Origin of the sequence: Brevibacillus sp. NL20B1, assembly GCF_018195675.1 — a bacterium.
In the GTDB taxonomy this organism is placed as follows: Bacteria; Bacillota; Bacilli; order Brevibacillales; family Brevibacillaceae; genus Brevibacillus; species Brevibacillus aydinogluensis.
This window is the reverse complement of record NZ_JAGTPT010000013.1, coordinates 1-115343: the sequence shown is the minus strand read 5'-3', so window position 1 is coordinate 115343 and position 115343 is coordinate 1. Positions and strand designations below refer to the sequence as shown.

Below are 115343 nucleotides of genomic sequence, written 5' to 3'. Positions count from 1 at the left end.
ATACCGGGCTAAGGTTTTGTCTCCTGCTTTCTGTTTCGGCTGATTTTCTGAAATCGCCTGCTGAGCGTGGGCTGGCTCACTTCCAACACTTCGGCCACCTTCGTAATCGTCTTGTACTTGGCCAGGGCCAACTGGATGAGCTGCGATTCCGTCAGCTCCACCGCTTCCTTCAGCGGAATAATGCGGTTGACCTGGACGGGAGACTGGTCCTTCTCCCCACGACGGCTCAAAATGCTCGTCAGTTCATTTGCGGTAATCAGGTTTCCGGGAGAGATCACCATCGCCCGCTCGATCACGTTTTGCAGTTGCCTTACGTTACCCGGCCAGTGGTACGCGTTCAACATCTCGATGGCGTCCTCGGAAAAAAACTTGCGGGTTGAAAACTTTTTGTTGAATTTCTCCAGAAACGCATAGACGAGCGGTTCCACATCCTCGATCCGCTCCCGCAGTGCCGGGATGTACAGGGGAATCACGTGCAGGCGGTAGTACAGGTCTTCCCGGAACTGCCCGCGCTGCACCATCTCCTCCAGGTTTTTGTTGGTGGCGGCGATAATCCTCACATCGACAGGAATCGGACGGGTGCCGCCCACCTTCAGGATTTCTCTCTCCTGCAGAGCACGCAGCAGTTTCACCTGCAAGTTGATCGGCATTTCGGCGATCTCATCCAAAAACAGGGTGCCTTCGTGCGCCAGCTCAAACAATCCCTTTTTCCCCTGCAGGCTGGCACCGGAAAAGGCTCCCTTTTCATACCCGAACAATTCGCTCTCCAGGAGATTTTCCGGAATGGCCCCGCAGTTGATTTTGACAAACGGCTTCTCCCGTCTGGCGCTGCTGTTGTGAATGGCGTTGGCGATCAGCTCTTTCCCGACACCCGATTCACCGTACAGGATCACGGTCGATTCCACCAGCGCGATCCGCTTCACCTGCTCCATCACCTGAGCCATCGCCTCCGACCGGTAAATCACCTCGTTTACGGCGACAACCTGGTGATTTCGCAGTTCATCGATTTCTTCCTTGTATTTTTGCGTCAGGCTCTTGGCGCGCTGCAGTTCGCTTTTCAACTCGCTCACTTCGGTAATGTCCCGCGACGCGATGACAATTCTCTCCAACTGTCGTTTCTTGTTGAAAATCGGATTGCCGACCGCCAGAATTTTGCGTCCGAAGCGATTTTGCTGCACGATGGAAATTTTGCGCTTCTCCTCCAACACCTTGCGCGTGACGGACGGCTTGAACCAGCCTTTTTCCTCCAGGTCGAGGATGTTCTTGCCCACCACCGTGGACAGGTTTACCCCCCATAAATTGTTCGCGCTGCGATTGGACACGCGCAGGATCGTTCCCGTCGCGTCCACGACCAGGATTTCATCGTAGATGGAATCCACAATCGCTTCCAGGTCTTTCGTCAATTCCGTCACATCCTGAGACAGCTTTCGTTTCATCAGGATGTTTTCCATTGTCACCGCATCAAGCCAGCCCGCAATCTCTCCCCGGTCGTTTTGGACAAGCCAGTAGGACGCCTGATCGGGCCGCTGCTGAAACAGCGCCTCTTCGTCCACCACGGCAAAGGGCTCGCTATAGGTCAGCTCCGCGGTTCCCTTCTCCAGCTGCCGTAGCAGTCCGTGCGCGTCGCACACGCCTACGATTTCCCCGCGGCGGCGCACGACCAGGAGACGCGCTCCGCTGATTTGTTTCAGGGCTTGTTCGATGGTAACGGGATGTTCTACGATCACAAAATCGTCGTATATTGCTGCCATACGCTCCACAGTCATCTTCCTTGTGATCCAGAATGAACGTGCTCGTTTCGTTTGCCGCCAGATCACGGCTCGATCGCGTGCGACAGAAAGGAGCACCTTGTAGATGAAGTCTACCACAAAGCGTTCAAAAGGCCAAAGCGTTGCGTTCCAAAAAAAAATCCTCCCTTCCATTCGCAAGGGAAGAAAAGGGAGGCCGGGTGGACTGGGTTCAAATCTCTAACTCACCAAGTCGAACGAGTTCGACTACTGCTTGAGATCGACCTTTGACACCTAATTTCTGCATGACATTGCTGATGTGATTGCGTACGGTCTTTTCGCTGATGAAGAGTTGTCCGGCAATCTCTTTCGTCGTCTTATCCTGGACCAAGAGTTCAAATACTTCTCTTTCTCGATTTGTCAACAACGGCTTGGTTTGATCGCTACCCTTCAATCGTGCCACCCCTCCTTGTGGGCTCTACAGGAACAAGGTTGAGGGATTACAGAGTCACCTTATCCTATGTAGGGGGGTGGGTGGTGGTGCCGGAATTACAGGGATTTTAGGCTTTTGTCTTACATCCTATTCAGAAAATGGGCGATGGGTTCCAGAGGTTGCAGCGAAGAGAATTTTCCTTACAGATAAACCAGTTAATCGAGCCCACATGCTGCTCAGATATACGATGTGCGCTTGTACGTCTCCTGGAAGTGATCGCGCAGCCCCTTGGCGAGCAGGGAAAACGACCCGACGGCAAACACGAAGCAGATCAGCGGGATGAGGAAAAGCCAGGCGTTTTTGCTGTAGACAAAGGTGCGATAGGAGCCGAGCAAGCCGGCCCACTCATGCGTGATGGATTGGTAGAGGACCGGATCGTACGACATTTTCGTGCCGCCGATGAACAGGTTGAACATGCCCATCAGCCCCATCAGCGTCATCACGGCCACCGTCTCCGTCGCCATGATGACGACCACCTGTTCCTTGATGTGCGGCAGGACGTGGCGAAACATGATCTGCCCCCGACCCGCTCCCATGGAAACAGCCGCCAGCACAAACTGCGTCTCTTTGATCTGCTCCGTCTTCTGCCGTATGGACGAAGCGACACTGGGCACGCCCAAGACGGACGCTGCGCCGATAAACAGCGCGACCAAGGTGGAGACGGACAGCTCCGAATTAATGCTGACCCCGCGGAGGAAAAAGTAGACCGGGATGAACAGCGGAATGTAGCTCCAGGCGTTTTCCACTGACAGCCACCAGCGCTGCGGCTTGTCCTGAATGCCGATGTACAAGCCAACCAGCGTGCCGAGCAGCACCCGGAGCAGCGCGACGGCCAGCGTGACGAAAATCGTGTACGGCGCCCCGTGGAGCAGCAATGTCAGCAGGTCGTAGCCCCAGTTGTCCGTCCCCAGCCAGTGCTCTGCGGACGGTGGAATCGGCGGGGAGAGGTATACTGATTTGCCGTTCACCGTCTCGCTGCGAAACACTTCCTGAAAATTCAGTTCATACGGAGCGATGTACGGCCCTATGAAACCCAGCACCACGAGAAATGCCACCAGGATTGCACCGATCCGCAATGACCAGTTGGTTCGACGTAACTGCATGACAAAACCTCACTCAAGTGGATCTAATCGTTCATTTGTAGACGAACACCCGCTCAAACAGGTACAGGATGGCCCGGATCAGCACATAGACGAGAATGGAGAGCAATATGATGCCCATCAGTCCCATGACGGCCGCGTTGAACTGCAGGTCGGCATTTTTGCTGAAAATGAACCGGGTCAAACCGACGACGTTCAGCAGGTATTCCACGACAAACAGGTTGGTTACCGTGATCGCGATCGTCTTTTTCAGATCGGCCAAAAGAAACGGTTTGACGTTCTTGTAGACGTGGTGAATGAGAATGTGCCAGATGCCCATGCCTTTGGCCAACACCGTGCGGATGTAGTCTTCGCCTCCGATCTGGGCGTACTTCAGGCTGACCCCCTTCATCAGGAAAATGGTAGGCCCGATGGACAGGATGGTCAGGGGAAGCCAGTTGTTGGTCGAGTCGTTGAAAGGCGAGAGCGAGATGATTTGGATGCCGGTCGCCTTGTAAAACTGGATGCAGCCCAGAATTGCCAGCAAGATCAGGATGAAGTCGGGCACGGTGGTGATGACGTCCAGCACCCGCTGCAGCTGGCGCACGACGCCGAACCGCTGCAGAAACAATCCAAACAATAGACTGGCGGTGACCGCGATCAGGACGCTGAAAAACAGCAGTCGAAACGAGCTCAGCGCAAACGGCCCGATGTCCTGGGCGATGCTTCGCTCCGTATTCCCCACCCAGTACGTGCCGAGTGAACCGTCGGCGATCTGCTCCAGCAAGTACACCGTGAGAATGACCATTCTTTCCGGCTCTACATGCACCTCGTCCTCGTCGGCGTACAGCATGAACGGCGCACTGCAGACGACGACCACGAGCAGAAACATCGCGATCAGCTGCTTGACGTAGGTCAAGCGAATCAGCCCTCCTTCCTACTACCAACAATACACGATTTGACAGAATTCAACCAGACAATAAAGAGTATTTTCTGTTTTCTTGCAATTCCTGCTGCTGCTGAAGAGCGCCTGCCCGAGCGCCGTAAAAATGGCGTGCCGCCTCCTGCCGCACGCCTTCTGCCTATTTCACCACGATGACCTGTATCTCCATGCGCCCCATGTCACTCAGATCCAGAGGAGCCGACAGCGCCGGGCCGCTCACTGTCAGCATGTCACTGTGCTGTATCAACTGCGGCGGCGTGATGTCAATTTCGACGCCCTGGCTGTACAGAATCGTACTGGCGTTGCCGGAGATCATGTTGCCCAGTTCGGAAATCGCGCTTTTTCCCAGCTCGTCCAGTTCACTGACGGGAAAACCGCCCATCATGGCCGAGACAATTCGCAGTGCAAGATCATTGTGCAGGCCGAACAAGACGTCACCTTCCAGATGACCGGTCATGCCGATGCGAATCCAGGTATGGTCGTCTCGGCAGTCCCACTCAGTCACAGCCAGCTCTCCCCGCGTGACGGTCACGTTGCAAAACTGTTGAATGACCATGGAGGCCGACTCCAGAAACGGATTGAGGTAATGGACGTTCATGATGGTTCCATTCCTTTCCCGGTCAAAATCTTCCTGTTTGTGCCCATTATAATGTCGAAATATGACAGTTACAAGAGATTTGCATAAAAAATCCTAATACTTTAGTCCTGGATTACAGGAACATCTGGAAAAAGCCCCCTGATTTCGGCAGCCGCATCCGCCCGCTTGGTGTAGATCCGCACGCATGTACGCAAATCCAGCACCTCCACTCCCACCTCGTGACGGCTGAGCTGCCACAGCGGCCCCTCCAGCCGTTCAAAGGCAAACACCGTATCCCCAAAGCAGAAACACTCCCGGACGCATCGCTCCGGCGGATAGTCCGCTCCCTCCTCCAGCAGGTGGACCGGTTCGAGGCCGAACTGCTGCAGCAGATGAAGCCGGTCTGCCAGCTGGTCACCCCGCTTGCGCGAAACGCTGCGGCGCGGTGAGAGCAGCGGATACGCTTCCCGTACATATTCCCACTTGATGCCGTGGAAAAACACAGAAATCCCCTCCTGACCCGTAAAACGCTGTCGCGGCAATCCCCACGCTGCCGACATGGGCATAAAAACGGTGCCCTTTCAGCGAAAAAAGGATGTCACCCGGACATCCTTTATCCGCCTTTCCCGATGACGATGATCTCGCCGTGAACCTCCCGTCCCAGTGCGTCGGTGGCGATCACCGTCAGTTTCTGCTTGCCTTCCCGGACGCCGTCCAGCAGTACGCGAAACTCGCCCCGGTCGTTTACATCCGCCGGCAGCCGGCGATCGCCGTAGACGATCTGCAGCCGCGCGACGCCCGTAGCCGTCACCTTTCCGGAGACGGGAACCGATGACCCGACGCGGGCCTCCAGGCTGTTCTGTTCCAGTTTCAGCGTCGGAGCGGGCAGCGCTCTGGCCGTGTAGGTGAGCCGCTGCTCCCCGTGGTGCAGCACCAGTGAACCGGCATGGGCATCGACGTACGCGTAAACCACCAGCGAGGATTGGTTGCCGGCCCCGTCCTTGCCTTCCAACAGGATGCGGTTTTCCCCGTGCTTAAGGGACAGCGTGTGCGTGAATTGCTTCCAGACCGGCTTTTCCAACTGGTCTTCTTCCCAACTGCCGACGATCTGCCCGTTGACGCTGACCTGCCCCTTGTACGTCTGGTCGCGGTAATGGAAGCGGATCGGGACGAGCATGCGCTTGGTGGCCCCATCGTAGAGAATGTCTTCGGAGCCGTCGTTTGCCAACTGCAGGACCGGCGGCGTCGTGTCCACGATGACCCGCTGCGTGAACTGCCGGGTGTTGCCGTACATGTCGCTGGCGCTGTACGAGACGTAGTTCAACCCCTCCGGCAGGCGCAGGACGGTCTGAAACGCTCCGTCCACCTCCACCTGCACCGGTTTGTTATTGATCAAGAGGCGCACGCGGTCCAGCATGTCTTCCCCGCTGATCCGTCCGCTGATAGCCACTTCCGGCTGACGGGAAATCAGCACGTAGCGGAACAGGTCGTTGGGGAATTGCACGTACGGCGGAACGACGTCGCTCTTTCCGTTGAGGTGGACGATGCTGACATTGCCGGCGTAATCGTAGGCGACCAGCGAGACCTTTTTGTCCGGCTGGCTGACCACCGCGCTCGTGACGTTGGCCGAGTACGGTCCGCCCGTCTTCTTTCCGCCTACGTACAAGAGATAGCCCTGCACATCCTTGTCCTTGCAGCTCCATTGGACGCGGTTGCCCGCCAGCGACGCGGTGACGACGGGTGCTTTGGTGTCCACCCGGACCGGCAGGGTCAACGTCTGCCAGTTGGCGTTTGGCCCGTCGATTTTGGCACGGATGACAAACTGGTAGACGCCGTCTGGCACCGGCTCGTACGTGCCTTTTTCCGGGGAGTACCCCCTGCCGTCCCAGCTCCACTCCTCCCGCTCGGTGTAGTAATAGGGAATGCCCCGTTTGGACTGATCGTACTTCCTCACCTTTTCGTCGCGAGCCAGGGAGCGAATCAATTTGCCCGTGCGGTCCGTCACGTCCACCATGACCTGCTTCGCGTTGCGCAAAAAGGTGATCGACGGAGCGGCCGTGTCGTAGTGACCGTCGCCGTTGGGAGAGAACGCAATCTTCGCCGGGTCCACCTGCACTGTCCCGTCCTCACTCACCCCGACGACTCCCAGGTAGTCACGGTATTTCCACTTGTCGTTTTCCTTGTCGTGATACCAGGTAGTCTTCACGCCGGTCCGGTTTTCCTGGCTTTCCTCCTCCCACATGGGGGCGTCCATCACCCGCGGCTCGTCCCAATCGCCGTAAAAGCCGTAGTACGGCACGCGCAGCACGGGCTCATCGCCATTCACCGGCTCAAAGGCGATATATCCTTCGGCAAAAATGTTGCGCTCCGTCTCCGCCGGAATGTGCAGCGTTACCTTGACCTCCGCACGCTCACCCGGCCGAACGGTCACCTGCTGGCTGGAGAATTGCAGCCGTGCCCCTTTCAGCGGGGTTTCCGTCAGCAGGTTCAGCCCGTTTTGACGCAGGTCGGTCAGCACGCCGAACTCGTCCTTGATTTTGTAAGTGAGCGGTTTTTTCCCGAATTTGTTGTCCACGAAGAGGGAAAACGTCGTGCGGTTGCCGATTTCCCCGAGCGAGACACCTGCCTTGCCTTTGGCATCGGTGACAATCGCCGGCGTCTTGATCGCCTTGGCGATCTGCATGAGCCCCGCACCCTGGACGCGCGGGCTGTACGGCAGTTTTCCCGGCCGGCTGCCCTCAGAAGCGGCAGCAGTCTCCCGCGGGTCGAGGACGGGATTGGCCGTATTCATTGCGGCCGCCTTTAGCGTCTCCACCAGTGCCCGCCCTTGCAGGTTGCGCCCTTGCTTCAGATACGCCTGCTTGATGAGCGCCATCCCTCCCGCGACGTGCGGCGTTGCCATTGACGTGCCGCTTTTGACCGCGTAGTCTGACTCCCGCACTATCGACAAGATCCCTCCGCCCGGTGCGGCGATTTCCGGTTTGAACTGCAAATCGGGCGTCGGCCCCCAGGAGGAAAAGGCAGAGATGGTGCCCCCATCCGGATACGGCATTGGATTTTGCGCATACTGGCCGTCAAAGGTGACCGTAACCTTTTTGCCCTTTTTCAGCGCCTGGGCCAGCCGCTCGCCCGTCTGTTTCAAAATGGAGACGGCGGGAATCTGTTTGGCATTCTCCGCGCTGATGATCAGCGGCCCCGACTGGTTGTTGTAGATGATTACGCCTGCCGCTCCCGCTTCCTTGGCCAACCGCAGCTTCTCGTCAAACGGGATGTCACCCCGCTCCAGGAGCACCACTTTTCCCTTGACGGAGACGTTGTAATCTTCCTTTTTCCCCTTGCCCATATAGATCAGCGGATACGGTTTGAACAAGGACTGGACAGGATTCATCACGCTGCCGCTGCTGGCGTGGCCGTGCAGGTAGACCACCCGCTCCAGCCCGTCAACCCCCTGTACGGCAAAGCTGTAGCCGGCCAGGGCGGTCGCATTGACCGACGCGACGGAAAAAGCGTCCGGTGCCAGACCGGGAGAGCCGATCATGGAGACATCGGGATTTTGCGCTTTTACCTTGTCGCTGCCAAAGTAAGCGTCGTTGCCCGCTGCCGCCACCACAATCACACCGTTGTCCACCGCCCGCTTGATGGCATACTGCTCCGTGTTGGTCTCGTCCACATATCCGGCCGCTGAGCCGAGGCTTAGGTTGATCACATCCGCTTTTTTCGCAATCGAATCGTTGATCGCAAACAGGATCGATTCGCTCAATCCCGGTACTTCCCCTTGGTAATTGCTGAACACTTTCTGGCTCAGCAGTTGAGCTTCGGGCGCCACGCCCTTCAGCTTCCCGTTGGCCGCCACAATCCCGGCGACGTGCACGCCGTGCTGCGATTCGCCCACGTCCTCGGTCGTCTGGTTGCGGTCTGCCCAGTTGTAGCCGGGGATCACTTTTTGCGTCGAACCGGACTTTTGCTGGGCAAGCCGCTTGTCGCGCGGCGCAGGCAGATCGGGGTGCCTGCTGTTGATACCGGTGTCGATCACCGCCACCAGCATGCCTTCCCCTTTGACGCCGGCTTCCTGCCACGCTTTCGGCGCCTCAATCATCTCCAGTCCGGAGGCAGGGGGCTGCGCCACCATTTCGCCCTTTAGCACGTGCTCTGCCGCATTCCACTCGTCTGCGCCGGAAGCAGTAATTCCGCTGCGCTCCGGTTCAGACGCAGCCGCCTTCGCCTGCCAGTGGACATCGCGAAGATCCTGAAGCACTTGTTTGGCAAAAGCGGCATCCTGCCCGCGTTGATTGGCCTCTGCCGTCCACATGTCCGCCATCTGCGCCGGAAGCAGGGATAGTGCCATCCCGATGCACAAGATCCGTTTTTTCATCGTCTGCCCCCCAAAAAAAAACATCCATTTCTTTCAGTTTTCCTTTGAAGGGAGATTCGTATTCCCAGAAATCGGATGGGCGAACAGATTGACAAATGCGTTGGCGCGCTATATATTTAAATACGTTAAATATTAGACACGATAAATTTTAACGATAGAAATTGAAGTGTCGTTGATAATGGAAGGTGAGTGACATGGATCAACTGGACTTGGATCAAGCGACTGAGCGGCTTCAGATCGCCTTTACCACGACGATGAGAAAAATAGGACAGGAACTGGCGGAATCGTCAACGGATATGACCGGTCCGCAGTTTTACATCCTAAATATGCTCGCCAAAAAGGGGCCGGGTTCCGTGAGCGACTTGGCGGACGCCATGTGCGTCAAACCGAGTGCGATCACAGCAATGGTAGACCGGCTGCTGAAACACGGTTACGTCCAGCGAGATCGGCACGAGCACGACCGGCGTGTCGTGACCATCCGCTTGACCGAACAAGGTGCAACCATCTTGAAGCAGGCCAAACAAAAGCGAAAAGCGGTCATTGAACGCTATCTGCGCCATCTGAGTCCGGATGAGCTGGAGGCGCTCGTCCAGCTTTTCGAGAAGCTGGCCCGTATCGCAACACATGAGAAGGAGTGACATCATATGCAAGAACAGCAAGAACAACAGGAAAAACGCGGACTTCTCATTGTCGGACTGTTAGTGGCGATGTTCTTTGCGTCGCTGGACAATACGATTGTGGGAACCGCCATGCCGCGCATCGTCGGCGAACTGGGCGGCTTGGGGGTCATGACCTGGCTGACTACAGCCTACATGCTGACGTCCACCGCTGTCGTGCCGATCACCGGCAAATTGGCGGACTTGATCGGCCGAAAAGTGATCTATGTGACCGGTTTGATTCTATTCATGGTCGGATCTGTCCTCTGCGGAGCTGCCCAGTCGATGAACCAGCTCATCATCTTCCGCGCGATCCAGGGCATCGGCGGCGGCATCATGATGCCGATGGCGATGATCATCGTCGGCGATTTGTTTACCGGCGAGCAGCGGGCCAAATGGCAGGGGGTCTTTGGCGCAGTCTTCGGCCTCTCCTCCATTCTGGGACCTCAGGTTGGCGGCTGGATCGTCGACTCGTTGAACTGGCGATGGGTCTTTTACATCAATCTGCCTGTCGGCATTCTCGCCGTGATCCTGATTGCATCGGCACTTAAATCGCAGCGGCTGAACGGACCGGTCAACATTGACATCTGGGGCATGTTTACCATGACCGGCGGCGTCGTCAGCCTGCTTCTCGCTCTGACGTTTGGCGGAAAGGACTTCCCCTGGGCGTCGTGGCAGATTCTCTCGCTGTTTGCTCTCTCAGCCGCGTTTCTGATCGCGTTCGTGATCGTGGAGTCGAAAACAGCTGAGCCGATTTTGCCGCTGCATCTGTTTCGGAACAAAACCTTTTCGCTGTTGAACGGCATCGGGTTTCTCATGTCGGTCGGGATGTTTGGCGCCATCATGTTCGTGCCGTTATTCATGCAGGGCATCGTCGGCATCAGCCCGTCCGAGTCCGGGACCATCATGGTGCCGATGATGCTGGCCATGATGCTGACCAGTATCATCGGGGGCCGGATCGTGAAAAAAATCGGCGTCCGCACGCAAATGCTGGTCGGGATGATCACGATGGCTGTGAGCTTCTGGCTCTTGTCCACGATGGTCGTAACCACTTCCCAATGGGAAGCCATGGCGTACATGATCGTGCTGGGATTGGGAATCGGGCTGGTGATGCCGCTGATTACCATCGCGCTGCAGGAAGCCTTCCCCAAATCGCAGCGGGGGGTCGTCACATCCTCCAGCCAGTTTTTCCGACAAATCGGCGGAACGTTTGGCATGACCGTTTTGGGAGCGGTCATGAACCATCGCTCGACCGCCCTGCTGACGCACGACCTCATGCCGCGTCTGGAAAAACTGCCGCAGGAGGCTCACGGCATGGCGGAGCAGTTCTCCAATATGATTCAGACGAACCCGCAGGGCCTATACTCCATGCTGCTGAGCCCGGAGGCGCTGGCCGCCATTCCGGAGAACATTCGGCAGTTTCTGCTGCCAATCCTCAAGACGGACATGGTCGCCTCGCTCCATGAGGTGTATCTCGTCGGACTTGTCTTTATCCTGGCAGGCGCCGTGCTCGCCATGTTCCTCGGCAAGATCAAGCTGTCTCCACGGGAGCAAAAGGCAGCCGAACAGAAAGCCGCGTAACCATCGCACGGCGCTCACTCGGGAAAACGGCTCGAACATGATTCCAGGCAGATGCCGACATGCAAACAGGCGTGCAAACCACAGCAACGGTTTGCACGCCTGTTGTCTGTCATCCCCTGAAAAAATCAGGAGAAGAAGAATTTCTTCAGCGCGTGTTTGGTCGTCTCTTTGTTCATGTGAGCGATGGAAGTCGTCAGCGGAATGCCTTTCGGACAAGCCTGCACGCAGTTTTGCGAGTTTCCGCAGTCGGCGATGCCGCCGTCTTCCATCAGCGCTTCCAGACGCTCATGTTTGTGCATCGCACCAGTCGGATGCTGGTTGAACAGACGCACCTGGGAGATGGCAAACGGACCGATAAACGCCGATTTTTGGTTGACGTTCGGGCACGCTTCCAGGCAGACACCGCAGGTCATGCACTTGGACAGTTCGTACGCCCATTGACGTTCCACTTCCGGCATGCGCGGACCCGGTCCCAGGTCGTGGGTACCGTCGATCGGAATCCATGCCTTGACGCGTTTCAGCGCGTCGAACATGCGGCTGCGGTCTACGGACAGGTCGCGCTGTACCGGGAAGGTGCTCATCGGTTCCAGACGGATCGGCTGCTCCAGCTTGTCGATCAGAGCGGAACACGCCTGGCGCGGTCTGCCGTTAATCACCATGGAGCACGCGCCGCACACCTCTTCCAGACAGTTTGATTCCCAGTTGACCGGTGTCGTTTTTTGACCTTGCGCGTTCACCGGATTGCGCTGTATTTCCATCAACGCCGAAATCACGTTCATGTTCGGACGGTACGGAATCTTGAATTCTTCCTTGTACGGAGTGCTGTCAGGGCTGTCTTGACGAGTGATAATCAAGTGGACAAACTTTTCGGCCATGATCAGTTCCCTCCCCTCTTACTTCTTCTTGTCGGACGTGTAGTCGCGCTTACGCGGCGGAATCAGCGAAATATCCACGTCTTCGTAGTAGATCTCCGGTGCGGTGGTCTCCGGATTGAATTTGGCCATCGTCGTTTTCAGGAACTTCTCGTCGTCGCGTTCCGGGAACTCCGGTTTGTAGTGAGCGCCGCGGCTTTCGTCGCGCATCAATGCGCTGATCGTGATAACGCGGGCAAGCACCAGCATGTTCCACAGGTGACGAGTGAAGGTTGCGCCGGAGTTGCTCCATTTGCTCGTGTCGTTGATGTTGATTCGTTTGTAGCGCTCCATCAGTTCCTGAATTTTTTCGTCCGTCTTTCTCAGGCGGTCGTTGTAGCGCACGACGGTCACGTTGTCGGTCATCCACTCGCCCAGTTCCTTGTGCAGGAGGTACGCGTTTTCGGTGCCGTCCATCTTGAGGATGTTGTCGTATTTCTCCTGCTCTTTCTTCGTGTAGCTGTCGTACAGCGTGGAGGGAAGAACGTCGCAGGACTGTTCCAGACCGTTCATGTATTCGATTGCCTTCGGACCTGCCACCATGCCGCCGTAGATCGCGGAGAGCAGGGAGTTGGCACCGAGGCGGTTCGCACCGTGCTGGGAGTAGTCGCACTCACCCGCAGCGAACAGACCCGGGATGTTGGTCATTTGGTTGTAGTCTACCCACATGCCGCCCATCGAGTAGTGCACGGCCGGGAAGATTTTCATCGGTACCTTGCGCGGGTCATCGCCCACGAACTTCTCGTAGATCTCGATAATACCGCCCAGTTTGACGTCCAGTTCTTTCGGATCTTTGTGGGACAGGTCGAGATACACCATGTTTTCGCCGTTGATGCCCAGCTTCAGATCCACGCAGACGTGGAAGATTTCGCGGGTGGCGATGTCGCGCGGCACCAGGTTGCCGTAGGCCGGGTACTTTTCTTCGAGGAAGTACCACGGTTTGCCGTCCTTGTAAGTCCAGACGCGTCCGCCTTCACCGCGGGCCGACTCGGACATCAGGCGCAGCTTGTCGTCGCCCGGGATGGCGGTCGGGTGAATCTGAATCATTTCGCCGTTCGCGTAAATGACGCCCTGCTGGTACGCCGCAGATGCCGCCGTACCGGTGTTGATGATCGAGTTGGTCGATTTGCCGAAGATGATGCCAGGTCCCCCGGTCGCCAGGATGACGGCGTCGGCACGGAAGGATTGAATCTCGCCGGTACGCAGGTTTTGCGCCGTGATCCCACGACAGGTGCCGGCATCGTCCAGAACAACCCCGAGGAAATCCCAGTATTCGTACTTGGTCACGAGACCTTCCGTTTCAAAGCGGCGCACTTGCTCGTCCAGCGCGTAGAGGAGCTGCTGTCCGGTCGTTGCACCGGCAAACGCGGTACGGTGATGCTTGGTCCCCCCGAAACGGCGGAAGTCCAGCAGACCTTCCGGTGTACGGTTGAACATGACACCCATCCGGTCGAGCATGTAGATGATGCCCGGTGCGGCGTCACACATTGCTTTAACAGGCGGTTGGTTGGCCAGGAAGTCGCCGCCGTAAATGGTATCGTCGAAGTGCTCCCAGGTGGAGTCGCCTTCCCCTTTGGTGTTCACCGCACCGTTGATACCACCCTGGGCACAGACAGAGTGAGAACGCTTTACCGGAACCAGGGAGAACAACTGTACGGGAACGCCCTTTTCTGCTGCTTTGATCGTAGCCATTAATCCGGCAAGGCCGCCGCCGACAATGATCAGTTTACCTTTTGCCATGAATGAGTCCCCCAATCCCTACAGAATGAATGCAGACATCGCCCGCAAGCCAATGAGCGAAACGATTACAAAAATGCCCATGGTCAGATAAGTGGCGAAACGCTGGGAACGTGGACCGACGGTGATGCCCCAGTGTACGAGGAACGACCAGAGCCCGTTGGAAAAGTGAAACACGGTGCTGAGAATCCCGATCGTGTAGAAGACAACCATCAGCGGACTGCTGAGAATGTTGGTCATCATGTCAAAGTTCACTTCGGCACCCAGCGCTTTTTGAATGCGCGTTTCGTACACGTGCCAAGCGACAAAGATGAGTGTGATGATTCCCGTAAGGCGCTGCCAGAGGAACATGTGGTTGCGGAAATGTCCGAAGCTGCCCACATTGTGTTTCGCCTGGAAGGCAATGTAGATCCCGTACACAGCATGGAACAGGATGGGAATGTAGATGAAGATGAATTCCACGGCGAGCAGGAATGGAACGTTTTCAATCATTCCTACTACCTGGTTGAAAGCTTCCGGTCCCCGGGTTGCCTGATAGTTCGCTGTCAAGTGGAACAAGAGGAACAGCCCGATTGGGAACAAACCGAGAAGAGAATGCAGCTTGTGGTTCAGAAAGCTATGGCCTTTTGCCATACAATGGTCCCCCTTTCAATTGTAAGTAGCGTTCTTTGGTTAATCTTTTCCCCACTATCCTAACCCATTGCCCAGCCGGTTAGACATGACGGCAGCTGCCTGCCCCCCTGCTACACAGCCAGACAAATTGTGTCGGAAAACGGAAAAAAGTTGGGCAAAACGTTGAACCACAACCAATTGTACTCCTGTCTACAGAGAGCGTCAAGACAGTGAATAGACTAATTCCATTGTTGGATTACACGTATTAATCGTCCGATTTTTCTATGAATCTGTCATAGATTCGGCCGCTCTCTCATAATCTGTTACCAAACAGGTAGAGCAAACCGGCTGTAATAGACCTGGCGGCCGCAGGAAGGTCCGACAGGGGACAAGCCTCGCGCGGCCTGCAGCCGGGAAGGAGGGTCGTGACGTGAAAGAACCGGATCAACTGGAAGCCTTGCTGCCTTCCCGCATCATCGCAGATATTGAGCGCATCCACATGCCCTATCTGGGCTATCACTTACTGCGCGAGCACCTCACCCGCTCGCTTTTGGGCGAAAGCGAACCGCCCATTCTCCACTGGCTGGGAAAGGAAATGGGGAGGCAGATTCCCATCCGCTCCGCCAACGGTCTGGTGTTTCCCTTTATCCGTCTGGGGCTGGGCAAACTGGACCTGTTGGAAGACGGGGAGCGGCAGATTCGTTATCGGCTGACCCATACCATCTATCGCTACATGTCGCCCGAACGCATCAACCGTTCCCTCTCTCTGGAGTGCGGGATCATCGCCGGTGCTGTCGGCCGTTGGAAGCAGCGGGAGATGAAAACCCGGATGGAGACGGAGGAGACGGGCAGCGTCCTGATTACCGTTCACTGGTAAGGTCTGGCCGGGACGAAAGTGAGCCGACCGGGCAGGAGCGGGGAGGCGAGGCATCGCGCTGCCGCTGCCACGCGATTTCCCGCAAACATCCCACCAGAAGAAAATCCCCCTTTTTCCGCGGCGAAAAAAGGGGGACAGCATGTGTGTTCCGTATTGGGCTGTCAGCGGGTCATACTCCGTGTACGACAGCTGTTTCCGCCACGTCGAGGCCGTATGCGGTGTGCAGGCAGCGCACGGCCCGCTCGGTGTGTTCCGCCGGGATGACGCAGGACACCTTGATGTCAGACGTGGAAACCATTTTGATCGTGATCTCCTGCTCGGCCAGCACGCGGAACATCTCGGCGGCCACGCCCGGATTGTTCACCATGCCGGCTCCGACAATCGAGACCTTGGACAAGCCCTCTTCGCATTCCACTTTTTCAAAACCGAGCTGCTCGCGGTGGGCGTTCAGCGTATCGAGCGTCTTTTTCAAGTCGCTTCCTGCCACCGTGAAGGAAATGTTGGTCACGGCCGCGTCGTACGAGCTTTGGATGATGATATCCACGTTTACCTGGTGATCCGCCAGCGTGTTGAACAGCCGGGACAGCGTGCCTACGCGTGCAGGCATCCCCACAACCGTCACCTTTGCGACGTCTTCGTCGTGGGCGACGCCGCTAACTACTCTTCCTGTTTCCATATGCGCACCCTCCTCTACGTACGTGCCTTCTTCTGTCGTAAAGCTGGAGCGGACGACCAGCCGGACCTTGTGGGTCTTGGCTGCCTCCACCGAGCGCGGATGCAGCACGCCCGCCCCCAGGTTGGCCAGTTCGAGCATTTCATCATACGAGATGCTGTCCAGTTTGCTCGCCGTCGGAACCACACGCGGGTCGGCAGTGTAGACGCCGGCCACATCTGTGAAAATTTCGCATTTGTCCGCGTTGAGACTGGCTGCCAGCGCCACCGCGGACGTGTCCGAACCGCCGCGGCCCAGCGTGGTGATCTCGCCTGCTTCGCTGACGCCCTGAAATCCAGCCACGATGACGACCCGGCCGCGCGCCAGTTCCCTTCGGATTCGTTCCGTCTCAATATGGGTGATCCGGGCCTTGCCGTGGATCGACTCGGTCGTCACTCCCGCCTGCCAGCCCGTCAGGGAAATGGCGTCATACCCCTTTTGGTGCAGCGCCATCGCCAACAGCGCAATCGACACCTGCTCGCCAGTCGCCAGCAGCATGTCCATCTCCCGCTCCGACGGGTAGGGGGAAATCTGTTTGGCCATATCCACCAGCACGTCTGTGGACTTGCCCATTGCCGACACGACGACGACCATGTCGTGTCCAGCTTCCTTATATTGAATAATCCGGTCCGCTACTTTCATAATCCGTTCAATGGTACCTACGGAGGTGCCTCCGTATTTATGCACGATCAACCCCATGCGGCTTCTCTCCCTTTTCCTATTCAACATGTTCACATATCTCTTTGGATTCTTCTTTCATCAGGCCATCTTCTCAGGCCATCTTCGTTTCACTATTATTATTTCTCACTCTTGCAAAAAAGGCAGCGACGAGGATACACCTGTCACTGCCTGCCAGTTCGACATACCGGTTCCTCCTTCCCTTGGCCACGTGAACAGTTGAGCATGACAGAACATCCCCTGTTCCATTCTCAACCGACATCGTGAGATAGCTCTCCATCCGGCAACGGGAATTGCACGGATGACAGTCCTGCGCTTATTCAACGCAGACCCAGCACGGAGGAAGCGGGCCTTTCTCCGTACTTCGGCGAATTCCCCTTTCCCGTACCCGTCACAGATGCCCGATCTCAGGGAGGTACTCATGGTTTTCGCGCCTCTACCTCACTCCTAACGGGAAGTGAGGCTTGTTATGCTGTTTGTATGGGATTATACCACGTGTACGAAGGCGGTTCAATCAGAAATTTCATTAAAGTTTGCAGCATCATGGTAAAGTCCGTGCCTGTACGAGCCGTAACTTCTGTCATAGCCCTTATTGCCAGATGATACCGAAAATTGTATATTATTTCTCAATTTCATAGATTTCATGTTGGGGGTATGTGAATGAAGACGATCGGCCTGATTGGAGGAATGAGTTGGGAATCGTCGCTCGAATACTATCGGTTGATCAACCAGCTCGTCAAAGAGCGCCTGGGCGGCCTGCACTCCGCCTGCTGCATCATGTACAGCGTCGACTTTGCACAGATCGAGGCGTTTCAGCGTGAGGGGCGCTGGGACGACGCCGGTGCAGCGCTTGCACATGCGGCAAAGGCGCTGGAACGGGCGGGAGCCGACTTCATCGTGCTCTGCACCAACACCATGCACAACAACGCGGAGGCGATTGAACAAGCGGTGACAATTCCCCTGCTGCACATCGTCGACGCCACGGCAGAGCGGATTGTTCAGCGCGGAATTCGGCGCGTTGGCCTGCTGGGCACCCGTTACACCATGGAATTTCCCTTCTACCGCGAACGGATGCGCCGATACGGAGTAGAAGTGCTGGTGCCGGACGAGCCTGACCGCGCCATCGTCAACCGCATTATTTTTGAAGAGTTGTGCCTGGGAAACGTATTGCCAAAGTCCAAGCAGGAGTACCTGCGGGTAATGGACGGCCTCGTTCGCCGCGGAGCGGAGGGCGTCATCCTCGGCTGCACGGAAATCACTCTGCTGATCAAACCGGAGGATATGCTTGTGCCGCTGTTTGACTCCACACGCATCCACGCGGAGGAAGCCGTGACGCGGGCTCTTGGATGACACACGTAAAAAAGGCTGATGCCCGCACTCGTCAGGCGTCAGCCTTTTTGTCTGTTTCGCCGGATGCTCCGTTTGCATCCCCGTCCGCCTGTTGTCGCAGGTGGCGCAGGATCTCTCGGGCCAGCTTGTCGCCGATGCCGATCTGCCGGAAGTCTTCCACGGTCGCTTCACGCATTTTTTTCAGCGAGCCAAAATGCTGGAACAACAGCTTGCGCCGCTTTTCGCCAACACCGGGAATCTCGTCCAGCCGTGACGATAGCATCGTCTTGCTGCGCGCCTGCCGGTGAAATGTGATGGCAAAACGGTGCACCTCGTCCTGAATTCGCTGCAGCAGGTAAAACTCGTAGCTGTCCCGGCGAAGCTCCACCGGCTCCGGCGGATCGCCGTAGAGCAACTGCGCGGTCCGGTGCTTTTCGTCCTTGGCCAGGCCGCAGACGGGGATGTAGAGACCCAGCTCGTTTTCCAGCACGTCCATCGCCGCGCTGATCTGCCCCTTGCCGCCGTCGATGACGATGAGATCGGGCAGCGGCTGGCTTTCCTTCAGCAGGCGGGTGTAGCGGCGGCGAATCACTTCCCGCATCGCCCCGTAGTCGTCCGGCCCCTCGACGCTTTTGATCTTGAATTTGCGGTACTCTTTCTTGTCCGGCCGGCCATCGGTAAAGACCACCATCGCTGACACCGGTGTCGTGCCCTGAATGTTGGAGTTGTCAAATGCCTCGATGCGGTGCGGCGTGCCAATCCCAAGGATGTGCCCCAGATTGTGCACCGCCTGGATCGTCCGCGCATCGTCCTTGGACATCAGCGCAAATTTTTCCTGCAGGGCAATCCGCGCGTTTTCGGACGCCATCTGCACCAGTTCCCGCTTTTTCCCTCGCTTGGGCGCGTACACCTTGACGCCCAGCCACCCCGCCAGCAACTCCGGCTCGCTTCGTTCCGGCAGCAAAATCTCCTTGGGCAGCGCGTTTTGCTTGTCGTAGTAAAACTGGGTGACGTAGGACATGAAATCTTCCGTCTCGTCGCCGTAATACGGGAACGACGTCGTCTCCCGTTCGATCATCTTGCCCTGCCGCATGTAAAAGATCTGGATGCACATCCAGCCCTTGTCGACAGCAAAGCCGATGATGTCCCGGTCCACCGTGTCGGTAAACGTCACCTTCTGTTTTTCCATCACGGCTTCGATGCTGCGGATTTGGTCGCGAAGCTCCTTGGCGCGTTCAAACTCCATGTTTTCCGCTGCCTGCAGCATCTTTTCCGTCAGCTCCTGCTTGACCGCCTCGTGGCCGCCGTCGAGAAAACGGCAGATCTCTTCCACCAGCCGCTGATTCTCTTCCGCAGGCACCTCGTGAACACAGGGAGCCAAACACTGCCCCAGGTGGTAGTACAGACACACCTGCTTCGGCAGCGTTTTGCACTTCCGCAACGGGTAGAGGCGATCCAGCAGCTTTTTCACTTCGGATGCCGCTCCCGCATTGGCGTAGGGACCAAAATAGCGCGCCTTGTCCTTGACCACCTTGCGGGTGATTTCCAGGCGCGGATGTTTTTCATTGGTGACCTTGATGTACGGATAGGTTTTGTCGTCCTTCAGCATTACATTGTAGCGCGGATTGTGCTGCTTGATCAGGTTGCACTCCAAAATCAGCGCTTCGATCCCCGAAGAAACGACGATGTATTCAAAATCGGCAATTTCGCTGACCAGTAATTGCGTCTTGCCGTCGTGACTGCCTACAAAGTAGGAACGGACGCGGTTTTTCAGCACTTTGGCCTTGCCCACGTAGATGATGTCTCCGTCCTTGTTTTTCATCAGGTAGCAGCCCGGCTTCTCCGGCAGGACGGCCAGCTTGTCTTTCAAGGAGCTGTTCACGGCTGCCCCCTCCTTTCTTCATATCCGGACCAACGGCCTTCCCGCGCGGGCGGGAATATACGTTCCGTCCCCATGTTACCACGTTTTGCGGCGAAACACGAGTGTTTGCGCTGGCATAAAAAAATCAGCATCCGCGCAGTGCAGATGCTGATGACGGCCCCCGCCCGGCGCAAGCGGCCAGGCAGGTGCAGATCCGTTTTCCTTACAGGTGTTTGTTCAACGTGCCCATCAGCGCATCCTTCGGTTGGAAACCGATTACCTTGTCAACCGGTTGACCGTCCTTAAACACGATCAGGGTCGGAATGGACATTACGCCGAAACGGCCGGCAGATTCCGGATTCTCATCCACGTTTACCTTTACGATTTTCAGTTTGGTCCCTACTTCACTGTCGATCTGCTCGAGTACCGGCGCGATCATTTTGCAGGGACCGCACCACGGAGCCCAGAAATCAACCAGGACAGTGCCGCCTTGCTCCACTTCCTGGGAAAAGGTCTGGTCGGTTGCATTCACAATTGCCATGGTATCGTTACCTCCTTTCTATACGGTACGCCAAAAGGTTCCATACGCCCTACAGTATATCATTCTCCACCGGAAATGACTACAACGGACGACACTTTGCCGCGCTTTCCCCGTTAGTCTGTCCGAAATCGCCGCTCTCTATTGTCCCAAGTGCTTCAGGCGGTTGATTTCCCGCTCGTGGTCGCACACTTTGCGGTGCAGCAGGTCAAAATCGGATTTCAGCAGTTGATAATGCCGTTCCAGGCGGTCAAAGCGGCGGTTGGTTTCGTCGCGAAACGCGTACATGTCGTCGCGAAACGCGTACATTTCACGTTTGAACTCGCGGAGCTCCTCGACCGATTCCTTGACGATGCGGTTGTTTTCCGCCACCATGTGGATCAACTGATGCAGCAGTTCCTCACTCATTCCGACCACTCTCCCTTTCCTAGTTATTATAGCGGACAGGAGAAGCATACGACAGCGGGGGCGGACAAAAAAACGGACGGCAGACAGCGACCGCTGCATGATGCCCGCCGCATGACTTCCCGTACAAAAAAGGCGCCCCGTCCAGGGCGCCGTTCCGTACCGCTCGCTTATACGAGCACTTTTTTGAATTCAGCCGTGAGCAGGGGAACCACCTCAAACAGATCGCCGACGATGCCGTAGTCCGCCACCTGGAAAATGGGGGCTTCCGGGTCCTTGTTGATGGCGACGATCACTTTGGAGTTGGACATACCTGCCAGATGCTGGATTGCTCCAGAGATGCCGCACGCGATATACAGGTCGGGTGTAACCACTTTCCCCGTCTGGCCGATCTGCATGGAGTAGTCGCAGTAATCGGCATCGCACGCGCCGCGGGACGCGCCTACTGCGGCGCCAAGCACCTCAGCCAGTTCGTAGAGCGGTTTGAAGCCGTCCGCGCTTTTCACGCCGCGACCACCGGAGACGATGATCTTGGCCTCGGAGAGATCCACTTTTCCGCTCGTTTTGCGAACCACTTCCTTGACGATGGAGCGCAGATCCTTGATCTCCACGTCAAACGGTACCACCGTCGCCGTTTTCCCGGTGTCGGCCGCAGCCGCCGGGATGTTGTTGGGCCGGATCGTAATCATGATCATGCCGTCGCTGAACTTCCGTTTTTGGAAAGCCTTGCCCGCATAGATCGGCCGCGTAAAGACCGGACCGGGCTCCAGAGCCGTTACGTCAGAGATCAGACCGTACCCGAGACGGGCGGCAACACGCGGCGCCACGTCACGGCCGATCGCCGTGTGCCCCAGCACCACCGCGTCAGGAGAGACATGGTCAATCAACTGTTTCAGCGCTTGGACGTACGCGTCCGGCGTATACTGCGCCAGCGCGGCGTGATCCGCCACGTAGACCGTACCGGCGCCGTGATGTCCCAGTGTCGCCGCATGCGCGCCGCTGTCCGGTCCGAACAGGGCAGCCACCACTTCGCCGCCTTCTGCCAACACCTGCGCGGCGGCCAGTGCTTCCAGGGACACGTTGCGCAGTTGACCGTCACGCGTTTCTGCCAATACCAGTACCTTTTTCATCTGGATCCTCTCCCTCTCGCTTAGATCACTTTTGCTTCGTTACGCAACAATTGGACCAATTCGGACACCTGTGCCGCCAATTCGCCGGAGAGAATGCGGCCCGCCTGCTTTTTCGGAGGCAGGGTCTGGTCGACGATGACGGTCTTCGCCTGGACGTCCTGGGCGGACAGGCCAAGATCGTCCGCAGAGAGGCGATCCAACGGTTTTTTCTTGGCTTTCATGATCCCCGGGAGGGACGGGTAACGCGGTTCGTTCAGCCCCTGCTGGGCGGTGATCAGCACCGGCAGGCTGGTTTCCACCACTTCCAGGTCCCCTTCGACGTCGCGTTCCACCCGCACCTGGGTGCCGTTGATCTCCAGTTTGACAGCCGTGGAGACGTGGTTGATGCCCAGCTCTTCAGCCAGACGGGGACCGCCTTGTCCAGCGCCGGTGTCAACGGCCATCTGTCCGGCGAGGATGATGTCGTACCCCACTTTGCGGGCGACGGCAGCCAGCACTTTGGCAGTCGTGTACTCGTCGCCGAACAGGCTTTCGTCGTCAACCAGAATTGCCTTGTCCGCTCCCATCGCCAGTGCCGTTCTAAGCTCTTGTTCCACGCTGTCCGTACCGATGGAGACGACGGTCACCTCGCCGCCGTGCTCTTCCTTCAGTTTGATCGCCTCTTCCAGGGCGTACTCGTCGTACGGGTTAATGATGGTTTTCGCGCCGTCATCCAGGATTTTTCCATCCTCGATGACGATTTTTTCTTCCGTGTCAAAGGTTTGCTTCATGACAACCAAAATGTTCATGGGATTCCCTCCTTACTAGGTGGCGCAATTCCAATAGAAGCTAGCGGTCGGCAAACTGCGGCTTGCGCTTTTCCAAAAACGCGGCAACGCCTTCCTTGACGTCTTCCGAAGCGAACGCTTCAGCGAACAGTTCCGCTTCGCGCTGCATGCCATCTGCCTTGCCGAGCACCGTCCCGGCATGCACCGACTGCAGTGCCAGCCGCAGGGCGACAGCGCTTTTTTGGGCAATGGCGGCAGCCAGTTTTTTCGCTTCGTCCAGGAGCTGGTCCAGCGGATGGACCGCTTCCACCAGTCCGATGCGCAGCGCCTCTTCGCCGTCGATCATTTCGGAGGTGAGGATCATCTGCGTCGCCTTGCCCCGGCCGACCAGACGCGGCAGCCGCTGCGTGCCCCCGTAACCGGGGATGAGGCCCAGGTTGAGCTCGGGCAGGCCCAGCTTGGCTTCGGGCGCCGCCAGCCGAATATGGCAGGCCATCGCCAGTTCCAGACCGCCGCCCAGGCACGCCCCGTTGATCGCGGCAATGATCGGTTTCGGGAAGGTTTCCAGACGGTCAAACAATTGCTGTCCGGCTTTCGCCATCGCTTGGGCATCTGCGGGCACCAGTTGGGTAAACTCCTTGATATCCGCCCCGGCGATGAAAAAACGGCCTTCGCCGGTCAAGACGATCGCCTTTACCTGACCGTCCCGTTCCAGATCGTCCAGAAGCGCTGCCAGCTCCGTCAGCGCCGCCTGGCTCAGCGCGTTGGCCGGCGGACGGCTGATGGTGACGACGGCAACGCGATCTTCCTTGTGCACTTGCCAATACGAATACATCCCTCTCCCCCCTGCTTGCGTCAAGTCATGAAGCATCCGCCATCTGAGCGAACGCTCAGTCTTCACGTTTTTATTGTAACAAACGAAATCTTGCAAAAAAAGCGTTTTCTTTTGTCATTTTCCCTTCATACCGTACAGGAAGAGGTTATGAATGGGGTCAACATGGGAGACAAGATCGTACTTGCATTGTTTCATGACCCAGGATGTCGTCACTTCATCCAGCGTTCCGAAAATCATTTTCCGCGCCACGCGGACGTCGATGTCCGGGCGGAACACGCCTACCTGCATGCCTTCGTGGATCACTTCGTCAATCAGGTTAAAGTACTGCTTCATCACGGCACCAATGCCCTCACTGATTTCCGGATTGGACTGGCGCAGTTCAATCTGCGTCACTTTTGCCAGATCCGGGTCTTGGGCCAACTGGCTTAAATGGGCGTGAACCAGGACGTACAGTTTTTGCTCGACCGACTCTGCTTCAGCGATTCGTTCCCGGCAGGTTTCGATAAAGGCCCCCATCTTTTCGTTGAACAGGGAAATGAGAATGTCATCCTTGTTCTCAAAGTAGAGGTAGATGGTGCCGTCCGCTACCTTCGCTTCTTTCGCAATTTTGGAAACCTGAGCGCTGTGATAGCCATGACGAGCGATGACGCGAACAGCCGCATCAATAATGGCTTGATATTTTTCCCCCGTTTTTTTCGCCATACGTACCTCCACGTTTGCTTCGAATCAATGCAAAATGAATGATTATTCATTCATGTTTACAGTGTAATATAGGGCTCCATCCGCTGTCAATCCCTCGTCCGCCTGGCCAAAAACAAGCGGCAAGTGGACTGTCCGGGAAGTCCTCTGCTGAAATAGCCTGTCCCCCGGTCTGTCAAGAAAAAGGCCGCTCCCGATCAGGAGGGCGTTACGGGACAGCATTCACGGTCGATGCGATTGTGCGGCGGTTTCCGCCTGTCTTTCCGTTCGTTTCTGGCGGGCTTCAGCTCGTCTTGACCTGGTCTTGGTCGGCGCTCCGTTTCTTTTCTTCCTCCTGCAATTGGCGGCGCAGCACTTTGCCCACCATCGTCTTGGGCAGCTCTTTTCGGAACTCGTATAACCGCGGAATCTTGTAGGCAGCCAGGCGCTTGCGGCAGTGGTTCTCCAGCTCTTCCTCGCTTACCTGCGCTCCTTCCTTCAGCACGATAAACGCCTTGACCGTCTCGCCCCGGTAGGGGTCCGGCACGCCGATGACGGCTGCTTCCTGGACGGCGGGATGCTCAAACAGCACTTCTTCCACCTCACGCGGGTAGATGTTGTATCCGCCGGCGATTATCATGTCCTTCTTGCGGTCGACGATGTAAAAGTATCCGGCTGCGTCCATGTAGCCCATATCTCCGGTCAACAGCCACCCGTCCCGCAGGACAGCCGCTGTGTCTTCCGGACGGTTCCAGTATCCGAGCATCACCTGCGGCCCTTTGACCGCCAACTCGCCGATCTCTCCCTGGGGCAGTTCTTCCCCGGTTGCCGGGTCGACGATGCGGCAGTCGGTGTCCGGCCAGGGCAGGCCGATGCTGCCGTTGACCCGCTTCCCCCAGATCGGATTGGAGTGGGTGACGGGGGACGCTTCCGTCAGGCCGTACCCTTCCACCAGCCTGCCGCCGGTCAGCTCTTCAAATCTGCGCTGCACCTCCACGGGCAGCGGTGCGGAACCGCTGACACAGGCGGTAATGGAGGACAAATCGTATTTGGGCAAATCAGGGTGATTGATCAGTCCGATGTACATCGTAGGTGCGCCGGGAAACAAGGTGGGTTTTGTCTTGTCGATCAGTTTGAGGATTTGCTTGGCGTTGAATTTGGGGACGAGAATAATTTCCGCCGCAATGGAAATGCCCTTGTTCATCACCGTGGTCATTCCGTAGACGTGGAACAGTGGCAGGGCGGCGAGAATTCGTTCCCGCCCTCTGACGAACTTATACATGACTGCCTGGCACTGCAGCGTGTTGGCGACGAGGTTGCGGTGTGTCAGCATGACTCCCTTGGCCAGGCCGGTGGTGCCGCCGGTATACTGCAGAAGCGCGATGTCCTTTTCCGGGTCAACCTCAGGCGTGACCGGATTGGTAGCGCTTTCTTTCAACACGGAAAGAAAAGGCTCAACATCACCGCCGTAGGTTATCTGCGGATGGTCGCCCTGTTTCTTCTGCACCAGCGGATACAGTATCTTTTTGAAGAAGGGTAGAAAATCACCCACACTTGTAACGATCAGGCGTTTCAGTGGGGTGGAGGCCTTCACGGCCGCGACGCGGCTGTACAGCAGGTCCAATGTGATAATCGTCTCGGCTCCCGAGTCGTTCAACTGGTGAATCAGTTCCCGTTCCGTGTAAAGCGGGTTCGTCATGACCACCGTCCCGCCGGCCATCAGAGTGCCGTAGTAGCAAATGACTGCCTGAGGCGTGTTGGGCAGCATGACGGCGACACGGTCCCCTTTTTTCACGCCGCGCTTGATCAGCGCGTTGGCGAACTGATACGACATCGCCAGGAGCTCCCGGTAGGTGATCCGCCTGCCCATGAAGTACAGCGCAGGACGATCGGGAAACTCCGCGGCCGACTGTTCCAGAAAGTGCGTCAGCGGAACACGGGGGTATTCCAATGACGGTGCGGTCTCGGGCGGGTAATTGGCAATCCAAGGCTTGGCGTTTGACATGGGCAAATTCCCTCCAGTCCCTTATTGGCCTTACCTCTCCCGTACGATCCACATTCATAACCTCTTCCTGCTTCCATTCTAGTCGAAAGATAGGTAATTTTCCAACGAAAAAAATCGAATTGGATGTGATTTTTGCAAAAAAGGGCGGGCGCTTTCCTGCTCCGATCAATGCCGGGCAGGAAACCAGTGCCCGTGTTCACGGGATCAGCGCCTCCATCAGCAGTTGGCGAACGCGGGACCGCTCCTCTTTTGGCACCAGATGATACCAGCCGAGGACGCCGTTGTGCCAGATCCGCTCGTCCGCTCCCGTAAGCGTGTCCGTCGTCAGCGCATTCGGCTCGGTGTCGCCGTAGGCCAGCAGGAGGGAGGCGATCTCCCGGTCGGTCAGATCGGTTTTGATATGGCTGCCGAGAATGTCCATCAGCGAAAACGCCTTGACCAGCGCCTGCGCCGACGTGCCCTTGTCAATCAGGGCCTGGACGATTTCCTGCTGCCGGGCGATGCGTTGGTAGTCGCTGTCTTCCCGCCCGATGTCACTTTTGCGGTAGCGGACGTAGTCGAGCGCCTGTTGACCGTTCAGTGTCTGCAGTCCCGGCTTCAGGTCAATGTAGGTGTCGTCGCTCGGATCAGTGTACTTCATCCGTTTTTTCACCTCGATCTGCACCCCGCCCAACGTGTCCACCACCTGCCGGAAGCCTTCGAAGTCGATCGTCACGTAGCGGTCGATCTTGAGGTTGAAAAAGCGCTCCAGCGACTGTTTGACCAGCTTGGGGCCGCCGTAGGCCATGGCGTGGTTCAATTTGTCGTAGCCTTTTCCGGGAAGTTCCATGTAGCTGTCCCGGGGGATGGAGACGAGATGCACCTGCTGCTTGGAGGGATGCACAGCCGCCAGCATCATCGTGTCAGAGCGGGCCTGCTCCCCGTCCCGGCTGTCTGTCCCAATGACGAGCAGAAGAAACGGTTTCAGCGTTTTGGCTTGGGCCAACAGCGCACCGGGCAGCTGGTCCCCCTTCGCTTGCAAAGACGCTTCCGTTCCCGCCTCGAGCGGGGCGTACCATTCCCGCGTCATCCGTTTGAACTGGAAGGCGGCAAAGGAGACCGCCGCCAATACGCCGATCGCCACAACGACTGCTCCGTACCGGGCGATTCTCTTTCCGTATCTGCGCCAAAACGTATGCATGAACGAGACCTCCCTTTGACAAACAGGACCCCATCTGTGCTAAGAGATTGATGGGGTCCTGCTTCCATTGTTGACCGGGGAGGTCTTGTTTAAACCTGAGCGTTGGCGCTTCAGTCCCTTTCCACAACCATCGCCATGCCCATTCCGCCACCTACGCAGAGCGTGGCCAACCCGCGCTTGACCTGGCGGCGCTTCATTTCGTGCAGCAGCGTGACGACGATGCGGCAGCCCGTGGAGCCGACCGGATGGCCGAGTGAGATGCCGCTGCCGTTGACGTTCGTGATCTCGCGCGGCAGCTCCAGCAGCTTTTCCACCGCCAGATACTGGGCGGCAAACGCTTCGTTTACCTCGATCAGATCAATGTCGGCCAGAGTCAGGCCCGCTTTGGCCAACGCCTTTTTCACCGCCGGCACCGGTCCGTATCCCATCAGATCAGGCTCCACCCCGGCCCAGGCATACGAGACGATCCTGCCCAGCGGAGCGATGCCCAGCTCCCGTGCCCGGCTCTCCTTCATCAGCACGACCGCAGATGCCCCGTCGTTCAGCCCGGAGGAGTTGCCCGCCGTCACGGTCCCGTTTTCGCGAAAGCTGGGCTTCAGCTTGGACAGGCCCTCCAGCGTGACGTCCCGGCGGGGATGTTCGTCTGTCTCCACCATCGTCACCGCTCCCCGCTTCGTTACTGCAACGGGAATGATTTCCTCACGAAACAGGCCGCTGTCGATCGCCCGCACCGCGTTTTGCTGGCTGCGCAGGGCGATTTCATCCTGTTCGGCGCGGCTGATGCTGTAGCGCTCCGCCAGCCGTTCCGCCGTCTCCCCCATCAGGATGCCAAAATGGGGATCGGTCAAAAGTTCCCACATCGCGTCGGTCATCTCCCCGTGCGTGAGGCGTTTGCCCCAACGGGCGTTTTTCAGCACGTACGGCGCATTGCTCATGCTCTCCACGCCGCCGGCGATTACCACCTCACAGTCCCCCAGCAGAATTTGTGCGGCACCGCTGACGATCGCCTGCATGCCGGAGGCGCACTGGCGCTGTACGGTAAAACCGGTCACTCGGTTGCCGAGCCCGGCGTCAAGGGCTGCCACGCGTGCAATGTTGGCTTCATCGGTCCGCTGGATGCAGTTGCCAAGGATCACTTCATCAATCAGCGACGGATCTACTGACGATTTGGCAATGACGCCGCGAATCACCGTTTCCGCCAGTTTGCGAGCGCTTACATCTTTCAGCGCGCCGCCGAACGTGCCGATCGGCGTGCGTCCGGCTGCGACAATGACGATTTGTTCCATCGCAATTTCCTCCCCCGCGTTCGATTTTCCCATTTCTCCCATTGTGACACAGGTCCGATCGGGCGTAAATCGTTCCCGTACCACCTCTACTCCCGGGCGTCTTTCATCATGACCGTCACCCACTCGTCACTGTGCCGCTCCGCCACCAGCGAAAATCCGGCCTGTTCGTAAGCAGCCAGCACCTTGTCGCGATTCCACTGCACAATCCCGGAAAGGATCACCGTCCCTCCCTGCGCAATTCGCTTCCGCACCAGCGGCAGCATGGCCACGTCTTCGTCACCGCCGATATTGATCAGGATCAGATCCGCCTCCCGGGGCAGCCGCTCCTGTACGTCCGGTTCCAGCGCGTCACCCAATACGATTTCCACCGCATCCTCCGCCAGGTCGTTGTTGGCCAGGTTTACCCGGATCTGGTATTCGCTCTGCGGGTTGAGATCCACCGCAAAGACCGGCTGCCGGGCGCCGTTTTTGACGCAGAACAGCGACAGGATGCCGGAACCGGCGCCGATATCCAGCACTCGTTTGCCGGCGGGAGACCACTCCTGCAGCAGCAGCAGGATGTCCTGGGTAGTGCCGTGGTAGCCGGTGCCAAACGCCGCGCCGGGATCGATCCAGAGCACGTGTCTGGCTTGGGCCAGCGCCTCCGGCGGGGTCCACGTGGGTGCAATCCACCAGTCGCCCACCTGCACCTCGTGAAATGTCTCCTTCCACGACTCATTCTCCGCGGTCACCGTCTCTACTTCCTTAAGGCGGACCTGCTCCCCCCAGCGGCTGAGATAGTTCCGAAGCTGCTCCACATGCTCGGCTTCGCTCTCCCTGAGCGGCTCAAACAGGTAGGCGATCACCGGCCCGTCCGTCTTTTCCGCATAATCGTAGCCGTTTTCCGTCGTCAGCACCTCGATCTGCGGCTCCACCCAACCGAGTGTGTAGGCGCTGGCCAGCACCTCGCTGACAAACGCGTCTTCCGCATCCCGATCGACCAACAGGATGTACTTTAGCCATGTTTCTTCCATCGTCTGCCTGCCCCTTTCTCCCATCTGATCCTCTGAATGGATGGCGAGGATATGCGCTTGCATGGTATGATTATAGAATGGATGAAAACTTGTTTGGAGGCTTGCCATGTTTGACGAATTTTTTTACCGGCGCCGCAAGAACAAGGGGATGCTGATCCTGATGATCGCCCTGCTCATTATGGGGGCCGGTCTGTTCGCCCTGGGCTTCCTCTATTTGTTCTAGGGTTGCTTTACTTCCCCGTATTTACTCGATTATACTTGAGAATGTGTTTTTCCTGTACGTTTGATATAGAAAGAAGGTTCACTCCATGTCGCGTATTCTCATCTCCGGGTACTACGGCTTTAACAATGCCGGAGACGATGTGGTCCTGTATGGCATCATCAGCGCGCTGCGTCGGGAACAACCGAATATTTCCCTGGCCGTGTTGTCCAACCAACCGGAGCGAACGACGGCCCTGTTTGGCATTCCGGCGTACAACCGCTGGAGCCTGCCGACCATCGTGCGCGAGTTGATGCGAAGCGACATGCTGGTGATGGGCGGCGGAACGCTGATGCAGGACGTGACCAGTCCGCGCAGCGTGCTTTACTACCTGGGGATCGTCTCGATCGCCAAGCTGCTGGGCAAACCGGTCGTGTTTTACGCTCAGGGGTTTGGTCCGGTCCAGAAGCGTATCAGCCGCCTGTTGATCAAGCAGGTGGTGAACCGGGTAGACGTGATCACCGTACGTGACTTTGAATCAGGCGAAGATTTCAAGGCGTGCGGAGTGAGCAAGGCGCCAGTCTACGTGACCGCCGATCCGGCACTGACCATTTCGCCGGACGACGTGTCTGACGAGCGGGGGCGCCAGCTGTTGGCGGACAAGTTTGTCGACCTGTCCAAGCCGCTGGTTGCCATCTCGGTCCGCGACTGGAAGCAGGAGCAGCGCTTCAAGCAGTCGATCGCCCGGGCAGCCGACCTGTTTGCAGAGCGTGGATGGAACGTGCTGTTTGTGCCGATGCACTATCCCAGCGATCTGGCTCCCTCCCGCGACATCATCGCGATGATGCGCCAGCCGGGGGCAAAGCTGTTGGACGAGCCGGTCACCTTTCACGACATCATGTCCGTGCTGAAACAGTGCGAGTACGTGCTCGGCATGCGGCTGCACTCCCTGATTCTTGCCTGCATGCTCCAAACGCCGTTTACCGGCATCTCCTATGATCCCAAAATTGACCGGTTTGTCGAGCGGGCCGGCATGCCCAGCGCCGGCCATATCACCCGTTTGGACGAATCGGCGCTCCTCGCCCTTTTGGACGAGCGGCTGGCCGACCTGGAGCGGGAAAAACGCGTGATTGCCGAACGCTCGCAACTGCTCGCCCAGGAAGCGGCCAAAAGCAGTGAACTGGTGCTTCAGGCACTGCGCCGCAAAGCGTAAGTCTGACCACGTGGCTTAAAACGCCGACAGGGGCAGGTCTCCCCACAACGCGGACGAAAGGAGGACGTGCAGATGTCCGTTTCTTCCCAGTTGCTGATACGTTTGAACAAGCTGTTTCCGCTCCCCGTTCACCCGTTCAATCTGGCGAACGACGGGACGATGAGCTACACCGAATGGCAGTTCCAAAAAGGGGACCAGACGATCCAGTTTTTCCTCCCCTATCATTCGCAGGAGCAGATGTTCGTCGACAAGACAGTCCTGGACATCGGCTGCGGCGGCGGAGGCAAAACCTGCTATTACGCCACATTTGGTCCCAAGCAGATGATCGGCATCGACATTGTGCCCCATTACGCCGAGGAAGGAAACGCCTTTGCCCGCGAAAAAGGGCTGGCGGACCGGGTCTCGTTCATGACCGCCGACTCTGCCGATCTGCCGTTTGATGACAACACGTTCGACACGATTATCATGAACGACGCGATGGAACACGTCGACCGTCCGGAACAGACGTTGGACGAATGTTTCCGCGTTTTGAAGCCGGGCGGTCATCTGTACATCAACTTTCCACCGTACTACCACCCGTACGGGGCCCATCTCTCCGACGCCATCGGGATTCCCTGGGTGCACGCGTTTTTCTCCGAGCTGACGCTGATCGACGCCTACAAGCAGTTGGTTCGCCACCTGCCTGACGGCGAGGAGCGGATCTCCTTCCGCTTCGGTCAGGGGCCGGATGGCAAGGAGACCATTTCCTACATCAACCGGATGACGATCAAACGGTTCCGCCGCATCCAGCAGGGGGTCCACCATCCAGTGGTTTACCAGCAGGAAGTACCGCTGCGCCCGGTCGTCTCCGGCCTGGCCAAACTGCCGTTTTTGCGTGAGTTTTTTGTCAAAATGGTAGTCTGCATCTATCAAAAGCAGGCATAGCAGACCGATATGCGTGAAGCCGTCCCAAACAAGCGGGGCGGCTTTTTGCCGGGGGCTGGGCCGCACCGGTCCTTGACAGACAGAGAAAAGGGCTGTGCCGTAATCGGAGGTGTTCCGTTTACGGTACAGCCCTTGTTTTCATGCCGCCAGGCCGAGGTCAGCGGATATCGGTCGGCGACTCTTTCCGGCGCAGCAGGTTCACCAGGCCGCGCAGCCGGTTGCCTCCGGGCAGCCACTCCAGCTCTTTTTCGTCAATCAGCGGTATGACCAGCAGCATGCCCAGGTAGACGAGCATCCCCGTTCCGACCCCGACCACCGTTTCCACCGCCCCCACCAGGCGGGCTTTTCCATGCAGCAGGAAACCGACCGTCTCCATTGCCCCCCAGGCCAATACCAGCATCAGGTTGGCGACGAGCAGCGGATACAGCGTGTCAAAGCGCCACTGAATGTCCACCTTCACCAGACGGTTGATCACCCGCATGTTCAGGGCACAGACCAGGGCAGTGGCGCACAGCCAGGATACGGACAGCCCGTCCATCCCCAGCAGGGAAGTAAACAGGATCGTCGTCCCGATCTTGGCCAGCACGCCCCACAAGAGGTGCAGTGCCGGCACTTTTTCCCGGCCCAGCCCCTGCAGGATGCCGTTGGTGGCCAGCAGCAGGGAAAGCGGAATGGCGCTGACGCCCAAAATCGCCATCGCCCGTGTCCCCTCCACGTCGCCGTACAGTGCCAGGTTGGCCCCTTCAGCCACGGCGGTCAAGCCCAGACCCGCCGGCAGGCCGATCAGCCAGGCAAAGCGCAGGGAGAGCTTGGTCAGCGTGCTCACCCGTTCTTCGTCACGCTGCTGCCGTGCTTCGGCGATGGCGGGAACGATCGACAGCGCAATGGACGAGCCGAACAGGCTGGCCAGCTGCAGCAGCGGTCCTCCACGGCTGTAGATGCCGAACCAGGTGTCGGCGGTCAGTCCGTCCACATGCCAGACGTAGCGAAAGATGTTGATCGCCAAAAACGAGTCGACCAGGCTGAAGATCGGAATGACCAGCGCGCTGATACAGATCGGCCAGGCGATGCGCCACATCGACAGGAAAAAGGTGCGGTCGAACCACCAGTCAAGCCGCTTCCACCCGTCCGCAGACGCGAACGGCTGCTTGCGGTTGTGCCGCCACAACAGGAACGCAAGGAAGCCAAGGCTCAACATCGTGCTGATCATCGTCCCAAAGTTGACGCCCGTGATCACCTGATCCGTATCTTCGCCCAGCGAGACGAGATAGAGCGAGGCGATCAGGATAAAGGCCACCCTCAGCGTCTGCTCCACGATCTGGGAGAGGCCGACGTAGAGCATTTTCTGATGTCCGTAAAAGAAGCCCCGGATCACCGCGATCAAGGGAACGAACAACAGCGACAGCGAAATGGCCCGAATCGGTTCGATCAGATGAGGGTTGCCCATCAACCGGGCGATCAGGGGAGAACCCAGGTAGAGCAGGGCAAACAAGACGATCCCGATCCCGCCCATCATCACCATGCTGCGGGCGAGAATCTGGCTGACCGCATCCTGCTTTCCTTCCGCCAGCGCTTCGGCGATCACCCGGGAGAGAGCCACGGGGACGCCCGCTGTGGCCAGAATCAGGAATGTGAGGTAGAGCGGATATACCTCCTGGTAGAGACCCAATCCGTTGTCACCCACGATTTCCTGCAGGGGGATGCGGTAAAACATCCCGATTACCTTGGACAAAATCCCGGCCACAGCGAGAATCAACGCCCCGGCGAGGAATTGACTTTTTTTGGTCATGGGAAACTCCTTTGCAACAATGTCAAATCAAATCGTGTACCGCACAGCCGGGTTGCTTCGCAAGTCGGCGGCAGTTTGCTTCACGCACAGACAAACATAAACCGTCCGGGCAAACCGCTGCCGTCCCTCCTGCACACACCTGCTGTAAATTCTCTCTCTATCCTACTAGGAAATCTCCCATCCGGCAAACAGGTATAGGGGCCCGATCCGGCAGTCATACTAATGGGGAAAGATTCCAAACATTGTATCGGCAGCCGGAAAGGAGCAACCCCCCAATGCAACTGACAGGCACACTCATCCGCCGCGTGCACTGGCCGTTGATGGAACGGCTGAAACAGAACCGCACGCGTCAGTATTTGCACGAACTGCGAGAGGCGCAGCAGTTGTCGCCGCAGGCGCTGCGGAAACGCCAGGCGGACAAGCTGAGGCGCTTATTGGACCACGCCGTCCGCCGTGTCCCCGCCTACAGCGAATACGCATCCGACTGGGAAGCGGCTGATGACGACCCGATTCGCTTCCTGGAGCGCCTTCCCGTGCTCAGCAAGGCCCGTTTCCGCGCGTCGTTTGACCAGTACCTCAGCAACGATGCAGACCCCTCCCGGCTCATTGCCAACCGGACTGGCGGCTCCACGGGAGAGCCGACCCGTTTTTACCTGAGCCGGCCGGCTGTGGAACGCTACGAAGCAGCCCGCTGGCTGGGGCTCTCCTGGCACGGTATTCGCATCGGCGACCCGTCCGTCATGGTCTGGGGCTCGCCGCTTGAACTCAACCAGCAGCAGGCCCGCCGCTATCGCCTGAAAGAGCGATGGTTGAAAAATCGGCTGATGATACCCGCCTACGACCTGGACGAGCGGCGGCTGGACGAACACCTGCAGCTAATCCGCCGGTTTCGCCCAGTCTACCTGTACGGGTATGCGTCTGCCCTCCACCTGTTGGCTGAGATGATGCTGGCGCGCGGCGCCAGTCCAGGTGTGAAGCTGAAAGCGGTGGTGTCCACGGCAGAGACGCTTCATGACTACCAGCGGCAAGCAATCGCCAAAGCGTTCCAGGCGCCTGTCGTCAACGAATACGGCGCCCGCGACGGAGGCATCATCGCCTACCAGTGTCCGGTTGGACGCATGCACGCCTTCAGCGAAAACTGCGTGCTGGAAGTGGTCGATCCCGCCAGCGGCCGCCCCCTTCCCCCGGGGGAAAGAGGGACGCTTCTGGTCACTGACCTGCACAACACAGTCATGCCCCGGCTGCGCTACCAGTTGGGCGACGTCATCGCCCTCTCGTCGGACACCTGCACCTGCGGCATCAGCTATCCGCTGCTGGCCGCCATTGACGGCCGGGAAGACGACATGTTTGTCACCGCTCACGGTACGTATGTGCACGGCCACTACTTCAACCACATCATGCGCAATCTGGACAGCTTCCGCACCTTTCAAATCATCCAGCACAAGCCGGACCAGGTGACGCTCAAACTGGTAAAAGAGCCGGATCGGTACGATCCGGCTGACGAAGCCCGGCTGTTGGAGGCCATTCGAGACAAACTGGGGGAAGTCAGCATCGAGGTATGCCACGTCGACCGGATTCCACCGAGTGCTTCCGGCAAGACCCGCTACGCCATTCGCGAATGTCCGCTTACCGGTTTGCTGCGGGAGTAGACCGTCTGCGCAGCTTTTGCACCAATTCGGCGACCAGCGGTTCACGCAGCGCGAACAGTGCCGCAAAGTACAGCAGCGCCCCGCCCATTACCCCAAGCAGCAGGTAACACCACAACGGCAGAGCGGACAGCCAGGCATCAGCCAGCAAAATCCCGCCGCTCATGACAGCGCAGGCGGCCAGCGTCCGCAGCGCTGTCCACACAAAGCTCCGGCTGATGGGCGCACCCACTTTGCGCCAGAGCAGGGCGAACAGCAGCACCGACTGGAAGAGTACGGAGACGGCCATCCCCAGTGCGATTCCCCCGTGTCCCATCCAGGGGATCAGCAGCCAGTTGGCAACAGCGTAGACGGCGATCCCGATTACGCCGACCACGACCGGCGTCCGCGTGTTGTCCAGTGCGTAAAACGCCCGGGTGATCAGGTCGCGGGCGGCCATCCCGTACAGCCCCAAGCCGTAAAATGGCAGCGCCCAGGCGGTCAGCGCGACGGACAGCTCGCCGAACTCGCCGCGCTGGAACGCCAGCCGCACGATCGGTTCGGCGTAGAGGATCAGTCCCGCCGTCACCGGCAGGAGCAGAATCAGCAGATACGCCAGCCCTTTTTGCAGAATCTGCTTCATCTGGTCCATCTCACCCCGCTTCACGTGGCTGGCCAGCAGCGGAAACAGCGGCAGAGTAAACGCCCCAACGAAGATCGCCATCGGCATCTGCACGATCTGGTTGGCGTTGGCCAGAGCGGATACGTTGCCTGCTCCCAAGCCGTTGGCAAACCCCCGCTCCAAAAACGTGGTCGCCTGGGACACGACTGCTCCGATCAGGATGGGCACCACCCGCTCGCCCATGCTGCGCAGTGCTTCATCCTCTTTCCATGCAAACGACAAGCGGTGGCGGTAGCCAAATCGGCGCAGCGTTGGCAGCATCGTCAGCATCGCCGCCAAGTAGCCGAGAGTGGTCGCCATGGCCAGTCCGTCAGGTCCGTAGAGCGGCACCAGGAGATACATGCTGACAATCACCAACGCGCCGTTGGCCACCGTTCCCAGCGTCGGAGTGAAGAAGTGCTGGTGGGCGTTGCAAACACTGGACCACAGACCGGCAAGCCCGATGAAAACAGCGGACGGCCACATCCACCGCAGCATGTCGGCCGTCATCTCCAGCGTGTTTTCCTGTGCTCCCATCAACCAGGCGATCTCCCGGGCAAAGACGACGCCCAGCACCGCCATCGCCAGAAACGCCGCGAACACGACGGTCAGCACCTTGTTGTACAGCACCCCGGTCCGCTCCTCTTTTTCCATCAGCCCGCGCATGGTGGGAATCAGCACGGCATTGATCGCTCCCGGCACGACCAGAAACAGCGTCTGCGGAATCGTCACCGCTGTGTAAAAGGCGTCGGACGCTGCACTGGTGCCGTAGAGGTTGCTTACGTAGACGTTGCGAAAAAAACCGAGAAGCCTTCCGATCAACGTGAGTGCGACGATCATCGAGGCAGTCTTGAATATGCTCATCGTTCGAATCTCCCATCTTTGCAATACGCGCCCATCCTCTTAAAAAGCACACCTGTTATCATAGCGCATTTCTCGTAATCCTACCAACCTCTATCCCCTTCGCCTTGCGACAGCATTCGCCCATTCATTATAATAGTGGGGTTAATCCCTGTGTAGGAGGATCAAAAACGAAATGAAAGAGAACGTATGGAAGTGGGGGAGGCAGTCAGACACCTGGGTCTACCTCCTGCTGGCCTACCCCGTTATCGATTACGTCTTGCGAAAGATTTTGCCGATTCCAGTCGTCTCGTCGCTGTGGGATGACGGCCTGCTGCTCGTCCTCCTGCTGTTTACTTTTCTCGCCTACTGGAAAGGTTCGCGGGACATGCCCGCCATCAAGCATACGTTTGCGGCGTTCATCGTCTACGGACTGGCGCTGACGGTGGCCGACATGGCCAACTGGGACGCCAGCGTGGAGGGCTTCCGCGCCGTCTACCAGTACATGATTGCCTTTTTCATCGGCTTTTACCTGCTGCGCGACACAAAGCAGCTGGTCGTGTTCCTGAAAGTGCTCACCGCATTCGGGTTTCTCGCCGCGGTCGTCGGCATCATGCAGGTAGTGCTGGGCGTACAGACGCCGCAGTCGTGGGTGCAGGAAGGGGAAGCCGTCACGACGCGGGCGTTTTCGATTGTCACCAGCCCCAACGTGCTGGGCAGCTACATGGCCCTGATCGCTCCTGTGGCAGTCGGGTTGGCCGTCACAACAGCCAATCGGAAAGAGCGCATCATCTGGTGGATCGTCGCGCTGACGACGCTGCTCACCTTGCTGCTGACCAGTTCGCGCGGAGCCTGGATCGCGCTGGCTGTGGCGCTGTTCGTCTGCTGCTATCTGTGGAACAAGCGGCTGGCCGGCTTTCTCGTGATCGCCGGCATCGCCGGCCTGATCGGCCTGTACTTCGTGCCGGAGTCGACGCCCCTGATCGGGAAGATTTCCAACCGCATCTTCACCCTGTTTACTCCCGAGTACCTCCAATCCAGCATGCAGGCCGGACGTCTCGACCGCTGGGGGGAGGCGTACGACAAGATGCGGCTGGAACCGCTGTTCGGGGTGGGGCTCGGCCATCACGGCGGCGCCGTCGGTTCCCGCCACTTCGGCACAATCTACACCGACAGCTACCTGTTTAAAAGCATCGCGGAGCTGGGCCTCATCGGCGTCATCATGCTGATTGCGCTGATTGCCATGACGTTTGCCTACGCGGTCCGGCTCATCCGGGCACAGGCAGGAAAGCCGCCGTTCTTTTTGATGCTGGGTCTGTTTGGCGGCCTGTTTGCCGTCGCCATGCACAACCTGGTGGAAAACATTTTTGAGGTGCCGTTCATGTCCCTCTACTTCTGGTTGTTTGGCGGCTTCCTGTGCGCACTGTACGCCGACCAAGCGAAAGAGAAAAGGTGGTGAGTCCATGCGCCGCAATGGTGTATTGTCAGCCGTGAACTGGGCGCTGTACGCAATCGCCCTGTTCCTCATCTATCACATTCTGGTCAAACCGGCGTTCCTGGACCTCTCCTGGATCGCCCTGATCGTCTTTTTGCCGCTGCTCGGTTTCCTATATGTCCTGGTACATCCGGACGAACGGCGGCAGGTAGTCGTCTTTACGCTCGGCTTTTTGCTGCTGGACCGTGCCCTCGCTCACGTAGACGTGAAATCGCTCGCCGCCGTGCTGATCGGCGGAGCGGTGGCGAGCGGAGTCATCGCCCTGATTGCCAAATGGTACGGCCGTCTGAGCTGGTCGGCTGTCATCGCGCTGGTGCTCGTCGCCGTGCTGACCAACGTCAGCTTCCACCGGGACAACCTGGCCGCGCTCAGCCACTTCACGCTGAAGTATGAATCGGAACGCCTTTACAACGGAGCCTGGGTGGATTACTTCCCCGTCATCCTCTACGACGTGGACGGAGACGGCAAGCAGGAGATCATCACGTACGGCAACGCCGAGGAGTTGCCCCTGCCGGAAGAAAAGCCGAAAAAGCCGGAGACGGAAGCAGAGCGGAAGGAGCTCGCCGACAAACTTTTGCATCTGCAGGCCGAACCCATCTCCCTGTACGTGCTCACCTGGAAAGACGGCAAGCTGGTGCGCATGCCCAACGACCAAATCGCGGCGGAGACGATGGCTAAAATCAAGGAGCAAATGCCGACAGACTACCCGGGCTTCCCGTACTACACAATGAAAGACGGCCAACTGCTGCCAAACGTGCAGCGCCAATCCTACGCGGAAGCGATGCTGCAGGTGGGAACCGCTCCGAATCGCGCCCTGCTGTTGGACATGCAAATCATCGGGGACAAGCTGGCGGAAAACGACGGCGGCCTGGATGTGCGCAGCGCGATCGGCGAGAAGTACCGCGATGTCTCGATCAAAGAGGGGCTGCTGAGCGGCACGTATGAAGGCAGGCCGTTTGTCGCCACGACCAAGGCAACCAAGCTGATTGGCACGATGAAGCTGCCGGACGGTCGCGAGGGGCTTATCATCATGGGCGAACACCTCAGCGTCATGGCTGTAGAACCGGACGGCACCGCCGTGGAGGCGTACTCCCTGACGCGCAAGGAAATGCCGCTGGCAACCGCGGAATTCATCCCGGCCGATTTGGACAAGGACGGAGCCGATGAACTGCTGGTGGCCAACAGTCCGTCCTACATCCTGAAAGCGAAGCAAAACGGCACCTGGGAAATCCTCTGGGCAAGCGAGGAAGGCGATCGCAGCTTCCGCTTCACCAACTACGCTCCGATCGGATCTAGCACAGAGCCGGAAATCGTCGCCATGGCGAAAAGCTGGGTGAGCACCACCGACTCCCGTTACCTGTCCGGGTACCGCTACACCCCGGACGGACTGAAGCAGACCTGGCGCATCTACCTGCCGCTTTTAAACGTGCAGGTGGGTGACATCGACGGCGACAAGGAAAATGAAATCGTCGCCACCATCTACGACAAGCACCGCCTCATCGTGTTCAAGCAGCACAACGTGCCCGTCGTGCCGCTCGTCATCCTCCTGTTTGCCGGATTGATCGGCTACGGGATCGCAAGGAGGGTTCGCCATGCGTAAACGAACCGTAGGAATGCTTACCCTGTCTGCGCTCGCTGCCACCCTGCTCTTGACCGGATGCACCTACGAGTCGGGGCCCAAGTCGTTCGCCTCCACCAATTACGGCACGAGCTCGGCAAAGACGGCCCCGCAGCAGACCGAGTCGGCGAGCGAGTGGCTGAAGACAGCGCTGGAACGTGCGAAAACGGACAAGGACGCACAGAAGTTCTGGTACAAAGGCCACGTCAAGACCATTATGAACCGCACCACAACCAGCATGTTTAACGGGGCCGTCGTACAGCCAAACGGATACAATGTGGATGCGCGGATTGCCCGCCAGGACTATCAGTATTACCGTATCGGTGACAAGCGGTACATCCGGGTCGGCGATGCCTGGATGACTGCTCGGGAAACCCCGCTTCCGTTTGACGTGCTGGCCGGTTTTGACGACTGGCTGCCGTTTATGGAACAGGCGGTACAGTTAAAAGAAGAAAAAGTGTACGGCACGGTTTGCGTCCCGTTTGAAGTGAAAATGACCGGCGCAGACTGGCTGGCGGCGAGCAAGAGTCCGCTGTTTGAGCCGCTGCGCCAGCAGGTGGCCGACCGCCCGGACATGGCGGCCGTTCTAAAGGATTCCACGATTAAGACCACTTTCTGGTTCGGCAAGGACGACCGGCTGATCCATCAGTTCGAGACCTGGATCATCCTGCCGATGCCGGAAGGAGGCACGATGGACCAGCAGGTGTTCTTCCAGTTTTACAAGTACAACGACCCGGGAATCCAGATCAAGGACCCGGAAGAAGTGGAAAAGTATCTGCTGTACTAAACAAGCGCACATAAAAAAGAGGCGAATCTATCGCCTCTTTCTGTTTGTAGGCAAAATGGCCGTTGCGAGGAGAACACGCTTCCGTCATCCACTCCGTTCTTTACCCACTGAACACAAGCTAATGCTCGCGTCCGGCGGGGCCCAGTCAATGCCCAGCAGGGAAGCACAAACTACACGCTCCGCATCGATTTGCGGGGGATCGCCAAAGCCGCATCGCTACGCAACCGATTCAAAGGTGACGCTCCTTTTTCCCGCAAATCGCTGCTTTGCTCGGTAGGGCTCTCAAGTCGCTCTGCCTGGAAACGTGATTCTCCTTCGGTACAATCAGTTTGTCTTCATTCTGAAAGAGTCAAATTCATCGCCTCTCAGACTGAAGACAAACTGTTTTTTATTGAGTGTCCGCAAGGAAACGATCTTCCATCATTTCCAGGCCGGAAGGCCTGCACATTCATCAACCGAAGGTGGAGAAAAAGTAGATGGCATAGAGTGATGGGCCAAGCGAGCTCCTTTGACGACCTGCTCAGCGGAAAAACGAAAGACGCGGGAAAAAACAGGGGGCACAAGTCTCACTTCATCGAACTACCCAGATGTTTGCCCCCTGCCCGCGTCGCGTTTTGAAGCGGACATCATTCACTTCTTTGCTGGTCGTCAAGAGAGCGAGCGAGCCCGATCACCCATGCGCCACGGACTTTGTCTACACACTGAGAGGTTCATGCCTCATTTTCATTGTCCGACCAGTTCGTTCATCAATTCAGCCAGTTGGCGGGCCTGCTCACGCCGTTCGTACGGCTTGACCCGTTCGGCAAAGTCGTCGTCACGTTCCGCCGCGCCGGCCGCTCCCCGCTCCTTCCACTCGCGGTACAACTTCAGAAACGCCTGCTTGATGGCTTCCTTGTCTTCCGGGTCGGCCACTTGGCCCAGGCGGAATGCCTCAATAATCTGCGTCGCCTCCCCCGCTTTGTTCAGGGCGAGGATCGGCTTGCCAATGCCCATGTACTCGTACAGCTTGCCGGGGATGTACGCTCCGGCGTCCGGCGAAACGTCCCCGATCAGCAGAAGCGCATCTGCTCCTTTCATCAGGCCGAGCGCCTGTTTGTGCGGCAGGTTGCCGAGCACGCGGACGACGTCGCCCAATTGCAACGCCTCCACACAGTCCCGGTTTTCCGAATAACCCGGATAGTCAAACACGCCGGCAAAACTGAGCTGCAGGTCCTCGCGCGCTACCTCTCCCGCGTCGATCAGTTCGCGGATCGCCCGCAGCAGCAGGCGCGGGTTGCGCTTCTGATACAAAATGCCGGCGTAAACGGCGTGAAACTTGCCGGGCGCGGTGTACTGCGGTGTAAGGCCGACAAAATCTGCCTGGTCAAAGCCGTTGTAGATCAGCTCCAGACGGCGAATGCGGCTGCCGTGTTTTTTGCGGAAGTTCTCGGCAAATGTGGTCGTCACCGTGGTGATGGCGTCAGCCTCTGCCATCACACCCGCTTCCATGTGCTCCTCCAGCCGCTCCCGCCAGGCGATCCCCGACGAATGCATGTTTTGCGTCCAGGGATCGCGGAAATCAGCCACCCATTTTACCCCGAACTCGCGGGCGAGTCGGCGGGCGACGAGGTGATTGGTCACGGGGCCGGAGGTGGAAAAGATTACATCGATTTTTTCCCGGCGGATGATCTCCCGTCCCAGCTTCAAAGCGTTGGGCAGCCAAAGGATCTGGTCGTCGGGGATCAGCAGGTACGGTTTCACTTTTTTCAACAAACCGACCGCCTGCTGCTTGAGCGTCGCTGTCAGGGAACGTCGGGCCAAAGCAGCCTCTCCTCCGGCAGCAGGGGCAGCACCCCCGCCCCGTCGCGGCAGCAAGGGCCACTCCTTGGCGCGGTGTATCGTCACGTCGGCCGGCACCTGCGCCAAAAGGGACGGGTCCAATGTAGCGTGGTAGACAGGGTCAACAGTCAGTACGTGCACCTTCCACCCAAACTCGCCCAGGTATTTGGCCATTTTTAACGGCCGCGGCACGCCTCCTCCGCCGATCGGCGGGAATATGTAACAGATGATCAATACACTGCGGGTCTTCATTGGGATACCTTCCTCGTTTTTGTCCATTCTCGTAATGCTCCTTCACCAAGATACCACAAGTCCAGTCTTATTGCGAATCCACCAGTCATCTGCTATAGTGAGAATGGCTTTGTTTTCAAATCAGGAAGAGATGATCTTTCACGTCGCGACGGCAGTGTTGCACGATTGGTTGGAGAGCCCCGCCCGGCGAAGCAAGGGACCCTGCTCGACACAGCGTCAACCATTGAGTGGGGGAAGCGTATGCTATGGCCGGGTGGGTTTTCTTACAGGATCAGCATGCAGGTAACTTCCCGGTGCTGCTGGCTGATCCGGCAGAAATCTACCTCTACCGAAGAACGGACTGATGTGAATGCTTTCGATAGAGGGTTTGTCATAAAGGTTTGGGTGGATTGTCATGAGCAAATTACGAGTCCTCCACGTCATTGGCGGGGGGGAATTTGGCGGAGCGGAACAGCATATTCTCAACCTGGTCACCTCCCTGCCGCAGGAAGCAGTGGACGTGGCGGTCGTTTGCTTTTACAACTCCCTGTTCGCCGACGAGCTGCGCAAGGCCGGCGTCTCCGTCATCCCGCTGGACAGGTTCGGCCGCTTCGACGTGCGCCTGCTGCAGGCGCTGCGCGACACGTTTCGCCGCTATCAACCGGACATTGTACATACCCACGGCGTAAAAGCAAACTTTTTTTCCCGGTTGGCCGTGCGCGGAACCGGCCCTGTACTGGTCACGACCGTACACAGCCACCTCCGCTACGACTACGTCCATCCACTGGCGTACGCCGCCGTCACGATGATGGAACGGTCCACCCGCCGATGGAACCGACACTTTGTGGCAATCAGCGGCGCACTTGCAGACATTTTGCGGCAAGAGGGAGTGCCTAAAGACCGCATCAGCATCATCTACAACGGCATGGACCTGGCCCCCTACCGGCAGACGCATCGGCGCGTCGAGGACCGGAAGCGGCTGCGCGCGGAGTGGAACATCCCCGAAGAGGCGTTTTTGTTCTCCACAGTCGCCCGGTTCGTCCCGGTAAAAGGGCTTCCACACCTGATCGACGCGTTTGCCCAGCTGACGCGGAATCCCGGCACAGAGGACGTCCGCCTCGTCATGGTGGGGGACGGTCCGGAGCGAGCGCTGCTGGAAACGAAGGTGCGCGAACACCGCCTGGAGGACAAGGTCCGGTTCGCCGGTTTCCGCCAGGACATCCCCGCCTGCCTGCATGCTTGTGACGCGTTTGTCCACTCTTCTCTCTACGAGGGACTGGGTTACACGCTCATCGAAGCGATGGCCTCGGAAGTGCCGGTCATCGCCAGCAACGTCGGGGGCGTCAAGGAGTTTGTCAAGGACAGGGTAACCGGTCTGACGGTGGAACCGGGCGACGTCGAGCGGCTGAGCCGGGCCATGCAGGAGCTGCATCAATCGCCCGAGCTGCGCGAAACACTCGTCGAAAACGCCCTGCGAACGGCAGAAGACACCTTTACCATCGAGCGCATGGCGGAATGCACCCTGGCGCTGTACCAGCGGCTGGTGTAAAGAAACTGGAAACACGGCAACAAACGCCCGAATGCAGACGTTCGGGCGTTTGTTATACTTATTACCGGGACTTGCTGAATTGACTCTATCAAAAGAATCTCCTCTCGTCTCGAAGACTCGGAGGTCTGCTGGCATACTTTGTTGCCTTTGGCAAGACAATCTGCTTTCATAGAAGTGAAATAATTCGGAATCATGCGAGAAAGGATGGGCCCGATGAAACTGTTTCTCTCCGTCGACATGGAAGGCATCTCCGGCATTGTCGACACCAGCTACATCAATCCGAACGCCGGAGTCAACTACCAGCGCGGCCGCCAGTTCATGACGGACGACGCCAATGCTGTCATCGAAGCCGCTCTGGAGTGGGGCGCAACGGAAATCGTGGTGGCGGACAGCCACAATACCATGAACAACATCCTGTGGGAGTCGCTGCATCCCCAGGCGAGACTGTTGGCCGGCTCCCCCCGCAACTTTTCGATGATGCAGGGGTTGGACGATAGCTATGACGCCGCCTTCTTCATCGGCTATCACACGCGGCAGGGGGTACCCGGCGTCCTCAGCCACACGATGTCAGGCTGTGTTCGCAACATGTACATCAACGGCATGGTGGTGGGAGAATTCGGCTTCAACGCCGTCTACGCCGGCTTGTACGGCGTGCCTGTCTGTCTCGTGTCGGGGGACAACCTGATCGCGGAAGAGGCGAAGGCGCTCATCCCCGACATCTGTACCGCCGTGGTCAAACAGGCGGTATCCCGCACAGCCGCCCTTTGCCTGTCCCGCGAGGAGGCGACTGCCGAACTGAAGCGGCAGACCAGGCTGGCCCTGTCTAAAGTCGAGCAGATTGCGCCGCTCACCGTCACGACACCGCTGGAACTGGCCATCGAGTTCACCCATGCCGGTCAGGCAGAGATGGCCGCGATCGTTCCCGGCACCCGGTACGAAATGGAAAGCTGCACGGTATATTACACTGCCGCCGATCAGCACGACCTGTACAAAACCATGCGGGCGATGATCAATCTGGCGGGAACCGCGGAATTTTTCTAAAGGCCGCTGCCCTATTCCCCCAACAGCAAGGCGGGCACGCTTCCTCAGCGCGCCTGCCTGTTTGCCGTTTCACACAATCCGCGCCGTTTCAGAAACCAGCGGATGGAAAACGAGAAGACGGTGACGATAAACAATACGCGAAAGAGCTGAAAGGCCGTCACCAGCAGCGGGTCGGCACCGATCGCCAGGGCAGTCAGACTCATTTCTGCTGCGCCGCCGGCCGCTGTCGCCAGCATGCCGGTAAGCAGGTCGATGCTCGTGGCATACGACAGCAGGAAGGCCAGCGCGAACGTCAGGGTGGTCAGCAGCAAAGACGCGGCCAGCGAAGGCACCAGCAGCCTGCGGTAGGTGCGAATCTCCTCCCGCCTGAATTCAATGCCGATCCCCGCCCCGATCAAAAGCTGGGCGCCTTTCACGACGAGGCCGGACAGGGCCGGCGTGCCCGCACCGGCAGTGCCGCCTGTCATCGAAAGCGCAAAGGACACCAATGACGCCGTCAAAAGCGGACCCAGGAAATACGGCGCCGGGAACTTCAAACGGGCGGCTGCCACCGCTCCCAGCGCTCCGGCGGCCAAAAACACCGCCGCCTGCATCCAGCCGACCGTCTGACTTGCGGGTTGTACCGGCAGCAGGTTGGCCTTGTGGGACAGCGTCATCACGACGAACGGCGTCACGAACACAACCGTGACGATGCGAATGGAGTGGAACAGGGAAATAATCTGCAGGTTACCGCCCTGCTCCCTGCCGATCGTGGACATTTCCGAGAGCCCGCCGGGGATGTTGCTGAAAATGGACGTGATCGCGTCCACCTGGTACAGTTTGTGGATCGCCCAGGCCTGCATCAGGCCGAACAGGATCGTCACGAGCGTGGCTGCCAGCATCATCCCGATGTGATCTGCCATGGTCCCCCAAATGTCCCGGGTTATCCGCATGCCCAGCGCGACGCCGACGATCAAGAGGCCGATCCGGCGAAACCAGGAAGGCAGCCACAGTCTGTCACACCCCAGCATGACCGAAACGACTGTTGCTGCCAGCGGTCCCAGCAGCCAGGGCAGCGGCAGACGAAGCAGGGTGAAAACGGCGCCCCCTGCCGCCGCGATCAGGATGGTGAGAACCGGCCGCAGCGCGATCATCGTTCCGCCATTCCTTTCGCCTTTTTCACGCTTTTGTAGACCCTCTCCGGCCGTCCCACCGCCCCGTAGGAGAGGTCTGCGACCGCCTCCCCAGTGACGACCAGGTATTCCAGGTAGCGGCGTGCCGTCGAACGGCTCGTCCCCGTTGCCCTTCGCACCTGTTCGGTGGTGACTTCCCCCGCCTCGCTGAGACAGGCAGCCACTTTCTCCAGCGTGATCCTGTCGATTCCCTTGACCAGACCGCTATCCCTTCCGCCGTTGGGTCCCGCCGCGCGTATGAGCTCGTCAATTTCTTCCTGATTGATGTGCCCCCGCTCTGTTTTCAAGGCGCGCACCCTCTGCCGGAACTCCCGGTAGTTGGCAAGCGTTTGCTGCAAGCGCTCGAAAATCAACGGCTTTGTGATGAAATCAAACACGCCGCAGCGGATCGCCTCCACCACCGTGTCCACTTCCTTGGAGGCGGTCAGCATGATCACATCCGTCTCCGAACGCCGCTCCTTGATGACCGACAAAAAGTCCAAACCGTTCATGTCGGGAAAGTAGATGTCCAACAGCACCAGATCGGGCTGGAGAATGTCCAGTTGGTCCACGGCCTCCTGCTGGTTCGTGGCAATGCCGATGACCTGATACCCGCTCACCTTTTCCACGAAGCGCCGGTTCACTTCGGCAATCCGCACGTCGTCCTCGATGATCAACACCTGAATCATGGGCTCATCACTCCTCGCTTTCATGGCGTTCCCTTCACCCTCTTTGCTGTGTCGGCTTCTTTTGGAATGACGACGGTAAAAATCGTTCCCCCGTCCGGATTGGGCGTGTGACTGACGTGTCCGTTCAACTGCTCGACAGCCTGTTTGACCAGGGCGAGGCCAAATCCGTGATTTTTCTGCGCTTTTGTGGAAAACCCCAATTCGAACAAGCGGTCTGCGTGTTCGTCGGGAATGCCCGGTCCCCGGTCTTCCACCTCGAACAGCAGCACTTCCCCGATGTCGGTCAGAAAGACGTTGACTTCCCTGGCGAAAGCCCCCGGTGCCAAAACCGCCTCCAGGGCGTTATCGACAAGGTTTCCCATGATGGTAATCAGATGGTGGCGGTCAATCCACGCCGGAATGTCGTGGAAGCTGCTTTCCCGGTCAATCTCCAGCTTCACCTTCAGTTCGTTGGCCCGATTCAGCTTGCCGAGCAGCAGACCGCCGATGATCGGGTCCGGGATCTCCCGCATGATAAACCGGGTGTGATTCACATGGACATCGGTTTCCCGGGTAATAAACTCAATCGCTTCCCGGTACGACTCCAACTGGATCAGGCCGGAAATCAGGTATAGCTTGTTGGAATACTCATGGGTTTGCGCACGGAGCGCTTCCGCGTATTCCTTGACGCGGGACAGCTCTTCGATAACCCGGTACAGTTCTGATTTGTCGCGAAAACTGGCCACAGCGCCGACAATCTGGTCGTGCGTGTCCAAAATGGGCACGCAGTTGACGACCAACACATGACCGGCCATCCAGGTCTCCTGGTCGACGACCGCCCGGCCTGCCTTCAGGACTTCCAGCAGCCGGAAGCTGTCCAGAATCTCGTCCGCCGGTTTGCCCGTGATTTCCTTCGAGCTGTCCAATCCCAACAGCTGCAGCGCCGTCTGGTTCGCCATGGTAATCGTCCCGTTTGCGTTGACAGCCACGATCCCTTCCCGGATGGATTCCAGGATGGCCTGCTTCTCCTGGTAGAGCTGACCGATCTGGGACGGCTCCAGGCCGAAAATCGCCTGTTTCACGCTGCGGGCGATCCAAAAGGTGCCGATCACGCCCAACGCGAGGGCAATCAACCCGATCGCAACGATCTTATCCCGATAGGAATGGATGGTTTTTTGAACATCTTCCAGCAAAAATCCGACCGAGACTACCCCGATGACCTGTCCTGCCTCGTTGAAAATGGGCGCCTTGCCTCGCAGAGCGGGCCCCAGGGAACCGGTCGTCTCCGAAACGATCGACTGGCCTGCAAAGACGGGCTGATTGTCGCCGCCCTGCATTTTCTGTCCGATCCGCTCCGGGATGGGGTGAGAGTAGCGAATTCCTTCCCGGTTTCCCACTGTCACAAAATCGGCATGGGTTTCCCGGCGAACTTTCTCCGCCAACGGGGCGATCGTCCTGGACGGATCAGAGTCGGAAAAAGCCCGTTTGATCTCCGGCATCGCTGCGACGGTTTCCGCGACATGGAGGGCGCGTGTGCCGATCTCCTTTTTCAGCGCGTTCGCCAGCATGTACTCATAGGAACATCCCAGGATCGCGATCACGCACAACAGCAGCGTGCAGATCACCAGGATCAGTTTGCTTTGAAACCGCACGAAACCACCTCTCCCCTCAGTGTAGCAGATTCCGGCGCAATCTCAGCCGCAAAAACAGTGAAAATAGAGGCCAAGGGGGCCTCTATCCGTTCGTGCGATTCTGTTTTCCCCAAGGGATGAGCTAGAACGACATCACTCCCGTAAGAACAGCGGTCACTATCATCACAAGCGATGTGCCGCAGGCCCACTTCAGGATAAACCGGTGATTTTCTCCGTAATCGACCCCCACCATTCCGAGGAGCAGATACTGGGCGGCATACAGCGGGCTCAAGACGTGCAGCGGCTGGCCCAGGATGGAGGCCCGGCCGATCTCTACAGGATCGACGCCATAGCTGGCTGCCGCTTCGGCCAGGATCGGCACCACGCCGAAGTAGTAGGCATCGTTTGACATGAAATAGGTAAAGGGCAGACTGGTAATTGCCACCAAAATCGGCATGTGTGTTCCCAGCGACTCGGGAATCAGGGAAACCAGCGTGTTGGACATTGCATCCACCATCTTGGTGCCGGTCAGGATGCCGGTAAAAATTCCGGCGGCAAAGACCATGGAAACGACGGTCAGCGCATTTCCGGCATGGGCGGTGATCCGTTCCTTCTGCTCCTGCAGGTTGGGGTAGTTGATCAGAAGAGCGGCTGCGGTCGCGATCATGAACAGGACCGGAAGCGGCATCCAGTTCATCACCAGGCCGGTCATCAGGGCGCAGGTCAGCAGCAGGTTGATCCACAGCCGTTTTGGACGATTGAGCTGGTCAGCGGCCGCCGCCTGTTCGGACATCGCCATCCGTTCGTCAGCGGTGTACTGAATCTCCGCCACGCCCAAACGCTTGCGTTCCCGCATGCCCAGTATACAGGCCACCGCGATCACCCAGATCAGCCCGCCGACCATCGTGGGAATGAGCGGCGTAAACAGTTCCGACGCATCCAGGTGCAGCACGCTCATCGCCCGTGCCGTCGGTCCGCCCCACGGCGTCATGTTCATGACCCCCATCGAGAGCATGGGCGTGACCGCCAGAATCAGCGGGTTCATGCCCAACCGTTTGTACAGCGGCAGCATCGCGGATACCGTAATCATGTAGGTCGTGGTCCCGTCACCGTCCAGTGCCACCAGCATCGACAGGACGGCGGTACCCACTACAATCTTCAGCGGGTCTCCTTTGGCCAGTTTCAGAATTTTCGCGATCAAAGGATCAAACAGACCCGCATCCATCATGATCCCGAAGTACAGGATGGCAAACAGCAGCATGATCCCCGTGGGAGCGATCTTGGCAATGCCCTCCAGCATCATCGCTCCCATCTCCGCCCCGAATCCTCCGATCAGGGCAAAGAATATGGGCACGACGATCAGGGCAACGAGCGCGGACAAGCGCTTTGTCATGATCAGGTACAGGAAGACGGCCATCATCAGGAAGCCGAGCAAAGACAGCATGTTTGTTTCCCCCCAAAAAGAATGCGCTTTCAAGAAAGTGTTTTCATTATAACAACAATATTTTGACGAGAATAGAAAACGGAAATAAACGATATAAGCCGCATAATCCTCATTTTGTTCATTAAATTTACTGACGCGAAACCCGCGTGATCATGCGGTTCACTACAGCAAGAAGGCTCCCGGACCAAACACGTCCCGGGAGCCTCCTTCACTAAGGATCGCCAGCCCAAAACAAAAGTCCCCAGGTTTGGGGACTTTGTCGTTCGTCAGATGCGCACCACGGTCAGCCGGCTGTCCGTGTCCAGTGTGCGCGGAATGCGGTTTTTCGTGTCAAACAGGATCGGCGTCGGCGCCATCAGTTCGGCGGCGTGCTGCCAATCCAATTCGGCAAACTCCTTCTGAACGGCGGTCAACAACAGCGCGTCCGCGCCGCGCAGCGCCTCTTCCAGGCTGTCCGTCTTGTGCCCGTAGCGGCTGGGCACTGCCGGGTCGTAGGAGCGTACCTCCGCGCCTTTGGCCTGCAGCAGCGCGATCAGGTCGTGTACCGGGCTCACCCGGTCGTCGTTGGAGAAGTCCTTCATCGCCAGACCCAGCACGGCGACGCGGCTGCCTGCCAGCGTCTTGCCTTTTTGCCGCAGGGCCTGTTCCAGCATCCCGACCAGGACGGCCGGCACGCCGTCATTCGTGTTGCGGGCCAACTGCAGCAAGGGCAGCGAGACGCCCAGCTCCTTGGCCTTGGGCTGCAGGTAGTACAGCGCGTTGGGCAGACAGAAGCCGCCTACACCCGGCCCCGGAGTCAACAGGTTGACGCGCTTGTGGGTGTTTGCCACTTTGATCAGCTCAAAGGTATCGATCCCGAATGCCTCGGCGAAACGGGCAAATTCCTGCACCATCGCGATGTTCACGTCGCGCTGGATGTTTTCGATCACTTTGGCGGTCTCAATCACGCGAATGTCGGAGACGATGATCTCCGTTTCACTGATGAAGGAGAGCAGTTCCTTGCCTTTGGCGGCGCTCTCCGCGTCAATACCGCCGAGCACGAGCGGCATGTGGATGAACTCTTCAAACGCCCGCCCTTCGGCAATTCGCTCGGAGCAGTAGGTCAGGTAAAAGTCGCTGCCCGCCTTCAACCCGCTGGCTTCCTCCAGGATCGGCAGAATCACTTCTTCCGTCGTGCCGGGAATCACGGTGCTGCGAATCATCACCATGTCTCCCTTTTTCAGCACGCGTCCCAAGGTGTGGGCACAGCTTTTCAGCGGTCTCAGGTCCGGGTCCCCGTTGTGGACAGGCAGACCGACCGTCACGATGTAGTTGTTCACTTCCGCTGCTGCTTCTTCGTAGGATGTCGTCGCCCGGAAGCGGCCCCCAGCGATTTGCTCGCGCAGGATTTCCGGCAGCGTCTTGCCTTGATAGGATTCAAGATGGTGGGAGATGCCGGCGTTGATCTCCTCGACGACGTTCGGCATGACGTCCACACCGACCACGCGGGCTCCTTTCATGGCGTACGTGAGTGCCAGCGGCAATCCGACGAATCCTAATCCGACAACAGCAACGCGTACAGGCTGAGTCATTGCAGATCTCCTCTTTCCCATTATCTGGTAAAGGTCCGCGCGGTCAGCGTGGCCTTTTTGCGTCAATTCGACAGGTACCATACTCCTGCCGCAAGAAACACTACACATAAGACGATGAGGACCTTGTACAAGGTTTCCAAGGTGAAGCCTCCTCATGCAGTGGCACCGTATGCCAAAGCCTTATTATACTCCTCAATGGGCAATGGTTCAACGAACGTTCACGGCCGGGCAGGGGCGGACGCATCCAAATAAACGGTCAAAGGACCGGTCACGTACACCTGACAGCTCAACCGCATCCCTGCCGCCACCGCCGCCTCTCCCAGGCGGTACCGCTCCGTGGAAGAAGGGGGTGCAGCCGAGCCGACCGGAATGTCCATGCGGAGACGACAGGTGGTACATTTTCCCGTCGTGCAGAAAAAGTCAATCGGCAGCCCTGCCTCAACCAGCGCCATGAGCAGGTTCGCTCCCTGCTTCAGGAACAGCTGCTTGCTTTCCCCATCGTGCAGCACCGTCACGACAACAACATCCGTCTGGCTCATCCTGCATCCCCCATATCCTTTAACTTCACATACGCTGGCGGACTACCGGTACGCTGTCAGACCACCGGTCCCATTACCGCATGCCCCCGGGCGATGATGAGCGTGCCGCCCTTCACTGCCCCGGCTTCGTCCGGCAGGGAGCCTGCTCTGTTCACCTGATCAGGCTGGCCCCGATCACGTAGGAAAACCCGACCGACAGCACCATGGCAATAAAGCCGATCGCCCGGTTGTCCGCGGCGATTTCCTCATCAATTTTATAGCTGGGCGTCATGAATTCAAAGATGAAATAGCTGGACAGCAGCAGGAAAAATCCCAGCGTTCCCCAGATCAACGCCTGTCCGATTGAGTCGTGATGCTGGATGGAGTAGCGAAAAATGTTGGCAATGCCAAAGATTTTTCCGCCCGTTGCCATCGCGACGGAGACGTTTCCCCGCTTCAGCTCCTGCCACACACGGTAGCGCGTGACCAGTTCAAACACGGATAAAAACACGATCATCGCCAATCCGGTGACAGTAAAGTATGCAACGGCGGCAAAGTATTTGTTGTGAAGCAAGTGTTCCATGCGGCACCTCCCGCTCTCCTACTTGAGCTCGACGATAGTGGCGCCCACGCCGCCTTCACCCTGGCCGCCCAACCGAAACGACTTGACGTTCCGGTGCTGGCGCAGATACTCGTGAACGCCTTTGCGGAGCACGCCGGTGCCGTGGCCGTGAATAATCGAGACGGAATGCAGGCCGGCCAACAGCGCCTCGTCCAGGTACCGGTCGATCTCCCTGATGCCTTCTTCCACGTTGTAGCCGCGCAGGTCCAACTCCATCTTGACCGTGTTTTTGGCCCGTTTGACCGACGTGTATGCGGCGATGGTCTGCTCCTGTTTGGAAGGCTTCACCACGTGCATGTCGTTTCGCTTTACCTTCATCTTCATGATGCCGATCTGGACCAGGAATTCGTCATCGCCTGCTTTTTCCAGGACGGTTCCCTTTTGGCCGAAGCTGGTTACCATTACTTCGTCACCCGGCTTGACCTGGGTGGCGCGCACGGCTTTGGCCGGCTTTTTCACCTTTTCCTTCTCCAGCTCCAGCACAGCGTCACCCAGGCGCTTCTTGGCCTCAATCAGCCGATGTTCCTTGATTTCCGCGCCTTCCGCCATCATGCGCCTGAGCTCGCGAATGACCGCGTCCGCCTCTTCCTTGGCAAGCTGCACAGCGATCCGCGCTTCTTCTTCTGCCCGTTCCAGCAGCTTGTTTTTCTCTTCGGCGAAGCGGGTCCGCTCTTCTTCAAGCTGCGCTCGCAGCGCTTCCGCTTCGCGCCGCAGCGCCTCGGCCGTCTGCCGCTCTTCTTCCGCCGTCCTGCGGTTTCGCTCCAGCGAGGCAATCATGCTCTCCACCTGGTTGTCTTCCTCACTGATCGAAGCGCGCGCCTTTTCAATAATCTCCTCGGGCAGTCCCAGCCGCTTGGCGATGGCGAACGCATTGGAACGGCCGGGGACGCCAATCAGCAGACGGTAGGTCGGGCGGAGCGTTTCCACGTCAAACTCCACGCTGGCATTGATGACCTCCGGCCGGTCGTAGGCGTAGGCTTTCAGCTCGCTGTAGTGGGTCGTGGCAACCAGCCGGGCCCCGCGCCTGATCACGTCGTCGATGATCGCCATTGCCAGCGCCGCCCCTTCGGTGGGGTCGGTTCCCGCTCCCAATTCGTCAAACAGCACGAGGCTGTTCTCATCCATCGCACCGAGGATGTGAATGATATTGGTGAGGTGGCTGGAGAAGGTGGACAGGTTTTGCTCGATGGACTGCTCGTCGCCGATATCGGCAAACACGGAGGAAAAGACGGCTGCTTCACTCTCTTCCTCTGCCGGGATGTGCAGACCGGCCATCGCCATCAACGAAAGCAACCCGATCGTCTTCAGCGAAACGGTTTTTCCCCCGGTGTTGGGGCCAGTCACCACGATTGCCCGGTAGCTGCCCCCCAGCTCCACGTCCACCGGCACGACCTTGTCATGCGGGATCAGCGGATGACGCGCCTTTTTCAGCCGCAGGTAGCCCCGGTCGTTCAGCCGCGGACAGACAGCTTTCATGCTGGCGGCCAACTGAGCCTTGGCGAACATGAAATCCAGCTCCGCCAGCGCGTCGACATTTTCCTTCAGCGCTTCCACCGCGCCGGATACCATCTCCGTCAGGACGAACAGGATCCGCTCCACTTCCTTTTCTTCGCGCAGACGCAGTTCGCGCAGCTTGTTGTTCATCGACACGACTACTTCCGGCTCGATGAACAACGTCGCGCCCGACGCCGACTGGTCGTGCACGATCCCGCCGAAGACGTGACGGTACTCCTGCTTGACGGGAATGACAAAACGGTCGCCGCGAATGGTCACGATGCTGTCCATCAGCATTTTCTGGTACGCCGAAGACCGTGTCATCTGATCCAGCTTTTCCCGGATGCGCGCCTCCAGTTGGCGAATCTCCTGCCGCACCTGACGCAGTTCCGCGCTGGCGCTGTCCAGGATGTCGCCGTTTTCGTCCACACAGCGGCGAATTTCCGCCTCCAGCTCGCGCAGCCCCTCAATCCGCTCGGCCTGAAAGCGCAGCAGCGGCAGTTCCTGCTCCTCGCACAGGTCAAGCAAAAAATTGCGCAGCCGACGTCCCGCCATTACGGTGTCGGCGATATCCAACAGTTCCCTGGGCGCCAGCATTGCATTCAGCCGGGCACGCTGCACGGCGGCGCGGATATCGCGGATGCCGCCCAACGGCACGCTTCCCTTCAACCGCAGCACGGTTGCCGCCTCTGCCGTTCCCTGTTGGGCCGTCTGCACTTCGTCCAAGCGGACAAAGGGCGTCAAGGCGGATGCTTTTTCTTTGCCGTATGCAGATGTCGCTTTCTCCATCAGGAGGGCGACGATCTTGTCGTATTCCAAGGTTTTTAACACCCGTTGTTCCAAAATGGTGCCTCCTTAACGTGGTCAACGCTAACATTCCCCATTATAACATGCAGTCCGCCGCAAGCATAAATTTACACACCCGGTGCGGCATATTTTGTCGAAAAACAAGCCAGAATGAGTAGTGAAACAAACTCCAAAGGAGGATTCTTCATGACGATTTTGCGCCATGTCATTCGTTTCGTGGTCGCGGCAGTCGTGCTTATGTTCGTCGGGTTTCTCGTTCCCGGCTTTTCTGTAAACGGTTTTTGGCCCGCACTAATGGCCGCGGTGGTCATCGCCGTAATTGGTTGGCTTATTGAATTGATGTTCGGCGACCGGATCTCCCCGTACAATCGCGGGATTGTCGGTTTTCTGGTGAGCGCCGTGGTAATCTGGCTGACTCAGTTTGTCGTCTCCGGGTTCCGGGTGACCATCCTGGGTGCCCTGCTCGCCGCGCTGGTGATCGGGATCATTGACCTGTTCATCCCGATCAAGACGCATATGGACCTGCGCAACGGCGACGCCGGCAACAAACAGGAAACCTAATTTCACGTCCGTGAGCGAAGAGCCAACCCCTTGTCGGGTTGGCTCTTTTTATTACGGTTGCAGCGAGGCAGCGGCTATCTGCCGGTGAATCATGCCGGCCAGGTAGCCTGCGCCAAATCCGTTGTCGATGTTTACCACAGCCACGCCGTTGGCGCAAGAGTTGAGCATCGACAGCAGCGGGGCCAGGCCGTTGAAGTGAGCACCGTACCCGACGCTGGTGGGCACGGCGATGACCGGCTTGTCCACCAGTCCGGCAATAACGCTGGCCAGCGCTCCTTCCATGCCGGCGATGCAGATGATCACCGCCGCCTCCCTGATCTCATCCAAGCGCTGGAACAGCCGGTTGATGCCGGCCACCCCCACATCGGCGATCACTCTCGCTTCGCTGCCAAAACAGCGCACCGTCCAGGCCGCCTCCTGAGCGACCGGCCAGTCGGACGTGCCGGCGGTCACCACCGCCACGTATCCGTCCCGCACAGGCGTAAGCGGGCTGCTGGTGCCGATCAACAGTCCCGCTTCTCTCACATACTGCACGTCGGGCCACCGCGTCAGCACGGCCTCCGCCTGCTCGGCCGTCACCCGCGTGGCCAGCACGATTGTTTGATGTTCCCGCAGCCTGCTGAAAATCCCGACCAACTGTTCCGCTGTTTTGCCGGCCGCGTACACCACTTCGGGAAAACCGGTTCGCCGCGCCCGGTCGAGATCAAGCGTGGCGTACTCCAGACGGCTCGTGCCCGCAAGCAGCTCTTCCGCCTCTTCCACGCTCAATCTTCCTGCCTGCACCTGACGCAAAATCGCCGCTACATCAACCATGCGCCGCTTTCACATCCTTGTCCAGAACGGCGTTCATGCTGCCCGTCTGGTAGCCGGACAAATCCAGGGTGACATACTGAAAACCAATCTGCCGCAGCGTCCGGGAAATCTCGTCGCTATGCTCCAGCAGACGCGGAAAGTCGGCTGGGTCTACCTCAATGCGGGCGATTGCATCGTGATGGCGCACGCGCACCTGATGAAAGCCGAGACTTATCAGATACCCCTCTGCTCTGTCAATCTGGTCGATCTTTTCCAGGGTGATTGGCGAGCCGTACGGGATGCGCGACGACAGGCAGGCAAACGACGGCTTGTTCCAGGTGGGCAGCCCCATGGCCCGGGACAATTGGCGTATCTCCTCCTTGAACAAGCCGGCTTCCTGCAGCGGGCTGCGGACACCGCGCTGGACGGCGGCCAATCGTCCGGGACGATAGTCGCCCAGGTCATCCATATTGGCCCCGTCGCAGATGACGGCATTCCATTGATTTTCTTCCGCCAATCGGCCGAGATGCTCGTACAATCCGTCTTTGCAGTAAAAACAGCGGTTGACCGGATTGGCGACGAACTGCGGATTTTCCATTTCGCGGATCTCGGTGGTCACAAAACGGGCACCCAGGCGTTTGGCCAACTGCCTGGCCGCTTCAAACTCCCGCGTCGGGAACGTCTCCGACGCCGCGGTCACGGCGATCGCCTCATCGCCCAGTTCCTGGACGGCGCATGCCAGCAAAAAGGTGCTGTCAACGCCTCCGGAAAACGCGATCAGCACGCGCCCCATATCGCGCAGCAGCCCGCGCAGTTTTTCCTCTTTTTCTGCGAGAGACAGCCGGCGGGCCGCCTCCCGCAGCGCTTCTCTGTCCATCTCCTGACCCATCTTTTGCCCACGCCCCTCTTATTGACAAGCTTTTTCGCGACAATGGGAAAAGAGAGGCATACACTGCCCCTCTTTTTATGTGATTCGTCTATGCTTGGTTCGCGTCGTCATGCAGGATCTTCAACAGTGCCTCGTACTCCTGTCGCAGGCGGAAGTACTCGTCCGCAATGTTGACCGCGGTGAGCACGGCGATTTTGGCCGTGTCCAGGCGATGGTTGCCCTTGGCGATTTCATTCATCTTGTCATCGACGAAACCGGCCACCATGCGGATATGGTTTACGCTTGCCTTTCCGCTCAGCCGGTATTGCTGGCCAAATATATCAACCGTCAACCGATTTTTCCCATCACCTTGCACGAAGGCTTCCTCCTTCAACACTACTCTGCGACTTTTGTACTCCTGTATCTTTTTTAGGTTACTGAAAATGTCAGAATCCGTCAAGGTCCCTTACATGCGCAGTTCCGCGCCCGTTTGCGCCTTCAGTGCGTCCACGACGGCGGCAGTCACCTGCTGGATTTCGTCGTCCTGCAGCGTCCGTTCCGGATGGCGGAAGACGAGGGAGAAGGCGACGCTCTTCTTGTCGGCGGCGATGCGCTCCCCGGTGTAGACGTCAAACAGCGTGAGCGATTCCAGGAGCTCTCCTGCCGCCTGGCGAATCGCCGTTTCGAGAGCGGCCGCCGGCACACTGCGGTCCACTACCAGTGCGAGGTCGCGGGTCACGGCCGGGAACTTGGGCAGCGGCTTGTAATAGCCTGCATCCTCGACTGCTGCTGCCAGCTCCGTCAGGTCGAACTGAAACACGTACGTTTCCGACACGTCGTAGGTTTTTTCCAGTGCCGGGTGAATCTGTCCGAGATAGCCGAGACGCCGCTCGCCGACCCATACCTCCGCCGTGCGGCCGGGGTGCATGCCAGCCAGATCGGATGCAGGCTTGTAGGTCGCACCGACAATTCCCAAGCGGCTCAGGAGTGAGTCAACCAGTCCCTTGACGAGGTAGAAGTCAACCGGCTGGTTTGCGCCCATCCAATTCTGCGGCAGCCACTGCCCGGTCAAAGCTGCCGCCACGTAGAGGCGTTCCTCGGGAAGCTGTGTCAGCTTTTCTTCTGTGGTCAGAAAGACACTGCCCAGTTCAAACACGGCCACATCGTGGTTTTGCCTGTTTTTGTTGTAGGCGATCGTCTGCAGAAGGCCAGGGATCAGGCTGGTGCGCAGCACGCTGTGCTCTTCGCTCATCGGCATGGCCAGCGAAATCGGCTTGGCGTCAATGCGGTGCAGACCGGCTACATCCCCCACCCGCTCCGCGTGAACCAGGGAGTAGGTAATCGCCTCGTGCAGTCCCGCGCCAATCAGGTGGTGGCGAATTGTCCGGCGCAGACGCTGGTCGGGGGTAAGCTGCCCCTGTGTGGCCTGGCCGCTCGGCAAGCTGGTCGGAATGTTGTCGTAGCCGTACAGGCGGGCCACTTCCTCCACCAAATCCTCCGGCAGGGTGATGTCACCGCGGCGGGTCGGTACGGTGACCGTCCAGGTGCTGCCGTTCTGCTCATACGAAAAGCCCAGGCGGTCGAAAATTGCGGAGACGTCCGCTGCGGTCAGCGACGTGCCCAGATGCTGGTTGATCTTCTCCAGCGCAACCGTTACGACGGCCGGCTTCACTTCACGGACAACAGCCGACGCCACTCCTTTGGAGACGGCCGCGCCCGACAACTGCTGGATCAGCGCAGCAGCCCGCTCGCCTGCTTCCTGGACGCGCGCCTGATCGACGCCTTTTTCCCAGCGGACGCATCCTTCCGTGCGCATGCCCTGGGTCCGAGCCGTGCGGCGAACCGTCTGCGGCGTAAACCAGGCGGCTTCCAAAATGATTTCCGTCGTCTCGTCGGTGATCTCCGAGTTGGCGCCGCCCATCACGCCGGCGATGGCCAGCCCTTTTTCCCCGTCGGCGATCAGCAGGGTCTGGCTGTCCAGCGTTCGCTCCTGATCGTCCAGCGTGACCAGCTTCTCCCCGTCTTGTGCCAGGCGCACGACGATGGCGCGGTCTTTTACCTTGGTCGCGTCAAACGCGTGCAGGGGTTGGCCGTATTCCAGCATGACGTAGTTGGTCACGTCCACGACGTTGTTAATCGGCCGGATCCCCGCCGCCATCAGGCGGTTTTTCATCCACTGCGGCGAACTGGTGATTTTCGCTCCGGTAAAGTGGCGTCCCACGTAGCGGTAGCAGTGATCGTCCGCTTCGATGCGCACGCTTACCGGATTGTCGCCGCCGTTTTCCGTGACGGCAATCTCCGGCAGCTTGACCTCCCGGCCGAGAATGGCTGCCACTTCGTAAGCGACCCCGATCATGCTGAGGCAATCGGAACGGTTTGGCGTCAAGCCCAGCTCCAGCACGTAGTCGTCAAGCCCCAGGTAAGAGACCGCATCCATGCCCACTTCGGCGTCCTCGGGCAGGACCATAATCCCTTCCTGCTGGTCTTTGGCCAGCAGCTTGTCATTGAGGCCCAGTTCCTTGGCCGAACAGATCATGCCGTGCGACTCCACGCCGCGCAGCTTGGACTTCTTGATGTGCAGGCCGCCCGGCAGTTTCGCTCCGATCAATGCTACGGGCACTTTTTGTCCCTGCGCCACGTTGGGCGCACCGCAGACGATCTGCAGGTCCTCGCCTTGTCCTGCATCCACGATGCAGACGCTCAGGCGGTCGGCGTCCGGATGCTTGCTGCGCTCCTTGACGTACCCGACCACTACGTTGGAGACGCCGGCGTTGCGCGGCTCTACAGTCTCCACTTCAATCCCGCTTCTGGTCAGCTTTTCCGCCAGTTCGTACGGGGTGATATCGTGTAAATCCACGTATTCCGACAACCATTGGTACGATACCTTCATCTCTGAAACGACTCTCCTTTCTAGCCTCGGTTGAACTGCCGCAGGAAGCGCACGTCATTGGTGTAGAAATGGCGAATGTCCTCTACCCCGTACTTCAGCATGGCGATGCGCTCCACGCCCATTCCGAAGGCAAACCCGCTCACTTCCTGCGGATCATAGCCGGCCATTTCCAATACGCGCGGGTGCACCATGCCGGAGCCGAGAATCTCGATCCAGCCCGTCTGCTTGCAGACGCGGCAGCCGTCTCCGCCGCAGCTGAAGCACTGCAGGTCCACTTCCGCGCTCGGTTCGGTGAACGGGAAAAAGCTGGGGCGCAGGCGGATTTGCTGGTTGGCCCCGAACATCTGGCGGGCAAACGTGAGCAGAATCCCTTTCAAGTCGCTCATGCCAATGCCTTTGTCGACGACCAGCCCTTCGATCTGCGTAAACTGGTGGGAGTGGGTGGCATCGTCGTCGTCGCGCCGGTACACCTTGCCCGGAGAGATGATTTTTACCGGCGTCTGGCCGGCCTTTTTCAGCATGGTGCGCGCCTGCACCGGAGACGTCTGGGTGCGGAGCAAAATGTCCTCCGTCAGATAGAACGAATCCTGCATGTCGCGCGCGGGATGATCCTTGGGCAGGTTGAGCATCTCGAAGTTGAAATGATCCGTCTCCACCTCGGGCCCTTCGGCAATTTCAAAGCCCAGACCGATGAAAATGTCCTCGATCTCTTCGATAATGCGGGAAAGCGGGTGCATCGTTCCGGTCGGAACCGGACGGCCGGGCAGTGTAACGTCCAGCGTTTGCGACGCCAGTTTGGCTTCCAGCGCTGCTTGTTCCAGTGCGGCCTGCTTGTCGGCAAACGCCGCTTCCAGCGCCGCGCGCACCTCGTTGACGAGCTGGCCGACGACAGGCCTCTCTTCCGGCGAAAGGCTGCCCATTCCGCGCAGAAGCTCGGTCAGTTCACCTTTTTTCCCCAGATATTTGACGCGCAGGTCTTGCAGCTGACCCGCGTCTGCGGCCTGGCTGATCTGGTCCAGCGCCGCCTGTTTCATCTCCTGTAACCGCGTTTGCACGTTGTATCGCTCCTTTGCTCAAGATTTGCAACCTTCCTGCGGTCCCGTCCGGCTGCGGCTGCCGCGTAAACCGGGAGGGCCCCGAAAAATAGAAAAACCCGCCCCGAAAAGGGACGAGCTGTTACTCGCGGTACCACCCTTGTTAAGCAGAAGGCTTTTCCCCCAACGATGCCTGGGGAACCCAGTCTTCCGCCTCACTTTGACCATGATAACGGGAATGTCCCGGCTGCTCCTACTGGGCTCATCTCGAGCGGTTCAGAGTGCGGCTCCAGAGTGAATTCGGCAGACATGGCGTTGGGATGCTTTCAGTCTGCGGCATCTCCTCCCTGCAAACGCATGGGGCCTGCGTACTACTCTCTGTCATCGCTTTCCGTTATATTACACACATTCAGGAAAATTATAGCGCAACCCTGGCGAACTTTCAATGATGCAAATCCTGCATGCGGTCAAGCGATTTTCCAACAGGCGCTGTGGCCATGGCTTGGGACGAACGCAAGCGGCTGGCGAAGCGTGTGCAGCGGACAGCAGCCGCTACCTATGCCTGCGTCTGCGCTGCGCCTCGTAGATGAGGATGCCGGCGGCGACCGCCGCATTGAGCGATTCCGCCCGTCCGTACAGCGGGATGTGCACGAACCCGTCAGCCGCTTCGCTCACGGCACGGGAGACCCCCCGCCCCTCATTGCCGATCACGATTGCCGTTTTGCCTGTGTAATCAGCCTCGTCATACCTGAGGCTGTTTTCATTGAGGGAGGACACGATAACCCGCGCGCCTTGCCGTTTCAATTCGGCGGCGGCCTCCAGCAGCGGCCGGGAAAAAACGGGCAGCCGGTACAGCGCCCCCATCGTGGCCCGCACCACTTTGCCGTTGTACGGATCGACGCTGCCTTTGCCGAGAATCACTGCGTCGACACCAGCCGCTTCCGCCGTGCGCAGCATGGTGCCGAGGTTGCCCGGGTCCTGAATCTCGTCCAGCATCAGCAGCAGGTAATCACGTTCTTCCGCCGCCTGCAGCCATGCGTTCCAGTCGTGCTCTGTCTTTTTCACTTCGGCGACAATTCCCTGCGGTGTCTTGGTCTCCGACAGCTTGGCCAATACCGCCGCGGAAGCGGGAACTACTTCGACTTCCCCCGCGCGCCTGTCAATCGCCCGCCGGCAGGCCGGGTCCATCTCCCGGCTGCTGTCGTACAGGACGGTGATCACCTCCGCGCCGCTGTTCAGGGCTTCTTCCACCAAATGGGCCCCTTCGACGAGAAACCGCCCCTGCTCGTCCCGTCCTTTTCGCTCCAGCAGGCGGAACAACCGCTTCACCAAGGGGTTATGCACCGATTGTATGACGTCGTGCTTCATTGTCTACGCCTGCTCCTCAAATGCATTCAGATGTTTGTTGTTGCCGATGACGACCAGCACGTCCCCGTACTGGATCACCTCGTCCGGACTGGGGGCGATGTTGAACTTCTCGCCGCTTTTGATGGCGATGACGTTCACTCCGTATCGGGCGCGGATGTCCAGCTGACGCAGCGTCTTGCCCACCATCCCGGATGAGACCACCACTTCGGCCACGCTGTAATCCTCCGCCAGTTCAATAAAGTCAAGCACATTGGCGGAGATCAGATTGTGGGCGACGCGCACCCCCATGTCCCGCTCGGGAAACACCACCCGATCCGCCCCCACCTTGTACAGCACCTGACCATGCCGCTCGTTCTGCGCTTTGGCGACGATCTTTTTCACGCCCAGTTCCTTGAGGATCAGCACGGTCAAAATGCTGGCCTGAATGTCAGCCCCGATCGCGACGACGACCACGTCGAAGTTGCGAATGCCGATCTCCTTCAGCGCCCGCTCGTCGGTCGAATCGGCGGCGACAGCGTGGGTGACGTACTGGATGTTCTCGTTGATGCGCTCTTCGTTTTCGTCAATGCCCATTACTTCATAATCCATCTCATACAGGGTCCGGGCCACGCTGGAACCAAACCGGCCCATCCCGATGACGGCAAACTGCTTTGACATGCTTTTCCACTCCTTGTGCTGTGGCCACATGACCAAAACGTCCTGCCTGGGCTGCCCCATCCGGAGCACCGGCAGGGCACTTTTAATACCAAGCATTATACCACAACGCTTCCATCGGCTACAAAACGGGTATGAGCCGACGATGCGGGACGAATACTATAGGCGCAGCCATCACGACAAAAGGAGTGGATGTCCGCCATGAACATTGCCGCACTCAATCTGCGCCAGGCGATCATGTACAAAATGCAGGGCTCCAGTGCCAACGACGTGCAGGAGACGATCACGGACGCGATCGCAAGCGGTCAGGAAAAAACCCTGCCCGGTCTGGGCGTGCTGTTTGAAGTCCTGTGGCAAAACAGTGATCAGGCGACTCGGCAGAGCATGGTGCAAACAATCGCCGACCATCTGCCAAAACAGGCGTAAGGACGCTTGGACCAGCGGGAGAGGCGCTGTCGTCTCTCCCGTTTTACGTGCGTCACAATTACGATTCTGCATCCACCTGTTGGACGAAAACCCCCCCTGCTTAGCAGGAGCGGCTTCTCTCACCAGTTGCCTATTGGTTGAGCAGACAAACCCATATCAGAACGATCTGAACTGCGCAAATGAGCGGCACCCCCGTCATGAACAGCGCATGCCGGGTCTTGTGGCGCCAGGCCAGCATGCCCAACAGCGCGCCCGCTCCGCCGCCCACCAACGCGCTCAACAGCAGGCTCGCCTCCGGAACGCGCGGTCCGCCCCGCCGCGCAGCACGCTTGTCAGCGGCCATCAGACCGGCGGCGTACACGTTCAACACCAACAGTCCCGCTGCGACAAACGGCAGACGCGACAGCCACCAGCCGCACAAAACGAGCAGCCAGCCCGCCACCCATACCGCGTTGCGGCTCTGCCTGTGCCTTGTTACCCATTTATGATGACGCATCTCTTTATTCTCCTTTTGCCCGAAAGGAGCGGCCGGCCAGAAACAAGCGGTGAACCGCCCAGCCCGCAACGAGCAGCGCGATCACGATAAACAGGGCGAAGAAGCCGTAGGTGCGGATCATCGCCACGACCACATCCACGTTTTTTCCGAACACGTAGCCAATCAGATAAAAAAGGATCGTCCACAACAACCCGATCGGATAGGACAGGACCGCGTAGCGCCGATACGTCATCCCGCCCATGGCGACGATGTAGGGAACGACGTGGCGAACGACAGGAAACAGATAGCTGAAGCAGAGGGCAAAGGTCCCGTACTTCTCCACGAGACCGGTGGAGCGCTCTACCGTATGCCTCATCTTCTCACTCTTTGACAACCATGCAAGGATCGGGCGGCCGAAGAACTTCCCCAGTAAAAACCCAATCGTCAATCCCGAGGCCACGCCCAGGTAGCCGGCAAGAAACGCGCAAACAGGGTCCAACAGCGCCAAGGACGCCAGAAACCCGCCGGTAGCGACGACGAGCTCGTCGGGGATCGGCAAACCGACAATGCCCAGCCAGAGCAAAAAGAAGATGGCCGCATATCCATATTGCTCGATAATTGACATCAGCATGTTCATTTCCATGACGCAAAATCCCCTACCCTCGCCACTCAGCGGCATTGTTTCCTGTCCATTTCCGGCATAGTTCCTTTTTCACAACCTGTAAGTAATACGGTTCGGGGCAAAAAAAGTTACGTGTGCACCGTCATCCCGTCCGCAGGCTGCCGCGGCTGCGCCTTCTTTCATCCAGCGATCCGTATCACGTTCTCCAAATTTGTATTCTGCCCCGTTTTTGTCCACTTACGCCAATCCGCTCGCGGCGGCTTCCCGTCTCACCACGACAAAGTCGTTCTCCCGTCCGTCTTCATACGGAAAATATACCACCAGAACATAGTCCCCTTCCACCAGCTCACCCGTCTCGATCCACGTCGCAATGTCAAAGCTGATGTTAGCCAACAGTGTGTGCTTGAAGAAGTCCTTTTGCTGCGCCGCCCGCCGGGCAAAGTCAGGCGGGAGATCATCCAGCCGCTGTTGCACTGCTTCAAAGGCTGCCTGCATCTCCCGTTTGTCCAGCAGATCATCCCACCACAGCTTGCGCGGACGGTGCTTCTGCTTGCGCAGGTAGTCAAATTTCATCAGGCTGATCACGTGGTCGAGGTGCTCCACCTGCCGCGTCTCCAGGAAGCGGCGTAGCCGCACAAACAGGTCTTCCAACTGGTGGCCGATCCGGCTCCAGCCCTGTTCTTCCCAAAAATCGCCGAATGCCTGGAAGAAATCAAATGGCGTCTCAAAACAGCGGGTCACCAGCCATTCCAGTGTGGTATCCATGCGGTGGGCGTTCCAGTATTTTTCCAATACGTCCTCCACCCGCTTGATCCGCTGGATGTCGGCAAACGACAGGACGTTGTTGCCGAGAATCTCATACGGCGCCTCGTCCATGAAAATGTACCCGTGGTTGGCCGCACGCGCGCGGACGCCGGTGCCGCGCAGCATTTTCAAAAAGCCGAGCTGCAGTTCCTCCGGCCGCAGCGCAAAGACGTCGTTGAATGTCTTGCGGAAAGAGTGGTAATCCTCCTCCGGCAGACCGGCGATCAGATCCAGGTGCTGGGCAATTTTTCCCGACTGCTTGATCCGGGTGACGGTGTGGGCCAGACGATCGAAACGCTGAATCCGCTGGACCAGCCGGTTGGTCTCGTCGTTGGTGGACTGGACGCCGATCTCAAAACGGAAAATGCCGGGCGGCGCGTTTTCCGTCAAAAAGTCGAGTACGTCGGCGCGCAGGATGTCGGCGGTAATTTCAAACTGAAAGATCGTGCCGTTGTGGTTGTCGATCAAAAACTGAAAGATTTCCAGCGCGTATTTTTTGTTGATGTTAAACGTGCGATCGACGAACTTGATCGTCTTGACACCGTGCTGAATCAGCCGCAGCAGGTCGGCCTTCACCCGCTCCAGACCGAAATAGCGCACGCCGTCCTCAATCGACGACAGGCAGTACTGGCATTTGAACGGACAGCCGCGGGACGCCTCAAAGTAGACGACGCGGTTGTTCAGTTCGTCCAGGTTGTCGGCATACGGAGACGGAATCGTGTCCAGGTTTTCGATCTGCGCCCGGGGAGCGGTGAAGCGCACGTGCCCCCCCTCGCGATAGGCAATCCCGGCTACATCCCGCAGGCGGGGCGGCTCTCCTGTCCGGCGGGATTCGTCGTAGACCTGCAGCAGTTCCAAAAACGTCTGTTCTCCCTCACCGATGACGATCACGTCAATCTCCGGATGCTTCTTCAACCACTCGTCGGCGTCGTAGGTCACTTCCGGCCCGCCCAGCACCACCGGCAGGTCGGGCCGCACCTTTTTCAGGTTGCGGATCACATCGAGCGTCTCGCGGATGTTCCAGATGTAACAGGAAAAGGCGGCAACGTCGGGTTGCCGCTTGTAGACGTCGGCGACAATGTTGAGCGTCACGTCGTTGATCGTGTATTCAACCAGCTCGATGTCGGGAAACGTCGGCCGGGCGTAGCTTCGCAAGTAACGCAGCGCCAGGGATGAGTGAATGTACTTGGCGTTCAGCGTAGACAGTAAAATCTTCATGTGTCTGTCGACTCTCCTTGAAATACGTGCTTGTTCTATCCGTAACCGTAACACAAGCCGCCGGCAGCGGCAAATGAAGATCCTGGCTCCGGCGGCCCTGCCCGCCTACTTGTTCAGTTCCCGGACGACGTGCCCCAGTTCTGGCACGATCAGCCGAGTCATCGCCAGCCGCACTGCACCGGTGGAGCCTGGGGTGGAAAAAATCGCTTTTCCCTTCCGGGTGCCGGCAATGGCCCGGCTCAACATTGCCGCCGAACCGATGTCCTCGGTGTAGCTGAGCATGCGAAACAGTTCGCCAAACCCGGGCATTTCCTTCTCCAGCAGTCTGGAGACCGCCTCATACGTGTTGTCGCGCTGAGAAATGCCGGTGCCGCCGTTCAGAAGGATCACCTGTACTTCCGGATGGGCAATCCCGGCTTCGATCGCCGCTTCCACCTCCGCCGGCTCATCCTTGACGATCCGGTACAAGATCGCGGCATGGCCGGCCTCCGCCAAGAGCTCTTTCATCAGCTGTCCGCTCTTGTCCGTCTCCTCGGTGCGCGTGTCGGAAACGGTAATCACCATGCAGCCCACCCGTTTGGGGGCCCCCGCTTTGTGTTCCTGTGTGCTCATTGCCACTCTCTCTCCTGTCTTGGCAGGCTGCTGCCCTCCCCATGGGGAACAACACACCCGCCGCTTTATCGCAAACGACCCTGTCTTGTCTGAAGCCATGATACCATGGAGCGAAAAGTCTATCCAGTCGGCTGCTTGAAGCGGTGGTGATCGACGGCCATCAGGCCCGGGGCACAATGAAAGGCACCGTCCAACCAGTGACGTTGTACGGTGCCCCTGCTGTGTTATTAAAAGCCCCACCAGTACCGGTGCATCCCGTTCGCGTATTGGGTGGCAAGCGTTTGACGGAACGAGCTCTGCGCCAGTTTGGACGCATCGGAGGCGTTGGAAATGAAGCCGGTCTCGCCAAGCGTCGCCGGCATATTGGTATAGGTCAGCACGTAGTACGCATATTCCTTCACCCCTCGGTGACTGGAGAAGGAACTTTTCAATTGATTGTACGTTTCGGTAGCCAATCGCTTGCCGTTTACCGATCCCGGGTACGCGTACGTCTCGATTCCGTTGGCCGAAGTGTTTGTCGCGGAGTTGATGTGCATGGAGACAAAGAAATCGGCATTCCTGGCGTTGGCAAATGAGGTCCGGCTGGACAGGGAAACGGTAGTGTCAGAGCTTCGCGTCATGTACACCGTAGCCGGATAATTGGCCACAATGTAGTTTCTGGTCCGCAGCGCGATGTCCAGCGTCAAGTCCTTCTCTTTCAACCCGTTGCCCGTGGCGCCCGGGTCGTCCCCGCCATGTCCGGGGTCGATGACGATGATTGGATTGGCGGCCATTCGAATCGATTCCTTGTCAAAGACGCGTTTGTCCGCTTCCTCCCGCTTTTTCGGGTCGAAGTTGCGCGGGGCGGGTTCACTGTCCCACGCTGGTTCGTTGGCGATTTCCCTCTCCGCAAACGCGGGAGCGGCAGCCGCCAAGCTGCTCACAATCAGTGTGACAGCCAACATTTTTGACCATTTCATACCCATCTCTCCTTTTTCCTGGTTTTTTTCTATTCGAAACGACGAATCGTCTCGGATAGACTACGCATGCGATTGGAACAACAACTGCAACCGCACAGGCAGGTCACTCCAGAACGCCCAAAAGCGATTGTTTTTTAAATTTTCTGTAAACAAGCAGTACAGATTTGCCCTCTTCTGCTCCTCCAGCCATTTTCCGTACACAATTGATTCTTTCTCCAGATAGAGCGTCCGGTAAATCTTTTCCCTCACTTCCGCAAGGCTTTGCGTTTTGGCCGGCATTATCTCATCCGGCAAAAACCAATACGTCCACTGTTCAGAGACGATCGGACCGACGACCTGCTTTATGGGCGAGCGAAACACGGCCTCAGCAGCCTCCTCGCCGACAGTGGCGGACAGTTCGGCTTGTGAAATCCATTCGTGGAATCCGGCTCGTCCCTCCAGATCGTACTCTTTGAGGAGGGAGGGAAAACGTTCTGCACGGATGGTTTTCAGCTTGTCCATCAACGGCTTGTCAGCTTGTCCAGCCCGGACATAATAGATGGTGCGCAGTTCGGGAATGCGAAACGACTCGAGATGCTCCCGGTAGTAGCTGTTTATTTCTTCCTCGGACACGGTGATCTCCCCGGTTACCCTACGCTTCACTTCAAAACCGATCAGGGCCCGCCGTATGTTCGTGACGCTGTCCGCTTCCGTCATGTTCATCTGCCGCAGCACCTGTTCGCGCTCCTCTTTCGTGCTCCCCAACTGCTTCATGTGCTCGTCGATGATTCGCTCGTCAATCCGGACGCCCATTTGTCTCCCCATGTAGAGAACCAGTTCTTCCAAACTGCGCTGTTCCAGCAGCCTTTCCTCTTCTTCTGGCGTATGCGGCCTCCCGTGAAAATAGATGGGTTTGATTCTCTCCCAGTCATCTTTGCGAAAGATGTGGTCGCCGGCAACAAAGAGAATCGGCTGGTACACCGCCATAGCGTAGATCAGCATCGCTGTCAGCGACAGGCATGCCGCGCACAAAAAGAGCCATTTCTTGCGCGTTTTCATCCAATCACCTGCGTCTCGGTATGGATAATTTTAATAAATATGCAAAAATATACCTATTCCTATAGTAACAGGAATTTACATTTTTGGGTATATATTTTTGAATATTTTTTATTTTCCTTCTTTTGTTTTGACAATAGGGAAACGCACCTTCAAAAGCAGAACATGCAGCCTTTTGCTCATGAAAAGGCTGCATGTTTCAAGAAAAGGTATGGCCCTCCTGCTCAGCCCATCGGCCGAAGCGACGGGGTGTTGCGTGCGATCATGCGGCCGGCCAGCAATGCAGCCGCGCTCCACAGACCGCTCACGTACAGCGGATCGATGCCGGTGAGGGGCAACAGCCACCACGCCCAGACGAGCGCGAGCAACGGTGCTCCCCAGACTGCCACGACCGCCCAATGCCGCTCCACCGGTGATATGTGAAAGAGGTAGAACAGCACCGGAAAGAAGATCGTCACTCCCCTGAGCGTCATGGCCAAAAATGCCCAGTGCAGGATCAACGCGTTTTCGTCCAGGCATACCACCGCATAGGCAACTGCGATGACGACCAGTATGAGCGCCCGGGACAGGCGCAGCTTGCTCTCCTCTGAACGGAACCGGGCGGTGTAGCGCTGGATCACGTCCCGGTTGAGGATCGTGGCGATGCTCAGCGCCAGAGCCGCTCCGGTCATCACGACGGACAGGAGTATGACGGCATAAGCGGCTCCCGCCAGCCAGGACGGTGCATGGATCAGGAAAAACATCGGGACAGCCTCGCGCGGCGCCAGCTCGGGGTGGGTGTCGTGCATGAACATGCCGATCCAGGCGCTGACCAGCCCGATGAGGATGATGATCAGACCGGCTGCAATCGAACCGCTGCGCGCTTCTCGTTCACTGCGGCTCGCAAAGATAGGCTGCAGATAGGCCTGCGTGGAAAAAATCCCCACAATCATCGACGCTCCCTGCACCCATCCCAGTCCCGCTTCGGGAACCACCAGGGAAAGACGCCCCTGCTGCCACCAGCTGACAATCGTCTCACCGCCCAACGCTCCCCACAGCCAGACACCCGTTCCCAGCAGCAGGAGGATGAGCATAACCGTTTTCAGCGTGCCGACGATACTCGCCCCCATAAATCCCCCGGCCAGCACGTAGGCGAAGATCAGAACAGCGGGAATCAGCGCCAGCAGCGGCAGCGGAGCCTTCCAGAAGACGGAGACAAAGGGCAGGGCGGCCAACAACTGCGCGATCACCTGGATAAACATCCCCAGCGACAGAAACAGGCTGGCTCCAAGCTGGGCTCGTCCGCCGTACTGCGTGCCGATCAGCTCGGGCAGTGTTTCCACCTGCAGCCGGAGGAAGCGAGCGGCACACAATCCGAGCAGGATAACAGCCACCCCGCCTCCCAGCGTAAACCACACTGCGGCCAGTCCATGCCGGAAAGCAAGTTCGCCCGTGCCGACAATCGACGTGCCGCCGACAAATCCGCCGACAAGCGCACCGGCCACCATTCCCGCCGACAGCGAACCGCTGGCGTTGCTAAAGTCACTGCTGCGGCGAACGGATCGCTTGGCGATCAGGCCGGCAGCGATCGTACACGCCAAAATGGCAACAAAACTGAGCAGAAAGCCAAGCGAAGACACGATGACACCTCTTTCGCACGAATCAGGAAATTGCGACTCATTCTATGAATGTTATTAGTATATGACGAGAACCGGTACAGTGACAAGTAAAAAACCACCGTGAAGACGGACCAGCGTGTAGGCTAAGTCCATGGCACGCAGTGGCTCCTGATGAAACGGCTATGTCGCCGGCCCGGTATGCTGGAAAACGTTTTTGCCAATCGGAAAAACCCTGAGTCTCCGTCCAATCCGTCGGACGAAGACTCAGGGTCTTTTTGCGGTACTCTGCTCTTATCGGGAAATGGCCTGGCTTTGGAGAGCTTCGCGGACCAGTCTGCCCATCTCCGCCGTACCGATCGCCCGGCTGCGGTCGGCAGCGATGTCACCGGTCCGGTGCCCCGCCTCCAACACCGACCAGACCGCACGCTCCACTGCGTCCGCTGCCGCGTCCATCCCGAATGAGTGGCGCAGCATCATCGCCGCAGAGAGAATCGTTGCCAGCGGATTGGCGATGCCTTGGCCGGCGATGTCAGGTGCCGAGCCGTGAACCGGTTCGTACAGCCCAAAGCTGCCTTCCGCCAGGCTGGCCGACGCCAGCATACCGATCGAGCCGGTCAGCATCGCTGCCTGATCGCTCAGGATGTCGCCAAACATGTTTTCCGTAACGATCACATCAAACTGCTTGGGCGCGCGAACGAGCTGCATCGCGCAGGCGTCCACCAGCATGTGGGACAGTTCCACATCAGGGTAGTCGGCTGCCACTCGTTCGGTCACCTTGCGCCACAGGCGGGAGCTTTCCAGGACGTTGGCCTTGTCGACCGAGACGAGGCGCTTCTGCCGCTTGCGGGCAATGTCGAAGGCAACGCGCACGATGCGCTCGATTTCCGCTTCGTGGTAGATGCACTGGTCTTCCGCCACTTCGCCATTGGGCCCGTCATAGCGCTTTTTCTCGCCGAAGTAAATGCCGCCGGTCAGCTCCCGGACAACGATCAGATCGACTCCGGAGACTACTTCCGGTTTGAGCGAGGAGGCCTCCACCAGCGAAGGGTGCATCGTCGCCGGACGGATGTTGGCGAACAGCCCCAACGCCTTGCGGATGCCGAGCAGCCCCGCCTCCGGACGGAGATGGCCCGGATTCTGATCCCACTTGGGACCTCCCACGGCGCCGAGCATCACCGCGTCCGCCTCCTTGGCGATCCTCAACGTCTCTTCCGGCAGCGGCGTGCCGTCCGTGTCGATGGCGATTCCGCCGATCCGTCCGTGCTTGAATTCAAATGTAACTCCTTCCCGTTCCGCCACGAGGGAGAGAACCTTTACTGCTTCCTCCATGATCTCCGGTCCGATTCCATCCCCGGGCAGAACGGCAATGCGAAAGGTTTTCTTCATCGTTTCATCCCGCTTTTCCGTGTATAGTTGTTTCTATATATATAGTGGTTCTGTACGTACTCTTTTCCGAACGTTCCTGGTTTCTCTTCCATCCTATCCTGCCGTCCTCGTCAGTTGGCGGCCACTGTCAGCGTGTTCTTGCGCTCCAGGATCTTGTTGACGGCCCGCACATACGCGATCGCGCTCGCCTCCAGCACGTCGGTGCTGACCCCGCGACCGGTAACGGTAAGGTCTCCCTGCTGCAGGCGGACAAACACTTCCCCGAGCGCGTCCTTGCCGTGCGTGACAGAAAGAATCTTGTAGTCCGTCAGCGTGACTTCCTCGCCTGTCGCCCGGTCAATCGCCTTGTAGATCGAGTCGACGGAACCGTTGCCGCACGCCGCTTCCTCGCACACTGTACCGTCGGCACGCACCAGTCTGACACTTGCCGTCGGCAGGGAGATGTTGCCGTAGGAGAGCTGCACCGACTCCAGCCGGTACATTTCTGTTCCGCGAACCATCTTGGCGTCAACCAGCGCAAGGATGTCGTCGTCGCTGACTTCTTTCTTCTTGTCGCACAAGTCCTTAAAGGCAGCAAACGCTGCGTCGATTTCCTCCTGTTCCAGATGGTAGCCCAGTTCCATCAGTTTCTCCTTGAAGGCGTGACGGCCGGAGTGTTTGCCCAGCACCAGTTTGTTCGACTTGAAGCCGACCGTCTCGGGACGGATGATTTCGTAGGTGGATGCCTCTTTCAGCACGCCGTCCTGGTGAATGCCGGACTCGTGGGCAAACGCGTTGGCCCCTACCACCGCCTTGTTGCCCGGTACGATCATCCCGGTCAGACGGCTGACCAGCTGGCTGGTGCGGGCAATCTCTTTCAGGTTGAGCTTGGTCGTGGCCTGGTAGTAGTCCTTGCGGGTCTCCAACGCCAGTGCCACTTCTTCCAACGCCGCGTTGCCCGCCCGTTCGCCGATGCCGTTGATCGTGCCTTCCACCTGGGTCGCGCCCGCTTCGATCGCCGCCAGGCTGTTGGCCACGGCCATGCCGAGGTCGTCATGACAGTGACAGCTCAAGCGGACTCCTTCGATGCCGGGAACGCGCCGGCGCAGTTCGCGGAAGATGTTGCCGTACTCGTACGGCGTCATGTAGCCGACCGTGTCGGGGATGTTGACAGTGGTGGCGCCCGCCTTGATGACTGCCTCCACCACTTCCGCCAAAAAGTCAATTTCGGTGCGGGCTGCGTCCTCCGCGGAGAACTGGACCTGCGAGAAGTACTTCTTTGCGTAGGTAACCGCCTCCACCGCCCGCGCCAGCACCTGCTCCTTGCTCATCCGCAGTTTGTACTGGCGATGGATCGGCGAAGTTGCGATAAAGACGTGGAGGCAGGCATCCTGCGCGTGGCGCAGCGCCTCGTACGCCTTATCCATGTCGTCCTTGACGGCACGGGCGAGGCTGACGATGGTGGAATTCTTCACCCGCTTTGCCACGTCGGCCACGGACTTTTGATCGCCCGGGGAAGCAGCGGCAAACCCCGCCTCGATTCTCGTTACGCCCAGCTTCTCCAGCTGCAGGGCGATCTCCACCTTTTCGTTCGTGCTGATGTTGACACCGGGAGTCTGCTCCCCGTCGCGCAATGTTGTATCAAAAATCTCTATGGTCCGCATGAACTCTCCACCTCCACTGGGTTCCCATTTCAATCTTTTGTCAGCCATTTTTCAGGCTGTTACTGACCAACCTTTGCTTCTTCTTTTTTTGTCTCGTTGTTCAGCCAGGACATCATGCTGCGCAGCTTCGCCCCTACTTGTTCGATACCATGCTCCGCTTCCAGACGGCGGCGTGCGTTGAATGCCGGACGGTTTGCCTGGTTCTCCAGGATCCAGTTGCGGGCAAAGGTGCCATCCTGGATTTCGGCGAGCACTTTTTTCATTTCCTGACGTGTCTGTTCCGTGATGATGCGGCGTCCGGTGCTGTAATCGCCGTATTCGGCGGTATCACTGATGGAGTAACGCATGCGGGCGAGGCCGCCTTCGTACATCAGGTCGACGATCAGCTTCAGCTCGTGCAGACATTCAAAGTAGGCGATCTCCGGCTTGTAGCCTGCTTCCACCAGGGTGTCAAAACCAGCTTTCACCAGCTCGCTCACGCCACCGCAGAGTACTGCCTGCTCCCCGAACAGGTCGGTTTCGGTCTCTTCGCGGAAAGTCGTTTCGATGACGCCTGCTTTGGTGCAGCCGATGCCGCTCGCGTAGGCCAGCGCCGTCTCTTTTGCCCTGCCCGACGCATCCTGATAGACAGCGATCAGGCCCGGCACGCCAAAGCCTTCCTGGAAGACGCGGCGCACGAGGTGACCCGGGCTCTTCGGCGCCACCATGATTACGTCAACATCGGCCGGCGGCACGATCTGGCCAAAGTGGATGTTAAAGCCATGGGAGAAGCAGAGCGTAGCTCCAGCTTTCAGGTTGGGTGCGATTTCGTCGCGATACACCTGAGCCTGGCGTTCGTCCGGCATGAGGATTTGCACCACGTCGGCGCGGCTGGCTGCTTCAGCAACGGTTACCACCTGGAAGCCGTCCTTAACCGCCTGTTCCCAGGACTTGCCCGGACGCAGGCCGACGATTACCTGATAGCCGCTGTCACGCAGGTTCTGCGCCTGTGCGTGCCCTTGGCTGCCGTAGCCGATGATGGCGATGGTCTTGCCTCGCAATGCCTCTTTATTTACGTCTGCTTCGTAGTACATGTTTACCATTTGTTTATCCTCCTTAAAAATTTTTAGATGGAATCACTATTCTGAATTTGACTGCTGCTGCTTACACGGTGGCCGGCACCACACTGCGCGCCATCGCGAGCGTGCCGGTTCGCGTCAGTTCGACGACGCCGTAGTTCTGCAGGAGCACCAGCAGTGCATCGATTTTCTCGGTATCTCCGGTCACCTGCACAATCAGCGAGGTGGGGCCGACATCGACGATCGTCGCCCGGAACGGTTCGACGATCCCGTTCAGCTCCGCAAGCTGGCTCGGCGTGGCGCTCACCTTGATCAGCGCCAGTTCCCGCGACACGAACGGATTCTCGCTCAGGTTGGTCACCGAGATCACGTCGATCAGTTTGGACAACTGTTTCATCAACTGCTCAATTTTCTGTTCGTCACCCCCGGTGGTGATGATCATCCGGGAGAGACCCGGCTCTTCGCTGGCGCCCACCGTAATGCTGTCGATGTTGAAGCCGCGCTGACCAAACAGATTGGCGACGCGCATTAACACGCCGGGGTAATCGTTGACGAGTACCGCAATCGTATGTCGCTGCATCTATTCGTCCCCCAATACCATTTGATCTAATGTGTTACCCGCTGCCACCATCGGGTAGACGTTTTCCTCCTGGGCCACCCGGAAGTCCACGACCACCGGACCGTCATGCCGGAGCGCCTCCGCCCAGACATCTTCCGCCTCTTGCGGCGTGGTTGCCCTCAGTCCTTTGACGCCGTACGCTTCCGCCAGCTTGACGAAGTCGGGGCTGTGGGTCAGGTCAATCTGGCTGTAGCGGTTGTCGTAGAACAGCTGCTGCCACTGACGCACCATGCCGAGGCACTGGTTGTTGATGATTGCCACCTTGACCGGCGTGTTGTACTGGGCGAGAATCGCCAGCTCCTGACTGGTCATCTGGAAACCGCCGTCTCCCACCACCGCGATCACAGTGCGGTCCGGGTGGGCGATTTGCGCCCCGATCGCCGCCGGGAAACCGAATCCCATCGTGCCAAGGCCGCCGGAGGAGATAAGCGAACGGGCGTGCTTGAACTTGTAGTACTGCGCCACCCACATCTGGTGCTGACCGACGTCTGTGGTGACGATCGCTTCCCCGTTGGTGGTGCGGTACAAGAGCTCGATGACTGCCTGCGGCTTCAGCACCTGCTCGTCGCGCTTGTAGCGGTACGGATGCTGCTCCTGCCACTGTTTCAACTGGGCGATCCAGGCTTCCGAGTCGCACGCGGTGACGAGCGGCAGCGCCTTTTGCAGCGTGCTCTTCACGTCGCCTGCCACCTTGACGGCGGTGGCTACGTTTTTGCCCAATTCCGCCGGGTCGATGTCGACGTGGACGATCCGGGCCTTGGGGGCAAACTCTCTGGTGCGTCCCATCGTGATCCGGTCGTCAAAGCGGGCGCCGAGGCCAATCACACAGTCTGCGTTGAGCAGCGCCTGGTTGGCGGTGTAACTGCCGTGCATCCCCGGCATGCCCAGCGCCAATTCGTGTACGCCAGGGAAACCGCCCAGTCCCATGAAGGTGTTGATCACCGGAATCCGCGTCTTTTCCGCGAAAGCGAGCAGTTCCCGGTCGGCCCCCGCCGATATGATCCCGCCGCCGGCGAGAATGACCGGACGCTTCGCTTCCCGGATCGCCGCGACGAACGCCTGCACGTCCTCATCGCTCGGCACCTGAGATGCCTGGTAGCCGCGAATTTCCACAGTTTCCGGATAGCTGAACGGCGCCTTGGCGTTGCTCACATCCTTGGGGATGTCGATCAGGACCGGTCCGGGCCGCCCCGTCGTGGCGATGTGGAACGCCTCTTTGACGATGCGCGGCAGGTCGCGGACGTCGCGAACGAAGTAGCTGTGCTTGGTAATCGGAATCGTGATCCCCGTGATGTTGGCCTCCTGGAAGGCGTCGGTGCCGATCAGGTTCTGGGCCACGTTGCCGGTGATGCAGACCAGCGGCACGGAATCCATCTGCGCGGTGGCGATGCCGGTCACCAGGTTGGTCGCCCCCGGGCCAGAGGTGGCGATGACGACGCCCGGCTTTCCGGTCGCCCGCGCATACCCGTCGGCGGCGTGAATCGCGCCCTGCTCGTGACGGGTCAGGATGTGCTTGAAGTAGCTGCCGTACAGGGAGTCGTAAATCGGCAGCACCGCACCGCCCGGATAGCCAAAGATGTACTCCACCTGCTCCAGGATGAGACATCGCAGAAGCGTCTCCGCTCCCGTCAACTTCTCACCGAACCGGACCGGCGGCATGCCGCTTTTTCCCTGCAATTCGGCGATCTGAACACTCATTTTCTCTCCTCCTCCACTCCCCATATTGAAAAAACCTATTGGCTAATAGAAAAACCCTTTCGCCCCGACACGGTTCTGGTTCCATGTCTGCTTGGGGCGAAAGGGTTCGCGGTACCACCCAACTTCATCGGCGCCTCACGGTCAGCCGATCTCAGCCAGTCATTTCGTCGACTGCAACACGCTAACGGGTGTCATCCGGTCTTGCCTACTGATTGACGGACAGGAGCAACGTTCGGCAAGACGGCTCGGAGGTGAGCAGTGCGATCGCATTCTTTACCCATTCTCAGCTCCCTGGGCTCTCTGTAAAAGAAGAGGCGGGCACCATCCTCGTCACAGCCTGTGATTATACCAATATTGCCAATTTTGAAGTTGTCAGAAAATAAAGTGTTATGTCTGATTATAGTCACGCGCCCAAGGGGTGTCAACGAGATCAAAAACATTTTTCCAGACTTTTGTCCGAACGAATGTTCAGTCAAAAACCGCGAAACGGCGCGGTTTTTACGTGTAAGCGGATACATGAAAATCGCTTTCTGTCCCTGCTTTTCTGCCCGGCATAGACCTAAAGCAGGACGAAGAAAAAAGCCCGGGAAAATCCCCGGACCCGCTGCCTCAGAAGATTGGTTTTCTCCTCCGTCACGATTTGGCGCAGCCTGCTTCAGCCAGCCCGGCGATCAGCACCTGGGCCACCTCGGGCCGGGTAATCTCGGGCGGTGGCGTCTGCCCGCTCTTCAGCATTTGCCGCACCTTGGTCCCGGACAGGGCCACGTGCCATTCCGCTCCGTGCGGGCAGGTCTTGGCTGTGGCCATCCCCTGGCAGGCCGTGCAGTAAAAGCTGTGTTCAAAAAAGAGCGGCTGGATGCCCAACTCACCCGGCGAAAATGCGGAGAAAATGCGCTGGGCGTCGTAGGTTCCGTAAAAGTTGCCCACGCCAGCATGATCGCGGCCGACGATAAAATGGGTGCAGCCGTAATTTTTGCGCACGAGCGCGTGGAACACCGCTTCCCGCGGACCGGCGTAGCGCATCGCGGCGGGAAAGGCAGCGAGGAAGACGCGTTCCGGGGGGTAATAATGGCGGAGCAGCACCAGATAACTTTCCATGCGTACGGCGGCCGGCACGTCGTCCGCCTTCGTTTCGCCCATGAGCGGATTGAGGAACAACCCGTCGACGATTTCCAGCGCCGTTTTCTGAATGTACTCATGCGCCCGGTGGATCGGATTGCGCGTCTGAAACCCAACGACAGTCTTCCAGCCTCTTTCCTTGAACGCAGCCCGCGTCTCTGCCGGCGTGCAGTAATAGGCGGCAAACTGCCGGGGGATCGGCCGCTGCATTAGCTCGATGGGACCGCCCAGATAGAGGGCGGGCTTGGCAAAGAGCTTGCTTACGCCGGGATGGGACGGGTCTTCGGTGCCAAAGACGAGCCTCGCCTCCCGCCGTTTGTCTGGACGATACCGGCTTTCGACGGTGAGCACGGCGTATGCCTTTCCGTCTTCTCCGCGCAAGAGCAGGCGCTCACCCTCCCGCACATCCGCGTATTCCGTCTCATTCACGGCAAGCGTAACCGGCAGCGGCCAAACCGTCCCGTCGGCCAATCTCATCGTCTCCACGACGGCGTCGTAATCGCGCTCCCCCAGAAACCCGGTCAGCGGAGAAAACGCCCCGATCGCCAGACAATCGAGATCGGACAACGTCCAGCGGTCGACCGTCACGCTTCGCAGCCGCTCGTCAACGCCATCCTGACAGGCATTTTCCGCGAGCCGATTGACCAGCGTACCGCCGTGCGGCAGGATCGTATGGCTCATGCTCATTCCTCCCTTGACATTCATTTGTGCAGCCCGCACTCAGTCTTGGCGAAGCCCGACCAGCGGCCGGCACGCAGGTCTTCTCCCGGGCGAACAGGCCGCGTGCAGACACGGCAGCCGATGCTGGGATAATTCCGGTCGTGCAGCGGGTTGTACGGCACGTCGTGCTCCCGGATGTACTGCCAAACCTGTTCGTGGCTCCAATCGGCGAGGGGATTGACCTTGACCAACTGAAACTTTTCGTCCCACTCCGCCTTTTTCGCACCGGCCCGCGTCGGCGCCTGCTGCCGGCGAATCCCGGTGATCCAGGCGTCATACCCGGCGAGAAAATCACCCAGCGGTTCCACCTTGCGCAGTTGGCAGCAGAGATTGGGCTCCCTCTCCCACAGGTTGTCGCCGTATTGTTCCGCCTGTTCAACCAGCGTCAGCTTGGGCAGCACGCGGATAAACTCGATCCCGTACCGTTCCCGGAGACGGTCGCGGACACCGTAGGTTTCTGCAAAGTGAAGTCCGGTATCCAGGTAAAACACGGGAGTGGCGGGTGCCAGCTTGTGCAGCATGTCGATCAACACCACGTCCTCCGCGCCGAAGCTGGAAGCCAGCGCCACGCGGTCGCCAAACTGTTCGACCGCCCACGCCAGTGCGTCCTCAGGCCGCATGTTCTCCAACCGGCTGGCTGTCAGATTCAACTCGTCATCCCTTATCCTGCGGCGATGGTTCATGCTGATTCTCCCTTCTTGCTAGGCGTTACCCCAACATCATATGAGCCGCCGAGGCAAGTGGAGATTCGTCCACGGTGGCGATTGTCGTTGCTTTGACGCAAAAAAAGAAGTAGACCTCCCTTGAGCCTGCCAGCCAGGAGGTTCACTGGTTGTACTGAGCCGTCCCTCTGCAGCGATCAAGTCCGTATTTGTGTGTAAAATTCCCTTGATCCCCACCGTTGGCTGAAAAAATCGCTTGTATGGTTTTTGGGAATATAGGCCCAATCACGACCAATGCCCCCAGACTCCGGGCCCCAGGTCGCAGGCCGCATCTCCAGCGCGATCAGCGCATAAAAAAAGCACCCGATTGCTCGGATGCTTTGTCGTGCGCAGCAAAACAGCTTACGCGTTCAGTTTGCTTTTAGCCAGTGCTGCCAGGTCGTTGAATGCAGCCTTGTCGTTAACCGCCAGGTCAGCCAGCATTTTGCGGTTTACTTCCACGCCGGCTACCTTCAGCCCGTGCATCAGACGGCTGTAGGACAGACCGTTCAGGCGAGCTTGCGCGTTGATACGGGTGATCCACAGTTTGCGGAAGTCGCGCTTTTTCTGACGGCGGTCACGATATGCATACAGCAGGGATTTCATTACCTGCGCATTTGCAGTCTTAAACAGGCGGTGTTTGGAACCGAAGTATCCTTTCGCCAGTTTCAGGATTTTCTTGTGACGACGGCGTGTAACAATGCCACCTTTTACTCTTGGCATACGTAATTCCTCCTGGTCATTCCAGCATGGCGGCCCCGCTTACGAGGCGCTTAGGGAGCGCATGCTGCGTAATAGTGTATGGTAGTGCGAAACAATCTTACAGGTACGTAACGAGTTGTTCGATACGTTTTTGGTCGCCTTTGGACACCAGAGAGCTTTTGCGCAGATGGCGTTTTGCCTTGGTGGATTTGTTGGCGAACAAGTGGCTGGTGTAGGCGTGGTCACGCTTCAGTTTTCCGCTACCGGTTTTTTTGAAGCGCTTCGCTGCGCCTTTATGGGTTTTCATTTTCGGCATGGTAGAAATCCTCCTGTCCTAAACGCTGATTACTTATCCGATTTCGGCGCCAGAATCATGATCATGCTGCGTCCTTCGATCTTCGGCTTACGCTCTGCGACAGCGATGTCCTCGCAAAGGGATGCGACACGCTCCAGGACCTGTTGACCGATTTCGGCGTGGGTGATTTCACGTCCGCGGAAACGAATGGAGCACTTCACCTTGTGATGGTCCTCCAAAAACTTGCGGACGTTGCGAAGCTTCGTCTGAAAATCGTGTTCCTCAATGTTGGAAGAGAAGCGCACTTCCTTCAGTTCGATGATCTTCTGGTTGCGGCGCGCTTCCTTTTCCTTTTTCGCCTGTTCGTACTTGTACTTGCCGTAGTCCATGATCCGGCAAACAGGCGGCTTGGCTGTAGGAGCGACGTTCACCAGATCCAAATCAGCTTCTTGCGCAATGCGCAGCGCTTCCCTGAGGGGCACGACACCCAACTGGTTTCCGTCCGGTCCGATCAAGCGGACTTCACGGGCACGAATCGCTTCGTTGACTAACAGTTGATCCTTGCTAATACTTGCCACCTCCGTCAATTTCGAGAAGGAACAAAAATGTGCGAACGCTGACGCGCCCGCACATATCTCACCTAGCAAATTCAACAGATCCACAGTTTGCTATTGCGTAAGAGTGACCTGTCAACAGTCAGGAAGACGTCGAACCAGGTGAGAAGCTGGGCGCTTCTGCTTGTTTCTCGAAGAATGAAGTTTTGCACTGAACATTATGATACCGTGCAGATTTTGTCCTGTCAAGGATTTCATGACTTTGGGCCTCCAAAGTCACCCGCCGATGTGCGACATCTCCACCTTGGGCCGATGGGACAGGCCCGGCGTCTGCTTCAGCCGCTGCTCCGAGTAACGGTCGTCGCGGCGGACCCAGATCGATTGAATGAGCTCCCGAATCTCTTCGTCGCTTTTTCCCTCCCGCAGCGGGCCGCGCAAATCTTCCCCGGACGAGGCGAACAGGCAGTTGTACATTTTCCCTTCCGCCGACAGCCGGGCGCGCGTGCAGGTGGAACAGAAGGCCTGCGTAACGGAGGAGATGAAGCCGATCTCTTGATTCGTCCCTGCATACCGGTAGCGCGAAGCCACTTCTCCAAAGTAATTGGGCTCAATTGGCATAAGCGGCATCTCCTTGTGGATCATCTGCACAATTTCGCTGGAGGGTACTACCTGATCTAGTTTCCAGCCGTTGCTGTTGCCCACATCCATGAACTCAATGAAGCGCAGGATGTGCCCTTTTTCGCGGAAATAACGAGCCATCGGCAGGATGTCCTGGTCGTTGACGCCGCGCTGCACGACCATGTTGATCTTGACCAGCATGCCGGTTTCAGCCGCCGCATCAATGCCGCGCAGGATGTCCTGCACCCGATATCCTCTGTCGTTGATCCGGCCGAACCGCTCGTCATCCAGGCTGTCCAGGCTGACGGTCACTCTGTCCAATCCCGCCTGCTTCAGCGCCTTGGCATGTTTGGCCAAAAGCGAACCATTGGTGGTCATGGCGATGTCGCGCACGCCTTCCACCTGGCGAATCATCCGTATCAGTTCGGGCAGGTCTCTTCGCATCAGCGGTTCCCCGCCGGTGATGCGGATTTTTTCCACTCCAAGCGATGTGAAAATTCCGACGAGGCGCGTAATTTCTTCGAACGTCAACAGCTTGTGCCGCGGCAAAAACGGGTAATCCGTGCCGAAAATTTCGGCTGGCATGCAGTATCGACAGCGAAAATTGCACCTGTCCGTCACAGAAATTCGCAAGTCTCGGAGAGGACGTTTGCGTGCATCCAATACTTGTTCAGGCATATCGGATCACTCTCCTGATTCCATACTAGACCTGCAGCCTGCCAAGATCAAGCCGGAACAATGGCAGAAGTGTGACGCGGATATTGAGTGTCCGCAAAGAAACGGTCTTTCATCGTTTCCAGGCAAAAAGGCCTGCGCATTGATCAACCGAAGGTGGAGAAAACGTACGAGGCATGGATCAAGAGAGCGAGCGGGTGCTATCACCCATGCGCAACGGACTTTATCTACACGCTGAGGGCCGTCCCAATCGGGAACGGCCCTTTTGCAGCAGCTTACTTCATCTCGCTGATTTCCTGTTTGATTTTGGCGATGAACTCATCCACCGGAAGCGCCCCTTCGTCGCCTACGCCGCGTTTGCGGACGGACAGGGTGCCCTCCGCCACTTCTTTTTCCCCGATGACCAGCATGTACGGAATCTTTTGCACCTGGGCCTCGCGGATTTTGTAGCCGATTTTTTCGTTGCGGGCGTCCAGTTCCACGCGGATGCCGGCCTGTTCCATTTTCGCGAGCACCTCTTCGGCGTACGGCACGTGCGCGTCACTGATCGTCATCAACCGCACCTGTACCGGCGACAGCCAGGTCGGGAACGCACCCGCGTAGTGCTCGATCAGGATGCCGATGAAGCGCTCCATGGAACCGTACATGGCGCGGTGCAGCACGACCGGACGGTGCTTCTCGTTGTCCTGGCCGATGTAAGACAGGTCAAACTTCTCCGGCATCTGGAAGTCAAGCTGGATGGTGCCGCACTGATGGCGACGTTTCAGCGCGTCGGTGATCTGGAAGTCGATCTTCGGTCCGTAGAACGCGCCGTCCCCTTCCTTGATCTCGTACGGCATGCCGGACTCCTCCAGCACTTTTTTCAGCGAGCTTTCCGCGATCTCCCACAGTTCGTCGGAGCCCATCGAATCCTCCGGACGGGTGGAGAGCGCCACGCTGTACTCGAAGCCGAACACCTTGTAGATGCGGTCGATCAGCTGGATCATGCTTTTGATCTCGCTCTCGATCTGATCCGGACGAACGAAGACGTGCGCGTCGTCCTGGCAGAACGTCCGCACCCGCAGCATCCCGTTCAGCGCACCGGAAAACTCGTGGCGATGCACCTGACCGAATTCGGAGTAGCGGATCGGCAGATCGCGGTAGGAGTGAATCTTGTTTTTGTAAATCAGCATGTGGCCTGGACAGTTCATCGGCTTCAGGGCGTAGGTGGTGTTGTCCACCTCAGAGAAGTACATGTTCTCGTGGTAGTGCTCCCAGTGGCCGGATTGCAGCCAGAGGCGCTGGTTCATGATAAACGGCGTACGCACCTCGGTGTAATGGGCCAACTGCTGCAAACGACGGGAGAACTGTTCCAGCTCGTTGCGGACAGTAAAGCCCTTCGGCAGGTAGAACGGCATGCCCGGCGCCTCTTCGGAGAACATGAACAGCTCAAGCTCTTTGCCCAGTTTGCGGTGGTCGCGCTTTTTCGCCTCTTCGATGAAATGCAGGTATTCGTCCAGCTCCGCCTTTTTCGGCCACGCGGTACCGTAGACGCGCTGCAGCACCTGGTTTTCCGCTTTGCCGCGCCAGTACGCGCCAGCCACGCTCATCAGTTTGAACGCCTTGATGTAGCCGGTGGACGGCAGGTGCGGCCCGCGGCACAGGTCGAAGAACTCGCCCTGCTCGTAGATGGTGATCACAGCGTCTTCCGGCAGGTCGCGGATCAGCTCCAGTTTCAGATGGTCGTTGATTCCCTGAAAGATCTGAATCGCTTCTTCGCGGCTGACCACCTTGCGGCGAATCGGCAGGTCTTCCTTGATGATCTTTTCCATCTCGGCTTCAATTTTGCCCAGATCGTCAGGGGTGAGCGTTACCGGAATGTCCATGTCGTAATAGAAGCCGTCTTCAATGACGGGACCGATCCCCAGCTTCACCTCTTTTCCGTAGAGGCGCTTGACGGCCTGTGCCAGCAGGTGGGCGGTGCTGTGGCGATACACTTCCAAACCTTCCGGGCTGTCCAGCGTCACGATCTCGATCGCCGCGTCGTCTTGCACCGGCGTGTACAAATCCACCACCTTGCCGTTCAGCTTGCCGGCGACGGCCTTTTTCTTCAGGCTCGTGCTGATGGAGCCCGCGATGTCCTCGATGGTGATGCCGGATTCGTATTGGCGTACGGCCCCATCCGGGAACGTAATGTTGACTTGTGCCACGATCCATACGTCCTTTCTGCGTAAAATAATAAATAATGGATTTGGAAAAAATAAAAACACCCATCCCCAAAGGGACGAGTGTTTCTTACCCGTGGTACCACCCTCATTTGATTCGGCTTGACAATTGCCGTCGGGACATCCTCCCGACCAATCGGACGAAAGCCGAATCCTTCCTTGCCATAACGGTATGCCCGGCGTGCCGATACTGAAAGCGCGTAGCTTTGTTCCCGGCCGCTACTCGAAGGGGGTAGAGCGATACGCGTTCGCAGCGGGCTTCCAGCCAGCGGCCCGCCTCTCTGCAGCGACGTGGATATCGTCCATGTCCTTCTCATCGTATTTCAACACATCTGCAGTTGTTGTCTGTCATTATAGAGGAGTCGGCTTGTGTCCGTCAAGTGCACGTCTGCCCGCCAGGCAGAGCGGACAGGAATGGCACGACATCACCTTGCCGTCAAAGATGCTGCGGACGGTCTGGAGCAGTGCGGGCCTGTCCTGCGCCAGATGCATCACGATGCGCTCTGGAGCGAGCGTTACCAGCGCGCTCACCAGGTAGTCTTCTTCGCGGCTGTTCTGCTCGCCAATGCTGAATATGGCATCGAGCTGGTCCAGCCGCAGCCGTGTGCCGTGTTTGTCATAGAGCAGGAACGGTTTGTCTACACTAGGAACGACGTGAACCACTTCCTGTTTGGTCTCCTGCGCGGCGATATAGTACCGCAGCAGCTCGACAAATTCCTGGTACTGCTTGTCTTCCAGATAATCGTCCAGGCCGGTTTCCACCAGTTCAAACAGTTCGTTCCAATGATCTTGCAGACGGAAACGGACGAAGCCGAGTACATTCAGCTCCCGCTCCTCTTCCAAATAAGCGAATACTTTGCGGTAGACGGCTGCCTTGCGGGCGGTGGCATGGAGCAGGTCCGTGTCGCCTTCTTGCTGGTCTTGACAAATCCGCTGCACATACGGAAGGATCAACGGCCACTCCTCTTCCAGAGCTTCCGCTGCGAGCAAGTCGGCGGCGATTTCCTCCAGCACTTCCGGTTCCTTGACCCGGAGAATCCATTCAGCCACTGCCAGGGAAACAAACGCACGGGCCCACTCAATCGTCTCCGCGTTGTACTCCTCGGTAGACGTGCTCTGAAAGAGGAACAAACGGTAGTCGCCCTGCTCCTGTTCCCTGTATGTAATGCGCACCGGCTCCATGTTGACCCGCTTCTTCAGCTCGGACACGATGGAGCGAAACGCGTCACAATGTGCAGGGACATTTTCCAGCCAGACGGCAAAACGCTGCATATCCATCCCCCCCATCCGCAGTGTAGTTACAGTATATGTCCCACCTGGGGCGATATACTTTTAAACGGATGGAAACAGGGGAAGCCGCTTGCATAAAACAAACACGAAGCCGTCGCGGCTCCGTGTTTGTTTGTGTCGGATCGGTCAATTCTGCATGACAAAGTCGTGTTCCGCCATCTCGCCTTCGCGGAAGATGCGCAGGATTTCATAGCGGGTATTGCGCTGCGCGGGGATTTTGCCCGCTTCGCGGATGAGTTTCAGGATCAGGTTGGTGTTCACCTTGTAGGTGCATGCGGCAGCGGAGACGACGTTCTCCTCCATCATCGTCGAGCCGAAGTCGTTGCAGCCGTAAGAGAGCGACAGCTTGCCGATCTCCGGTCCCATTGTCACCCAGGACGACTGAAAGTTTGCGATGTTGTCCAGCATCAGGCGGCTGATCGCCAGCGTTTTCAGGTATTCCTCCGGGGTGTTGTTGACCGCCTTCATGTTGGTGTTCTCCGGCTGGAACGTCCAGACGATAAAGGCCGTGAAGCCCTTGGTCTCGTCCTGCGCCTCGCGGATGCGCATCAGCGACAGCACGCGTTCTTCCATCTCCTCGCCAAAGCCGATCACCATCGTCGCCGTCCCCGGCAGGCCGACGCGGTGAGCCGCCTTTTGCGTCTCGATCCAGTCTTTCCAGGAACCCTTGAGGCGGGAAATCTTGCGCCGCGTGCGGTCGTCCAGGATCTCCCCGCCCGCGCCCGGCAGCGAATCGAGCCCGGCTTCCTTCAACTTCTTCAGCACTTCCTCCACAGGCAGACCGGACACCTGCGCCATTTTTTGCACTTCCGCAGTGGAAAACGAGTGCATCGTGATTTGCGGGAAGCGCTGCTTGATGTTTCGCAGCAGATCCAGGTAGTACTCAAACGGCAGGTCCGGGTTGGTGCCGCCCTGCATCAGGATTTCCGTGCCGCCTACATCCACCGTCTCCTGAATTTTTTGGTAGATGACTTCGTTGGGCAGCACGTATCCTTCCGGGGAACCCGGAGGGCGGTAAAAGGCGCAGAACCGGCAGTAGGTGTCGCACACATTGCTGTAGTTGATATTGCGCCCGATGACAAACGTGGTGATCGGCTCCGGATGCCACTTCTTCATGACCAGGTCGGCGTAGTGGCCCATTTTCTCGATCTCGTCACTCGCAAACAGGGTGAGGCCGTCTTCCAGACCGAGGCGTTCACCGGCGAGCGCCCGCTCCAAAATCTTATCGATCAAAAGAATCACTCCTTCTATACTGCGTCCACGATTCATCGTAACACAAAAAAACAACCCTGCCTATTGGCAAGGTTGCGCCAACGCTATTCAAAACCGATTTCCTCGTACACTTCCGGCTCCCAGTAAATGACAGTCTGGGCGAGCGGCAGATTCGTTTCCCGCGCGCCGTTTGGCCTTCCGTTGAAATAGATAATCTCCGTGACGGCCACACGGTCCCCGCGAACGTCGATTTCCCCTTTCAGCTCCAGGGTTGTCCCGTCCGGTGCATAGAAGATGACTTTCCCCGATCCCAGCGTTTTCATCCGGTACCTCCCGTTGTATGGACTGCACCTCTATAGTAGTGGACAATCTTTCCTACCGTCAACGCCCAAACTGGAACTTAATGACCAATTGTCGGATCGGATGGTGCATCCTTTTTGCGCCTTTTTACCTGGCGACCCTCCGTATCACGGGACATTTCTCCCATCAGATCTGCCGTCATCGAAGCGTCCTGACCGGCGATCATCGTCGTTTCTCCTGCCGGTACGCCGGCATGTGCCTGTCGATAGGCGGGGGAGGAAAAAATCTGGCTGGCATTGACCGGCTGGCCCGCTGCTCCGCCTGCTTGCAGGGACGACGACAGCGGCGTCTGCTGGACCGCCCCTCCGGGATTGACCGCATTCGTCAGCGTGCTGTCATTGGACGGCGGCGTCTGCAGTTGACCGGACGCGGCGGGCGGGACCTGTGCGGACATGGCCGTCTGTCCGTTCACGGCAATCGGCTGATAGCCGCGCAGCAGTTGAGCGCTCGTCTCCTGCGGCAGCGTCGCCAGCGGATAGTAGCCTTTCCGCTGCATGTAGCTCCACATGTCGTAGGCCTGTTGGGCACAGTTGACCGCCCCTTGCAGGAGCATGCCGCGCAGATGAGGATGGGCCGACTCCAGCGCTGCGGCCATTTTTGCTTTGGCCCCCGCCTTGTGCAGGCCGAGCACCGCTGACGCTACGTCGTGATCGTCCATCTGATCCGGGCGAGCATTGGGCTGGTGAGATGCAGCCTGCTGTGGAGCTGCCGGCGGTTGGGCAGCGGCGGTAGTAGGCAGGGCGCGCGTCTGCCACACCTGCGTGCTGGGCCGGTACGGCAGGCATTCCCCCACTCCCAGCCCGTGCACGGTATGTACCATGCTGTTGTATTCGTTTTGCATAAACTGCATCTGGTAACCGACCAGCTGGACCAGTTCCGGGTCGCGGATATAGGGGGTGTACAACTGCATCGTATTCAGCGCGTCAATCGTGCAGGTGAGCGCCTCGTGCAGTTCCATCACTTCATGAGCTGTGTACGAATGAGCTTGCAACATGATGGTTTCCTCCTTTTTTCCAAATCCCTAACAGTATGTCCGAAACGGCCGGCAGATAGAAGCGCACAGGAAAAAACCCTTGCTTCGTACAAAAAATGGGGGAGAAACCTTTTGACATGTGACGCGTATTACCTTGTCAGAAAAACATCGCTCCACTCCACCAATAATCATTCTGTTTGGCAAGAGCCTGTCATAGGATATCACTACAGAAACCTTTTTGTTTCCGGTATAATGAAGAAAAACGCCGGATGAAGTCCTTTCGCAGAAGCTGGCTCTGCTCAAAGCGACAGACGAGGAAAACCCTCCTGAAGGAGACGCTCATGTTCGATCAAATTACACAAATCTTTATGCAGTACGGTATATGGGGATTGTTTGGCCTCGCCTTTCTGGACTCATTTATTGTCCCTGTCCCGCCCTTTTTTCTGCAAATCGGGATGAGCCTGATCGATCCCACGTCCGCCATGCGGTACGCCACCGTCGCGTTTACCGGTTCCATCCTCGGTGCACCGGTGGGCTACATGCTGGGCAAATGGCTGGGCAAACCGCTCTTGCAAAAGCTGCTTCCTGAGAAGTGGACGGCGATGGCGACAGAGCAATTTGCCAAAAATGGCGATGCCGCCGTACTGATTGGTTCATTTACCCCCATTCCGTTCAAAGTCTTTACCATTTTGAGCGGCGTGTTCAACTACTCGCTGACCAAGCTGATGCTGTTTGCCATCCTGGGACGCGGCATCAAGTTTTACCTCATCGGGTTGTTGTTCCACCTCTACGGCAAACACGCCAAGGAGCTGCTGGACAGCTACCTGGAAGTGACCGTACTCGGAATTGGCGCCCTAGTCGCCATCGTCTGGCTGATCTGGAAAAAGCGAAAAAAATCGGCGTAACGCCGCTATTTCTCATGTAATGAAAGACGCGCCTCGCAGAGCTGCTGCGAGGCGTGTTTTTTTGCTGCCGGAGATGACGGCGCCGACAAAAAATTGGCGGGACATTCACCTACCGGCGTGCCGTCCGTATATTGTAAGTGTGAGTTTTCGGAGGAGGTGAAGCAATGGCCGTTATAAAAGCGAACAGCAGGGATGTAGACATGCTGGCGAGACTGATGCGTGCCGAAGCGGAAGGCGAAGGGGACTTGGGCATGCTGATGGTCGGCAACGTCGGCGTCAACCGCATCCTCGCCAACTGCCTGGACTTTCGCGGCATTCGCACGATGAGACAAATGGTCTTCCAATCGCCGGGCGGCTTTGAAGCGGTGCAAAAGCCGTATTTCTATCAACGCGCCCGCGACAAGGAAAGGCGCTTGGCCAGACGCGTCGTTAACGGCGAACGCCAACACCCTGCTTCAAACGCGCTGTGGTTCTTTCGGCCAGCCGGAAACTGTCCGCCTCAGTGGTATAACCAACGAAATGTAGGTCGCTATAAAGCGCACTGCTTTTTTGTACCCAACCCACAAGATTGTCCACGAGTTTACTAAAGGAGAGAGTTCATCATGAGCCAGCAATTTCCTTATCCGCCTTATGTGAATCCGTACGTCGATCCGTATGCGTCGTCGTCTTATCCGTATCCGGCGGCACAGCAGCCGACGATGCCAATGCCAACGCAAATGCCGATGCCGCCCAGCGGGTCCTTCATCCCCGGAACGCCGTTGGCACCGGGGCAAATAGTGGAGGAGTCCTACATCGAAAACATCCTCCGCTTAAATCTGGGCAAAGTGATCACCGTCTACCAAACGTTTGAGAACAACACCCAATGGAACGCCAAAATCTTCCGGGGCCGCCTGGAAGCAGCGGGACGGGATCACATCATCCTCAGCGATCCGCAAACGGGCCGACGCTATCTGCTGCTGATGGTCAACACGGACTACATCACCACTGACGAAGAGCTGAACTACGTGCCGCCGGCGCTTCCGCCCATGCCTCGGTGACAGCACGACTGCTCCACCGCACAACCTCATCCGCCAGGGATGAGGTTGTGTTCTGTTTACAACTGCTCCTCCCTTAAGCGGACCGCAGCCAAAAACTCTCTTCTGTCCCCCTGCAAAAACGAGCCGGCGGGCAATGCCCCTTTCTGCCTCAGGCGAATGGCCAGGCGATTGACCACCCGGTTGATCTCCCGGTGCATCGCCTCTTCCATCGTCAATTTGACCGCGTACTCGTTGATCCCGACGTCCCACTGCGCACTGCGCACGATATGTCCGTACATTTTCAGGGATTGGGAAAATACGTTCGTCTCAAACTGCAGGACGAGCTGATCGTGGACAGGCAGCTTCAAGTGGGTCAGAAAGCGAAGTCCGCCTCCGCTGATGTCTTCAATCAGCACACTGGTGCTGCCCACTTCCATCGTCTTTCCCTTGATCATGACGATAGTCATGTCCGCGCACAAAGGCGGGGCCAGTTTCAGGCGAAAATATTCCCGTTGGTGCATAGTGACCAAACGATCCACGAAGTTCACTCCTGTATAACGGTATGAAAGCGATCATGTGAGACTTCCTTTGCCGACGTGCAGGAAAAGAGCGCCGCAAAACCGGCGCTTCAGCGTGTAGACAAAGTCCGTGGCGCATGGGTGATCGGGCCCGCTCGCTCTCTTGACGACCAGCAAAGAAGTTGGCGGCCTCCGCTTCAAAACGCGACGCGGGCAGGGGGCAAACATCTGGGTATTTCAATGAAGTGAGACTTGTGCCCCCTGTATACCCCGCGTCTAGCGTTTTTCCGCTGAGCAGGTCGTCAAAGGAGCTCGCTTGGCCCATCACTCCATGCCATGTCCTTTTTCTCCACCTTCGTTGATCAATGTGCAGGCCTTTCGGCCTGGAAACGATGAAAGATCGTTTCCATGTGGACACTCGATAAACAAACAGTTTGTCTTCAGTCTGGAGGGCCGAAAAACCGGCGCTTCCTTATTTTTTCTTTGTCGGATAGTGCATGTCCTGCAATGTAACCGAAAACTTATCCCACAGCTGGTCTGTGTCATAGCTGATCGAATCGCTGCGGATAAACCAAAAGAGGAGCTCCACCACACCCCACACGATGAGCATGAAAAAGAAAAACACGTACAACGAAGCCCACACGCTACATTCCCCCTCCCATTTTGTACCACTATATGGGAGAGCGGCAGTAATGATGCCCGGCAGCGCGTGTGCACCAAAAAAGCCTCCCGCAGCATCGATTCCTGCGGGAGGCTTGTAAGGTGTTACGCCACTTTTGTCGTAGCTTCACGGATATACGCTTTTGCTTTGTTTTGGTCAAACTGCCCTTCCCAGCGAGAGATGACGACAGCCGCCAGCGAGTTGCCGATGACATTGACCACCGTGCGGGCCATGTCGAGCAGACGGTCAATACCGGCGATAAAGGCGAGCCCTTCAAGCGGGATGCCCACCGAACCGAGGGTGGCGAGCAGGACCACGAAGGAGACCCCGGGAACACCGGCAATGCCTTTGGAGGTAACCATCAAGACTAGCACCAGGGTAATCTGCGCGCTGATCGGCATGTCGATCCCGTACATCTGGGCGATGAACAGGGCCGCCAGCGCCTGGTACAGCGTGGAGCCGTCCAGGTTGAACGAGTACCCCGTCGGAATCACGAAAGAGGTGATAGCCTTCGGACAGCCGAGGCGCTCCATTTTTTCCATGATTTTCGGGAGAACCGTCTCGGAGCTGGCCGTGGAGTATGCCAGCAGCAGCTCGTCCTTCAAGATTTTGATCAGGTTGAAGATGGAGATGCCGCTCATGCGGGCGATTACGCCCAGCACCACGATCACGAAGAAGAGCATCGTGAAGTGTACGAGAATCATCAGTTTCCCCAGCGGAACAAGCGACGAGAGACCGAATTTGGAAACGGTTACGCCAATCAGGGCAAATACACCAAACGGTGCAAATTTCATAATCGCGTTAACCACCCAGAACATGGCGTCGGCCACACCCTGGAAGAAATTCAGCACCGGTTTGCCTCTCTCTCCGGCTGCCGCTACCCCGAGCCCAAACAGGACGGAGAAGAAGATAATGGCCAGCATGTCCCCTTTGACGATAGCCTCGAAGACGTTTTTCGGCACGATGTTGACAAAGGTCTCAATAAATCCGTGGCTTTGGGAGGTTTCAGCCGTTTCCACGTACTTGTTGATATCGGTCTTGGTCAATTGCGTCATGTCCACCCCGACACCGGGCTGGAACAGGTTTGCCGAGAGCAGACCGACAATAATGGCAATCGTGGTAACGATTTCAAAATACAGAATTGTTTTCCCGCCGATTTTCCCCAACTTCTTCACATCGCCCACACCGGCTACACCCACAATCAGGGTGGCAATAACAATGGGCACGACGATCATTTTGATCAGGCGGATAAACACGTCACCAATCGGCTGCAGGAAAGTCTCCACTGCAGGATTCCCGTAGAACAGAGCACCCACGAGAATACCGAGTACAAGACCAATCACAATTTGAATGGCCAGTCCAAAACGTTTCATCCTGACACCTCGCTATCCTTTCTTCATAATCTATCTGGCACAAAAATTCGACTAAATGTCGAGTTTTGCCGATTAACCATTCCTGATCGTAAGGCACATCTCGACTGCGCAGTGAAATTGGAGCGCTTCATTAAAGCGGTTACGTAGCGCAGTAAGATGTGAACCGTGGATTTTATAGTAACATGAAATTTTTTAAGTGCCCCAAATTTCTATTCTTTTTTATTTTGATACTATTTTTGATTTTGGGGATTGTGTTGAACATTGTCGAATGATCGTGTGTGGACTGACCGTTAGACCCGCCTTGCCGGACATGCAAAAGCGGTCTGTTCGGCGCGTGCCGATCAGACCGCTTTGTTCTGGTTTTCTGCCGTGTCCGGCTGTCTATCATTGTAGCCTCACAGCCTCGATGGAAGGGGGCTACCCTTCCGTTTCCGCGTCACGCCGAACGCGCGACAACAAATCGACGAGATGGACTGCCTCCATCCGGTCCTCCAGTCCCGCCTGCTTGATGCCCGCTTTCATCTGCAGGAGGCAGCCGGGATTGGACGTGACCAAAATGTCCGCTCGCGTCTCAGCCACGTGGCCCATTTTTTCCTCCAGAATCCGTCCTGCCATGTCCGGCTGCACCAGGTTGTAGATGCCGGCAGATCCGCAGCAGCGATCCGCTTCAAACAGCGGAACAAACGTTGCCTCCGGTATGGATTGCAGCAGCTTCACCGGCTCTTCGGTCACCTTCATGCCATTGCGCAGATGACAGGAGGACTGGTAAGTAATGCGTTTGGGCAGCGGCTGCAAAGGGAGTGTCTCCGAAAGCCCGGCCAGCACTTCGCTGATGTCCCGCACGCGCCGGACAAACCACTCCGCATCTGCCTGCCAATGGGGATCATCCTGCAGCAAATGGTGGTACTCCTGCAGCATGGCTCCGCACCCGCCCGCGTTGGAGACAATCAGCTCCACGTCTGCCTGTTTGAATGCAGCGATGTTTTGCCTGGCGAGCTGACGCGCCTGCTCCCGCTCCCCGCTGTGGGCGTGAAGGGCACCGCAGCACGCCTGGCCGGGCGGAATCACCACTTCACATCCGGCGTCCGCCAGCAGAGCGACCGTGTTCACATTGGTCTCGTGAAACAATACGTCCATGATGCAGCCGCGAAACATGCCGACCCGCAGCTTCTTCTCCCCTCTGGCGGGCACGACAGTTCCCACTGCCTCTGTCAATCCCTTTCCTGCCGCTTTGGGGAGAACTGCTTCCATCGTCCGCATCTGCTCGGGCAGGAGGCGAAGCAGGCCCAGCCTGCGAGCCAGCCGCTGCAGGCCTGATCGCTGGTAGAAGCGGAGCAGCCTGCCGGCAAGGTAGAGGCGTTCCTGCCGCGGAAGGAGCTGGCGAAACGCCAGCCAGCGAAGCAGCCGCACCGGCCACGGATGGACGCGCTTCCGCTCGATCGCTTCCCGCGCCTGCTCGATCAGCCTCCCGTACTTCACCCCGGCCGGACAGACCGGCTCACAGGCGCGGCAGCCCAGGCAGAGACTCATCTGGTCGACGACGTCTTGATCCGGCTCCAGGATGCCGTCGGCCACCGCCTTCATCAAGGCGATCCGGCCGCGCGGCGAGGCTGCTTCGTAGCCGGTCTGCCGAAACGTGGGACAGGCCGGCTGGCAAAAGCCGCAGCGCATGCAGTTGGACAGTTCCTCGTAATCAAGTGCCGCTTTCCAGTCAGCGCTGTGCATGGTTGACCACCACTCTGTTCCGGCGCTCCCGGGCAAACATTTTGCCCGGATTCAGCAGGTTGTTCGGATCAAACGCCCGTTTGATCGCCTTCATCACCTCGACGCCCGCTTCCCCCAACTTCCATTCCAGATAAGGAGCCTTGACAATGCCTACGCCGTGCTCTCCCGTGATGGTGCCGCCCAGTTCAATGGCGACGGCGAAAATCTCTTCAAACGCCCGTTCCACCCGTTCGATCTCGTCGGGATTGCGGGCGTCCGTCATGCAGGTGGGATGCAGGTTGCCGTCCCCGGCATGGCCAAACGTGCAGATGTGTACATTGTGTGCGGCGGCAATCCGCTGAATCGCTTCCACCATCGGCGTGATAGCGGCGCGGGGGACAGTAGCGTCTTCGAGAATCGTCGTCGGCCTGAGCCGGGAGAGTGCGGCCAGCGCACTGCGCCGCGCTGTCATCACCTCGTCCGCCTCCTCGGCATTCGTCGCCACTTTTACCTGAACCGCCCCGTTTTGCCGGCAGATGGAGGCAATCCGCTCCACGTCCCGGTGCACCGTTTCCGGATCTCCGTCCTGGCCGATCAGCAGCATGGCGGCCGCGTCCGTGGGCAGGCCAATCTGCTTGAAGTCCTCCACTACCCGCAGCGTCCCCTGATCCATAAACTCCAGCGTCGCCGGAATGATCCGGCTGGCGATGATGTCGGAGACCGTTCGGGCTGCGTCCGTCAGGTTGGCAAACGTCGCCAGCATGACGCGCTGCATGGCCGGTTTGGGAATCAGCTTGAGAATGGCTTCGGTAATCACTGCCAGCGTGCCCTCGCTGCCGACCAGCAGCTTGGTCAGGTCGTATCCGGCCACGTCTTTCATCAGTTTCCCGCCGGTGCGGATCACCTCGCCGTTTGGCAGCACCGCCTCCAGGCCGAGCACGTAATCCTTGGTCGTCCCGTACTTGAGTCCCCGCAATCCTCCGGAGTTGAGCGCGATGTTCCCCCCGATGGTGGAGACGACCATGCTCCCCGGGTCCGGAGGGTAAAACAGACCGCGTGCTTCCACCGCCTGATGGATGTCGGACGTGCGCACGCCCGGCTGCACGGTTATCGTCAGGTTTTGTTCGTCAATCTCCAAAATGCGGTTCATCCGGTTGAGCACCAGCACGATTCCTCCACCGACCGGAACCGTCGCCGCGCACAAATTGGAACCGGCTCCCCGCGTGACAACGGGGATGCCCGCTTCCGCCGCCAACTTGATCACCTGCTGCACTTCTGCCGTGTCTTTGGGCATCACGACCGCGTCCGGCAGTGCCTGGTGCATCGGCGTGGCGTCATAGGAATAGGCGACGAGCGCTTCCGGTCTGTCGAGGCAGTAGGCCTCCCCGACGATCGCCCGCAGCCGCTCGCGCACATGTTGAGGCAGCATGGCCATCCTCCCTCCCGCTTTTCATCATTGTGAAATCATTGTGCCAACCCGCCGGGAATGGCCCAGCCCATCCAGCACATCCCTGGGCACAATTTCCCGCACCGAGAGTCGATCCAACTACTGCGTTTCTTCATTCGGCAATTGAGTGGTCAATCCCTCCAGTTCTTCCATCATCTTCTCTGTTCCTCATCAAACGGCTTCCTCTCCTGCTGTCATTTACCCCAGATGGCAGGCGACCAAATGCCCGGGCTCTGCTTCCTTGAGCGGCGGCACGGTCGTCCGGCACACCTCCATGCAGTGGCGGCAGCGCGGATGAAACTGGCAGCCTGCGGGAGGATTGGCCGGACTGGGCAGGTCCCCTTCCAGGAGAATCCGCTTTACCTCCCGGGTGGGATCGGGAACGGGGACGGCGGAGAGCAGCGCCTGCGTGTAGGGATGGATCGGCCGTTCGTACAGAACCGTCTTGTCCGCCACCTCCACCACTTTTCCCAGGTACATGACGGCCACCCGGTCGGAGATGTGGCGCACCACGCTCAGGTCGTGGGAGATAAACAGATAGGTCAGCTGAAACTCCCGCTGCAGGTCTTTCAGCAGATTGAGAATCTGCGCCTGGATGGAAACGTCCAGTGCGGAAACGGGCTCGTCGGCGACGACCAGCTTGGGCCGCAGAATCAGCGCCCGGGCGATGCCGATTCGCTGTCGCTGTCCGCCGGAAAACTCGTGCGGAAAGCGGTGCAGATGCTGTCTGGTCAGCCCGACAATCTCGATCATCTCCTCCACCCGCTTGCGCCGCTCGGCTGGCGTGCCGATGCCGTGAACGATCAGCGGGTCCAGCAGGATTTGGCCGACGGTCTTGCGCGGATTCAACGAGGCGAACGGGTCCTGAAAGACGAGCTGCATGTCGCGCCGGGCTGCGCGCAGCTCGGCGGCGTTCAGCGCGCGGATGTCCCGACCCTGAAACAGAATCTCCCCTTCCGTCGGTTCAATCAGCCGCAGAATGCAGCGGCCGGTCGTCGACTTGCCGCAGCCGGACTCGCCGACGATGCTGAGCGTCTCTCCCGGATAGACGGTCAGATGCACGCCGTCTACGGCACGCACGACCTTTTCCTTGCCCCAGAAACCTGATTTTACCGAAAAATACTTTTTCAGCCCCTTCACTTCCAGCAGCGGCTGACTCACGCTTCTCCCCCCTCCCGGTACAGCCAGCAGCGGCATTTCTGCGTCGCGGAGACGGGGAACAGCTCCGGCACCTGCTCACGGCAGATCGCCATCGCCTTGGGACAGCGCGGCGCAAACCGACAGCCGGCGGGCATTTCGTGCAGCTGCGGCACTGCTCCCGGTATCGCCTGCAGACGTTCCTGTCCGCCGCTGATGCTCGGCATGGAGGCCAACAGGCCAATCGTGTAAGGGTGCCGGGGGTCGGCAAACAGCCGCCGTACGTCCGCTTCCTCCACGATCTGACCGGCGTACATGACGACGACGCGGTGGCACATCTCGGCGACCACCCCCAGGTCGTGGGTAATCAGCAGGATGGCGGTACCGTGCTCGCGGCGCAGCTTTTTCATCAGCTCCAAAATCTGCGCCTGAATCGTCACGTCCAGCGCCGTGGTCGGCTCGTCAGCGATCAGCAGTTGAGGCTGACAGGCCATCGCCATCGCGATCATCACCCGCTGCCGCATGCCGCCCGAGAGCTGGTGCGGATACTCTGCGGCGATCTCCTCCGCCCGCGGGATGCCCACTTCCTTTAACAGATGGACGGCCCGCATTGCCCCCTCCCGCCGCGACAATCCGAGGTGGCGGCGCAGCGGCTCGGCGATTTGTCTGCCGATCGGATGCAGCGGATTAAGCGCGGTCATCGGCTCCTGAAAAATCATCGCAATCCGGTTGCCGCGGATCGACTGCATCTCCTTTTCCGACAGCCGCAGCACGTCCGTTCCGGCAAACCGGACGCTGCCGTCCAGCTTGGCGTTTTTGCCCAACAGGCGCATGATGGACAGGCTGGTGACGCTTTTGCCGCAGCCGGATTCGCCGACGATGCCCAGCGTCTCCCCTGCTTCAACGGAAAAGCTGACATCCTCGACAACCGTCAGCGTGCGGCCGGATTGGGCAAACGTGGTGCGCAGGTGTTCCACTTCCAATATAGGTGGCATGGCGTCTCCCCCTTTCTCCTCAGGATGTTCGGGCCGGTCCGCTGACGAGCGACATGACCCGGTTGTGAAACGTTTTTCGCCAGCGCGGCATCAGCGGACTGACTGCGGGATGAACGCGGTTGGTGAGCACGATCAGCGTGGCTCCCCGGATTGGATCACACCAGATCGACGTGCCGGTAAACCCGGTGTGGCCAAAGGCGTCGGGAGACAGCAGATCCCCTCCCGTGCAGCCGGCGGACGCCGCCTCCAAGGGCCCCGCCGCGGCGGACGCCTCCCAGCCCAGTGCGCGCGCCGGAGCCAGCCGGCCGGTCCGGCAGCCAGCCGCAAACGTGCGCAATACCGGGTCCAGGCGCACCGGGGTGTCAGCAGACGTCCACATCCGCATGTAGCGCTTTACGTCGCGCGCGGTGGAAAAGAGGCCGGCGTGGCCGCTCACGCCGTCCAGGCCGTAGTGGCAGTTGCCGTCATGGACCGTTCCGCGGATCATCCCCTCCCGCCAGGCGAAAGAGTCCAGACGCTCCTGCAGCTGCCCGGCGTGCGGATGGCCGGCCGCCATCATCTGCTCCGCCTGCTGGCGGGACTGTTCCCGCTCGTACGCGTTGCCGTCCTCCGTCGGGGCGATCTTCCGGATGTCGACCCCGCGCGCCAGCGGACGGTACCCTGTCGCCGTCATGCCCATCGGCTGAAAGATCAGCCGCTCGGCCAACAATTCCAGCGGTTCGTCCCAGACGCGCTCCAGGAGAAAGCCCAGCAGCATGAAGCCCAGATCGCTGTAGATCACCTGTTTACCCGGCTCGCCGATCAGCGGTTCGGCGGCGATCAGGGAGAGGTAGTCATCCCTCCCGTGCCCCAACAGATAGTACGGACGCCATGCCGGCAGGCCGGAGGTGTGGGTCAGCAGGTGCAGGAGGGTGATCCGCCGTTTGCGGGCGTCTGCTGTCCGCTCCCACTCCGGCAGGTGAATCTCCAGCGGATCGCTGAGCGACAGCTTCCCCGTCTGCATGCTCAACAGCACGAGCGGCAGAGTGACGATCACCTTGGTCAGCGAAGCCAGATCGTAGATGGTATCCGCTGACGGGAGCGACGTATGTTCTCCTCTCCCGATACTTCCGCGCGCGACCACCACCGGCGGCTCGCCTCCGATCGTCAAGCTGGCGACGCCTCCGGGGAAAATCCCCCGGTCAATGCCTTCGTCCAAACTTTCCGTCAACTCACACCGGATGCGTTCCGCGTCCATCCGCGCTCCCTCCTTATCTGTTGCGATGCTTCGGATCGAGTATGTCGCGCACCGCGTCGCCAAACATGTTGAAGGCGAGAATCGTAACCGTCATGGTGACGCACGGCCAGACGATCATTCCTGGCGCCAGCTCCATGTAGCGGCGCGCTTCGGAAATCATCCCGCCCCATGACGGGTCGGGCGGCTGAATGCCCAATCCGAGAAAGCTGAGAGCCGATTCCGTCAGGATGGCGCCGGAGATGGCCAAGGTCGCCTGCACCAACAGCGGCGCTGTGACGTTCGGAAAAATCTCCAGAAACAGGATGCGCGGCGTTCCTGCCCCGATCGCCCGGGCGCTTTCCACAAACTCCAGGTTTTTCACGGACAGGACGGCGCTGCGCACCGTCCGGGTAAACACCGGAATGTTGACGATTCCGATCGCCAAAATCGTATTGCTCGTGCCCGGTCCCAGCGCCGCCACGATCGCCAGCGCCAGCAGGATTTCCGGAAAAGCGAACAACACATCCATCACCCGCATGATCAGTCCGTCCATCCAGCGGCCAAAATACCCCGCGATCAGCCCGAACAAGGTGCCAAACCCGGCGCTGAGCAGCACGGACAGCAAGCCCACCGTCAGCGATACCCGCGCGCCGTAAATGATTCGGCTGAACAGGTCGCGGCCAAACTGATCCGTCCCCAGCCAGAACTGCCCGGAGCTGCCCTCCATGCGGTGGTCCGGAAACATCTGCGTCGGATCGTGCGGGGCGATGACCGGCGCCAGCACTGCCGCGGCAGTCAACACGGCAAGAACGGCGAGACAGACGACAGCCGTTTTGTTTTCCCAAAAGCGTCGGCGGTATGTGCTCATGAACGATTTCTCCTCGCTAGTACTTGATGCGCGGGTCAATCCAGGTGTAGATGATGTCGATCAGCAGGTTGACCAGGACAAACACCAGCGCCACAAACAGCACGCCTCCCTGCACCACCGGATAGTCGCGCTGATAAATGCCCTCCAGCACGTACTGCCCCAGGCCGGGTATGGAAAACAACTGCTCCACGATCACGGAACCGCCGAGCAGGTAGCCGATCTGCATGCCGGCGATCGTCACGATCGGAATGGACGAGTTGCGCAAGGCGTGGCCGAAGACGACCGTCCAGATGCTGTTTCCCTTGGCCCACGCGGTGCGAATGAAATCCTTTTCCATCGTCTCCAGAAAGGCAGAGCGCGTCATCCTGAGCACTCCGGCGGCAATGACGATGCCCATTGTGATCGCCGGCAGCAAAAACACCTGCAGCGCCTCCCCCGGGTCTTCCCAAAAGCTGACGACGTCAATCGGCGGAAACCAGCCGAAATACAGCGACAGCACGAGCAGCAACAGCGTCCCGACAGCGAAGTTGGGAACGGAGATGCCAAGCAGGGCGGCGATGCGCACGACGATGTCCGTTTTCGAGTGGACGCGGATCGCTGACAGAATGCCCAGCGGGATCGCGATCGACCAGCCGATCAGCACGGCGAACAGCGTGAGCTGCAACGTGATCGAAAAACGCTTCAAGATCTGCGGCAGAATCGCCTCGCCGGTGTGGACGGAAACGCCAAAATCCCCTTTTACCAGGCCGCCCAGCCAGGACAGGTACTGGGTGATCAGCGGCTGATACAGCCCCATGCTTGCGCGCAGGGCGGCAATCGCTTCCGGCGTGGCATTGGTCCCCAGCATGATGGAAGCAGGGTCGCCCGGCACGAGATGCAAAATGGTAAAGACGAGCACGGAGATGCCGAACAGGATGGGAACAAGGCCGACGAGGCGTTTGATGACATAGCTTCCCACGTATTACTCCTCCTTAAGAGACGAAGAAGCGGGGAGACGGCTGCTCCCCGGCTTCCCAGGCGTTTCCTGTGCTATTGGACGGTCGCTTGCAGCAGCGCGATGGATTCGCCCGCCGCCGTCGGCTGGAACGACACGTTGTCGCGGACCGCGTAAAAGTTTTTCGGGGAAGCGAGGAACAGATTGGGCGCGTCCTCCACCAGCAGCTTCTGCGCCTCGTCGTACAGCTTTTTCCGCTCGGTCTGGTCGACAGTCTGCAGCGCTGTGACGACCAGCTCATCAAACCGCGGATTGGAGTAGTTCCAGACGTTGGCGGAGCCCTCCGTATGGAAAAAGAAGCGCAGGGAGCGGTCGGAATCTGTCCCGGACGTGTTGCGGCCGACCAGAAGCGACATCTCCTTGGACTTCCAGGTCTCGATGTAGTTGCCCCACTCCAGTTGGTTGATCCGCGCATTGATGCCGATGGCCTTTAACTGCTGCTGCAGCACCTGCGCCGTCTCCACCATGTCCGGATAGGTGGAAGCCGTCTCGATCACAGTGTCAAAACCGTTGGGGTAGCCGGCTTCCGCCAGCAGCTGCTTTGCTTTGTCCAGGTTTTGCTTGTAGCTGTCGTAGGCGGCAGGATCAAGCGCCCAGTTTGCTGCGGCCGGCGAGATAGGACCGGTCAGCGACGCCTGTCCCTTCCACACCGTCTGCACGATCTGGTTGCGGTCCACCGCATAGCTGATCGCCTGACGCACGCGCGGGTCGTCAAACGGCTTTTTCTTTACGTTGATGCCGAGGTAGCTGTACTCCAGCGACTGGTAGCTTTTCACCTGCACGCCCGGCTTGCCTTCCAACAGCGTGGCCGAGTCGGCGGAGATGCTCGCGATGTCCACCTTGCCGGAGCGGATCGCGGCCAGCCGCTCCGCTTCGTCCTTCATGATCTGGAACTTGATCGCGTCCACTTTCGGCAGCCCGGTTTTGAAATAGTCGGGATTTTTCTTCAACAGCACGTACTGCCCCGGTTCGTTTTTCTCCAGGATGAACGGTCCTGTCCCCACCGCTTCCTTGTTGAGGTCGGCCACTTCCTTCGGCACGATCGCGGCAAACGAGCTGGCCATGTTCGTCAGCAAAGCGGCGTCCGGGTGTTTTAGCTTGAACACGACCGTGTGCGGATCTTTCGCTTCGATCACGTCCACGCTGGCGAAGTACGACTTGGCGATGGAACCCGTCTCGGGATTGAGAATCCGCTCAAAGCTGTACTTGACATCGTCCGCCGTCATCTCCCGCCCGTTGTGAAACGTCACGCCCTTGTGCAGCGTGAAGGTAACCGTCTTGCCGTCCGGGGAAATCTCCCATTTCTCGGCCAGGCTGGGGGTGACGTTCAGGTTCTCGTCCAGCCGGGTCAAGCCATCATACACCAGTGCGTAGATGCGGGCGCTGGACGCCGCCGGCACCTTGTGCGGATCCAAGCCGACAGGGTCCTGATCCGCCGCGACGACCAGTTCGGTTTTGCCGCTTCCGCCCTGCTGCCCCGGTTGTGGATTCGCCGTATCGCTTGCAGAACCACCTCCGCCGCTGCAGGCGGAAAGCAGCAAGGAAAATGACAGGAAAATCGCTGCCCATGCCCGTTTTTTCACATTGATTCCCCCCTGTATCTGTTTAATAACAAATGGTCCCCAAGACGACCGCCCGTTTGGCCCCGGTGACAGACGGCACGTTGCTCGGCCGTCCCATCAGTGTTTCGTGGCCCAGAATGGCAAAGGCGATCGCCTCCTTGGCTTCGTCCGGGATGCCGTACGCGTCCGTCGTCATCAGCTGGATGCCTGCCGGCAGACGGTCCCGGAGCATCTGTAGCAGCGTCTTGTTGCGGGCGCCGCCGCCGGAGACGATCACTTCATGCACCGGCGTGGACGGCAGCACAAACGATTCGTACGCTTCCACAATCGTGGCCGCCGTCAGCGCCGTCGCCGTCGCCACCAGGTCGGCAGCGGAGAGGCCGCGCACATCCTTTTCGGCCCACAGCTTCTCGGCAAACGCCCGGCCGAACATCTCCCGCCCCGTGCTTTTCGGCGGCACCAGCCGGTAGTACGGATCAGCCAGCAGCTCCTGCAGCAGTTCGGCGCAGACCGTCCCTTCGGCTGCCATCCGGCCGCCCTCGTCAAAGCGCTGCCGGCCGTTCGTCGCCATCTGCACGATCTGGTCGATCACCATGTTGCCCGGACCCGTGTCAAAGGCAACCAGATCGTCGATGGAGGCGCCCGGCGGCAGTACCGTCACATTGGCAATCCCGCCGATGTTTTGCAGCAGCCGCCCTTTTTCGCCGTGCCGAAACAGGACGTAATCGGCGTACGGAACGAGCGGCGCCCCTTCGCCGTCCGCCGCCAGGTCGCGCGAGCGGAAATTGCCGACGACGGGAATCCCGGTCCGCTCCGCCAGCGTCGACAGCTCGCCGATCTGCAGGGAAGCCCGGATATTTGCCGTGCCCGCCGGACAGGGAAACGGCGCCCGGCCGGCGACATGCCAGACAGTCTGCCCATGCGTGCAGATCGCATCTACTTCGCCGGGAGCGACAGCGGCCGCTTCCAGCAGTTCGCCGACCGCGTGGGCGTACCATTCCGCCAGTCCAAAATGGGCCAGGGTCAGCCGGTCAATTCGGGCCGTTTGCGGACTGCACAGCTCGGCCAACCACTCCCGCAACTCATCCGAGTACGGCAGATAGTAAAAATGTTGGAGACGGACGGCGGCAATGTCGCCCGCCTGGTCCGTTTCAATCGCCACCAGTGCGGCATCCACTCCGTCGAGCGACGTCCCCGACATCAACCCGATGACCAAATGTTCCCGTTTCTCCCGGTAGCGCCGCTGTACCTGAACGTTCAAGGGGCCACCTCCTTGCAAGCATTCTTCAATCAGAATGTTGAAAAGATACTGACGATAATCGTTACCACCATTATATGTAACAAAATTTCTTGGGTCAATTAATGATTACTAAATTTTATTACTACAATGTAAACAAAAAAGGGCCGCCAGTCAGGCATGTCCGCCGCCGCCCTTGGGCATCACAGGACACGTGTATGAAATGAGCTCCGACAGCAGTTGGGTGTACAGCGGATTGCTCGCAGGCCGACAGGTGATGGAAGACGTGTCGAACGTTCTCGTGAAATAAACGCGCAAAAAAAGCCGGACACCCACCATAAGGTATCCGGCTTTTTTCGTTGGGCACACTGCAGCTTGGACGACCTTTGGAACAGCCGTGAACGCCCGCAGAGCTGAGGATGCGCCTTTTTTGTACACGCTTGCGTCCCTGTCAATCGTGACTTACACTGATGCGTAGAAGTGATTGGCCGGCAATGCCGACAGCAGGACATTGCCCGCCGGGGACGCCTGTCCCCAAGCGCACCGACAAAGGAGTGGCAGCCCTTTATGCTAATCGTGGAAGACCAAAACCGGGAGCTGCTGGACAGCCTGCGTGTCCATCTCGTAGATGCGCTTAGGCGGCACAAGCGCAAACCGTATCTGCCCGTCTGGGGTGAACTGTTTTGGGCGTTGCGGGAGATTGCCAAAACCGGACAACGGCTTGGCCAAGACATCCTCATCTACCCGATCCAGCCGATCGGAACCCTTCTGTACCGCTATCAATCCGACAAGTTCCAGGTCGACATCCCCGATCCCGGCATCACGATTTCGCTGACCGCCGAGCAGTTGATTGACGCACTGATCAACGGCAGCTTTGCGCCGATCGAATCCTTTCCCGTTCACAAACCGCCCTCCCTCGGCTAGACACCTGTCTGCCAGCTTTTGGAGGGGTTTTGACAACGAAACATAAAAAAGAGGCGGTCCCTCCTGCACAGTTTTGGACCGCCGTCACGAACTCCCCAAGTTCGTACATACTAGGAATTGTACTATGCTTTTCGCTTATCGAAAAGTGTCGTCTTTTGTTTTCTTCGTAATTTGTAAAAAACTGCACCATGGCAGGACGCGATTTTCAGGCGCGTGCTAACGTTTATCTTGCTTCTGCTCTGCTCCCGGCAGGATGTACAGGGTTTGATTTCCATTTATTTACTTTTTCTGTATACTATTTTTTCCTATCTGTCCGTACACCGCGGATGGGAAGACTGCCCTCTCCGCCAGCATGAAGATAAAAAAAAAGCTGCCTGTATGGTACAGGCAGTCCCTAGAAAGGGAGGGGTAATACGTGATGAATCAACTTTACAGACGGCAATACGGTCAAAAGGTTGCTGGAACTGGCTTTTTTACGAGCCTGGACCTATGCAAATGGTACAATCATCACAGCACAGTTTGTCCACAATATCAACAAGGGGGAAGTCATTCGTGAATCGTTTGTCGGAGGAAGAAAAACGGGGCGTGTACAAGGCCATCGTAAATCGCAGGGACATCCGTACATTTCTGGACAAACCGGTTCCAGACGAAAAGCTGTTTGCCATCCTGCAGGCCGGCCACCACGCTCCGTCTGTCGGCTTCATGCAGCCGTGGAATTTTGTCATCATCCGCGACGCGGCGACGAAACAGCAGCTGGCAGAGATCGTGCAAAAAGAGCGGCGGGCGCTGGCCATCCACTACGAGGGGACGGACAGGGAACTCGCCTTTTTGGACCTAAAAATCGAAGGGATCAAGGAAGCGCCGATTACTCTCTGCGTCACCTGCGATCCCACCCGAGGCGGGGACCACGTGCTGGGGCGCAACTCCATACCGGAAACGGACATCATGTCCGTAAGCTGCGCCATCCAAAACATGTGGCTGGCCGCTTATGCGGAAGGCCTGGCCATGGGCTGGGTCAGTTTCTACAAAAAGCCGGATGTACGCCGCATCCTCGGCATCCCGCCGCATGTGGAACCAGTTGCCCTGCTGTCCATCGGCTACACCGACCACTATCCGGAACGGCCGCTGCTGGAAATCTTCCAATGGGAGCGCAGGCTTGACCTTGAGAAGCTCATTTTCGAGGAAAAATGGGGTCAGGTGCCGGACAGCGTGAAGATTGGTCAGAAGTAAGCACCGCACAAACACACAAAAAAGACAGGGCTGTCCCGTCCAGCAGCATCTGCCACCGACGGGTACAACCCTGTTTTTCGTAGATACACATTTGTCATACGCGATGCTTTGGCTTCACGAACGAGGCCGTGTCCGGTTCGTCGGGAGCGCCTCCAGCGGATTGTCAGGCCAGTAGTGTTTGGGGTAACGCCCTTTCAGATCCTTCTTCACTTCAAAATAGGCGCTGCGCCAAAAGCTGGCCAGATCGCGCGTCACCTGCACGGGGCGATGTGCCGGCGACAGCAGGTGGAGCGTCAGCGGCACCCTCCCCCGGGCAATCCGGGGGGTTTCCTTCAACCCGAACAGCTCCTGCAGCCGCACAGCCAGCACCGGAGCCTCGGGATCGCTGTAGTCGACGGGGATGCGCGATCCGCTGGGCACGACGATATGCGTCGGGGCGTATTCATCCAGTTCGCGCCGCTGCTCCCAGGAGAGCATCCCGGCGAAGATGTCGGTCAAGGAGAGGCGCTGCAAATCGTCGCGGCTTTTCAAACCGTACAGGTGCGGCCCGAGCCAGTCAGGCAGCGAAGCCGACAGCGCCTCCTCCGACACGTCCGGCCAGCCCTCCTCGTGCCGGCTCATGAACAACAGTCGCTGCCAAAACTGGCGGGCCTGCTTGGTCCACGGCAGGATGTTCAGCCCTTCTTCGGCGATCCCGCGAAGCAGCGCAGCCGCGGTCGCTTCCGGATCGGGGTCGGCCAGCGGTACGTCTTTCAGCACCAGGGCCCCCAGCCGTTTCCGTTGTCTCGCCCGCACGGCCTGCGCCTCGCGATCCCAGTATACGGCCGTCTCCGCCTCGATCTGGTCGGCGAAGTGCCGCTCCAGATCGGATATGTCGACCGGAGCAGCAAGATGCACACGTCCTTCCGTTCTCAGATCGTCCAGTTCGGCTGCCACCAGCCAGGGAGCCTGGGCCAACGTCTGCTGCCCGGCCAGTGCTGCCCCGCGGCCGTTGCGCAACAGAAACCGCCCGCTGTCGCGCCTCCGCGCGATTCGATCGGGGTAGGCGAAAGCGAGCAAAAGTCCGCACGCGTCTACGTCGTCGCCGCTGTTTTCAGCAATTCCCGCCTCACGCTTCCAGTGGTTCGCCTCAGCGAGAATCCGTCGGATGGCAGCCGCATCCACCGTGTACCCAGGCGGTGCGGCATCGCCGGGCCGCCCTCCCGCCGCTGCCTGTCGCAGCGTCTCCACCCGCAGGCGCAGATCGGCGTCGGCCGGATGATGACCGCTGCGCAAAATATCCCGTTCGCTCAGAAGTGCCGCCAGTTCGCAGGCCAATCCGCCCAGACCGAGGGGAATGGCCTTTAGGATCATGTGCGCAAGACGGGGATGCAGACCAAGCTCTGCCATCCGCCGTCCGTGCGGGGTAATCGCCCCGCTTTTCTCCAGTGCGCCGAGCTGCACGAGCAGGTCACGCGCCTGCGCAAGGGCGGCAGCCGGAGGCGAGTCGAGCCAGCGCAGCTCAGCCGGGTCCGCGACGCCCCAGGCAGCCAGTTCGAGCGCCAGCGGAGCCAGATCCGATTCCAGAATCTCGGGCGTGTTTCGCAATGCCAGGTGCCGGTGCTCCTGCTCTGTCCACAGCCGGTAGCATACGCCGGGGCCGAGACGGCCTGCCCGGCCCCGTCGCTGCTCGGCCGACGCCTGCGACACCCGGATCGTTTCCAGCCGGGCCATGCCTGTGCGCGGCGAAAAGCGCGGCACCCGCGCTAGGCCGCTGTCAATCACCACCCGGACCCCTTCCACCGTCAGGCTGGTCTCGGCGATGGAAGTGGCGAGGACAATTTTGCGCTCACCCGGCCGTCCCGGAGCAATCGCCCGGTCCTGTACCTCCTGCGGCAGATTTCCGTAGAGGGGGGCCACCCGGACGGAGGCGCCCAACTCCAGCTCGGCGAGCCTTTCTTCCACCCTGCGAATCTCTCCCGCTCCCGGCAAAAAGACCAGGATATCTCCCGGTTCCGACGCGAGCGCTTCCTGAATCCGGCGGACGACGACCGTCTCAATCGCCCCCTCCACCCGGCGGTCCAGATAGCGCGTCTCCACCGGATAGGCTCGTCCTTCGCTCGTCAGCACCGGCGCATCGCCCAACAGCGCAGCCACCGGCTCGGCATCCAACGTGGCCGACATGACCAGGATGCGCAGATCGTCGCGCAGTACGGACTGAGCCTCCAGGCACAGGGCCAATCCCAGGTCGGCATGAAGGCTGCGCTCGTGAAATTCGTCAAAAATGACCAATCCCGTGTCCTCAAGTGCCGGGTCGGCCTGCAGCATCCGCGTCAGCACGCCCTCGGTAACCACTTCGATGCGCGTGGCAGGCCCGACCCGGGTATCCAGGCGCACCCGGTATCCCACGGTGTCACCCACCTGTTCCCCCAGCGAGGCGGCCATGTAGCGCGCCGCCGCTCGCGCAGCCAGACGGCGCGGTTCCAACATCAGAATGCGTCGTCCGGCCAGCCACGGCTCGTCGAGCAGGGCAAGCGGCACCCGGGTCGTTTTCCCCGCCCCGGGCGCAGCCACCAGCACCGCGCTGCTGCGGGTGCGAAGCGCCTCTTTCAACGCCGGGATGATCGAATCGACGGGCAATGTATTCATGCGATCACCTCATGTTTGTTTCAGCCACGAACATCCTGTTCCACCTCTGCTATTATAGCCGCTTCGCCGGCGGTCGGCACGCGCTTTGACTCATGATGGGAGTGCGGGCCCGGCGGCCTTATGCTGTCAGCGCTCCGTAACGTAAGTATCGGGAGACAGCGCGGTCACAAACGGGCTCACCTCGCCGACAGCATACAGGTGCAGTTCATGCATCGCCCGCGTACAGGCAGTGTAAAACAGCCTGCGTTCCGCCTCCCGCCCGTACGTCACCCGAGACGCATCGTAGATGATGACCGCGTCGAATTCGACGCCTTTGGCCAGATAGGACGGGATGACGAGCACGCCCGGCTCAAAGGAGACCGTCTCCTTGCTGATCAGGCGCACCGGCAGCCGGCTGCTGAGTGCTGCGTACGCGTCCCGACTTTCCCGGGCAGTTTTGCAGATGACCGCAATCGTCCGGTGTCCCGCGTCTTGAAGCGCGCGGATGCGGGCGACAATCTTTTCCGCCAGATCGCTCGGATCGGCAGCTTGTGTCAAGGTTGGCTTTACGCCGTCCCGGTTAAACGGCTGAATCACTTCGCCCCCGGTGATCAGCCCGCGGGTAAACTCGACGATCTGCCGCGTGGACCGGTAGCTCCGCGTCAGCACGATCATCTCGGTCTGTCCGTCTTCGTACAGCGATGCGAGCGGGGAAAAGTCGGTTTGCGCATCGACGTGGGCGTAAATCGCCTGGTTCAGGTCGCCGAGCACGGTCATGCTGCTGTGCGGAAACAGCCGCCGGAGAAAAGCAAACTGAAACGGCGAGTAGTCCTGTGCCTCATCGATGAACACGTGCCGGACCGACGTGTTGGTGTGAAAGCCTTCGATCAACTCTTTTGCATACAAATACGGCGTGGCGTCCTCCCAGAACAGCTCGGACCGATCCAGCATCTCCACGGTCCTGGCGCATATCTCCGCCCACTGCTGCGGCCAGGGGAGATCGTTTGCTAAACGCATCGCGTACTGCGGATCGGCAAACAACTGCCGGTACACGGCCTTCATGTTGACAAAACCAAACTGCTTCACCCACCGGCGCAGCGGCTCGAAGTGCTCGTTGACGACCGTGGCGGCAAGCAATTCCCGTTCGCGCTCAAAGTCGTCAAACGACTCGGCGGTAAAGCGCTTTTCCCGCCGAAGCTGTTGATAGGCGCGGTAATACGCCTCCCGATCAAGCAGGTCGATCTCGTCTTCCACCCACGGCTGCGTCCGCTCCTGGCGCTCCTGCTTTCGCAATTCTTCCAGCAGCCACTCTGCCGTCAGCCTCAAGCGGTTGGGGAGGCGCAGCGAGGGATCGAGCGAGTAAAAATGCTCCCGGATCTGCTCGGCGTCAATCAGGGTCCTGCCGCGGAAGGTCACATCCGCAAAGAGCAACCCCGCTTGCCGGAGCGATTCCACGTAGCGCTCGATCACCTGCTTGAAGGCGGCAGACGCCTTGAAGCGAATGCCTTCCATGCGGGCGTCATACCCCGGCTCGTCCATGGCGGTGTAGGCGTATTCCATCTGCGCAAACGGATCTTCGATGCGAAACGTCTCCCCCAGCCTGTGCTCCACGTACTCCTGAAACGTCGTCTGCTGCATGTTTTCCTCACCCAATTCGGGCAGGACGGTGGACACGTAGCTGTTAAACAGCGGATTGGGGGAAAACAGCACGATCTGCTCCGCCCGCAGCGTGTTCCGGTACCGGTAGAGAAGATAGGCCACCCGCTGCAGAGCGGCAGACGTCTTGCCGCTTCCCGCTGCTCCCTGTACGACGAGCAGCCGGCTTCGCTCGTTGCGGATAATGCGGTTTTGTTCTTTTTGAATCGTGGCCACGATGCTTTTCATCTGCCCGTCCGCCTGTCTGCCGAGCACTTCCTGCAGCAGTTCGTCGCCGATGGTGACCCCCGTGTCAAACATGCTCTGAATCCGGCCGTCACGGATGATGTACTGCCGCTTCAACTCCATCGTGCCGGTAATCGTACCGCCAGGAGTCTCGTACTGCGCTGGTCCGGGCGGGTAGTCGTAATACAGGCTGGACACCGGCGCGCGCCAATCGTAGATCAGAAACTGTTCGTCCTGTTCGTCGAGCAGGGAGGCGATTCCCAGGTAGATGCGCTCCGGAGTTTGCTCCCCGTCTTCGACAAAGTCGATTCGCCCGAAATACGGCGACTGTTTCAGTTTCTTCAGCGTGGCAAGCTGCCTGCTCGCATGGCGGTGGCTGCGTTCCCGCTCCGACAACACCTCAGCCTGCTGCTTGATGCTCGCGTACGTCTCTATCGCTTCCATCATATCGTCAACGTTGACCGTCACATCGTCCCAAAAGTTTTTTCGGATCTCCACGATGTCCGCCCGCACGTTGCTGACATGCTCCTCAAGACTGTTGATTTTCCGGTCAATCACGCCGATGACACGTTCAACACGTTCATTTTCTTCCCGCCACTCTCTCTCCGTCACGCTCATCGTATCGCTCCTCTTCAGCAAAATTTTGGACCACAGTGTTTGACAATCCACATCATTTGTGATAAGATTATATTGGGATATATTATTCAGTTTTTGTTGGTGGGTAGTGGCCACTCCTCATTCTAACACAGACGGATGCAAAACACAATGCGGGCGGCGCCAGAAGAACTTGTCCCATTCCCACGGCGATGAAATGAACGAAATATCAGCTAGAAAGCGATAGAGCAAACGGAGACGCGTGAATCGTCTCCGTTTTTCGTAGATGCTGCCAATACTAATACCATAAATTTCCATGATAGAGCAAGCAACTTTCTCGTGAACTTTTGGAGGATGGACGAGGATCATACAAAATCGGTGAACGCATCCAATTTACCAGAGCAATTGAAACAGCCGGCGGTCCATGAGATTGGTGTCGATCGGACATTCCCTCGCGTTTTCGCCGTACTGCCATGCCCAGACCTGTGCCGGGCAGGGGGGACGGACGGGTGCATACGCCGGTGCTTGACGCGAAGATGACGGGCCCGGCGTAGGCTCCTGGCTCCACAGTACGGTTCGCGTTCGCACCCTTTCGCTCCTTTCCTGCGCGAGACAATACGCTCGGGAAAAGGCGGGTTGACTCGGATCACAGTAAATCCCCGGACGATATCCTCCCTGATCGATTGCATCCACCCACCCGCGAATCCACGCTTCATCGACCTGAAACCGTTTCTCGATGTTGGCAAACAGGATGGTTCCCTTGGGAATCCCGAGCAGTTGAGCGTAGTACATGCTGTTTCTCGCAATGATTCGCCCCTGGTCATAGCCGACCGCTCGGGTGAATTTACTGTAAATCGGCAGGATTTTCACGCCGTTGCGATGCAGAAAAGACGCTTCCGCCTTCGTCAGTCCGTCGGCTGCATTGGGAACCGTTGCCAAATACCTTCCCCAGTAGGCAGGTTTGCCGAAGTTGCGCACTACACATTGATACAACTCATTTCCCACTCGTGAAGCTGAATCTACTCCCCACAGCATTGGTTCCGGCATGTGCGCTGTCCTCCCTCACACGTTGTTACCTCCATGTATATGGAGACAGCAGGAGAAACGCCAGCCCTGCAATCATTGCAAGCCCCCTGCCCGCATTCCGTTTTGGCGCGGACGCGATCCGCTGCTTTGCCGGTCGTCAAAAGAGCGATCGGGAACCAACACCCATTCCACCACGGACTTTGTCTGCACACTGAAAAATATCACTGACTTTCCCCTCGAGCAGTTTACAATATATGTAACAGACTGCCTGGTTTTCCTGTTCGTTTTATAGGAGTGCGCTCCCTACATAAACAACATCATGCAAGGGGGAGAGAAATCTTGCGAAAACCGATCCTTCTAACCTTTCTGTTCATTCTTGGGGTATGCGGCGTTTATTTGAGCGTGGAGAGAATGTCATACACGTCGTTTGCAGACATCGTAGAGGATCAAATACAGCCAAATGACGAGGTTACAATCAGAATGGAGAGATATTCGGACGACGCAACCACAAAGATCGTTGATCAGGACAAGGTCAAAAACATACTTGCAGCGCTCTCAACCTTGAGGTTGCAAAAGGTTAACGACTTCACGTCTCGTGGGGCTTATGCCATAAGGTTATATGTGAACGGTTCATATCGGTTTGGCATGGAACTTCTTGAAGATCACAACTACATACGGATCAGTCATGACAAGCGTGTAAATGTTTATAAAATCGTCAACGATGTCGATCCATTGACCGTACTTAAAATGCATCAGCTTGAGTTTCATACACTCGATCAAAAAACAAGTCAGCCATAAGCACGTGCGCCTGTCAGAAGCGTACTTTTGGCTGACTGCAAATGTCGTGGGCCCAGCCCGTAAAAGAGTTGTGCTTGTTTATTGGCCCAAAAAAGTTATCTAACGGCGTAATGACCTTCACCTGACATAATGATTTTCCCCCGAAGCCATTTACATTTTTTTGAAACAAAACGTGTTTTCTGCCGTCTCCTATATGTGAGCAGCGAATCGTATTGGCGGTGAATTGGGTGTTTAATAAAATCGCAGTTGTGTCTTGTGCAGCAGTCAGTCTTGTAATCGGCATTTCCGTTTTCACATCTCAAACATTGTTTTCGTCAGATGTGGCACATAGTCAAAGTAATTCTTCAATTGGAAAAGACCAGATAAAGCAATGGATACAAGCGCAAAGCAAAGAGAAGAATCACTACTTTGAGCATCTTGCTTTCCAAGAAGTAAACATCGACCATGACGATGATGTGGAAATTGCAGCAACCTTGACTGGCGGCACCAACATTGGATCGTTTTTCATTTTTGACAAACAGAAAAATGAGGAATACAAACTGATTGCCGAACGGAAATGGAAAATTGATAATCTTACGGTACAGGAGCCAGCTACGGTGATACAAGATAAGAAGTTATACCAGATTGTTTATCATTCTGGCGGGACAGGTGCCCATACCAAAACCGTTGTGCTTTGGTATTTAGATGATAACGGGAATTTTGTTGAAGCTTGGGAACATCCGATAAAAGAAATTTCTACTTTTCAAGATGAATATTACGCCAAAATAAGCACCTTTCACATCGATGGCGATTATCTCTATGTCTTTTCCACCGAATACAAGCGCCCGCTTGACAGCACAATTACGCCGCAATTTACACACACAGCCACAATGTATAAATTTAATGGCACATTGTTTGAGTCTGCTGAATAAAAAACAATGAAAAAAGCCCAAGAATGCGGAAATACCAACATTCTTGGGTTTATTAAATTCAACTTTTTTTCGGAAATTCGCAGTTTTCGGGGATGGCCACGTGTAATCGCACTCTTTTGTACGTTTTCATAGAGTTGTTAATTTCGAAATTCAAGTTTGCTATGATTCCTGGTTAAGATTCTAAGCCCACCATATATAAGATATCCAATTATACAACCTGTCATATTCAACATGATATCATCAACATCAAAAAAACCCAACATTGTAACAAATTGAAAAACCTCAATTCCAATTACACTGATGAAACAGATCAACAAC

101 protein-coding genes, 1 riboswitch and 1 other annotated feature are annotated in these 115343 nt (G+C 58.2%); of the genes, 22 read left to right on the top strand and 79 right to left on the bottom strand.

Annotated elements, in window-relative coordinates:
- Positions 1 to 8 precede the first annotated feature (8 nt).
- From KDN35_RS11045 to KDN35_RS20090, 7 genes are all read right to left on the bottom strand, one after another.
- Positions 9 to 1766: a sigma-54 interaction domain-containing protein gene (locus KDN35_RS11045; protein WP_212132720.1), complete on the bottom strand. Its 1758-nt coding sequence runs from the start codon at positions 1764 to 1766 to the stop codon at positions 9 to 11.
- A 193-nt stretch (positions 1767 to 1959) separates the two neighbouring features.
- A complete protein-coding gene (locus KDN35_RS11040) occupies positions 1960 to 2181 on the bottom strand; it encodes a helix-turn-helix domain-containing protein (RefSeq protein ID WP_003387736.1) in 222 nt (73 codons plus the stop codon).
- A 215-nt stretch (positions 2182 to 2396) separates the two neighbouring features.
- Positions 2397 to 3323, bottom strand: a complete 927-nt coding sequence (locus KDN35_RS11035; RefSeq protein ID WP_171566419.1) for an ABC transporter permease — start codon at positions 3321 to 3323, stop codon at positions 2397 to 2399.
- Positions 3324 to 3354: 31 nt separating this feature from the next.
- A complete protein-coding gene (locus KDN35_RS11030) occupies positions 3355 to 4218 on the bottom strand; it encodes an ABC transporter permease subunit (protein ID WP_230076663.1) in 864 nt (287 codons plus the stop codon).
- A gap of 163 nt (positions 4219 to 4381) precedes the next feature.
- Positions 4382 to 4840, bottom strand: coding sequence for a chemotaxis protein CheX (locus KDN35_RS11025; RefSeq protein WP_171566420.1), 459 nt, complete (start codon positions 4838 to 4840; stop codon positions 4382 to 4384).
- 101 nt (positions 4841 to 4941) lie between these two features.
- Positions 4942 to 5322, bottom strand: coding sequence for a hypothetical protein (locus tag KDN35_RS11020; protein WP_171566421.1), 381 nt, complete (start codon positions 5320 to 5322; stop codon positions 4942 to 4944).
- A gap of 110 nt (positions 5323 to 5432) precedes the next feature.
- Entirely contained in the window at positions 5433 to 9191 is a 3759-nt protein-coding gene (locus KDN35_RS20090; RefSeq protein WP_212132719.1) for a S8 family serine peptidase, read from the bottom strand.
- Between the two features lie 194 nt (positions 9192 to 9385).
- Here KDN35_RS20090 and KDN35_RS11010 point away from each other — a divergent pair, with 194 nt between their 5' ends.
- Both KDN35_RS11010 and KDN35_RS11005 read left to right on the top strand, forming a co-directional pair.
- Positions 9386 to 9829 carry a MarR family winged helix-turn-helix transcriptional regulator gene (locus KDN35_RS11010; protein ID WP_212132718.1) on the top strand — a complete coding sequence of 148 codons (444 nt, stop codon included), beginning with the start codon at positions 9386 to 9388 and terminating at the stop codon, positions 9827 to 9829.
- Positions 9830 to 9835: 6 nt separating this feature from the next.
- A complete protein-coding gene (locus tag KDN35_RS11005) occupies positions 9836 to 11428 on the top strand; it encodes an MDR family MFS transporter (protein ID WP_171566424.1) in 1593 nt (530 codons plus the stop codon).
- Positions 11429 to 11553: 125 nt separating this feature from the next.
- On the opposite strand, the gene sdhB is transcribed toward KDN35_RS11005, so the two are convergent.
- Genes sdhB through KDN35_RS10990 form a run of 3 tightly spaced genes read right to left on the bottom strand, consistent with a single transcriptional unit; the run spans position 11554 to position 14709 of the window.
- Positions 11554 to 12303: a succinate dehydrogenase iron-sulfur subunit gene (sdhB, locus tag KDN35_RS11000; RefSeq protein WP_171566425.1), complete on the bottom strand. Its 750-nt coding sequence runs from the start codon at positions 12301 to 12303 to the stop codon at positions 11554 to 11556.
- Between the two features lie 18 nt (positions 12304 to 12321).
- On the bottom strand, positions 12322 to 14079 hold the full coding sequence (gene sdhA, locus KDN35_RS10995) for a succinate dehydrogenase flavoprotein subunit (protein ID WP_171566426.1): 1758 nt from the start codon (positions 14077 to 14079) through the stop codon (positions 12322 to 12324).
- 18 nt (positions 14080 to 14097) lie between these two features.
- Positions 14098 to 14709: a succinate dehydrogenase cytochrome b558 subunit gene (locus KDN35_RS10990; protein ID WP_171566427.1), complete on the bottom strand. Its 612-nt coding sequence runs from the start codon at positions 14707 to 14709 to the stop codon at positions 14098 to 14100.
- Positions 14710 to 15118: 409 nt separating this feature from the next.
- On the opposite strand from KDN35_RS10990, the gene KDN35_RS10985 reads away from it, so the two are divergent.
- Positions 15119 to 15565: a DUF2507 domain-containing protein gene (locus KDN35_RS10985; protein ID WP_171566428.1), complete on the top strand. Its 447-nt coding sequence runs from the start codon at positions 15119 to 15121 to the stop codon at positions 15563 to 15565.
- 169 nt (positions 15566 to 15734) lie between these two features.
- Here KDN35_RS10985 and KDN35_RS10980 read toward each other — a convergent pair whose 3' ends face one another.
- Entirely contained in the window at positions 15735 to 16976 is a 1242-nt protein-coding gene (locus tag KDN35_RS10980) for an aspartate kinase (RefSeq protein ID WP_171566429.1), read from the bottom strand.
- A 240-nt stretch (positions 16977 to 17216) separates the two neighbouring features.
- Positions 17217 to 17402: riboswitch (Lysine riboswitch) on the bottom strand.
- A gap of 213 nt (positions 17403 to 17615) precedes the next feature.
- Here KDN35_RS10980 and KDN35_RS10975 point away from each other — a divergent pair.
- Positions 17616 to 18305: an aspartate/glutamate racemase family protein gene (locus tag KDN35_RS10975; RefSeq protein WP_212132717.1), complete on the top strand. Its 690-nt coding sequence runs from the start codon at positions 17616 to 17618 to the stop codon at positions 18303 to 18305.
- Between the two features lie 31 nt (positions 18306 to 18336).
- Here KDN35_RS10975 and uvrC read toward each other — a convergent pair whose 3' ends face one another.
- The 11 genes from uvrC to KDN35_RS10920 all read right to left on the bottom strand — a co-directional run bounded on the left by uvrC (position 18337) and on the right by KDN35_RS10920 (position 29982).
- Positions 18337 to 20166 (bottom strand): excinuclease ABC subunit UvrC, encoded by a 1830-nt coding sequence (uvrC, locus tag KDN35_RS10970; protein ID WP_171566431.1) that lies wholly within the window; start codon positions 20164 to 20166, stop codon positions 18337 to 18339.
- Between the two features lie 202 nt (positions 20167 to 20368).
- Positions 20369 to 20686, bottom strand: a complete 318-nt coding sequence (gene trxA, locus KDN35_RS10965) for a thioredoxin (protein WP_171566432.1) — start codon at positions 20684 to 20686, stop codon at positions 20369 to 20371.
- A gap of 138 nt (positions 20687 to 20824) precedes the next feature.
- On the bottom strand, positions 20825 to 21091 hold the full coding sequence (locus tag KDN35_RS10960; protein ID WP_212132716.1) for a hypothetical protein: 267 nt from the start codon (positions 21089 to 21091) through the stop codon (positions 20825 to 20827).
- Between the two features lie 167 nt (positions 21092 to 21258).
- Positions 21259 to 22218 carry an electron transfer flavoprotein subunit alpha/FixB family protein gene (locus tag KDN35_RS10955; RefSeq protein WP_171566433.1) on the bottom strand — a complete coding sequence of 320 codons (960 nt, stop codon included), beginning with the start codon at positions 22216 to 22218 and terminating at the stop codon, positions 21259 to 21261.
- A 20-nt stretch (positions 22219 to 22238) separates the two neighbouring features.
- On the bottom strand, positions 22239 to 23006 hold the full coding sequence (locus KDN35_RS10950) for an electron transfer flavoprotein subunit beta/FixA family protein (RefSeq protein ID WP_171566434.1): 768 nt from the start codon (positions 23004 to 23006) through the stop codon (positions 22239 to 22241).
- A 40-nt stretch (positions 23007 to 23046) separates the two neighbouring features.
- Complete coding sequence (locus KDN35_RS10945; protein ID WP_171566435.1) at positions 23047 to 23820, bottom strand: enoyl-CoA hydratase; 774 nt, start codon at positions 23818 to 23820, stop codon at positions 23047 to 23049.
- A gap of 114 nt (positions 23821 to 23934) precedes the next feature.
- A complete protein-coding gene (locus tag KDN35_RS10940) occupies positions 23935 to 24522 on the bottom strand; it encodes a TetR/AcrR family transcriptional regulator (RefSeq protein WP_171566436.1) in 588 nt (195 codons plus the stop codon).
- A 280-nt stretch (positions 24523 to 24802) separates the two neighbouring features.
- Positions 24803 to 26503, bottom strand: a complete 1701-nt coding sequence (locus tag KDN35_RS10935; RefSeq protein WP_171566437.1) for a long-chain-fatty-acid--CoA ligase — start codon at positions 26501 to 26503, stop codon at positions 24803 to 24805.
- A gap of 196 nt (positions 26504 to 26699) precedes the next feature.
- Positions 26700 to 27683: an LCP family protein gene (locus KDN35_RS10930; RefSeq protein ID WP_212132715.1), complete on the bottom strand. Its 984-nt coding sequence runs from the start codon at positions 27681 to 27683 to the stop codon at positions 26700 to 26702.
- Between the two features lie 110 nt (positions 27684 to 27793).
- Entirely contained in the window at positions 27794 to 28969 is a 1176-nt protein-coding gene (locus tag KDN35_RS10925) for a thiolase family protein (RefSeq protein WP_212132714.1), read from the bottom strand.
- Between the two features lie 86 nt (positions 28970 to 29055).
- Complete coding sequence (locus KDN35_RS10920) at positions 29056 to 29982, bottom strand: 50S ribosomal protein L11 methyltransferase (RefSeq protein ID WP_212132713.1); 927 nt, start codon at positions 29980 to 29982, stop codon at positions 29056 to 29058.
- 308 nt (positions 29983 to 30290) lie between these two features.
- Here KDN35_RS10920 and csaB point away from each other — a divergent pair, with 308 nt between their 5' ends.
- Both csaB and KDN35_RS10910 read left to right on the top strand, forming a co-directional pair.
- Entirely contained in the window at positions 30291 to 31394 is a 1104-nt protein-coding gene (gene csaB / locus KDN35_RS10915) for a polysaccharide pyruvyl transferase CsaB (RefSeq protein ID WP_171566441.1), read from the top strand.
- Between the two features lie 72 nt (positions 31395 to 31466).
- Positions 31467 to 32318: a class I SAM-dependent methyltransferase gene (locus KDN35_RS10910; protein ID WP_212132712.1), complete on the top strand. Its 852-nt coding sequence runs from the start codon at positions 31467 to 31469 to the stop codon at positions 32316 to 32318.
- Between the two features lie 157 nt (positions 32319 to 32475).
- On the opposite strand, the gene KDN35_RS10905 is transcribed toward KDN35_RS10910, so the two are convergent.
- Complete coding sequence (locus KDN35_RS10905) at positions 32476 to 34107, bottom strand: putative polysaccharide biosynthesis protein (protein ID WP_212132711.1); 1632 nt, start codon at positions 34105 to 34107, stop codon at positions 32476 to 32478.
- 275 nt (positions 34108 to 34382) lie between these two features.
- Here KDN35_RS10905 and KDN35_RS10900 point away from each other — a divergent pair, with 275 nt between their 5' ends.
- The gene (locus KDN35_RS10900; protein WP_212132710.1) at positions 34383 to 35756 is read left to right on the top strand and encodes a phenylacetate--CoA ligase family protein; all 1374 of its coding nucleotides are present in this window, start codon (positions 34383 to 34385) and stop codon (positions 35754 to 35756) included.
- On the opposite strand, the gene murJ is transcribed toward KDN35_RS10900, so the two are convergent.
- The gene (gene murJ / locus KDN35_RS10895; protein WP_212132709.1) at positions 35734 to 37257 is read right to left on the bottom strand and encodes a murein biosynthesis integral membrane protein MurJ; all 1524 of its coding nucleotides are present in this window, start codon (positions 37255 to 37257) and stop codon (positions 35734 to 35736) included. The genes KDN35_RS10900 and murJ overlap by 23 nt on opposite strands.
- Positions 37258 to 37429: 172 nt before the next feature.
- On the opposite strand from murJ, the gene KDN35_RS10890 reads away from it, so the two are divergent.
- The 3 genes from KDN35_RS10890 to KDN35_RS10880 are packed head-to-tail and all read left to right on the top strand — an operon-like array spanning position 37430 to position 41133.
- Positions 37430 to 38692: an O-antigen ligase family protein gene (locus KDN35_RS10890; protein ID WP_212132708.1), complete on the top strand. Its 1263-nt coding sequence runs from the start codon at positions 37430 to 37432 to the stop codon at positions 38690 to 38692.
- Between the two features lie 4 nt (positions 38693 to 38696).
- Positions 38697 to 40328: a hypothetical protein gene (locus KDN35_RS10885; RefSeq protein WP_212132707.1), complete on the top strand. Its 1632-nt coding sequence runs from the start codon at positions 38697 to 38699 to the stop codon at positions 40326 to 40328.
- Positions 40321 to 41133, top strand: coding sequence for a hypothetical protein (locus KDN35_RS10880; RefSeq protein ID WP_171566448.1), 813 nt, complete (start codon positions 40321 to 40323; stop codon positions 41131 to 41133). Before KDN35_RS10885 ends, KDN35_RS10880 begins: the two co-directional genes overlap by 8 nt.
- A 723-nt stretch (positions 41134 to 41856) precedes the next feature.
- On the opposite strand, the gene KDN35_RS10875 is transcribed toward KDN35_RS10880, so the two are convergent.
- Positions 41857 to 43203 (bottom strand): glycosyltransferase family 4 protein, encoded by a 1347-nt coding sequence (locus KDN35_RS10875; RefSeq protein WP_212132706.1) that lies wholly within the window; start codon positions 43201 to 43203, stop codon positions 41857 to 41859.
- A gap of 394 nt (positions 43204 to 43597) precedes the next feature.
- Between KDN35_RS10875 and KDN35_RS10870 the strand changes: the two genes are divergently transcribed.
- Entirely contained in the window at positions 43598 to 44731 is a 1134-nt protein-coding gene (locus KDN35_RS10870; protein ID WP_171566631.1) for a glycosyltransferase, read from the top strand.
- A 213-nt stretch (positions 44732 to 44944) separates the two neighbouring features.
- Positions 44945 to 45772, top strand: coding sequence for a M55 family metallopeptidase (locus KDN35_RS10865; RefSeq protein ID WP_171566632.1), 828 nt, complete (start codon positions 44945 to 44947; stop codon positions 45770 to 45772).
- A gap of 44 nt (positions 45773 to 45816) precedes the next feature.
- Here the strand turns inward: KDN35_RS10865 and KDN35_RS10860 are convergent, their stop codons facing one another.
- The 8 genes from KDN35_RS10860 to KDN35_RS10825 all read right to left on the bottom strand — a co-directional run bounded on the left by KDN35_RS10860 (position 45817) and on the right by KDN35_RS10825 (position 55714).
- Positions 45817 to 46905: an AbrB family transcriptional regulator gene (locus KDN35_RS10860; RefSeq protein ID WP_212132705.1), complete on the bottom strand. Its 1089-nt coding sequence runs from the start codon at positions 46903 to 46905 to the stop codon at positions 45817 to 45819.
- Complete coding sequence (locus tag KDN35_RS10855; RefSeq protein WP_171566634.1) at positions 46902 to 47612, bottom strand: DUF977 family protein; 711 nt, start codon at positions 47610 to 47612, stop codon at positions 46902 to 46904. Before KDN35_RS10855 ends, KDN35_RS10860 begins: the two co-directional genes overlap by 4 nt.
- A gap of 20 nt (positions 47613 to 47632) precedes the next feature.
- Positions 47633 to 49243 carry an ATP-binding protein gene (locus KDN35_RS10850; protein ID WP_171566635.1) on the bottom strand — a complete coding sequence of 537 codons (1611 nt, stop codon included), beginning with the start codon at positions 49241 to 49243 and terminating at the stop codon, positions 47633 to 47635.
- A gap of 121 nt (positions 49244 to 49364) precedes the next feature.
- Positions 49365 to 50666: a CitMHS family transporter gene (locus KDN35_RS10845; protein ID WP_212132704.1), complete on the bottom strand. Its 1302-nt coding sequence runs from the start codon at positions 50664 to 50666 to the stop codon at positions 49365 to 49367.
- Between the two features lie 266 nt (positions 50667 to 50932).
- Entirely contained in the window at positions 50933 to 52237 is a 1305-nt protein-coding gene (locus KDN35_RS10840) for a nucleotide sugar dehydrogenase (RefSeq protein ID WP_212132703.1), read from the bottom strand.
- 218 nt (positions 52238 to 52455) lie between these two features.
- Complete coding sequence (locus tag KDN35_RS10835; protein WP_171566638.1) at positions 52456 to 52776, bottom strand: 2Fe-2S iron-sulfur cluster-binding protein; 321 nt, start codon at positions 52774 to 52776, stop codon at positions 52456 to 52458.
- A 151-nt stretch (positions 52777 to 52927) separates the two neighbouring features.
- Positions 52928 to 53338 (bottom strand): DUF350 domain-containing protein, encoded by a 411-nt coding sequence (locus KDN35_RS10830; RefSeq protein ID WP_171566639.1) that lies wholly within the window; start codon positions 53336 to 53338, stop codon positions 52928 to 52930.
- An 18-nt stretch (positions 53339 to 53356) separates the two neighbouring features.
- Complete coding sequence (locus KDN35_RS10825) at positions 53357 to 55714, bottom strand: endonuclease MutS2 (RefSeq protein ID WP_171566640.1); 2358 nt, start codon at positions 55712 to 55714, stop codon at positions 53357 to 53359.
- Positions 55715 to 55864: 150 nt separating this feature from the next.
- Here KDN35_RS10825 and KDN35_RS10820 point away from each other — a divergent pair, with 150 nt between their 5' ends.
- Positions 55865 to 56239: a phage holin family protein gene (locus KDN35_RS10820; protein WP_171566641.1), complete on the top strand. Its 375-nt coding sequence runs from the start codon at positions 55865 to 55867 to the stop codon at positions 56237 to 56239.
- A 51-nt stretch (positions 56240 to 56290) separates the two neighbouring features.
- Here KDN35_RS10820 and larB read toward each other — a convergent pair whose 3' ends face one another.
- The 7 genes from larB to KDN35_RS10785 form a co-directional block, all read right to left on the bottom strand.
- Positions 56291 to 57052: a nickel pincer cofactor biosynthesis protein LarB gene (gene larB, locus KDN35_RS10815; RefSeq protein WP_171566642.1), complete on the bottom strand. Its 762-nt coding sequence runs from the start codon at positions 57050 to 57052 to the stop codon at positions 56291 to 56293.
- Positions 57045 to 57920 carry an ATP-dependent sacrificial sulfur transferase LarE gene (gene larE, locus KDN35_RS10810; RefSeq protein WP_230076649.1) on the bottom strand — a complete coding sequence of 292 codons (876 nt, stop codon included), beginning with the start codon at positions 57918 to 57920 and terminating at the stop codon, positions 57045 to 57047. Before larE ends, larB begins: the two co-directional genes overlap by 8 nt.
- Before the next feature lie 88 nt (positions 57921 to 58008).
- The gene (gene zapA, locus KDN35_RS10805; protein WP_171566643.1) at positions 58009 to 58275 is read right to left on the bottom strand and encodes a cell division protein ZapA; all 267 of its coding nucleotides are present in this window, start codon (positions 58273 to 58275) and stop codon (positions 58009 to 58011) included.
- Positions 58276 to 58365: 90 nt separating this feature from the next.
- On the bottom strand, positions 58366 to 60789 hold the full coding sequence (gene pheT / locus KDN35_RS10800; RefSeq protein WP_171566644.1) for a phenylalanine--tRNA ligase subunit beta: 2424 nt from the start codon (positions 60787 to 60789) through the stop codon (positions 58366 to 58368).
- A gap of 20 nt (positions 60790 to 60809) precedes the next feature.
- Positions 60810 to 61844, bottom strand: a complete 1035-nt coding sequence (gene pheS / locus KDN35_RS10795; RefSeq protein WP_171566645.1) for a phenylalanine--tRNA ligase subunit alpha — start codon at positions 61842 to 61844, stop codon at positions 60810 to 60812.
- Positions 61845 to 61950: 106 nt separating this feature from the next.
- Positions 61951 to 62217, bottom strand: a binding site (T-box leader).
- A 158-nt stretch (positions 62218 to 62375) separates the two neighbouring features.
- Positions 62376 to 63191: a 23S rRNA (guanosine(2251)-2'-O)-methyltransferase RlmB gene (rlmB, locus tag KDN35_RS10790; protein WP_171566646.1), complete on the bottom strand. Its 816-nt coding sequence runs from the start codon at positions 63189 to 63191 to the stop codon at positions 62376 to 62378.
- A 3-nt stretch (positions 63192 to 63194) separates the two neighbouring features.
- The gene (locus KDN35_RS10785) at positions 63195 to 63848 is read right to left on the bottom strand and encodes a potassium channel family protein (protein ID WP_171566647.1); all 654 of its coding nucleotides are present in this window, start codon (positions 63846 to 63848) and stop codon (positions 63195 to 63197) included.
- A gap of 198 nt (positions 63849 to 64046) precedes the next feature.
- Between KDN35_RS10785 and sspI the strand changes: the two genes are divergently transcribed.
- Complete coding sequence (gene sspI, locus KDN35_RS10780) at positions 64047 to 64271, top strand: small acid-soluble spore protein SspI (RefSeq protein ID WP_212132702.1); 225 nt, start codon at positions 64047 to 64049, stop codon at positions 64269 to 64271.
- A 130-nt stretch (positions 64272 to 64401) separates the two neighbouring features.
- Here sspI and KDN35_RS10775 read toward each other — a convergent pair whose 3' ends face one another.
- From KDN35_RS10775 to ilvB, 12 genes are all read right to left on the bottom strand, one after another.
- Positions 64402 to 64767 (bottom strand): DUF1294 domain-containing protein, encoded by a 366-nt coding sequence (locus tag KDN35_RS10775; protein WP_171566649.1) that lies wholly within the window; start codon positions 64765 to 64767, stop codon positions 64402 to 64404.
- Positions 64768 to 64771: 4 nt separating this feature from the next.
- Positions 64772 to 65389, bottom strand: coding sequence for a DedA family protein (locus KDN35_RS10770; RefSeq protein WP_171566650.1), 618 nt, complete (start codon positions 65387 to 65389; stop codon positions 64772 to 64774).
- Positions 65390 to 65605: 216 nt separating this feature from the next.
- Positions 65606 to 67390, bottom strand: a complete 1785-nt coding sequence (locus KDN35_RS10765; RefSeq protein WP_212132701.1) for a B12-binding domain-containing radical SAM protein — start codon at positions 67388 to 67390, stop codon at positions 65606 to 65608.
- A gap of 105 nt (positions 67391 to 67495) precedes the next feature.
- Complete coding sequence (locus KDN35_RS10760) at positions 67496 to 68002, bottom strand: MogA/MoaB family molybdenum cofactor biosynthesis protein (protein ID WP_171566652.1); 507 nt, start codon at positions 68000 to 68002, stop codon at positions 67496 to 67498.
- 227 nt (positions 68003 to 68229) lie between these two features.
- On the bottom strand, positions 68230 to 68961 hold the full coding sequence (locus KDN35_RS10755; RefSeq protein WP_171566653.1) for an N-acetylmuramoyl-L-alanine amidase family protein: 732 nt from the start codon (positions 68959 to 68961) through the stop codon (positions 68230 to 68232).
- A gap of 60 nt (positions 68962 to 69021) precedes the next feature.
- Positions 69022 to 69999 (bottom strand): peptidylprolyl isomerase, encoded by a 978-nt coding sequence (locus KDN35_RS10750; protein ID WP_171566654.1) that lies wholly within the window; start codon positions 69997 to 69999, stop codon positions 69022 to 69024.
- A gap of 221 nt (positions 70000 to 70220) precedes the next feature.
- A complete protein-coding gene (locus KDN35_RS10745; protein ID WP_171566655.1) occupies positions 70221 to 71615 on the bottom strand; it encodes a sodium:solute symporter family protein in 1395 nt (464 codons plus the stop codon).
- A 270-nt stretch (positions 71616 to 71885) separates the two neighbouring features.
- A complete protein-coding gene (leuB, locus tag KDN35_RS10740; RefSeq protein ID WP_171566656.1) occupies positions 71886 to 72980 on the bottom strand; it encodes a 3-isopropylmalate dehydrogenase in 1095 nt (364 codons plus the stop codon).
- Positions 72981 to 73090: 110 nt separating this feature from the next.
- On the bottom strand, positions 73091 to 74623 hold the full coding sequence (locus KDN35_RS10735) for a 2-isopropylmalate synthase (protein ID WP_171566657.1): 1533 nt from the start codon (positions 74621 to 74623) through the stop codon (positions 73091 to 73093).
- Positions 74624 to 74682: 59 nt separating this feature from the next.
- The gene (gene ilvC / locus KDN35_RS10730; RefSeq protein WP_171566658.1) at positions 74683 to 75705 is read right to left on the bottom strand and encodes a ketol-acid reductoisomerase; all 1023 of its coding nucleotides are present in this window, start codon (positions 75703 to 75705) and stop codon (positions 74683 to 74685) included.
- A 61-nt stretch (positions 75706 to 75766) separates the two neighbouring features.
- A complete protein-coding gene (ilvN, locus tag KDN35_RS10725; protein WP_171566659.1) occupies positions 75767 to 76261 on the bottom strand; it encodes an acetolactate synthase small subunit in 495 nt (164 codons plus the stop codon).
- A complete protein-coding gene (gene ilvB, locus KDN35_RS10720; protein WP_212132700.1) occupies positions 76262 to 77998 on the bottom strand; it encodes a biosynthetic-type acetolactate synthase large subunit in 1737 nt (578 codons plus the stop codon).
- Positions 77999 to 78249: 251 nt separating this feature from the next.
- Between ilvB and KDN35_RS20085 the strand changes: the two genes are divergently transcribed.
- Positions 78250 to 78381: a hypothetical protein gene (locus KDN35_RS20085; protein WP_283092138.1), complete on the top strand. Its 132-nt coding sequence runs from the start codon at positions 78250 to 78252 to the stop codon at positions 78379 to 78381.
- Positions 78382 to 78631: 250 nt separating this feature from the next.
- Here the strand turns inward: KDN35_RS20085 and sat are convergent, their stop codons facing one another.
- From sat to KDN35_RS10665, 11 genes are all read right to left on the bottom strand, one after another.
- Entirely contained in the window at positions 78632 to 79798 is a 1167-nt protein-coding gene (gene sat, locus KDN35_RS10715; protein ID WP_212132699.1) for a sulfate adenylyltransferase, read from the bottom strand.
- Between the two features lie 20 nt (positions 79799 to 79818).
- Entirely contained in the window at positions 79819 to 80520 is a 702-nt protein-coding gene (locus tag KDN35_RS10710; protein ID WP_212132698.1) for a phosphoadenylyl-sulfate reductase, read from the bottom strand.
- 381 nt (positions 80521 to 80901) lie between these two features.
- Complete coding sequence (rplT, locus tag KDN35_RS10705) at positions 80902 to 81261, bottom strand: 50S ribosomal protein L20 (RefSeq protein ID WP_171566663.1); 360 nt, start codon at positions 81259 to 81261, stop codon at positions 80902 to 80904.
- 97 nt (positions 81262 to 81358) lie between these two features.
- Positions 81359 to 81556 (bottom strand): 50S ribosomal protein L35, encoded by a 198-nt coding sequence (gene rpmI, locus KDN35_RS10700; protein ID WP_171566664.1) that lies wholly within the window; start codon positions 81554 to 81556, stop codon positions 81359 to 81361.
- 29 nt (positions 81557 to 81585) lie between these two features.
- Positions 81586 to 82113, bottom strand: a complete 528-nt coding sequence (gene infC / locus KDN35_RS10695; protein WP_171566665.1) for a translation initiation factor IF-3 — start codon at positions 82111 to 82113, stop codon at positions 81586 to 81588.
- A 252-nt stretch (positions 82114 to 82365) separates the two neighbouring features.
- Positions 82366 to 83385 (bottom strand): GTP 3',8-cyclase MoaA, encoded by a 1020-nt coding sequence (gene moaA / locus KDN35_RS10690; protein WP_212132697.1) that lies wholly within the window; start codon positions 83383 to 83385, stop codon positions 82366 to 82368.
- 272 nt (positions 83386 to 83657) lie between these two features.
- Positions 83658 to 85571, bottom strand: a complete 1914-nt coding sequence (thrS, locus tag KDN35_RS10685; RefSeq protein WP_212132696.1) for a threonine--tRNA ligase — start codon at positions 85569 to 85571, stop codon at positions 83658 to 83660.
- Positions 85572 to 85937: 366 nt separating this feature from the next.
- Positions 85938 to 86858, bottom strand: coding sequence for a putative sporulation protein YtxC (ytxC, locus tag KDN35_RS10680; RefSeq protein WP_171566668.1), 921 nt, complete (start codon positions 86856 to 86858; stop codon positions 85938 to 85940).
- A 144-nt stretch (positions 86859 to 87002) separates the two neighbouring features.
- On the bottom strand, positions 87003 to 88109 hold the full coding sequence (gene mqnC, locus KDN35_RS10675) for a cyclic dehypoxanthinyl futalosine synthase (RefSeq protein ID WP_171566669.1): 1107 nt from the start codon (positions 88107 to 88109) through the stop codon (positions 87003 to 87005).
- Positions 88110 to 88192: 83 nt separating this feature from the next.
- A complete protein-coding gene (locus KDN35_RS10670; protein ID WP_171566670.1) occupies positions 88193 to 88411 on the bottom strand; it encodes a hypothetical protein in 219 nt (72 codons plus the stop codon).
- Positions 88412 to 88488: 77 nt separating this feature from the next.
- A complete protein-coding gene (locus KDN35_RS10665) occupies positions 88489 to 89442 on the bottom strand; it encodes a spore coat protein (protein ID WP_212132695.1) in 954 nt (317 codons plus the stop codon).
- 320 nt (positions 89443 to 89762) lie between these two features.
- Here KDN35_RS10665 and KDN35_RS10660 point away from each other — a divergent pair, with 320 nt between their 5' ends.
- The 3 genes from KDN35_RS10660 (at position 89763) to gerQ (ending at position 91363) form a co-directional block, all read left to right on the top strand.
- Positions 89763 to 90326 (top strand): YqaA family protein, encoded by a 564-nt coding sequence (locus KDN35_RS10660; RefSeq protein ID WP_171566672.1) that lies wholly within the window; start codon positions 89763 to 89765, stop codon positions 90324 to 90326.
- A 164-nt stretch (positions 90327 to 90490) separates the two neighbouring features.
- Complete coding sequence (locus tag KDN35_RS10655; RefSeq protein WP_171566673.1) at positions 90491 to 90913, top strand: cell wall hydrolase; 423 nt, start codon at positions 90491 to 90493, stop codon at positions 90911 to 90913.
- Between the two features lie 15 nt (positions 90914 to 90928).
- Complete coding sequence (gene gerQ, locus KDN35_RS10650) at positions 90929 to 91363, top strand: spore coat protein GerQ (RefSeq protein WP_171566674.1); 435 nt, start codon at positions 90929 to 90931, stop codon at positions 91361 to 91363.
- A gap of 56 nt (positions 91364 to 91419) precedes the next feature.
- Here gerQ and KDN35_RS10645 read toward each other — a convergent pair whose 3' ends face one another.
- The 12 genes from KDN35_RS10645 to KDN35_RS10590 form a co-directional block, all read right to left on the bottom strand.
- Entirely contained in the window at positions 91420 to 91881 is a 462-nt protein-coding gene (locus tag KDN35_RS10645; protein ID WP_230076645.1) for a PilZ domain-containing protein, read from the bottom strand.
- Positions 91882 to 92332: 451 nt separating this feature from the next.
- Positions 92333 to 92503 (bottom strand): hypothetical protein, encoded by a 171-nt coding sequence (locus tag KDN35_RS10640; RefSeq protein ID WP_171566675.1) that lies wholly within the window; start codon positions 92501 to 92503, stop codon positions 92333 to 92335.
- Positions 92504 to 92625: 122 nt separating this feature from the next.
- Positions 92626 to 93894, bottom strand: coding sequence for a glutamate/aspartate:proton symporter GltP (gene gltP / locus KDN35_RS10635; RefSeq protein ID WP_171566676.1), 1269 nt, complete (start codon positions 93892 to 93894; stop codon positions 92626 to 92628).
- A 417-nt stretch (positions 93895 to 94311) separates the two neighbouring features.
- Positions 94312 to 95619 carry a (Fe-S)-binding protein gene (locus KDN35_RS10630; protein ID WP_212132694.1) on the bottom strand — a complete coding sequence of 436 codons (1308 nt, stop codon included), beginning with the start codon at positions 95617 to 95619 and terminating at the stop codon, positions 94312 to 94314.
- Positions 95606 to 97027, bottom strand: a complete 1422-nt coding sequence (locus KDN35_RS10625; RefSeq protein ID WP_171566678.1) for an FAD-linked oxidase C-terminal domain-containing protein — start codon at positions 97025 to 97027, stop codon at positions 95606 to 95608. The genes KDN35_RS10630 and KDN35_RS10625 overlap by 14 nt, the downstream gene beginning before the upstream one ends.
- 216 nt (positions 97028 to 97243) lie before the next feature.
- Positions 97244 to 98206, bottom strand: coding sequence for an ABC transporter ATP-binding protein (locus KDN35_RS10620; protein ID WP_304414543.1), 963 nt, complete (start codon positions 98204 to 98206; stop codon positions 97244 to 97246).
- Positions 98203 to 99177 carry an ABC transporter ATP-binding protein gene (locus tag KDN35_RS10615; protein ID WP_171566681.1) on the bottom strand — a complete coding sequence of 325 codons (975 nt, stop codon included), beginning with the start codon at positions 99175 to 99177 and terminating at the stop codon, positions 98203 to 98205. The genes KDN35_RS10620 and KDN35_RS10615 overlap by 4 nt, the downstream gene beginning before the upstream one ends.
- 19 nt (positions 99178 to 99196) lie before the next feature.
- Complete coding sequence (locus tag KDN35_RS10610; protein WP_212132693.1) at positions 99197 to 100414, bottom strand: serine hydrolase domain-containing protein; 1218 nt, start codon at positions 100412 to 100414, stop codon at positions 99197 to 99199.
- Positions 100415 to 100427: 13 nt separating this feature from the next.
- The gene (locus KDN35_RS10605) at positions 100428 to 101261 is read right to left on the bottom strand and encodes an ABC transporter permease (RefSeq protein ID WP_212132692.1); all 834 of its coding nucleotides are present in this window, start codon (positions 101259 to 101261) and stop codon (positions 100428 to 100430) included.
- A gap of 16 nt (positions 101262 to 101277) precedes the next feature.
- Positions 101278 to 102219 carry an ABC transporter permease gene (locus KDN35_RS10600; RefSeq protein ID WP_212132691.1) on the bottom strand — a complete coding sequence of 314 codons (942 nt, stop codon included), beginning with the start codon at positions 102217 to 102219 and terminating at the stop codon, positions 101278 to 101280.
- 71 nt (positions 102220 to 102290) lie between these two features.
- A complete protein-coding gene (locus tag KDN35_RS10595) occupies positions 102291 to 103838 on the bottom strand; it encodes an ABC transporter substrate-binding protein (RefSeq protein WP_171566685.1) in 1548 nt (515 codons plus the stop codon).
- A 22-nt stretch (positions 103839 to 103860) separates the two neighbouring features.
- Positions 103861 to 105078, bottom strand: a complete 1218-nt coding sequence (locus KDN35_RS10590) for an anhydro-N-acetylmuramic acid kinase (protein WP_256379895.1) — start codon at positions 105076 to 105078, stop codon at positions 103861 to 103863.
- Between the two features lie 543 nt (positions 105079 to 105621).
- On the opposite strand from KDN35_RS10590, the gene KDN35_RS10585 reads away from it, so the two are divergent.
- The gene (locus KDN35_RS10585; protein ID WP_171566686.1) at positions 105622 to 105978 is read left to right on the top strand and encodes a hypothetical protein; all 357 of its coding nucleotides are present in this window, start codon (positions 105622 to 105624) and stop codon (positions 105976 to 105978) included.
- Between the two features lie 552 nt (positions 105979 to 106530).
- Positions 106531 to 107208, top strand: coding sequence for a 5,6-dimethylbenzimidazole synthase (gene bluB, locus KDN35_RS10580; RefSeq protein ID WP_171566687.1), 678 nt, complete (start codon positions 106531 to 106533; stop codon positions 107206 to 107208).
- Between the two features lie 114 nt (positions 107209 to 107322).
- Here bluB and hrpB read toward each other — a convergent pair whose 3' ends face one another.
- The 3 genes from hrpB to KDN35_RS10565 form a co-directional block, all read right to left on the bottom strand.
- Positions 107323 to 109836, bottom strand: a complete 2514-nt coding sequence (gene hrpB / locus KDN35_RS10575) for an ATP-dependent helicase HrpB (protein ID WP_212132690.1) — start codon at positions 109834 to 109836, stop codon at positions 107323 to 107325.
- 126 nt (positions 109837 to 109962) lie between these two features.
- Positions 109963 to 112314, bottom strand: a complete 2352-nt coding sequence (gene helD, locus KDN35_RS10570) for an RNA polymerase recycling motor HelD (protein WP_212132689.1) — start codon at positions 112312 to 112314, stop codon at positions 109963 to 109965.
- 369 nt (positions 112315 to 112683) lie between these two features.
- Positions 112684 to 113337, bottom strand: a complete 654-nt coding sequence (locus KDN35_RS10565; RefSeq protein WP_171566690.1) for a glycoside hydrolase domain-containing protein — start codon at positions 113335 to 113337, stop codon at positions 112684 to 112686.
- Between the two features lie 318 nt (positions 113338 to 113655).
- Here KDN35_RS10565 and KDN35_RS10560 point away from each other — a divergent pair, with 318 nt between their 5' ends.
- Entirely contained in the window at positions 113656 to 114114 is a 459-nt protein-coding gene (locus tag KDN35_RS10560) for a hypothetical protein (protein ID WP_212132688.1), read from the top strand.
- A 212-nt stretch (positions 114115 to 114326) separates the two neighbouring features.
- Positions 114327 to 115025, top strand: coding sequence for a hypothetical protein (locus KDN35_RS10555; protein WP_212132687.1), 699 nt, complete (start codon positions 114327 to 114329; stop codon positions 115023 to 115025).
- Between the two features lie 137 nt (positions 115026 to 115162).
- Here KDN35_RS10555 and KDN35_RS20235 read toward each other — a convergent pair whose 3' ends face one another.
- Complete coding sequence (locus KDN35_RS20235) at positions 115163 to 115339, bottom strand: VanZ family protein (protein ID WP_481752770.1); 177 nt, start codon at positions 115337 to 115339, stop codon at positions 115163 to 115165.
- Between the last annotated feature and the right edge of the window lie 4 nt (positions 115340 to 115343).

Bases quoted from the DNA above. Each gene is read 5' to 3' on its own strand.
- KDN35_RS11045 (WP_212132720.1), bottom strand. From the start codon at position 1,766: ATGACTGTGGAGCGTATGGCAGCAATATACGACGATTTTGTGATCGTA.
- KDN35_RS11035 (WP_171566419.1), bottom strand. From the start codon at position 3,323: ATGCAGTTACGTCGAACCAACTGGTCATTGCGGATCGGTGCAATCCTG.
- KDN35_RS11025 (WP_171566420.1), bottom strand. From the start codon at position 4,840: ATGAACGTCCATTACCTCAATCCGTTTCTGGAGTCGGCCTCCATGGTC.
- KDN35_RS20090 (WP_212132719.1), bottom strand. From the start codon at position 9,191: ATGAAAAAACGGATCTTGTGCATCGGGATGGCACTATCCCTGCTTCCG.
- KDN35_RS11010 (WP_212132718.1), top strand. From the start codon at position 9,386: ATGGATCAACTGGACTTGGATCAAGCGACTGAGCGGCTTCAGATCGCC.
- KDN35_RS11005 (WP_171566424.1), top strand. From the start codon at position 9,836: ATGCAAGAACAGCAAGAACAACAGGAAAAACGCGGACTTCTCATTGTC.
- sdhB (WP_171566425.1), bottom strand. From the start codon at position 12,303: ATGGCCGAAAAGTTTGTCCACTTGATTATCACTCGTCAAGACAGCCCT.
- sdhA (WP_171566426.1), bottom strand. From the start codon at position 14,079: ATGGCAAAAGGTAAACTGATCATTGTCGGCGGCGGCCTTGCCGGATTA.
- KDN35_RS10990 (WP_171566427.1), bottom strand. From the start codon at position 14,709: ATGGCAAAAGGCCATAGCTTTCTGAACCACAAGCTGCATTCTCTTCTC.
- KDN35_RS10980 (WP_171566429.1), bottom strand. From the start codon at position 16,976: ATGGGGTTGATCGTGCATAAATACGGAGGCACCTCCGTAGGTACCATT.
- KDN35_RS10975 (WP_212132717.1), top strand. From the start codon at position 17,616: ATGAAGACGATCGGCCTGATTGGAGGAATGAGTTGGGAATCGTCGCTC.
- trxA (WP_171566432.1), bottom strand. From the start codon at position 20,686: ATGGCAATTGTGAATGCAACCGACCAGACCTTTTCCCAGGAAGTGGAG.
- KDN35_RS10960 (WP_212132716.1), bottom strand. From the start codon at position 21,091: ATGAGTGAGGAACTGCTGCATCAGTTGATCCACATGGTGGCGGAAAAC.
- KDN35_RS10955 (WP_171566433.1), bottom strand. From the start codon at position 22,218: ATGAAAAAGGTACTGGTATTGGCAGAAACGCGTGACGGTCAACTGCGC.
- KDN35_RS10950 (WP_171566434.1), bottom strand. From the start codon at position 23,006: ATGAACATTTTGGTTGTCATGAAGCAAACCTTTGACACGGAAGAAAAA.
- KDN35_RS10945 (WP_171566435.1), bottom strand. From the start codon at position 23,820: ATGTATTCGTATTGGCAAGTGCACAAGGAAGATCGCGTTGCCGTCGTC.
- KDN35_RS10940 (WP_171566436.1), bottom strand. From the start codon at position 24,522: ATGGCGAAAAAAACGGGGGAAAAATATCAAGCCATTATTGATGCGGCT.
- KDN35_RS10935 (WP_171566437.1), bottom strand. From the start codon at position 26,503: ATGTCAAACGCCAAGCCTTGGATTGCCAATTACCCGCCCGAGACCGCA.
- KDN35_RS10930 (WP_212132715.1), bottom strand. From the start codon at position 27,683: ATGCATACGTTTTGGCGCAGATACGGAAAGAGAATCGCCCGGTACGGA.
- KDN35_RS10925 (WP_212132714.1), bottom strand. From the start codon at position 28,969: ATGGAACAAATCGTCATTGTCGCAGCCGGACGCACGCCGATCGGCACG.
- KDN35_RS10920 (WP_212132713.1), bottom strand. From the start codon at position 29,982: ATGGAAGAAACATGGCTAAAGTACATCCTGTTGGTCGATCGGGATGCG.
- csaB (WP_171566441.1), top strand. From the start codon at position 30,291: ATGTCGCGTATTCTCATCTCCGGGTACTACGGCTTTAACAATGCCGGA.
- KDN35_RS10910 (WP_212132712.1), top strand. From the start codon at position 31,467: ATGTCCGTTTCTTCCCAGTTGCTGATACGTTTGAACAAGCTGTTTCCG.
- KDN35_RS10905 (WP_212132711.1), bottom strand. From the start codon at position 34,107: ATGACCAAAAAAAGTCAATTCCTCGCCGGGGCGTTGATTCTCGCTGTG.
- KDN35_RS10900 (WP_212132710.1), top strand. From the start codon at position 34,383: ATGCAACTGACAGGCACACTCATCCGCCGCGTGCACTGGCCGTTGATG.
- murJ (WP_212132709.1), bottom strand. From the start codon at position 37,257: ATGAGCATATTCAAGACTGCCTCGATGATCGTCGCACTCACGTTGATC.
- KDN35_RS10890 (WP_212132708.1), top strand. From the start codon at position 37,430: ATGAAAGAGAACGTATGGAAGTGGGGGAGGCAGTCAGACACCTGGGTC.
- KDN35_RS10885 (WP_212132707.1), top strand. From the start codon at position 38,697: ATGCGCCGCAATGGTGTATTGTCAGCCGTGAACTGGGCGCTGTACGCA.
- KDN35_RS10880 (WP_171566448.1), top strand. From the start codon at position 40,321: ATGCGTAAACGAACCGTAGGAATGCTTACCCTGTCTGCGCTCGCTGCC.
- KDN35_RS10875 (WP_212132706.1), bottom strand. From the start codon at position 43,203: ATGAAGACCCGCAGTGTATTGATCATCTGTTACATATTCCCGCCGATC.
- KDN35_RS10870 (WP_171566631.1), top strand. From the start codon at position 43,598: ATGAGCAAATTACGAGTCCTCCACGTCATTGGCGGGGGGGAATTTGGC.
- KDN35_RS10865 (WP_171566632.1), top strand. From the start codon at position 44,945: ATGAAACTGTTTCTCTCCGTCGACATGGAAGGCATCTCCGGCATTGTC.
- KDN35_RS10860 (WP_212132705.1), bottom strand. From the start codon at position 46,905: ATGATCGCGCTGCGGCCGGTTCTCACCATCCTGATCGCGGCGGCAGGG.
- KDN35_RS10855 (WP_171566634.1), bottom strand. From the start codon at position 47,612: ATGATTCAGGTGTTGATCATCGAGGACGACGTGCGGATTGCCGAAGTG.
- KDN35_RS10845 (WP_212132704.1), bottom strand. From the start codon at position 50,666: ATGCTGTCTTTGCTCGGCTTCCTGATGATGGCCGTCTTCCTGTACCTG.
- KDN35_RS10840 (WP_212132703.1), bottom strand. From the start codon at position 52,237: ATGACTCAGCCTGTACGCGTTGCTGTTGTCGGATTAGGATTCGTCGGA.
- KDN35_RS10835 (WP_171566638.1), bottom strand. From the start codon at position 52,776: ATGAGCCAGACGGATGTTGTTGTCGTGACGGTGCTGCACGATGGGGAA.
- KDN35_RS10830 (WP_171566639.1), bottom strand. From the start codon at position 53,338: ATGGAACACTTGCTTCACAACAAATACTTTGCCGCCGTTGCATACTTT.
- KDN35_RS10820 (WP_171566641.1), top strand. From the start codon at position 55,865: ATGACGATTTTGCGCCATGTCATTCGTTTCGTGGTCGCGGCAGTCGTG.
- larB (WP_171566642.1), bottom strand. From the start codon at position 57,052: ATGGTTGATGTAGCGGCGATTTTGCGTCAGGTGCAGGCAGGAAGATTG.
- larE (WP_230076649.1), bottom strand. From the start codon at position 57,920: ATGGGTCAGGAGATGGACAGAGAAGCGCTGCGGGAGGCGGCCCGCCGG.
- pheT (WP_171566644.1), bottom strand. From the start codon at position 60,789: ATGAAGGTATCGTACCAATGGTTGTCGGAATACGTGGATTTACACGAT.
- rlmB (WP_171566646.1), bottom strand. From the start codon at position 63,191: ATGAAGCACGACGTCATACAATCGGTGCATAACCCCTTGGTGAAGCGG.
- KDN35_RS10785 (WP_171566647.1), bottom strand. From the start codon at position 63,848: ATGTCAAAGCAGTTTGCCGTCATCGGGATGGGCCGGTTTGGTTCCAGC.
- sspI (WP_212132702.1), top strand. From the start codon at position 64,047: ATGAACATTGCCGCACTCAATCTGCGCCAGGCGATCATGTACAAAATG.
- KDN35_RS10775 (WP_171566649.1), bottom strand. From the start codon at position 64,767: ATGCGTCATCATAAATGGGTAACAAGGCACAGGCAGAGCCGCAACGCG.
- KDN35_RS10770 (WP_171566650.1), bottom strand. From the start codon at position 65,389: ATGGAAATGAACATGCTGATGTCAATTATCGAGCAATATGGATATGCG.
- KDN35_RS10765 (WP_212132701.1), bottom strand. From the start codon at position 67,390: ATGAAGATTTTACTGTCTACGCTGAACGCCAAGTACATTCACTCATCC.
- KDN35_RS10760 (WP_171566652.1), bottom strand. From the start codon at position 68,002: ATGAGCACACAGGAACACAAAGCGGGGGCCCCCAAACGGGTGGGCTGC.
- KDN35_RS10755 (WP_171566653.1), bottom strand. From the start codon at position 68,961: ATGAAATGGTCAAAAATGTTGGCTGTCACACTGATTGTGAGCAGCTTG.
- KDN35_RS10750 (WP_171566654.1), bottom strand. From the start codon at position 69,999: ATGAAAACGCGCAAGAAATGGCTCTTTTTGTGCGCGGCATGCCTGTCG.
- leuB (WP_171566656.1), bottom strand. From the start codon at position 72,980: ATGAAGAAAACCTTTCGCATTGCCGTTCTGCCCGGGGATGGAATCGGA.
- KDN35_RS10735 (WP_171566657.1), bottom strand. From the start codon at position 74,623: ATGCGGACCATAGAGATTTTTGATACAACATTGCGCGACGGGGAGCAG.
- ilvC (WP_171566658.1), bottom strand. From the start codon at position 75,705: ATGGTAAACATGTACTACGAAGCAGACGTAAATAAAGAGGCATTGCGA.
- ilvN (WP_171566659.1), bottom strand. From the start codon at position 76,261: ATGCAGCGACATACGATTGCGGTACTCGTCAACGATTACCCCGGCGTG.
- ilvB (WP_212132700.1), bottom strand. From the start codon at position 77,998: ATGAGTGTTCAGATCGCCGAATTGCAGGGAAAAAGCGGCATGCCGCCG.
- sat (WP_212132699.1), bottom strand. From the start codon at position 79,798: ATGAGCCATACGATCCTGCCGCACGGCGGTACGCTGGTCAATCGGCTC.
- KDN35_RS10710 (WP_212132698.1), bottom strand. From the start codon at position 80,520: ATGAACCATCGCCGCAGGATAAGGGATGACGAGTTGAATCTGACAGCC.
- rplT (WP_171566663.1), bottom strand. From the start codon at position 81,261: ATGCCAAGAGTAAAAGGTGGCATTGTTACACGCCGTCGTCACAAGAAA.
- rpmI (WP_171566664.1), bottom strand. From the start codon at position 81,556: ATGCCGAAAATGAAAACCCATAAAGGCGCAGCGAAGCGCTTCAAAAAA.
- moaA (WP_212132697.1), bottom strand. From the start codon at position 83,385: ATGCCTGAACAAGTATTGGATGCACGCAAACGTCCTCTCCGAGACTTG.
- ytxC (WP_171566668.1), bottom strand. From the start codon at position 86,858: ATGCAGCGTTTTGCCGTCTGGCTGGAAAATGTCCCTGCACATTGTGAC.
- KDN35_RS10670 (WP_171566670.1), bottom strand. From the start codon at position 88,411: ATGAAAACGCTGGGATCGGGGAAAGTCATCTTCTATGCACCGGACGGG.
- KDN35_RS10665 (WP_212132695.1), bottom strand. From the start codon at position 89,442: ATGTTGCAAGCTCATTCGTACACAGCTCATGAAGTGATGGAACTGCAC.
- KDN35_RS10660 (WP_171566672.1), top strand. From the start codon at position 89,763: ATGTTCGATCAAATTACACAAATCTTTATGCAGTACGGTATATGGGGA.
- KDN35_RS10655 (WP_171566673.1), top strand. From the start codon at position 90,491: ATGGCCGTTATAAAAGCGAACAGCAGGGATGTAGACATGCTGGCGAGA.
- gerQ (WP_171566674.1), top strand. From the start codon at position 90,929: ATGAGCCAGCAATTTCCTTATCCGCCTTATGTGAATCCGTACGTCGAT.
- gltP (WP_171566676.1), bottom strand. From the start codon at position 93,894: ATGAAACGTTTTGGACTGGCCATTCAAATTGTGATTGGTCTTGTACTC.
- KDN35_RS10630 (WP_212132694.1), bottom strand. From the start codon at position 95,619: ATGCACAGCGCTGACTGGAAAGCGGCACTTGATTACGAGGAACTGTCC.
- KDN35_RS10625 (WP_171566678.1), bottom strand. From the start codon at position 97,027: ATGCTGCCTCAACATGTGCGCGAGCGGCTGCGGGCGATCGTCGGGGAG.
- KDN35_RS10615 (WP_171566681.1), bottom strand. From the start codon at position 99,177: ATGCCACCTATATTGGAAGTGGAACACCTGCGCACCACGTTTGCCCAA.
- KDN35_RS10610 (WP_212132693.1), bottom strand. From the start codon at position 100,414: ATGGACGCGGAACGCATCCGGTGTGAGTTGACGGAAAGTTTGGACGAA.
- KDN35_RS10605 (WP_212132692.1), bottom strand. From the start codon at position 101,261: ATGAGCACATACCGCCGACGCTTTTGGGAAAACAAAACGGCTGTCGTC.
- KDN35_RS10585 (WP_171566686.1), top strand. From the start codon at position 105,622: ATGCTAATCGTGGAAGACCAAAACCGGGAGCTGCTGGACAGCCTGCGT.
- hrpB (WP_212132690.1), bottom strand. From the start codon at position 109,836: ATGAATACATTGCCCGTCGATTCGATCATCCCGGCGTTGAAAGAGGCG.
- helD (WP_212132689.1), bottom strand. From the start codon at position 112,314: ATGAGCGTGACGGAGAGAGAGTGGCGGGAAGAAAATGAACGTGTTGAA.
- KDN35_RS10565 (WP_171566690.1), bottom strand. From the start codon at position 113,337: ATGCCGGAACCAATGCTGTGGGGAGTAGATTCAGCTTCACGAGTGGGA.